Here is a 113,069-nt window from a genome sequence, read left to right as displayed (position 1 = left end):
CAGTTCGAACTTGTTTCCGGACGCGACTTCCCAGTCGAGTTTCTTCCCCTCCAAGTCGAAAGACTCAGCGAGACCCTTGGGAACGGTCGTTCTGTACTGCACGATCTCGCGGTCGCCACTCCTCGACGTCGTTTTCGTCACGGTGGTTTCGGGCATGAGTAATTAGTACTAATCGTAGCCATACACTTAGTGTTAATTAGGTGTGTCTCAGAAACCCACCTTTCTGAGCCAGTTAAATGGGAGCCACAGTCCGAGACCACGGAGCCAAGTTAATCACCTGCGATACCAACTCTAAGATATGGACCTTGTCACACATACTCAACGCCAACACAGCAATTACGGCGTTGTTACTATCGAACGGATTTATCGGGAGTACTCATCGGTCGAGGTGTCTGAAACTGAGACACAAGGGAGGGTCCCGAGTGAGGCGATCCTTATCGATTTCAAAGACGATGACGGCCAAGTTCATACGGAGACAGCGGTCGATTTCGCCGATCGTCTCGACTGATTTGATTTCGGTGAGCAAGATAGACCACTCTGTGGTCCATTTTAATTGTGATTTAGCACCTGTTGTACACGAAACGTTACCGATAGGTGAACGTCAGATCTCGGTCGATCTTTCCAAGATTCGGTCGATGTTGCTTACATCGAACAGCGACCACGCATCATCCAACTCCTGATCGAGTCTCTCCACGAACCCGCTCCTCGAAAACAACGCGAATCGTTCAGTCCGAGAAGCCGGTCCCCACTGTACGTGTTCGGTTTTCGCCCGGAGGTCTTCGACGAGTCCCCGGCCAACCGGTTCAGAGGTCCACTTACACTCGGCGAAGAGAATTCTGTCGTCCGTCGGCGAAAGTCCGACGATATCGATCTCGTTCTCACCGTACCACCATCGACCGAGCTCCGAGTACTGCTCGAACTTTTCGCGTCGAATACCTTCCCAGATCGCCTCCTGACAGATGTCTTCGAAAGTCTCACCGACGTGGTTTGGGAGATCAGGTTCGATCGTGTTCTCGTATACGATCGCCGGTGCTTCCTCGATACTCGATCGGTTAGGCTCGACGTAGCGGAACCAGAATCGGAGGAACTCGTCCGCGACGTAGTACTTGGAGCGCTTCGACTTCTTCGCCGATGCAGTCACGGGTACTTCCCGATCGATGAGCCGCAGCTGCTGGAGCTTACGGAGATATTTCGAGAGGGGCCCCGAGTCGATCCTGGTCGCCCCTGAGATCTCGTTCGGTGTTGTGTGGCCGAGGGCGATTGACTCCAAGATGCTCATGTAGCGTGCTGGACTTCGGAGCTCCGTCCGTAGCAGGAACTCTGGCTCGTTGTAGAGTACTGCTGACGGCGAGAGGATCTGCGATCGAATGTTGTCCGCGAGTGAGGAGTCGAAATAGTCGAACAGCGTGAGATACATCGGTGTTCCCCCAGTGACTGCGTAGGAGCGGATGGTGTTCTCGATATCGTACAGGATGACCTCACGTGCTTGCTGGAACGAGAACGGCTGGACGTCGAATTGCCCAGTTCTGCGACCATAGAGGGGACTCTCGTGACCGAGCACTTCTGACTCCATCGTACTGATGCTCGATCCACAGAGAACGAGCATCGAATCTGTTTCCTGCAAGTGTTCGTCCACGAACGACTGGAGGTAGGACGGAAGTGAATCGTTCTCTTCGACGAGATATGGGAACTCGTCGATAGCAACGATGAGATCTTCATCTGTGATCTTTTCTCCCAAGTACTCCAGAGCCTCGTCCCATCCGTCGATTCTCGGAACGCGATCGTCGAAGTGATCCGCTACTTGCTCAACGAATTTCTCTCGTTGTCGTTCCTCGGCTTCCTGAGAGGCGAGGAAATAGACGTGAGGTCGATGTTGGCAGAACTCTTTTAGAAGTTCTGTCTTCCCGATCCTCCGTCTACCATAGATGACGTAGAAGTCGTAACCCGGCGACTCGAATGCCGTGTTGAGAGCCTCCAGTTCATCGTTCCTGTTGTAGAAGGTCATTCGCTACCTAATGATTACTCAGATAATGACTTATTCGTTTTGGAGGGAGTCTTCGGACCGCGTGTTGAGAGCAGTAGTATGCTCACTATCATTATGTAGATAATAATTATTTGAATAATGGAATTTTGGTCGGAGATACACCCGATTCTGGAAGTTGGATAGTAGTGTCGCCAGTGGTAACAGGCACTCATCGGCTCGGCGAGAAGGCGGAACTGGACGGCAATGGTCGAATTGTGAGCCGGTGGTGGCTACCACCAGCACGACCATTTTGCACCCATGAAGTGTATGAATAGTGACTGAAACCTGCGTAAAGGGGGGTCAAATTCACCCCCCTATTCTCTACGCAGGGGGTGAAATTCCAGTTACGCGTCTACACAGCCACGAGCGGCTCTGATGCGATGGTCTGGTGACGCTCTATTTCCCCGTAATGCTCCAGACTGTTGTGTACCCCATGGGGGGTGCGGGATTTACCCGCCGATCCCGTTCGTTTTGTCTGTGTCATTTTGTTGAGTAGTATTCTTCGAACAGGTCTCGGATGGGTTCGCGGCCACCCTCCAAGAGGCCGGTGACAGTTTGGACAATATCGCCAGCGGGCTCCTCTCGGTAGGTGTTCGACGACCGCCAGAGTTTGCGGTTGATCGCCTGCGCGCTCCAGTTTTCGTGGTTCCGGAACTGGCCATCGAGGTAGAACACACCCTGGTAGTCAAGTTCGTTCCAGAGTCGGCACGCTGTTTCTCGCGTATCGAAGATCCAGAACGTGGTCCGGCTTTCGTCTTGAAGGCGCTTCCATTTTTTGACCAGCCTGTCGTTGTTGTTGCTGTTCGTGATGACCTCGATGCCGACATCGGTCATGTGCTCCTGTGTGTCCACGTGGAGATCGTGGCAGGCCTCTCCATCCCGGTCAGTGGGGTACCACTCAATACCGTAACATGGGCTACCGGGCCGATGAAGGTCGTAGGCCCACGCCATTTTGGGAAAGAGGTTGCCAGCAATTTCGACGCCCTTCCGGTGCGTGGTCCCCTCGTTCGGATCGCCAAAGAGGGGTCCGTCATCGTCCTCGTCGGCCCACTCCGGCCGCAGTGAATCGCCCCACGGCTTCAAGACGTCGCGGATGGCTTTTAATCCCTGCTGGGTCGGTCCCCAGTCGATCTTACGACGGCACACATATTCCTCCTGTAGGAGCCCGTTGCTCAGCAGCCGCTCATGAGCATTCTTATGTCGCTCGTAGTTCCAATCCGTCGCTCGAAACAGTCCTTCGAGCCGTAGATCTGGATGCGTGGCGATGTGGCGCTGTTCACCGCGGATCTCCAGGGACTTTCCGTTAAACCAGTGGGTGGTGACGAGTAGGATGCGTAATTCCGGCTCTCGAATCCCCCAGAACTGAGCTTGTGACGGTAGTTGCTCTGGCATGTTGTAAATAAACCCTCAGTCATAAATAAGGGTCAGTGTTTCAGGGAATTTGACGTCTCACACACTCGATTTGGGCAATTTTAGATGTGGATACTGGCGTTGGACAGCGCATGTGATGCGTGTTGAACCCGCTGCTACCCCGCGATTATTGAACTTCCATACACACAGAATCAAGGAGGGACCCCGCGGATTCAGCCGCGGGCGGAATCCGACTCCTCAATAAGTCGTCGTAACCGCGACTGAACGATGTCGGGTGGCCATGAGGACGTGGTTGTCTCGGTTGTGACGCCAAGTGTCTCTATCGTTCCCCGAACAGGCGCATCAGCCTCTTTTGTTTGCTTGGTGAGGTAGGCGTACGCGGCGATTTGTAATTCGTAGCGTCGGCGTGTTTCAGCAGTAGGTTCAGCTAACGCGATCTTCACGTCTGTTAGGACGCGCTCTCCGTCTGGATATTCGATAACGAAATCCGTCTGCCCGTGAATCTCGAACTCTACGTCATTCAGATTCACAAGCCCGTCAATCGGCTGTTCGACGCTAACGATCGTTCTCGGATCTTCGATCTGTTCCCACAGTTCTGTGTTCAAAAACCCCGTAAGAACGTGTTCGAAGAACGCGTACATCCCGTCGCTCTCATCTGGATTTACGTCTCCCACGGTGTCTGCGACGACGTCGTCGAAGGCGCTTCGAACTTCAGGACTCATTGTCCGCAGCGACTGTTCGGAAATCCCTCGTGCGACGAGCTCTGTAAGCACCGCATGGAGACAGCGCCCAACGCCATCCGGGCCTACCTGATCAAACGATAGGGGAAGGTCATCAGGTACGTCGTGCGCATCCGTGTGGAGTGGTTTGCCGAGGAGGTGAGCAATCGTGTGCTCGCTGGGGTCCTCGGTCAACGGGTACATCGTGGAGGGGTTCAGGAACCGCGGGAGCCATCGTTCGAGATCGCCTCGCCGTGGTGGAGTTACCGAAACTTCGTTGTTCGTCTTGCCGGGTCCTGTCCGACGCCACTCTGCGAACAAGTCGGCGTCATTGACTCCAATCTCGATCCCATCCGTGTTCGGATCCTCCCCACCGAGTTCGAGCCTGTACGAGTCGGTGCCGCCTCGGTCGAACCCGATCCCCTCACGGATCGTGTCGAGCCACCGATCGCGTAATTGCTCCTCTTCCAAGTCGGAGCGGGGTAACGGCACAACGATGTGCTCACGGGCACGAGTCAGCGCTACGTACAACAAGCGCCACGCTTCGGCCCGTTCGTTCGCTGCGACGCGACGCAGACGTTCAGAGCCGACGAGTTCGTCACGATCCGCTGAATTGGACACGGAGTCGAGCCAGTGGGAAGTCGCCCATCGAAGGCCGGTATCACGGTCAAACCCGCCCGGAGCCTCATACAGTCCGCATTCGAACGGCGGGATCGTGATGTCACGTGGGATCTTCGTGTTCGTCGGTGGTGCGAGTCCGGCGATCGATCCTTGAGCGACGAACCGCTGGGTGTGGGGTCCCTGAGACCAGACGTCGAACCCGGGATCAGCAACGACGACGACATCGTCTTGATCTCCTTTCGCCCTGTGCGCGGTTCGGAACTCGACGTCGTACGTGGTCGCCTCCGTGCTCGGCTGTGTCGGACCATCGTCGGGATCGTCGCGGAACGGTTGCACGAGGTCCGTCAATTCGTCCGGCGTGTAGTGGGTCTCACCCTCCCACTGGGAAAGCGTCTCGACGAGCGCATCGAGGTTGGCAACCCGTTGTTCGGGCTCACTTCCAGTAGCGATCCTGTTCGGGTCGGCTCTCAGTTCGAGTGCTTCGACGATCTCCTCCACGTACACGCTAGCTGGCTGGCGTTGGAAGATGTCACTTCGATCGCGGAGCCGAAGCAGTCCGCGTAGTGTCCGCCGTTGCGTCTCTGTGAGACCAAGTCCATCGTCGCTAAGTACACGATTCAGATCCCAGGAGTGAGACTCAAACACTTCCGTGTTCTCGATGGTGCCCAGCGGAGATTCGGTGACAAGGGCCTCCAGACGGTCTGGAGATCCGGGGCGTACTAGCCAGTCGCAGACGGCGAACACCGATTCGACCGCGGGACAGTCGAACAGCCCCTCACCCGTGGTGTGGACGCGGAGACCTTCCGCAGCGAACGCTTTCTCGTACTCGGGCATCCGAGTCCCGCGCCGGAACAGCACCGTGACGTCCAGTGGCTCGCCGTCGTCGTCGCAGAACGTGCCGTCGGCGAACCCTCGTGAGATGTGAGTCGCCAGCATGTCTGCCTCTCCGACCTCTCCATCGGGATTCGCCCACGTCTCCGATCCGGGGTGGCCGACGCCGACGAACGAGGAGACGTGTATCGATGGTTCGTCGGTCCCGTCACGGTCCGCGTCCAACGGTGCGTACGTTGTGTCAAGGTTACCGATATCGGCACGAGCGGGATCGGTGACCATCGGCTCGGCGATCGCGTTGATGCCCGCAGCGATGGCGGGTACACATCGGTACGTCGTGGTCGCGGTCCGATTCTCGTGTGTGCCCCAGTCAACACCGAGGTACTCTCCCTTCCTCGTTGCGGCGTCGAACCACGTCGGATCGGCGTGCCGCCACAGATAGATCCCCTGTAGGACGTCTCCACAGGCGAACACGCGTGAATCATCAGTGACGAGGTGGGACAGCGCTGCGTGCTGGATGGCCGAAACGTCTTGGGCCTCGTCGATGATCAGGCTCTGGATCCGTGACCGATACCGCTGGAGGACTCGTGTTCGGTGCGAGTCGTCGATAGCGCGGAGTGGTTCGGGAGGCTCCGACCGGTCAGTCGTGTCGTCGAAGTAGACGTCCACGATATAGGCGACATCGGTGTGAGCGACGACGCTGTAGTCGCGGACGAGCTCACGATACGCGGCACGATACTCCGACAGGACCGTACAGAAGTCGTCGATCCGATCACACCACGCCTCGTACAGCTCGCGGTCGGCTTCGAGCAGCCGTTCGCGGTCCGACTCGTGTACCGCGTCTCTAACGCGTTCGCCGACGGTCCCATCGTCGCCGGCGAACCGTTCGACCGACCGCACGATATCGGAGAACGAGTCCGGTTTTCCACCGGGATACGTCGAGTCACGCGTCCGTTCCAGCTCGTCCCGGAACTCCCCAGTCGAGATGCGCTGGTCGCGGCAGAACGTGAGCGCGGCTTCGAGCATTTCGGCGACGCTGTCGTCGTACTTCCCGTCTGGATACGCAGCTTCGAGGGCGTCGAGTCGTTCGGCGTAGTCCGGATGATTGCGAAGTCGTTCGTAACAGTCACGGTGAACTCGGTTCAGTAGTGCGTCGTTCCCGACCGAGGGCATCTCGTCGAAGCCGATGTCGTGGGCGATATCCTGTAGAACACCGCGCAGGAGTCCATCAATGGTTCCGACGTGGGGGGCTTGTCGGACGCGGTGGAGGAGGTGCTGTAGCTCTTCGTCGCTGATCTCGGACGCGGCCGGAACAAGGTCGTGTTCGACGATCGTCTCCAGCCTATCGCAGACTTCCGGGATGATGTCGGCGGCCTCATCGCGGTTGAACGAGACCACCGCGACGTGTAGCTCCGGCGTCGGGTCGCCAGCCACGTACCGTCGGAGGATATCTTCCGCAGCGAGGTGATGGGCGACAACCGATTTTCCGGAGCCTGGTACGCAGTTCAGCGTGAACAGCCCGGTTTCGTAGTCGAAGTATGCCTCCCGGATCGCTCGCTGTGCGTCCTGCAGAACTATCGGGTCCACGTCCTCGTTGCCAGTATCGTCACTCATCGAAATCCTCCGTTTCCTTGACGAACCCCTGTACTTCCGGTGGAAGTTTACGTCCAGGTCCGACCAACTGCCGTCTCGCTTCCTCGGTGACTCGCTCCGGATCGAGATGATCGAGAAGCGGTGAAGGCGTAACGTCGTCGCCTTCAGCCGTTCGCGTGTATCTCGACAGAATGACGCACCGGCCCGCCGACCGTAGCGTGTCCAGGAACTGGTCGCGGTCGCGGCCGCCGGCCCACGCTGGTTGCGGTGCGAGAACCTCCGCCCGTCCGTCTCCGCGAAGAACTGCCTCTCGAAACTCCGGGGGAAGCGGGGACTGTGGTGGCTGAGGCCACTGGTCGGCCGTCAACCCAAGAGTGATAACGTACGGAATATCGAGCGCCCACACGTCGTTCGCCTCCAGAACGTCCAGCGCGCGGGCGTTCGAGTGCTCCCGCCGACCCGGCCGCTGTGTGGCGATCACACCAGCAAGGTCGGCGATGTCGCCCCAGGAGCGTTCGACGGTCCCCTCTTCGAGCCGATCTGCGAACTTGTGTCGCAACTGCTGAACCAGCGTCCGAACGCGGACGACCGCGCGCGCGTCGGTCTCCGTGTCGAGTAGCGCCGGCGAGTCCGCGGCTTTCGTCTCTGGAAGCCCGTGTTCCGCGTACGCATCGACCACGTCGTCGAGCAGCGAAGCGATCGACTCCGGTTCCGGTGTCGGAGCGTCCGCGACCCACTCCGTGAACTGTCGGAGGCGAGAATCTACACCGTCGGTCGCTTCGACGATCTCGTTCCACTCTGTAGCTGTCTGGGCATCACGTGGTAGTCGATCGGCCGATCGATACACCTCTCTCGGCGGGAGGGGCCACGTCTCGGATCCTGCTTCGGATGGAGCCCAGCCGAGTTCGAGTGGCTGAATCAGCGTCTCCAGATCGGTACGGTCTTCGCCTAGGGTTTCACAGACGGAGACGACAAGTGCGTATGGTCGGGTCCTCGTCACTCGGAGCTGTGTCCAGAACACGGGCGTGATGCCGTACTGGATCGCTGCACGGAACAGCGGTTCCTCATACGGATCGAGATCTCGAACAACGACGGCGATGTCCCGGATCGGCACGTCTTGATCCTGGAGTTCGGCCACGACGGCCATCGCGCTTCGTGCTTCCTCTCGGCGCGTCGGCGACACGAGCTCGACCGTCGGAACGTCGGGAGCCTCGATCTCCCCGGAGAGCGCGAGTCTGTCCGACGACGTCATTCGAACACCTCTGTTCCCGGGTCGGTGATGTCGAGAAGGCCTTCGACCCGACTCTGTAGGTACTCCCCGGTTCCGGACCGGAAATGGACGTGTACCTCGACAGGCGTCGTCGCACATAGCGCGTGTATCAGGTCGGTGTGTGGAGCAGAGAGACTACTGAGGCCGAGCAGGGAGACACGCTGGATGTCCGGGTACGTCTCCTCCCAGATGGATCCGTCCGTCCGTACCAGAGAGCGGGTTGCCTGCCGGATGAGGCCGGTTTCCGAGATGGCCTTGGACGTTCGGTCTCGAAGCTGACGCTCCACGGCGAGTGCGGTTTCGAGAAACGCCCCGGCCTCTTCGTCGATTGGACGGTAGAGTTCGGTTGCCGTGTCTCGCCACGCCGCGACACGCTCGGGGTGAAAGTTGGTAATCGTCTCTACCTCCGTGCGGATCTGTTCGATCTGTTGTGGAGCCCGAGCCGAAACTCCCGGTGGGAGAGGGATTTTCGCCTCCTCATCGAGCGTCGATCCGTCGAAGACCGACCGGAGCAGACTGAGACGATCGATCCGGTCGATGGTCGTCGTCGGTCGTCCCGTCTGATCCAGTATCTGATTGCCCATTCTGACGGGGTCTGCGAAAGTGAAGGCATCTTTCGGAAGGTTTGCCTCTCGTAGCCGACGCTGGAGGTTCCGCTGATGGAGTTCGACGGGCGACACGACGAGTTCCGTCGATCGCGTACACCGCTGGGTCCGCTCCCACAAGGCGTCCTCGCCACCCACGTGAACCGTCAGTTGCTCCGGCATCCGATCGACTTGGCTACGTTCAGCTTCCATTGATTTTCGACGACGACTCGTCGTTCCCGTTGCTACAGCGTCCCTGCCTGAACCGTTATCGGTCATCATTCGGCGACCTCCTCGAAAAGATCAGCCAGCTGATCGACGACGACGTCGAACTCTTCCGGCTGCATCAGTGCGTCGGGATGACTCTCATCGTCGAAGGGGACTCGGAGCGCCCCTGCTCGCTTGCTGATGTAGAAGGTCGCTCTCCGCGATCGACCGAAGAACAGCCCGACAGTGGATCGGGACACCCCGGCATCGAGCAATTGTCGAAGCAGTTCGTCGCGCAGACGGTTCATCAGCTCCTCTTCGCCGTTGGGAATTCGACCGCGAACGGTCCGGCCGATGTCATCGGGATATCCCCACTCTTCGGTGTCTAGGTCTTTGTCGATCAGTGGCTCGTCCAATGCGTCCGTCTCCCTATCGACGGACATCAACGTCCACAATCGCTCGATGATCGACGTCCGAGATGACCCGCTCGTCACCTCACGGATCTCGCTCGTCGTTGCTGGACCGTGTTCGTACAGGTACGTGAGGATCTCGATGTCCTTGTACAGCAGGTTGACTTCAGCAGCGACTCCATCGAGGTCGAACGGGAGATCATCCGCTGTCAGTCGATGCGTGACCAAGTGGTGACACGGGATGCACATTGTGGTCCCGTTATCCGGGTGATCTCGATCTACGAACTCCGGATTCTCTTGCATGTGGTGTGCCTCCAGGTCGATGCTACCACCCCGTTCCGGACCCAGACGGCCACAGACCTGACACTGGTACCCGTCTCGCTCCAGAATCTGTTTCCGAACGCTTGCAGGGAACGTACTGTACCCCTCGTTACGGTCCATCGGTCACCCCAACATCCACGTCACCGCGGGAGCGGGTCCCGCTCGATTCTTCAACAGTAACCTCGCTCAGCATCATCGGTCGCATATCCTCGGGATCGTCCCATTCGGTGATCCACGCGGACGCGACAACATCCATACTGTCCGGTTGGGGGTCGAGCGTCGCGTCACACTCGTCGCAGACACAGGCGTCGAGGAACCACGTGAGTAACTCTAGGGGTCTCCGGGCCACGACTGTGACTGGCTTGTAGGGGACGAGAGTCTGACCACACTCGCTACAGGTCGTATCCTTCGGCAACGACCAGCCGGTAAGTGCCTGTTCCGCGGCAAAATCCACGTTCTGCTGTGAGTATGAACTCACTACGCTGACGAACGGTTCGGTTTCACCGTTATCCACGATGAGACACTCCAACAGCTGGAGCGTCCGGTCGAACTGATACGTCAGTTTCCGAATCACCATCTCATCAGTCAGATCGTCTTCACTCACGCGGGGCATTCCGATCCCTCCGGTTCGTAACATGCGCGGGTGATCTCTCGGATGTGGCTGGCAATCGGCTGCGTTGCGCGGGTCGCCTTGACTCGCTTTCCTCTCTCGTCGTAATCTATCACACCAACGTCGTCCAGCTTCTCAAGGTGAGACTGAATCAGGGCGACGTAGACGGTTGTTCGCTGCTCTCCTGTCACTTCGCTCGGATCGACGAGGTTCTCGATCGCGGCAATCTCACGGGCCAACTCGGAGGCAGTGAGCGGCTTGTCCGACTGTGCCAGCGACAAGACCACCTGGCGACGACGGCTATTGGACATCACCCTGAACGCGTCGTCCGGGTCGATCGGGATGCCGCGATCTTTGTCGGGTCCCGTCATCGCTGGCCTCCAGCGAGACGTTCGCCACGGTGTGTGAGCACGATCAGTTCGTGCTCAGGGTCACCGATCAGTTCGACGTAGCCTCCATCCAGTAGCTTCTGAAGGCAGGCATCCAGCTTCTCTGCGGAGAGGTCGGTTCTCGCAACGAGATCTCTACGCGTCGTCGTGCCGCCAACGGCGCGTGTTTCTTTGACGATTCGGCCGGGTCGTGTATCGTGTTCGGAGACGATTTCCGCCCTCTCGGAAGCCCGAGAGTCAGAGTTATCACTCTCGACACGATTAGTGTCGTTTGCTGTCATCCTTGGCAGCGATGTTCCCGGTGTCCAAGCACCGGGGGCGTTTTCAGCCACTTGTGGGTAGTGGATTCATTATAAAAACTATTTGTATATTAGCTAAGCAGCACTTCGGTCCTGTTTAGACGCAGTGTGGATTGTCCCCGATAGCTGCTTCCCAAATAACTCGCCAAGTCTGTTAAACGAATATCGGGACGTCTGTGGGAGAATAATGAAGGATAGTGTATAAAAAAGCATTTCACGTCCTACACACAGACTCGTAGAACCGTTCAAAACTAATAACAGATAGTATCGTCTGCGTGAACAAACCTGATATTAAGATTAGTCACATCATCCGGATCAATAGATCTTTCAATAATTATTGAACCACTTTCACCAGCATCATAGAATGCATACTCATCATCAATAAACCAAGAACCGCCGCCAGCAGCACCAGTTGTTTCTATAGTAACTTCTGATACTTCAATTGATTCTGCAAGATTGTTTCGTATCCCAATTGAGAGAGCATTGCCACCAACACGGGTTTGCTCGGTGAGTCCGAATATTTGTGCAGTGAACTCGCCTGTTTCGCACGATTCAATTCCCCATTGGGTTGGTTGTTCTTCCACCTCCTCTACTTCCTCCTCTTCCTCCTCTTCCACTTGTTCCTCCTGTCCACCTTCATCTCCAAGACACCCTGCGGCCAGAACCGACCCTGCTGTAGCAATTAGAGCTTGTCGTCTATTCACACTGAAGATGAATTTCACGAGTTATTAAATGTTAAGTATTTATACCTAATCAGCTCTGAGTACGACAATCTTGCCGGCCTTTATGACCCATACAATCTGAGGGCCTTGTTTGGACGCCCTCAATAACAGTGGCTGGAGTCTGTGTCGGCTGAACAGGATCAGCCTGTGAAATCCTCTCCGTTCGATTTTTGTTTTCAGATAGCGACTGGTTTGTCCGATCCACACCGCGTCTAAACAAGGCCTAGCACTTCTAATCCTTAGTGTAGGTTCAGATGTGTTCTGACTAGTTCCTCGGCTCAACTGGATACAGCTGCCGTAGCTTGATACGAGCGTCACCGGTGGTAAATTGCCAGTCGATAGGTCGATCAAACGCATTGTGTCGCTCTTCCCACGCAGCGACCTCCGCTCGGAGCGTCGCTGCGTCATAGATACGCCAGTCAAGACACTGCCGTTTGAGCACACCAATCTTGATTTCGGCCATGTTCAGCCAACTTCCTCGCTTCGGCGTGTAGTGGAACTCGAATCGATCAAGATACGCTTTCGCTTGCTCCGGTGGGAAGAACTCGTAGAAGGCAGCCGGTTTGTGCGTATTGAGCTGATCCATCACAACCCGGATGCGATCAGCATCCGGGTAGTGAACATCTGCCAGCTCAACCATCCGGTCGATCCATTCGGTCGTTCGCCGTCGGTCTGTCACTTCGACAGCCACCCAGCCGGTCAACGGTTCAGTAGTGATGTGTAGCCGCTGTTTCCCGTTACGTTCGTAGCGATGATCGACACGAGCGACCGCTCCCGGTTCGGCCGGGAGCGGATCGCGTTCATGGCCACGAAGTGCCTTGCTTGACTCGTCAAAACAGATGACTGGACGAGTTTCGTTGTACGGTTCGTGGTAAAGAGCAAGCACGTCTTCCATGTAGTAGACGAACTCAGCGTCCAGTTCAGGCGGTATTTCCCAGTAGCTGGAGAGATGCGGTTTCAGGGCGTTTTTTTAGACGGTCTCGGACGGTTTCGTGAGAGATCGACTCGAAGTCGATCTCGTCGAGCATCACGAGTTCATCAGCGAGGAGATGGAGCGTCCAGCGGGAGTGTCCCTCTGGTGGCTCGCTGCAGGCGAGTTTGATCAGTCGCGCTTCAGCATCGCCATCGAGTTTGATTTCATACTCGCGGTCGGGCTTGCGGCGATGAATCGCCGCGAGCCCTCGCTCACAGTAGTTCTTCCGTGCCCGATATGGAGTAGCGATTGAGCAATCGAGGTGCTCACAGATCTTCGAATCTGTGAGCCCTTCGTCTGCTTTCAGGAGAATCCGTGCCCGCGTAATGTCCTCAGCTTTGTGCTCACCGGTCGAAATGAACCACTCGAGCGTCCTTCGCTCCTCATCAGAGAGATCAACAACGTGCTGTTTCCGGCTCATTCCTGTAGATACGCTCCCAGAGAGCTTAAACTAGACAGTCTAAGTCTGAAGCTACACTTAGTAATTGAAAGCGGGTCAAATCCGGAAGTTCGTTCTTTTCACTCGTATCTCATTACGGCATTATTTTGCGTTCCCAATCTCCAACTCAGAAACGTTTTCTATCAGCTCCGCGATCTTCAACCTATATAATTGTCACTTTTCAACTCAATCAAAATCACATTCGTCAGAGATAATCTTGTGTGACACGTTTAGACCAGCATATTACTCAGGGTTTTTAATATGGATGTCTATTCGGTGGAGGTCATACTCATTCATTTTTCCGATATATTCCCTCTCTGCGTCAAGATCGTTCTCCGAGGCTATTTTGACGACCTCTGGTGCGTGACCTAAAGCACGGGTCTTTGAGCCCGGGAAACTTCCTTCAAGTGTTCGTGGCTCTTTTGAAACAGACCCGTACGTTGCTTCCATGATGAAGTTTGCAATATCATTCTCGCGGAGATCTTCAACTGATTTTTCAACCGCGGATGTTTCTTCGATAGCCAACTATCCAGGCCACTCATGTATAATTCCTTTTGAGCTATAGTGCAAAAGGTCTTATATAGCCTTGTTGTCTCGAAATTAGTACGATGCGTGAAAATTACGACAACGATAATAGAAGTGGCCTGAACGGGGCCGCTAGTGCAGATGGGGATATCAATACAAAAATAAAAACAGATGTCGATTATGAAGGAGAGGGCAGTATTTTAGCTATGAAGACCGTGGAACGCGGTGATCGGCGAGTAGATTGGAAAATAGGGTACAAAGACGGTGTTTTCTCTGAGGCTAACGACTTGTACTACAGGGGGGAACTACTGCATCAAGGGGAATTGATGCAGATGCCCGAAAATGCAGCCTCGGGTAAGTTCAATAGCGACGGTAACTTCCAGCCGCTTCAAGATTTGAACATCCTTGATGACGGCGAGATGGAACACAAATATGGAGAAAGCGAAGACGGAAAAGAGTGGGCTATCACATATTTACAGCGAAGTGGTCCCAGCCCCCAGGATATGTTGAATGAAATCTGGCCACATATGATAGAACAGTACGGTGACAAGAATTAGTAGCTGAGGTTCAGGATAAACTATGACAGAAAATGAAGGGGCAGACAAAGAGCGCGCAAAAGAACTCCGCGAGATAGCGCCTAAAGAACCATCTGAAGTTCCAATTGCTGAAACACAAAAACTATTCAAAAGTTCGTCTGTATCGGTCCGCGAAGATGCCTCATCTGTTCGTAGTTGGATAGCAGTTCCATGTCGAGACGATTTCGTAGCAGTCTCATAGATCGTTCACTACTGCTGAATTACTGTGTCGCTGGGGAGTCGCGGATCAACGGAATCGACAGATTCCGTGATCCGCACCGACGACAGTTCGCTACTCCGCCAGCAGCTCGTAGTCAAGAAGCTTGAGAACCGGCTGCTGCGACGCCAGATTACTGCACAACAACAGAAGATCGAACAGCTTGAGGCTCGCCTCAAGCAGTACGAAAATCCAAACACACCACCCAGTAGACAGGGTGGTGCGGCTAATTCACCAGGCGATGACGACCAAACCGAGGACGAAGACCAAGAACCTGATGAAGACGACGCTGGCGGCGACTCTGACGCCGCCAGCGACTCATCGCCTGGACGCAGCGAAGGTCACGAGGGAACAACTCGAACAGCACCTGAACCAGAAGAGACGATCCTCGTTGATCAGGGATTCTGTCCAGACTGTGAGCAAATCCTCTCTAGCCCTGATAGCTACGTTTCACGGACTATTATTGACGTACCGCTTCCTGTTCCAACCACTGTTACCGAGTACAAGCTCGGCAAACACCACTGTTCTTGTGGTAACGAGGTTGTTGCTGAGCATCCTGACTGTCCCGAAAAGGGGCGGTTTGGGCCAAATATCATGGCCCAAACCGCTCTCGGTCGGTTCCATCAACGACTGCCGAACCGGAAACAGGCCGAGCTGTTTGACTGGGACTTCGACCTTCCGATCTCTCACCGGACGATCTACAACTTGACTAAGCGGGTCGCAGCCGGTCTGCGACCCGCTTACGAGGATGTCAAAGAGAAGATTCGGGAGAGTGAGGTCGTCTACTGCGATGAAACAGGCTTTCCGGTCGATGGAGAACAACACTGGGCGTGGACGTTCGTCACTGATGACGAAGTGCTGTTTTGGGTTGATGAAAGCCGAGGAAGTGGAGTCTTAGAAGACGTCCTCGGCGAGGAATTCGCCGAGGACTCGACGCTCAGTTGTGACGGCTGGTCGGCGTATTCGAGTTATCACACGAAACTGCAGCGGTGCTGGGCGCACCTGTTGCGGGAGGCTGAGTACGTCGCTGAACGGTACGAGGAAGCAGAGCGGCTGTCTGAAGAGTTGCACGCACTCCACGACGATCTAACGACGTTCGTCGAAGGAGATCCGTCCGCTTCCGCCCGCGAGCAGAAGCGGGCGGAAGCATCCTTACACCTGGAGGGCCTGGTGAGGGAAGGTTACGAGGCCCAAGAGGTTCAGCAGCTGATCAAGAAGATCAGCAATGGCTTGGGTCACTGGCTGACGTTCGTGACCGAACGGGGTGTTGATTCAACGAATAATCGCGCAGAGCGGGCTCTGCGCGAGCAAGTAGTCCTTCGGAAGATGTTTCGGACCCTGCGTTCGGCAGAAGGGGTCCAGATTCACGAGACAATAACAACGATGTTGGCGACGTGGAAACGACGAGGACTTGATCCACCTGAACAGCTCCAGTCAATTCTGGGTGGGAGAGAACTTCGGTAAGGACGAGAGGCATCACTGTGCGGTGTATCTTTGTCTTGCTATCCAACTACATCTGTTCTTGCAACGATAGCTACATTCGACAGAGAGGAAGCTCGGGGATTTATTGGAGATTTTGTAAGCATGCTCGATGATGAGTCTGCAGAAGTGAGATATCACGGTGCATATTCATTGAGTGCTGTGGGTGAAGAATATCCACAGGATGTCCGAAACGCTACCGATGATTTGAAACCACTTCTTGCTGATTCTGATAATCGAGTCCGGGCTCATGCTGCGGTAGCCCTCGGTACCATGGCAGCAGAGTACCCAGAAGATGTTCGGGACGTAGTCGAAGACTTACGACCATTCCTGAATAGTCCAGATGATAATGTGCGGGGACATGCTGCACTTGTATTTGCTAATCTCGCTGCGGAGTATCCAGAGGATGTACGAGATGTTGTTAGTGACTTGGAACCTCTATTAACAAAGCGAGATATCTGGAGCAAACGCCGAGCCTCATTAGCCCTTGCCCATGTGGCCGAAGAATATCCAGAAGATGTTCGCGTTGCCACTGTATCTTTAGAGTCACTTCTTGAAGATGAAGATCAAGAGACCAAAGAGAACGCTAAGACTGCTCTCCGTAGGCTAATTGAGGACAGTAACAGTTCCACAAAAGGTGGGAGCAATTTGGACCAAAGTAATCAATTGTCCAGTCAAAATATTTCGAGAGAGGATCTTGAGTCAATCGACCCGTACAATTTTGAGCAATTAGTTGCTGATGTCTGGGAAGCAAAGGGGTACGACACGACTGTCAGATCGAAGAGCGGAGACAAAGGAATTGATGTAGAAGCTGAAAAAACAGGATACAAGGAAGTTATTCAAGTCAAACGATACAATATAAATAATAAATTGGGGAGTGAAGACGTCCGATTCTATGCTACATTATATCAACAAGAGCCGGAAGCCAACTCTGTTGTAGTAGTTACGTCCGGTGAGTTTACGAAGGAAGGTCGAGAACTGGCTGAAGATTTGAAAATTGAAACACTGAATGGAAATGAGTTAGTAACTGAAATACAGGAACACAACGTAGAACTCAACTCAGTACTTAATCAAGAGAAGTCCAATAATAATCAGTCGATCACATCGGATTTGAGTGAAAGTGTCTGCTTGGCAAAAGTGTGAAACCTACCGAAGCAGACAGCGAGATAGAGGAAGAGCACCTGCTTAATTTTGTCGTCAACAGCCTTGACGAAGAGCTTGCGATAGATCTCGGTGAGGACATCGAGGTCACGACAGAGACGTTGTACGAGGTCCTCGCCGGCGCCAGCGCCGGCGGGACCTCAATCAACCACGTCTGCGAAACGACCGACGACTCGCCACACGCCAACACCGTCCGGGGACATCTCACTGAGCAGTTTGAGCTTGACTCGGTTGAGGCGGTTGGAGACACGCTCCTACAACGAGATGCCCTCGAGACACTCCCGGATCGACCGGTGGAGGTCTGCGTAGACCTCCACCTTGATCCCTACTACGGTGACGAGGACGAGACGGAGGCGCTGTACTTCTCGCAAGCGAAACGAGGAACAACTGCGTTTCACGCCTATGCGACACTGTACGCGCGGGTACGTAACAAGCGCTACACGCTGGCGGTTCGCCAGCTGGTCGCTGGCGATACCACCAGCGATGTCCTCGCTGAGTTTCTCGAACTGCTCGACGGCCTTGACCTCGGCGTCAAGGCCGTCTACCTTGATCGCGGCTTCTACAACAGCACCTGTCTCGGGCTGCTGTACGCGCACAACTACGCCTACGTTATGCCGATCGTCAAGTGGGGCGAGACGATTCAAGACGAACTCAGCAGAGGTTGGAGCCGCGAGATCGAATAGTAGTTAGCGAATCTTATTGAGGAATCCACTGAGGTGGTTGTCGATCCACGATGCAGCGAAACTCAGTTTCTCGGTCAGTTGATCGAACAGGTGGTCAAGGCGTTTCCGGTACTCGTCTTCGCCGTTGACGATCAGCGGCGAAGACTCCCACTTGAGACTCTTCCAGACAGGTTCGATTGGGTTGAGATCCGGGGAGCCAACCGGCAAGAACACCAGATCAATCCCAAGTTCGTGAGCACGCTTGCGCGTGTACTTACAGACGTGTGAGGAGAAGTTGTCCAAGACGAGCAGAATCCGCTTGCCGGGATTCTGCTCGCGGATCTCCTCGAAACAGCCGCAGATCTGTTCTTTCTTCTGGTTCGGTGGGAACGACAGCACGCTCTCTCCGTTGAGCGCATAGAACCCGGCCGCTGGTGTATCGATTTTCACCAGCGGCCGGGTGATATGTGGATCATCGACCGTGTACAGTCGCTGAGAATTGTCCCAGGGTTGTGGATGCGAGATATCGAAAAACCCCACCACAGTCCCGCCATCAGTGCAGATATCTTCATCGGAGCTCCACTCCTCTTCATCGTCATCATCGTCACTCTCGCGCTTGTTGTGTGGTTGGTCATGAGCATCCTCGTCGAACGCGTACTCAACGCGTTCGTCGAGGATTTCTTCGGCGTTATCGGGTCGATCAGGCCGTTTTGTCCGAGGAATGGCGTAGGAAAGGCCGAGATTGTCTAGAAATTCCGGAAGGTAGTGTGGGTGATATTCGACATCGAACTCATCGTCGAGAAGGTGCTGGATCTCCTGTTTTTTCCACGGTTGACCTTCACGCAGGAGGTCAATGAGTTCGTCTTGTTGGTCTTCGTCGAGCTTCGGGGGCCGACCGCCCCCGAAGTTCGGAGTAAGTTTACCGAGGCCTCCTTCGTTCCAGCGAGTGACCCAGTTCGTGGCGGTGCCCTCAGATCTCCCGACGTCATCAGCGGCTTCCTTCAGCGTGGCACCTTTGTACAGCCGTTTGAGAAAGACGAGGCGTTCGAATTCCTTCTGATCGTCCGCCTCACCGAGGAGCCGATCCAGATCCTCTTCACTCAGGTGCCGCACGATTTTCTTCTCTCGTCCAGTCACTACACGAAAGAGATTCTTCTCCTCAATAACTTTGCCGAATCACTACACGATCTCGCTGGCAAGGTAACGTTTCCCGTGTTCATCGATTGTGTGTACCAGCAGGGGCGGTACGATGAACACGGAGTGGCGCGTCACGGCTACGCCGCTGACGCGCCGTTCATCGACACGCCACGCGATGCCCGAGAACACTACAGCAAGCGTTTCGGCATCGAATCGAGCTATCGGTTAGCCAAACAGAGCCTCGCGTTCACCAGTTCTCAAGACGCTGGCCTGCGGCTGGTGATGTTTGTGGTGAGCCTGCTGTTCCAGAACAGTTGGCGGTATCTCCACTGGAAGTACGTGGCGTCGCCCCGCCGAGGGGGGCGACGCCTCTGGGACTGGTCGTTCACGGAGTTCTGTGAAATGGTACTGCGGGCCGCTTGGACAGCTCTAGGTGTCCGCAGGGCTGTCCCAGCGAATCAACCACTCGACGACCGGTTCTTCCGGTAGCTGTCCACCAATCCGGACAGCGGTCGTGAGTGGCGACGCTGTCGCGTCGGCGGCGATCTGCCGCCGACAGCGACTGACTAACGCCTCGACAGCCGAGCAACGCCAGAATTCAGCCGCTCCATCCTTCCGAAGACTATCGAGGGGCCGAGGACAACGATTTAGCGGCTACTGGACGGAGTCGTGGGCCTTCTGATGTGATCGACTGATAATGGGTCACTTGATCCTAAGTCTAGTTCACACTCGATATCTCAATCGCTTGCTCACCCATTTGGTGACATTCCCAATCCAAACCAAGATGTAGAAATATCAAATTTGTTTGGTCAGGAGTGCCCTGTATGTTCTTCTCAAAATTCAATCTGGAAAACGACAAATGTTAATACTGGAACTAGACATAAATGTTCGAATTGTGAAACAAAATGGCGACGAATAAAAGACTCCACAGAATGGGCCAGAGACTCAGAAGACCTAGTTCAGATCTGGACCGCACTTGGTGGTCCTCTCCATGGGCAATCGGGAACACCGAAAGAATGGATGAACGGCGACCATATCGATAGAGAGCATCACCCAAAGGTGACGACTTCTTATTTTGCCTCTGACGAGGGCTGTTTCATTGCGACTGCAGCGTTTGGGACACCTCACGCAAAGGAGATCGATGAGCTTCGAGCATTCCGTGACATATCCTTTTATCGAATACACTTGGAGAGCTGTTTGTGGACGCCTATTACCGATTTAGTCCACCTATTGCAGAGTGGATCTCTGAGAGTGAAAGTCGTAAAAAGACTACTCGTCGTATCGTGATAGATCCATCACTCTGGTTCGTGAGGAAAATCCAATAAACCTCAGTTATCAAATGACTGCCAAATTCAAAGGGAACCGAAAAAAGACGCACGGTGGCACATCCATCTTCCCAAAGAGTCCACGCGTAGTAGTTCATATCTTTGAGAACGGAGAAGCACTCTGTGGGAATCCGGGAGACGCAAACGAAGGGCCATTCACATTGTCAAAAGCCGATATTGAAAGATCAAAGCACGCACCAATCAATCATTTTGCGTGGAAACTAGAGGTCTGTTCACGTTGCCGTTCCAGCTATCTTGATTGATCTGTTACAATACCACGCAAAGCAGATTTTTAAATCAGGAGAACGTTATATCGCGTATGCATTCTGACCCCGGGTCGGATGCACGCGGCGTTGGCAGCGACATGAGCCGGGATGAGTCGCCTTCTGATCGGTACGCTCCTGCCGAGTACGTTCCTGATCGGACCGTCCGGCAGCCGATCACCGATGACGATTGGGGCGGCACACACGAGAATTTGGAGGAGCTAGAGAGCGCTATTGAGGAAGTGCGCCAGCTCCAGGCCGACCGCTACGATGCCGTGGGGGACGTACTCCACCACACCTTCCTTGATGTCGTTCCAAGCGAGGATGACCTTTACTCGAAATCCCCGTACCCCATCCGCGCGATGGCAAACACGTGGGTCTATCGTCTGGTTGCACCCTCTGACGGGTATTCCGTCGTCAGTTGAGAACAACTCGAAGACCGGCTCACAGACCCCGACTTTGCAGAGAAATTAAAGTTTGACCCGGAGAACACGCCAACCGAGCGCACGCTTCGGAAACATTGGTGGGACCGCGTCCGTCCAGCATTCCGGGATCACGTCCGATACATGGCTGCGAAGCTTGCGGTCAAGTGTGAGGAAAACGGTGTTACAACTGCCGAGAACATCCGTAAAAACCTGATTGAGGACTTCCGCCAAGACGGCGGCGGTGAGCGCGACCTCAGTCGATCACATCGGATTTGAGTGAAAGTGTCTGCTTGGCAAAAGTGTGAAACCTACCGAAGCAGACAGCGAGATAGAGGAAGAGCACCTGCTTAATTTTGTCGTCAACAGCCTTGACGAAGAGCTTGCGATAGATCTCGGTGAGGACATCGAGGTCACGACAGAGACGTTGTACGAGGTCCTCGCCGGCGCCAGCGCCGGCGGGACCTCGATCAACCACGTCTGCGAAACGACCGACGACTCGCCACACGCCAACACCGTCCGGGGACATCTCACTGAGCAGTTTGAGCTTGACTCGGTTGAGGCGGTTGGAGACACGCTCCTACAACGAGATGCCCTCGAGACACTCCCGGATCGACCGGTGGAGGTCTGCGTAGACCTCCACCTTGATCCCTACTACGGTGACGAGGACGAGACGGAGGCGCTGTACTTCTCGCAAGCGAAACGAGGAACAACTGCGTTTCACGCCTATGCGACACTGTACGCGCGGGTACGTAACAAGCGCTACACGCTGGCGGTTCGCCAGCTGGTCGCTGGCGATACCACCAGCGATGTCCTCGCTGAGTTTCTCGAACTGCTCGACGGCCTTGACCTCGGCGTCAAGGCCGTCTACCTTGATCGCGGCTTCTACAACAGCACCTGTCTCGGGCTGCTGTACGCGCACAACTACGCCTACGTTATGCCGATCGTCAAGTGGGGCGAGACGATTCAAGACGAACTCAGCAGAGGTTGGAGCCGCGAGATCGAACACGATCTCGCTGGCAAGGTAACGTTTCCCGTGTTCATCGATTGTGTGTACCAGCAGGGGCGGTACGATGAACACGGAGTGGCGCGTCACGGCTACGCCGCTGACGCGCCGTTCATCGACACGCCACGCGATGCCCGAGAACACTACAGCAAGCGTTTCGGCATCGAATCGAGCTATCGGTTAGCCAAACAGAGCCTCGCGTTCACCAGTTCTCAAGACGCTGGCCTGCGGCTGGTGATGTTTGTGGTGAGCCTGCTGTTCCAGAACAGTTGGCGGTATCTCCACTGGAAGTACGTGGCGTCGCCCCGCCGAGGGGGGCGACGCCTCTGGGACTGGTCGTTCACGGAGTTCTGTGAAATGGTACTGCGGGCCGCTTGGACAGCTCTAGGTGTCCGCAGGGCTGTCCCAGCGAATCAACCACTCGACGACCGGTTCTTCCGGTAGCTGTCCACCAATCCGGACAGCGGTCGTGAGTGGCGACGCTGTCGCGTCGGCGGCGATCTGCCGCCGACAGCGACTGACTAACGCCTCGACAGCCGAGCAACGCCAGAATTCAGCCGCTCCATCCTTCCGAAGACTATCGAGGGGCCGAGGACAACGATTTAGCGGCTACTGGACGGAGTCGTGGGCCTTCTGATGTGATCGACTGGACCTTATTGGCGAGATGGAGCAAGAAATCAAGGACGACGCCTACACGATTCAGGCAGACATCATCCGCGATGTCTGCTCGTACGACCGTGATGACTCTAGCGAGTGGGAGAGTCACCTCTTCACCGACGCGGCGGCGCATATGTGCCGGCGCAACGAGTACGCCGAGCAGGGAATCAAGCGGATGGGGAAGGACTACGGGTTGATCGAAGAGCACGAGGACAGCTCCGAGGAGTGGAACGTCTTCACGCAACAGACGTTCCGCCGGATGGTTCGGAACGTTGAACGGACGAAGATCGACGGCGACTACGACGATGACGGCGACGCCTACGGAGCGCGGTGGGTACCACCTCACGAACTCATAGATCCGAACCTCGTGCGCGGCGATATTCGTGATGCCCTCGAAAAGTCGTGGACTATCGACCCACACAACCCGGACGGCGAGACAGCGACGTGGCACCTCCGCACTGAGGAAGCAATCGAGCGCCAGATAGAGTGGCTTCGGGATGGAAAACAAGGCGTTATCGACGAAGACGACACGTTCAACCTCCGGATCGACTACACCACGCACAACTACAGCAAGCACTCTTCGACGAAGAGCGACGCGCCGGTCGGCGTCCACAAGCAGACGCACCTCGAAACTGGCTACGCCTGGAAGGAACTTCAGGGCACTATCAAGATCAACGGACGGGCGTTCATCATCGCCTCACTGTCCTACACACCACAGAATGACCAGTTCCAGGGTGTTCGGTACATCCTTGACCGCGCTCGGGAGCTCGTGAACATTGATACGGTGATGGCCGACGCCGAGTTCGTGGACACGAAGATATGCCGGTACATCTGCCAGGTCGGCTGTGACTACGCGATTCGGAAGGGCGCGACCGATACCGTGAACGACACGGTCGCAGACTTCGAAGGACGCGCTGATTGGGACAGCAACTGGACGCTGATGAGCAGCGGGCGTCGGAAGACGCACAACACGACGCTCGTGGGGCTGGAGAAGGACTTCAAGAGCGTTCCCGACCACAAGAAGAAGGACGGCAAAGAGGACGAACCGGACACTACGCTCGATGATTTCGGCGACGACGAAGATGACGGCCTCGATGACCAGCAGCTGACGCTAAAGCAGGTCGCTGAAGAGTCCCACCAGGACGAAGAAGAGATCGACTACTTCTGCATCATCACGAGCAAAACCGTTGACCGCGTCGGGATCGACCCGGACGAGAACCCCATCGGCCACGACCCGGAAGGCTCGGCGTGGGGAATCAGTCGGCTCTACCGTGACCGGTGGGGCGTGGAGACGGCGTTCCGTGACAAGAAGGGGACGTTCGCTGCCAAGACGCGGTCGCGCGACCTCGGCTACCGGCGGTTCCTCTGGATGATGGAGAACCTACTGTACAACGCGTGGGTGATGCTGAACACGGCGGTCGCCGACCAGAGTCCCGACCGGGACGATGACGAGATCGTGGTGAAGCAGGCGACGTACCTGGACGAACTTGACCGGCGCGTTCTCAGTGGCCTGAGTCTGGACTTGGAGTTCCCGGACGTGGAGTTCGGCTGACGCCTGAGCACCTTCTCGTGGTAGCGAAACGGTGAGCCGCAGCACTCGTCAGTAGCCGCTCGTTCTCGCGTTCCGTCGCCGATTCTCTGCCATCCTGTCAGAAAAAACACTTCTCAGGAGAGTCGTCGTCGCCAGTCGCGTCTTCGTCGATAATCTGCACCGAATGGGTCAGTATCGGTTCCGGTTTTGCCCCGTGTTTTCAACTACTGATCCTAATGAGACGAGATCGGTAGAATACGAGATACTGCCCTCAGGGATGAATACGGTGTGTGGGGCTCGTTTGAGTTAGTCGTACTCAGCTGGACGGGAGTCAGCCGCAGCCATGAGTATTCCTAGCGGTCGGTTGTAGTCCATGTCAAGTTCGTTGATCCCATGCCGCTGGTGCGCATTCATTAACGCGTATCGTGCCTCCTCCACGAAATTACTGGAGTGTCGATCGGAATCGACTGTGAGTCCGAGTCTCGGGAATATGTGATCCATCCACTCCATACGCGTGTGCGTTCCAACGGTACCATCACCCTCTGCTAATTCGTCAGACAGCGAAGCGTGCTGTACTCGAAGTTCGGTCGTAAATACTGCAATCTGTTCCAGCCAGCGGTGTACGTCATCCTCCGTGATATTTCGGTGACATGGGGGAATAACGTACTGTTCGTCGATTGTATGTTCCCAGTTGGTATCTTGTCTCATGCTTAGTACAAATCTACTATGTTGATTGATCGGATCATGCTTTCTGCCTCGATCTGGGCGGTGGCCACAGACCTCGTACCATTCGTGCCTGCTGGTGGGGGCCGGGATCCCCCGGGTACTACGGATGCTAGGATCTACATCCAGGAATTAGCGAGTGTCCCGGTTGTGGTTTCAATACAATTGATGCTTCTCTCTCGTATAATGGATCGGCTCGCTCGGATGTAATAGAGGGAGACGGATTTTATATACCCTCGACGACACCTATCCAAAAATGAGTAATTCGTCGGACGACGCGTACACTTTGGAGGATGCCAAAGAGGAGATCGACATCCTTCGACGTGTTGAAAACGAAGTCGTGGAGGCGATCCGAAACGCCGCGACTGAGGACGTTCTCCAGTATCTCATCGAGGATCAGGAACTGGACAGGGCACACGACGGGAAACGCGGGCTCGGCGAGGTACGGCAGGCAGTTCTGGAGTCGCGTCTCGCTTCGGATCGGCTGAAGCGTCTCGTGAGCCTCCGTGGAGACGAGACTCCCGAGGATATTCTCGTCCCCGAAGACGTCATGCGGAACGCTAAGGTCGCGCTCGAAGCGGGGAAACCCGTGGTACTCTACGGACCGACGGGGACCGGGAAGACGACCTTTGCGAAGCAGTTGGCCCAGAAGACGGGTATCGGATACTCTCTCCACACCGCGACGCCCTCGTGGACTCCTTCGGACATCATCGGTGGAATCAGTCCGGACTACACGGGAGAGTCGCTCAGTTATCGGACAAAGCTCGGCTGTGTCTCGGAGGGGGTTCAGCGTGCTCGTCGGTTCGATGTCGAGTACGGCGTCATCCTGGACGAGATCACTCGGGCCGACATCTCGAAGATTTTCGGGCCGCTCTACACCGCAATCGAGAACCCACACCAGACGATCTTCGAGACCGACGAAGGGGAGACCATCGAACTCGATGAGCGAGTGAACATCATCTGTACGATGAATATGTCGGACCGGACGGTGAACGAACTCGACAACGCGATTACGCGCCGGTTCGCCATGATCGAGCTGGACGAGTACGAGGAGGACAAACGGCGGCAGCTGTTCAGAGATTGGCTCGACACACACGTCACCGGACAGACGGACATCGACGACGCGGAACTGCTCCGTCTCTTCGAGCGGGATTACGAGGGAATCAACCACGGCAACGAGTCCACGGCACAGGGCGCGATCATGCGGTTCGGTCCGATGCACTACCGCGACGTCGCCGTCTTCGTCGGCGTCGCCTGCCGAGAGGGTGGAGAGTACGAGTACGATCAGACCGACTCCGTCGGGCAAGCCTTCCGGACCTACATCGTTCCCCGGCTGTTGAACTCCGCGGCGTTCCCGCAAGTGGAGCGCATCGCGGAACACTACCGGGCGCTGAACGACGAGTTCGAGGAGTTCGACCTCTCCCCGGCGGCCGAGCTCGCCGAGCGCGAGCTCGAACAGGAACGACGCCAGATGGGTTCCTACGAGTAATGAGCAGTATCGACGAAGTCTATCAGTACGGGCGGGACACGTTCGACGTCCCAGAGCGTGGGGAAATCCGGATAGAGGGCTGTCCGTCGTCCATCACTGACCAACTTCGTCGCGCGTCCTTCACGCAGGAAAGTCCCGGTGTGTTCACGAAGCACCAGGATGCTCTCGATTCCGATCAGCAGTACGATGTCATCACGGTGACCGTAGAGGGCGACGACGGCGACGTCATCCACGTCTCCGCGACCGATATCGTCGGAGCGGTCAGTCTCACACCGTCGTCGAAGGTGACGATATCCCCGAAGATTGACTGGGGACCGATCTTCGACATGCTCCTTGCGGTGTACGACCAGAACCGGTCGATCGACTACCACGGAATCCCGCTTCAGGACTTTCTCTCAGACGATATCGAACTCGACGACGTGCTCGTCGTGATGGCGATCAACTACCTGGAAGGACTGGAGACGATCCAGCGCAACGGGTACATTCGGGACCTGATCCTCCGCCGGACCAACAGTCTGGAAGGGCGTGGAGAGATCGACGTCGAACAGACCCTCCTGAACCACGCTCGGGGAACCATCGAACCGAACTGGATCCGGAACGAGACGGAGTACAACAACGCCGCGAACTCGCTGCTCCACTACGCGGGGAAGACGCTGCTTCGACTGTTCCGACAGAACGCGTCGGAGTACGAGCATCCCGGGTACGATCGCATCTTCTCGGAAGTCCACCGTGAAGTCGAACGACTGGACGGTATGGGCGTTGACAGCGGGCTGGGTCGTATCGACGAATATCGACGCATCACCCTCGGCGACCTTCCGAAACAACGCCAGTACTACCGGAAGGCGTTCGACGTCGCAAAGGCAGTATTGTCGTCGTCGCTCGGCCAGCAGCTCAAGGATGGCCCCCGAGAGCTGGTCGTGGACTACGTACTGAACATGGAGTCACTGTTCGAGCAGTACTCCCAGGTAGTGATCGAGCGCGAACTCTCGTACATCAAATCGTACGACCACTTCGACTCGGTCGCCAACGTCACTCCCGCCAGATCGCCGTCGGTCAACCCGTTCGAGGGAGAGAACCAGATCTATCACGAGCCCGATCACGCCCTCCAAGAGGGTGAGGAGACGATCGCTGTCCTTGACTCCAAGTACTACGCGGAGGGACACGACCCGGTCAAGGAGTCACCGTCACGGTCCCGGCTGTTCAGTTACGCCTACCTCCTTCACGCCGACAGACTCGCATTCCTGTGTCCGTTGCTCGAACCGCGATGCCGACGCGTGACACAGACGGGCGCAGAATTGGAGATCGTTTCCCCGACAGGAGACTTCTCGCTGGAGAAGTACGACGAGGTCGTCCACGAGTATCTCCATAGTGTTCTCGAAGAGATTCATCCCGAGCTTGAGCCCTTCCGCGCCATCGCGGAGAACGAACTCTGTCTAGATGGTGTGGATGAGAGCGACCTGAGTGAAGCCGCAGACGTGAACGGACCGTTCGCCTTCCAGAACCCTCAGGACTTCTCGCTCAAGGTTGTGAAAGCGGCTGCGGACGAGTACTCGTACAACGTGCGGAACCGATACCATCTGGAGCAGGACGGAGACTGGACGCGTGACCAGATCGAGACTCGGTGTGGAAGGCGCAACGAGTACACGTGGACCTGCCTTCCCGTATTCTACGAAGAAGGTGGCCGGGACTGGATCGACCTGTACTTCCTCAAACGAGATACTGGGGAAGTCGAGAAAGAAGGGCCGTTGAAGCTTCTGTAGGGTCTCAAAAGGGTGTGACGAGCCAGTCACCATCCTCTTTGCGTTCGAACTGTGGACCGAACACGTCCTGTAAGGAGTGAAGTTCGTCGTCGTATCGGAGGTCGTAGGTTTTCCCCTGCCGATGGAACGATCCTTCGACGACGAACTGAACCGTCGGATTTTGGTACTCCAGGTCGTTCGCGCGTCTATCCATCGCGTCCGTGAGTTCGGCACGAAGATCGTCGTTCGAGAGCGCCTCTTCAAGTCCGACTACGGAGACTTCCGCGGGGACATCGTCGTTTCGAAGCCGCTCGATGAACTCCTCGATCGGCATCCGGTGATCGAAGGTATCGTACGCGTCTTCGATGACGAGATTGTAGCGTCCGGGGATGCGTCCAGGGCCAGCCATTGGTTGATTCACAGTTTCACAGGATAAAAAACGGGATGCTGTCTCCCGGTTATCCGGCAAGTCCGGGTGAGATGGCTCACACCACGATATAGATCAGGTCTGGCCGGAAGAACAGCAATCCTCCCACTCCCATCACCATCAGTGATTTCGGATCTGCGTATCGAAAATTGTCGATCGAGGCATTGAACGCGATCATGCCGGCGATCAGGATGAGACCAATTCGCTGCCCGGCGATGAAGCTCTGAGTAAAGGCTGAGACTTCAGCTCCAATTAGGCCTTCAGCATACTTGATAAATAGCCCGAGAAAGAACGTGGCAAGGAAGAACGGGAGCGCTTCGATCTTCCCCGCAAACTGATCTCCGGACCACGCTGTCTTTGTGTACCGGTCACCACTCTCGAAAATCAGACCACTGATTGAAGCCCCTATGAGACCATAGATGAACGCTTCCATCAGATTCGCCGATAATTGTTCGACCATCTAGTCTCGTAACTCTCAGGGCGAGGGTTTATAAGCAATCCCTGGTTTTCAGTATATGTTTCAGTCCTCCACGGGGATGGCAGCCCCATGCCGAGCAGCCGTGAATAGGCGTAACGGTCGGTTAGCGTCTGCTCTGTCCGGAGGCTGCCAGCGGTTCGACTCAGCGCAGAACCAGCGAGAGCCATACAACGAACAATGACATTAGAAACAACGATTAAACACAACGGAACGGAAATGATAATCGATCTTGACGAGTTACAACGTTACGGTCAGTACTACCTTGACCGCGACCGGAATCTCATCATCAAAGCGGACGTGTTGACGCACGGAACGAAAGATAGTCGATTCGTACGTGAAACCATCACGGGCAACGATTACACAATTGAGCCGGTCTTCCTTCCTGTGAATAAACTCCGCGACTCTATCGAAGAGGCGCTCAAAATCGACGTGATGGACCAAGAGGCCAAACGCATCGCCAGGGACTACTCGCAAATGGGCGTTGAAGTAGTCTGTCGATTTGCCGCGGATCTTCACGGCGACCGGATCCTGATTAAGGCGGACAGCAGCGGCATCGTCTCTACCGATGTTGAAGAACCACTCGTCGGGTGGGAGCACGATTACGCAGAACTAATCGATCGCGTCGAAACAAGCCAGTGGCCCTCACAAAGAGACATCATCTGGGAGTTGTTCGGAGCGGTGCGTGACGTCGCACCCGGTGATCACGAGTACAGCGCCCGGATCGAACTCACGACCATCTCCGAGTAATTGTCAATCATGGTCACTTCGGTGACCGCCTGTTTTGTACGAGAATATATTTGATCAATAGGGTTTCAGCAGAGACGCTCCACCACATTGAACCCAAAAACTGTCGCGTCTCGTTCAGAACTCGGAGAGTCCTCTCTGTGAATCCTCGTCGGTGAAATCCTGTTCGACGAATTCTAGAGACTCAACCTTCGAGATACCTTTCACTGTGAGTTCATCCGGACCAACTTCGTTCAGCCGCGCATTCAACGCGTTCCGCTCCGTCTCGGAAAGCATCAGTTCTTCTCGCTCCACGATATCAAGCACGCGAAGTTGGTAGTCCAGAGACCGGGACTCAAGTTCGGAGTGGCACGACCGACACAACGAGACCAGGTTCACGGGGAGGTGTGCATCGTACTCGTCAGGCACACGCGAATCCGGAATGAGGTGATGGACGCTCAGCCGTACGCCACCCTCAGTCGCCTCACAACGGCGACACCGACCCGCGTCCCTGTTTCGGACCGAGAGCGCGATCTGCTCGAACCGTTGTTTTCGATCTTGGTGGGATCTATCAGACATACATTCTGCTACCGTCGGGGGTGTTTTGGATTTGTCCTTGTGTCGGTGGTATCCGATTACGAGGAAGTTCGTGGGACTATCTCCACTGGTGACAAAGGCTATCGAGAGCAATTCCTCCGGAACGTCCTTCGTTCAGAAGGCTCCGGCCCTTGCTGCGCTACTCGTGGCAACAGAGCATACTGAAACAGCCTTACTCCGTCCAGAAGGCCCGCTGTCGCTCCTCGATCTCAGCGAGGGCCGTCGAGAGAACGTCCCGCCAGTCCGCGGGATGGTCAGTGTTGTCTCCAGGTGTCGGGGCGTCCGGCCCCGGATGAACGTGATCCCGTTCGTTGTGGTCGGACGGATGGCGGTCCCACCGGTGATCGAACGTTCCCTCCTTGTGTTCCTCGTGGTAGTGCAGCGAGAAGTCGCCGTTCTCGTACCACACGATCTCAAGGTGAGCCGATTCGACGGTGACGAGGTAGAACCGTCGCTCGTAGACGCACACCACTCGGTCCGGCGCGAACGCGGGTCGTTCGTCGATCCGCGCGAATCGGTCGTCCGTCGCCAGTCGGTCCCGGATGACTTCGAGGCGATCGAAGTCAACGGGCGCACCACTGATGCTGTCAGAAGAGCCGGCCTCGTCGTCGCCCTCCGTCATACCGCAGTCCGCTCGCTCGCGGCGTCGCTGCCTCCTGTCGTGAGCGCACGCTCAAGGAGCGTGATACGGCGGCGCGCCGTTTTCCAGGCGGAGACGTCTTCCCACACGTCCTGTACCGATCGTCCCGTTTCGGACGCGTGTGCCGTGATCGATACCGCCTCGGGGGACTCGGCATCGAACCGCTCACTGTAGGTCTCTTCACGCTCCGTCTCGGTTTCCAGGAACGTGATGAGCTCGTCGGACGAGTATTCGTCCCGGAGCTGCTGGACGCGCCGCCAGTTCAGGTACTCCTGGTTCCGGCGGTACGTCGCCGGCGTCTCGGTCACCCGCGTCACGATCCCGAGCCGCTCGAACCACTCCAGATACTCGCGGGCGGCGTCCACCCCACGCCCCGCGAGGTCGGCGACCTCGCTCGCGGTGGCCGGCTCGTCCAGCCCGAGGATGGCGTCGAAGAAGTCGTCACGCGTCCTGTCGCCGCGAACGGTTTCCTCGGGCGGCGTGAGCGCATCAAAATCGGGTGGACTGTCAGCTTTCTCGGAGTCCTGCTTGATTTCGTGGCTCGGTTCTTCCATACCCGATCTCTCGATCTGAAACGGAATAAGTCTTTTTGGGACGTATTATTCCGCGCAAATCCTCGGCATTCACTGGACAGAAAGCGACGCGGAGTGAAGCACGATGATCAGAAGGCTTCGTCGAAAACCTGCTCTCGGTACTCGGCGTCCTCGGCCGCCCTATAAACGACCGGCTCGTGATAGCGCCGGTAGGGGGACTTACTGATCCGCCTCATTTCTGTCTTCACGGAAGTCAGCCAGAATCTCCTAAATTCGTCATCGACGGCCTCCTGTGGGTCTTGATCGTACCTGAGGAGCCACGGGCGGTCGGACTCGTCCTCGTCGTATATCGACTTGAACCGGACGTCACGAGCGGCTCGACGGACGTATTTGTGGACACCGCCCTGATTGGACGGGAGAATGAACTCGGTGCTCGAATTGCCGCCCCGGAAGGCGACGAGTACGTAGCGATTGTTGACCGTGACAGGAATCGTTCCGTTCCGGGGCAAGGACATCACGAGACGGGGGTCATCGCTGCGAAGACCGGTCTCCGAAATGAGGGCTTCGACCAGCTCGAAATACGACTCGATCCACTGACGATCGGGCGCTCTGCTTGCGGTCTCTACGAGCTTTTTGTGATTTTCGGGCTTCTCTGCCGCCATTACACCGGGACTCGCCCGCCCGCATAATAAACCCCTCCACGAAACCGGTCAGGAGCCGGTTCCAAACGAAGTCTTGTCGGATGGGGCACCACGTGTGTTCAAAACGTCCTACGCTCTTGTGTAGCACATTGTTGATGGCTTGCTGTCTTGCGATTTCGATCTGTCCCGGATGAACTCTATTCGACTTAGAGAGACGTTCAGATCGGTGGTTGTGGCTACTTGTGGGAATACCGCGACCGTATCAACAATCTCCTACGGAAGAGCGTAATACTGATGGGTGCATCCTAGAATCCTCCCCCTTTTTGGGATATATTGTAGCTGCGGCAGTCACCCACCTGCGGCTATTAAAGTTAAATGGGCCCAGAGTAATAGAACCCACATGGAAGTGCCAGGGAAAGAAGACGAATATAAAAGGGAACTATATCAATCGCTAGAAAATGAATACGAAACCTCAACATTAGCAGTACCGGAAATGTCAAAACTGCACGAGAAAGAACATACAGGGATTATTTCTGGCACAACAGAATATATTGGCATAATTGACCAAAGAAATGTGACTCCAGAATCATTGGAACAGTGCATTGATGGACTGATGGATGTGCTGTCAGATCGTACAAGTATATAAGAGGCTCTGGGTAATGAGCCTCATCCAATAATTATTGGAGTCACAGACGAAATCACAGACGCTGTCCGAGAGTTCATATACAATACCGCTTCAAAACACGATAGAACCTATCCATATGATGTTTTCGTCGTAGATGTAAAGGCAGGAGTTGTTATTGGAACAGAAGAAAAATACTCTATAGATTACGGTAGAACACTCAAGAACAACCACTTGAACAATCTGCTAACCTAAGGACGCTCTTGTGTAGCACATTGTTGATGGCTTGCTGTCTTGCGATTTCGATCTGTCCCGGGTGAACTCTATTCGGCTTAGAGAGACGTTCAGATCGGTGGTTGTGGCTACTTGTGGGACTACCGCGACCGTACCAACAATCTCATACGGAAGAGCGAACGTCCTATCACTACCAACATCAGACATCGAAGTCAGCGACGAGCGCGGCGTGATCGCTGTATTCGAACGACTCCTCGTCATAGTAGCAGTTGACCGGGTTCAACGCTTCAGAGGCGATGATGTGGTCGAATCGGTTGTTCCCGAAGCTTTCGTCCAGCGTGTCTACGTCGCCATACCCCCACTGATACCGGAATACGTCTACCATGCCGACGTGGCCCAGTCCCTTGAGGACGTTCAGGGCCGCGTTCCGCCATCGATCGCGGACTCTGGGGTCCTTGTCGTCGATGTAGGTGACCGCCTGGCCGTCGGCCAACTCCTCGTCGGGCGAGTTGAAATCGCCCCCGAGAATCCGAAGTTTCTCATCACCGTTGACGATCCGCTGGAAGACCGTCTCGAAGATCTTGATCTTCTCCTCGCCCTTCATGCTGCCCGGGACTGCCCGCACGTTCCAGACCTCGATTTCGACCCCGTCGAATTCACAGGACGTGACGAGGATCTTCTCAGGGTAGTGCGTGGACAGGTGTTTGATGTCCTCGTCATCGTACGCCTCGTCGAAGAGTGCTAACGGATTGTGCTCGATACGATCGGGGTCACGCACGGCGGTGAGATTACCGTTGGTGTGCCCGATATCGTGGTGTGGCGGCACGTCGCTGTCACGCAGTTCGTTCGCCCACGAGAGCGTGTCTACAACACTTTCGTATCCCAATTGGTCGGTGACGAGGTCACGAATGAGCTCGCGTCTGTACTGATTCACTTCGTTGAGCAGCAACAGGTCCGGCAGGTAATCCAGACTGTCGAGGTACTCGAACTGCGATTCGATCTCGTCCTCCGACTGGTACGGGAACGCACCCTTGACGTTCCACGTGAGCACTCGCATAGGTGCCTATCGGCGGCAATAACCAAATAACCGTATTTTGACGATTCGATCGACAAGATCCCGAATCACCCACGGTGAAGACCAGCGGGGATCGTAGTGAAGGGAAGTTGATTTTCGGCGAGGATTTTCGCACCCCTATGAATTTGATCACACTAGTGGCGAGGAGGGAACTTCGAACTCGGGGTAGTAAATTCGAGGCTCATTCGTGTCTGGGTCAGAAGGAACCGTGGCAAGGGAATCGTGTCGCGCTGCGACCGCGAGTACCATCGCGTCGAGGATGTCGTCACGACCCACCTCAGTGAGGGGTCGTCGATCCCGAACATCCTCGTATATCGCTTTCGCGTCGTTGAGGGTCTCGCCGAGAAGTTCGAGGCGTAAGCTCTGTCCCGAGTCGGAGGACTTCGAGTACGCAATCGGTTGACCGTTCAGCGCGGCGAAACAGAGTTCGGGATGGCTCTCACGCACGTTCCCGTCGTACTGGCTCCCGACTGCCGACCTGACCTCTCTGATCTTATCGGAGATGTGGTACGCTTGTTGCGAGAGCCCGTGACCCAAGTCCTCGCGGTGCGTGTCGTTCGCCTCGTCGTAATCGGTACACTCGATCGCCCCCTCACTCGGCGAGTAAAACACCGAATTTCCGCGACACCCCAGGAGTTCCCGCGCTGCTTCGTCGCACCGGCGACGCTCGTCAGTCGGGAGTCCAATCGGGATATCAACCAGCACGTGGTGTGCGCCGGTGTGTTCGTGCCTGAGGCGTTCGAACGACTCGTACATGTCTGTCGAGACATCTCCACCGTCAATCACGGTGACGAACCATCCAGCCGGACAGGCGTCCGCTCCGAGTACCTTCATCAGACGCAGACAAAAAGCTCCAGCCCTAAATCGATGGTAAATACATTAGTTGTTTGTCGGTCACACCGACTTGTATGCGAGAAGACAGCGCACTTTCGGAAAGAGAATCTGAAATGAGTGTCAAGGTACCGTTTGGGGCGGTCGGAGCCACAGTCTTTGTCGTCGTACTGGTACTCATATTCGCAGGTACCGCTTGGGCTCTCGGCGGGACAGACGGAATGCAATTTGCCGGCGTTGTTACTAGCGGAATCCTCACCGCCGCCCTAGTCGCGCTGTACTATAATCAGACGACGTTACTCGAAGACCAGATCGATCTCCGCGCTCAAGAGATAAACCGGGAGGTGCGACTGAACCACACGGAAACTCTTCGCCAGCGCATCTACGCCTGGCTCGGTGCCGACGAGATTCCGCGAACGTTCGATTCAGTAGAAGACATCATCCACGACAGCGGCGAACGGCTACCAAAAGTCACTGCAACGGATGTCGAACCTGCGGAGGCCTTCGTCCACTCATTCGACGATGCAAGTGAGTTTCGCGTAGTTCCGATAAACTTGGAACGCGATCGTTACTTCAGTGACCTTCTGGAGAACCATGCACCCGAACTGCAGGAACGGAGAAGGAAGATCAATCGACTCTATTCTGAATTCGCGGAGCATCGTGAACGATTCAAAAACGACTTCGACGGCGCTTCCCTCAATGAGGGTGACCTTCGAGTGGAACCAGACGTCTATCTCAGCGATTGTATCTTCGAAGGGATCGTCAAAATCGAACGCGACCGGATCGACAACTGGGAATACGAACTGGAATCGATCATGAACGGGTTTGACGAGGGAGGAAACACCTCACCGCAGGAAGACGAACTCCGGTTTATGCAGGGTATACGTGAGCGTCGCTCGATTTACCGTGTTATTCCTGAAAACCAGTCAGTCCACGACGTATCTGGCGATACCGCGAAGGGGCTGGCAAAAGCGGCTTTGCGGAAAACCGTCGATCGGATCTGCACCGACGAAGATCCGTACCAGGATGCCGTCAAGGCTGCCGAGATCCTCGATACGCTGGAACGGGAGATCCGGGAACTCCGAGCGGAACTCATCGAGTACGCAGGACGCCCGGTATTCCCCGGCGACTGCAAATACCTTGACGAGGCGACCCTCGGAAATACCGAAGTTTCCGAGAGGTCATCGTAGGAGTTTGCGGTTCAGTAGCTCATGATGTCCGATCGCCGAGCACGCGCGTGTATGTGTCGTCGTCGGTCACGTCGGCGAGGCGACCGTCGAGCTCGCAGAGGTCGTCATCGACGCCCCACTAATTACGAATTCGCATATTCTAAAAGCGACTTTGCCTTTCTTTCACCGATGTGCTCAACATTGGTCAGCTCCTCTACGGTAGCAGCACGAAGGTCCCCCACCGTCTCATATCCTGCTTGAGTCAGTTTAGAGGTCAGCACCCGCCCAACTCTCGGAACATCTGCCACAAAATCTTCTATGGGAGTATCATCTGGTATTCGATCATCCGATAATGAAGTTGGCCCCTCTGTGTGTTCCTCTATATACTCAATTAGTCTAGAAGCGATTTCTTCACCGATCTGCTCGATGTCGATCAGCTCATCAAGCGTTGCAGCACGTACGTCCCCTACGGTTTCGTATCCTGCTTTTTGGATCTTCTTTCGGCTGACGTCCCCAAAGCCGGGGATCTGATCCGCAATCTCGCGGAGCTCAACATCGTCCACGATAGTCGATCGGTCGCTCCCCGGATTCCAATCTTGACTCTTCGTTTTCTGATTCTGGATGAATTCGGTCAACCGCTCTGCCGTTTCCGGTCCAACTCGGGTCACGCTCATTAATTCGCTACTGGTCGTTCCCTCCAGATCGCCGAGCGTCTCGTAACCCTCCTTTTCAAGATTCGTTATAATAATCGGTCCTGCACGTGGAACCTCTTCCACTACGGTGTCGATCGAAGTTTCTGGTGTGAATTGAGTTAGATGACACTGTGGCTCTTGGATTATTTTGTGAAGTCGATTAGCCGCTTCAAAAGCACTACCAAGTTTCTGTGGCGGATTACCGAGCGATACTAAATTCGTCTGTTCATCCACTTCAGTATCCTCTGAAGACACCTCATACTTCTCAGGGATCCCAGTCCAGAATTCGTCAAGAGATTCTTCGTACGATCCATTCACGCCCTCAAGTGATGCTGATGCGTCTGTTGCGGAAAGTCGATGTCTCCACCACGTCACACTCGGCTTACGTGGTTCTTGGTTGGTTTCCTGATCGCCGCCGGTATTTCTATCAGACCAGGTCATACCAGAGAGTCCGCTGATAACGATACGAGGTTGCGAAGTTCTTCATCCGATAGTTCAGTTATCCACTCGTCGCTATCTGCCAGTACCCGTTCTGCTAAGTCGCGTTTGCTCTCAATGATTTGGTCGATCGATTCCTCGATCGTGCCTCGACAAATCAATTTGTACACCTGCACGTTATTGTCCTGCCCAATCCGATACGCTCGGTCAGTTGCTTGCTTTTCGACGGCGGGATTCCACCACCGGTCATAGTGGATGACGTAGTTGGCCGGCGTGAGATTGATCCCGGTACCGCCAGCATGCAGTGATAACAGGAAGAAACAGGACCCCTCAGCGTTTTCGAATTCATCGATCATCTCCTCCCGCTCCTCCTTCGCTGTATCTCCATAGAGGTAGAACACGTTATGGCCTTGGCTCCGTAAGTTTTCTAACAGTAACTCCGCCATCTGAGTGTATTGCGTGAATATCAGGCCCTTCTCGTCGTTAGCTGCTATTTTCTTGACGAGATCATCAAGCGCGGCGAGTTTACCTGACCGACCACTGATACGCTGATCGTCGTTGAGATACTGACGCGGGTGATTACAAATCGATTTGAGATTGCCGATCAGCTTCAGAATTCGTCCCCTACGTTCGATATCCCGGGACTGCTCAATTTGCTCGAAGATTTCATCTGCCACTGCCTTGTATAGAGTTGCTTGTTCTTCAGTGAGTCCACAGTACTCTTTTTTCTCTGATTTCTCCGGAAGATCGTCGATTATCGAGTCATCCGTTTTCTCACGCCGCAACACGAACGGGCGTATGAGCTGTCTGAGCTGTTCCATCTTCTCGATGTCCCCCCGTTCCTCAATAGGCCGAGAAAAGGCGTTCCTGAACTGTCTCTCGGAGCCGAGGAGTCCGGGATTGCAAAACTCCATAATGGACCACAACTCGCTCAGTCGGTTCTCGACTGGAGTCCCGGTTAATGCCAACCGATGATGGGCCGACAGTGACCTAATTGCCTGTGTACGACCGGCTGACGTGTTCTTGATCTTCTGTGCTTCATCCAGAACGACCCTGTGGAACTGAATGTCTCGAAGTTGCTCGATATCACTTCTCGCCGTCCCGTACGTAGTAATGATTACGTCGTGGTGTTGGATGGCGTTGGTAAGATCGTCTCCCGACATTCGACCTTGGCCGTGGTGGATATGTACAGTCAGATCTGGTGTGAACTCGTTGGTCTCGCTTTTCCAGTTGTACACCACGGACAGTGGACACACTACAAGCGTCGGACCAACCAGGGGATCGATCGAACGTTCCTGAACGAGACGAGCCAGGACCTGAATCGTCTTTCCAAGTCCCATATCGTCTGCCAAACAGCCACCAAAGCCGTGATCTTCAAGATACGAGATCCAGCCTAGGCCCGTTTTTTGATACGGGCGTAACTCCCCGTCGAACCCGGGCGGTGTATCTATTTCCTCGACCCATGTCTCGTAATCCTCCTCGAACAGCTTCTTGAACGTCCCTTCCAACCGCTTTTCGACGACTGGGAGGCTAACACTGTCATCGCCGATCTCGGTGTCTGCCTGAATCGCTTCCTCAAGAGTACGTTCTTCGTCCCTCTGGAGGAGATCTATTGCTGATTCGGCGTCATCGTCTTGTACAGTGACCCACTTCCCCTGGAAGTGTACGAGCGACCTTTTGAGCGTGGATATCTCCTCTAACTCGTCTTCTGAGAGAGTGGCATCCCCGAGAACGATCTCCCAGTCGAACTCACACAGTTGTTCGATTCCCAGACCGCTGCCGGTGGTCTCAAACTCGTCCTCGGGGTCATCGACGACCAGTCGGGCACCAAGTCGCTGCGGCGGCTCTCCCCACCAGCTTGGAAGGATCACACCAAACCCCGCCTGTCGGAGGACTTCTGCGTGTTCCTGTAGGAATTCGGCGGCGTCATTGTTCGATAACTCTATTGCAGTCGGTTCTGATCGGTCGAGTTCCCCCTTGAGCCGCGGATATCGTGTGGATGCGCGCTTCAGTTCGTTTTTCAGTATCTCTGTGGGTTGGTCAAGGTGGCGTGCGAGTGCTTTCGACGTCGAGGGATCCGAGTCCCAAAGCTTGTTTGCCTCGACGACGAGGCTCGGGTCCTCCTTGGACTGCAGGAGTAGTTCGAGCGTCCACCCGTCGGGTACGACCGGTTCGGTCTTCGACTCCGAGACCACCGTATCTGTGTCCACTTCAGGCTCTTTCAGTTGGAAACAGAGCCTGACTCCCTGTTCGTCTCCCGTCACGGGAGGGCGTGTCCACTCGTTGAATTGCTCCCGAAGTTCAGCAATAGCCTCCGGGTCGGCATCGATCGACTCCCCGTTCTTTTGGAGCCTACGTATCCACTGTCGATGGATCGCTTCCAGTTCCTCCGTGGGTAAGTCCGTCTCAGCCGCAGACAAGCGCTCTTTAGACAGCGCATTAACCATCTGGTCCAGTGCGCGCGTCAAGACGTCCCTTGGAGGACGACCGATCGAGTCCCTGTGGGTTCCATGGTCGAAGGTAGGATCCGCTCCGACCTCCACCGATGTCCGTGCGAGTGGTGGCATCGCATCCACCAGCTCCGTAATTCGATCAACATCCGCTTTCGTAGAGGGAAACGCCCGCCAAACACCGGTAACGGACCCGTCCTTTTCTGCAAGGTGGGGCGCAATCCGTCCGGTGTCAACGTACGACTCTGCTACCGAGCAAATAGCACGCCAGTAGTTGACGGTATGTCCCGGTTCGATCGGAGTTCCCCAGTACCTACTCGTCTCCCCATTGGTTGGTGATGACTGTGAAAATTGCGAGAGGATCGATGGAGCATCTCTCGGATCTATTTCTACTGCTGGAATGAGCCACGGAGTGAATGATATCGTAGTCCCCGACACGTCTTCTTCCCGGATCGACGGTGATGCCTGAGGACCGTCTTGGCTTGAGGGTAAATAGACCGTGAGAGCACTCAGTTCTGTATTCGCGTTTCCACACCCAATGTGCGACAGAATGTCGATAAGGGTCAGCTCGTCAACGGCGAACGGATGCTTCTCTCCACCTATTGTGTTCGTCGTCGGGTTCTGGTCCGTTGATCGTGTACGAGGGAGTGTCGAGTCCTCTGCCCAGAGGTACATTTTCCCGCGCTCGTCCGTGACCACATGGAAGACGAACATCCTTCGTGAGTGATTCGTGGATTTTGGTTGGTTCGCCGAGGTTTAATAACTCGTGATGTCCCGATCGCCGAGCACGCGCGTGTAGGTATCGTCACCGGTCACGTCGGCGAGTCGCCCAGCCAGCTCGCGGAGGTCGTCATCGACGCCCCACTTGTCCACGTAGTTCTGGACGGCCTGTCCCTTCTCGTAGCGGTAGCGGAGGAACTGGAGCTTGTCGAGGTTCGAGAGGTGCTCGTCACCGTTCCCGTTGGTCCGCTCCTGAATGTACGCCTGGCGTTTCTCGTTGTCCCACGTGCCGAGTTCGAAGCCGTCATCCTGGTTATACAGGCACATCCCCTTGAGATCCTCCGGTGTGGCGTTGGTGCCGCGGCAGAGCTTGTTGACGTCGTCGAACGAGGGGTCCGGGCTATCGAGCAGGTCGATGAACACGTCCTCGACGCCGATGTCGCTGGCCTCCTGGATAATGCCGTAGATCTCCTGGACAACCTCCTTAGCGTCCATAATTTCTCCGTCGCGCTGTACCTTCCCGTGGTGTTTGGAGTACTCACGGAAGCACTCACCCATTTCCATTACACCGATATCCCCACGGGATAGCTCACGGTTTTCTTCAAGCTGTTTCCGGGTTCGACGGGCTGTACGGTAGATATTACGACGCAGAGCGTTCCAGCTAATTGGCTGAGTCTCATCTACTGGTCTAGCAACAACAATAATGTCGAACGTAACGGAGTCCCCCTTTCCCAGCTTAGCTGGAAGCTTACTGATGTCTGCTGTAATCGGATATGCAGCGGTTACTTCGAACCCAACGTCGCAGACCGCATTAAGGAGTTCTCCCCACGATTCTGAGTCACTATGATGGTAAGTGAATGTAAGAACCCCATCGTCCTTGAGAGCTTCCCGGACGACTGAGAGTGCTTGGGTCATTTCGTCTTCGAATTCTTCCGCACCTTTTCCTACTGCTGGGTTCGCAACTATGCTTTCGGCCCGTGGGGTTTTTTTCTCGTCGAATCCAGGGTACTCTTCCTCAAGGATGACTTTCAGCCACACATAAAAGAAGTCCGACAATTCCGAATATATTACATTGTCGTAGTATGGGGGATCGGTGATGACGGCATCATACTCGTTTTCTTCATCGATCGCTCTTGCATCACCAAGGTGTAGTTCGTAATTTTCGCCAACAGGGGTGTTGAATGGCTCTGTTTCGACACTTTCACCATCCTCAATTATTCTATCGGTTGGATTTCGGGCATACTCTACACCGCTCTTTACCATCTCCCAAGAGGACTTGAACGTCCCTCGACCGTATTCTGACCCCCAGAGATTATTTTCTGAAGGATAAAGAGGGGGGTTGAAAGAATTACTGCGAAATATGTCACCCATTCCGTTTCGGGTGGGGTCATACGAGACCATCATACAGTTCGTTCGAAGAGCATCAGAGAAGGCCAGAAGTAAGTACTCTTTCGCATTTTGATTTTCAACATTGTCGATAGCCTTTAGTAGAGTACCCATTCCCAACAACTGGCGCTCATTGAACATATCCGTCCAGTCATCGTAACCATGTCTGAGAACGTTGAAACCCCCGCCGATACTGCCCTCAAATGCCGAGCTATCTGTCTTAATCCCAAGTGGGATTTCTTCGCTCGGCACATATCCACGAAGATCCTCAGACTCTTCCCAGCGCTGTTCTGCTTCTCCAGCTAGCTTCAGGTCATATTCCTCAATTCCCTTGTAAGACCTCACCTCTCCCTTTTCTCTCCCTTTATCATCACACTCTCTGCAGTAGTATTCGAGTCCGTAGAGCCTGGTATTGAATCCTCCTTGCTCTTGAATTGCGTCAACAATCCCGTATTTTTGACCGCAGGAGTGGCAACTGTAGTTCCCATTACCAGCATTACCGTCTTCGGGAACGAAATGGTTCCCACATTCGGAACACGAGCTTTCACTCTGCCAATCATCAACCAGAATTACCGATCCACAATCAGGACAGAGAACGTTGTACTTTCCCTTATTCTCATATCGTCCCTTTCCAATCCGATAATCCTTGAAGAGCGGCACATTCTCTCCACATGAGACACAGTCCAGTTCCTTTACCCAGAAGTTGTACATCACGTCCGCTTCGTGGTCGCCGTTGGGGCAGGGTGTTCTGTAGTACTGCGTAATCTCGTCAGCGACATCATCTTTCACTTGCTCGAAGGCTTCTTCGAGTTCTTCGACGTCGGTCTGCCCAGCTTCGAGTTCCTTCTTCGTAACGAACCACGCGACGGGATTCAGATCGTTGCCGACGACTTCCGCACCGAACCTTGATGCCTCGACGAGCGATGTACCGCCACCCATGAACGGATCGAGGATCTTCTTGTCCTCAACGCGAACGTCCTTCGGGTAGAGTTCCCAGAGGCTCTCCGGATCGGTCATATTCACGCGTTCGAGTAGCGACGCGATGTCGAGGTCGGACTCGCCGTCGGCGTCGTCGCCGTACGCCGCGAGTGTCTCACCCTCGTGGCCCGGCTCGTAAACAGAGACCTTCTCCGGGTCGTCGAGGAGTGTGTACAGAGAGATCGTACGAAAGACACAGCCCAGCCGTCGCGCCCACCACTTGTGCATCGTGTAGATGGGCCGGTAGTGCATCTTCGCCCGTCCCTCCTTCTCGGCGATCTCGTTCACGCGCTCGATCGGGAATCCCCGCTCGATGGGGAGTTCCGTCCGCTCATGCCGCTCCTGCGAGGACCCAGATTGCTCAGACATGATTCAGTATGTGGAAGGAATTACGCAGGAGCCTCATAAGTATGCATTCTCGCTCGCCAGATTGATCGCAAGCAACGCTCCCGTGATGCCCATCACCTGAGTGCTTATGTCAGTCGCCCCTCCACGATGACACAACATGGAGATAGCTGAGCAGATTCACCCGAAAGAGATGGGTGAACTATACGGTCAGAACGAGAGACTAAGGATTCCATCCTACCAGAGGCGGTACTCGTGGGAGGAAGAGCAGTTCGAGGATCTCTGGCGTGACCTCAACGAGATTCCTCCCGGTGGGAGTCACTTCTTCGGCACCATCGTCTTCATGTCCGGCACTCACCTCGCACAGGGAACGAACGAAATCGATATCGTTGACGGACAACAGCGGATCACGACAGTCTCGATACTGCTCTGTGCGATACGAGATCACCTACAAGAGAACTACGAGGAGGACAAAATCGCACAGCGTGTCGAAAGCATCAACGAGGCCCTGTGGATCGTTGACCGGGATGGTGAACGACAGGGTATGCGCCTAACCCTCGGGAACTTAGACCGAGAGAGCTACGAGAGTCTAATTAATGGCTATATCGACGAGATCGAAAACGGGAAAATCGAGTCCGCTTACGAGTTCTTCCGCGGACGACTTGACACGGAATGTGATGACCTGAGCGAGGTTAAAACGCTCCATGACCGGATTCTTGATGACCTGATCTACGTCTCGATCACGGCGAAAGGGCACTCCGAAGCCTACCAGCTGTTCGAGACCATGAACAACCGTGGTCTCTCTCTTTCACCGATCGACTTGATGAAGAACTACCTTCTGATGAAGGCCTCCGATAGAGGGGACACGGACGAAGATCGCGTCGAGGACCTCTGGGGAAAAATCATAATGAACATCGATAGCCTATCCGGCATTCACGACTCCGGAGAGACGTTCTTCCGACAGTATTTCATGTCCTCACATCTCCTCGGAATCAATCAGAAAATCACGAAGAGCAAACTATACGACCCGACGTTTACCGACACAATCGACGAAGCTGACGACATCGAAGAGCTGCTAAAGGACGTTCGTGAGAAGTCCGATCTCTTCCGAAATCTCATTGAGCAGGATATCACCCGGTTTAGCGACAGTGAGAACTCCGAGATCAATCGGCTACTTCGAGACGCAGAGATCGTCTCCATCACCCCATTCACGCTCTTCCTTAGAGCATTTTCAGAGACCGACGATGTCGATCTACTAAAGGAGATTATCCGACGTTCAAATGCGCTTCTCATTCGCCGCCAGATCTGTGACCGCAACACCGGCCCCCACGACACGATCTTCAATCACTTGGCACAGAATGCGTTCGACTCGGACGACCCACTCCAATATATGGAAGACTATCTGGAGTCTGAAGGAAGATTCCCCAGTGACGAACAGTTCAGACGTCACTTCGTACAGGAGGACTTCTCACGGAGTGACCGAACAAAATACATTCTCAGCAAAATCGAGGAGGAACACTTCGGTCATGGTGGAAAGGAAGTCGTAGAAAGCCGATACCAAGTACATATCGAACATATTCTACCTGAGCGCCCCGGGAAGAACCTCACCAAACTCTGGTTAGAGCCCTTCGGGATCAGCGAAGACGAGCACGACGATTTCAAAAAGCGGATCGGGAATCTCACACTTCTGGAGGAGGATCCCAACATCCGCGCCTCGAACCGGTCATTAGACCGGAAACAGCAGTACTACACCGAGACAGAGACCGACTTTAAAATGACACATGAACTCAAAGACCACGATCGATGGGACATATCTGAAATTGAGTCGCGGAGCGAGAGACTAGCCCGAATTGCAGCTGATGACGTCTGGACGCTCTAACGAATAAGTAAGGACGCTTCTGAGAAAATCTACTAGATACACCGGTCTCTGTACTCTAAATATATGTGATTTGCTGCCTATCAACTACTATGAACTCTCAAACACCCAATGAGGACCATCTTGAGGAGTTCATCGACAATATCGAGACTCGATATGACTATTCCAAACTGAAAGACTGGGAATTAGAAAAACTACGCGGAAGGGAACACCTCCTTTACAACGAGTTCCAACGATTCAAAATGACTTTTCCAGACGATGGATCCATATGGCAGGGTAAGTTACGTGCCGTCGCGGCTGACGATTCTACTGAAGAGAAATATCCATTGACGACAGCAGAGAGACTACGTCTGGAAGACGCTCGTAAGTCGGCGGAAGGAGAGATCTACAGAGCAGTCGGCCATCGGAAGCAGCTAAAACGAGAGCAGCGGAGTAATATTCTGAATTCGGTCGTTGACGTGTCTGTGAATCTTAAGTACGCTTCGTTGAGTCTCTTCGCAGCGGTCAAGCAACTCAAGCCGTGGTGAATTGTAGGCATGTGGAGACGAGATCTGTTCGTCAATACTTTGCAGATTTGGACAGACTCAGGTTATACATTCACTCCGGTAAGGTACGATTTAATACTTCTAACGACACGATCAGAGATATGAGCCTCAACCTAGGCGACCCGCCCAGTTGGATTTTGGTTCTACTAATCGGGTTAGGTATTCTATGGGCGTTATCAAACGGCATTCTTGACCCAGCCTTTTCAGTAGGAGATCTCACTCTCCCCATGGAAGATCTGGGTTCGCTACTTGTCGTTGGAGCGCTCGTTCTGGGCGGATTCTACTTCCTGCAAGACGTGCTGAGGAAAGTATAGACAACCAGATCTAGGTCAAGACTCGGAGCTACGTAGCAAGTACAAGCGATTCGTCTGATGCACGATCTAGATCGCCAACCCGTACCAACCACTCGATCCCGGCTGTAGTGATTTTCTCCCCAAGCTGCCGCTCAATCGCTGACTCGGGAACACCTGAATAGAGATCGTCATCATACTCGTGCTCACGAAGCGAAATAATCGTTCCTGACTTTTGATCCGTCTTGGCTTCGTTCGTAGAACTCATTTACCTCTCTGTGAATGTCGAAGACGAACCCTTGGTCTTCCAGTCGTTCCAGCTTCTGTTTCATCGCTCCGATGAAATCATCGTTTCCAAGCAGCTCCAATTGTTTCATGATCTCCTCGACGATCACGTCGTCGTCGATCCCTCCCTGGGCGATACGTACCATGTCTTCGACGTCGTCCTCACGGTTTGCAACTGCTTTGAACAGGAAGATGTCGTTCAGAGACACCATCCGAACCGAAAGTCCGTCTTCATCGAACAGGTGCCGACTGCGTGAGATCATCGAGTCACTCAGGTAGATAACCCCAGCCACCTGCTCGTGGAACACGTCGAATCGACGTCGATCCTTTTCGAGAATGAACGCCGCCTCAAGTTCGTCGTACTCTTCAGCGAGATCTTCTTGCGGCTCGTACCCCGCCGAGGTGAGTACACTCCAGAGTTGCTTCAGCTCCGACTCCCTGCGGACGATGAGGTCAATGTCCTTCGTCGCGTTCTTGAGCTCTTCTAATGTCAGTGCTCCCCCGCCGATCAGATACACCGTGAGATCGTCGTTGATGAGTGTGGCGAGTTCGCTGAACTGTCGCCGGATCGCGGTGGACTCGAACGTCGGCTCACGGCTCATAGTTCGACCTCATACTCGGAAGCAAGGGTCTCGAACTCCTCCCACACAGGTGTGCTCTCTGACGTGACTTCCCCTTCAGTACGGAGGAACTCCATAAGCGGGAGGACGACGTCCTCGACTCCGTAGTACGTCGCCGCCTCTTCGAGGGACTCCCCGGACAGTCCCGTCTCGGCGATGAGCAAGAGCACGTATTTCCGGTGCCGTGAATCGTTCTCTATGAGAAGGAGATGGCAGACGAGGTCCTCAGGACCGAGCGTTTCCCGATCCTCCGAACAGAGATAGTACTGTTCGGACGTCGTGAAGAACTGGAGTCCGTACTCGGCAAACGCATCGAGACCTGTTCGATGATAGTTCTCGTCTTCGACGGCAGACTCAGTCCGGACGAGGAACTCTTCGTGGGATTCCCAGACGATCGTTCCGCTCCCGACATCACGTTTGATCCGGACGCGATGAACGTGGTGACGGAGTTCGTAGGCGAACCGATGAAGATCGTTGAACTCCTCTCGAAGTCTGTATCGGCTGTGTTCCTTTGTTGCCATCGCTCGGTTCGTTAGCGTCCGAAGGTTCCGATAGATCGTCGCCCGGCTGTGTCCGGTTCGCTCTGCGAGTTTGGTCGCAGCCCACGGCTCTTCGCTGCTAAGATAGTACAACACGTTCAGCATCGAGGGCGTGAGCAGATCCGGGAAATCCACGTGGGGATTCGACCCCGTAAGGGACTGAAACACTTCCACACACCGCGCATCACTTGGTTCTGCGACGGAATGCGTACCAATCCGTTCCCTGTTGATCAGACCACGCCGTTCCAAGCCACCAAACGCATCAGATACTGTCGATTCTTGGTACTCTAATTCCTCGGCCAACTCTTGTCTGTCCTTTGGTGAGTTCAGAGCCGAAAGTACCCTCAACTCTTTCTCATCAATCATGTTGTCTCATATTCGCCCAACAGTATTTAAGAACTTAGGCGATTATGAGACAAAGCATAACTAAACTTACTTACTGGGGTGTTTAGGAACACAGACACTTCTCATGAGATTTGTGTATGATGGGATTCGTTTCGTCGGTTGATACGTGAGATGACCCCTAACGAGGCCACGATCTGTTCAAATAGAATGGAAAGGGGACTTCCCTACTTCTGGAAGCTGATCTCGACGTTCAGGCTCGACGCCTCGTCTGGCATTCGCTCGAACAGGTCTTGGATCTTGGTGTAGTCCTGCTCAGATCGGAGTGTCAGGCTCACTTGCGAGCGTTCGACGTCGGCGGTTCCCTGAAGCGCGCCGGGGACGCCCTCGCGGTCCGGGAGCATGAACGTGACGTCGCCGTACTCCACGGTCCCGGCCTGGCTATCCCGTCGCCATTTCTTTCGCAGGTCGGCGACATCGTCACCCTTGTACTCGAACCGCCACGTCTCCGATCCGACGTCGGGGATGCGGAACGGATATCCGGGCACCCAATCGGACGCCTTCTCGGAGCCTGTCGGCCCGACGACGTACACCGGATCCTCCTCGCGGCCGAGGTTCTGCAGCAGGAACGTCTGCACCATGTCCTCCGTGACGGTGCTGTCGAAGCGATCGGCGATCTTACTCACGGTGAACTGGTCTCCGGTATCGAGGTCGTCTAGGTAGTCCAGGATCTGACCGCCGATCCGGTCCGACACGGTCGGGACGATCTTCACCGTCATCGGGTTCCGATCGCCGAGGGAGTCCAGATACCGTCCGCCGGCTTCTAGGACGTAGTCGTCGATGAGGAACTCGTTGACGGCCTCACGGGCAGCCGTCTCGGTCTCGTCCGGCGGGAGGAACACCGTCTCGTCCGTGCGGATCTCACCGATGATCGTTTCGACGTTCGCGTTCCCCTCCGCTTCGATGGCTTCCTCGATGCGCTCGGCGAGGTACGACCCGCCGACGGTCGTCGCGCTCCCGACGTCGCGGAGCGTCGCGTCCGACTGCGGCTTGTCGAGGATCTCGTTACCCCGAACGATCACGTACTGGTCCTCACGGTTCAGCCGTCCGATCGCACGCATCACGACGTCGTGACTGTCGCCGTCAAGCCAGATCTCGCCGTCTTCGATCAGCTCCAGCTCGAAGTCTCCGATGTCGAGCGCCGTCGTTCCGCTTCCGAACCGCTGTCGGAGTTCCTGTTCGACGTCGTCTACGCCCCACAGGTCCACGTCGTCCTGTCTGATCAGGACGGTGTCAAGCGAACTCCCGGAGAGGTCGTCACGGAAGCCGCCGGAGTCACGAGCCAGTACCGGCTTTCCGTCGAGCGCTTCCACGGTCGCGTTCAACACGTCGTTCGCACTTCCGGGGATCGGGAGTTCCGGGTCACGGAGGAACTGCTCGTACACGTCCTCGATCGAAATCTCGCCACGCCGTTCCAGCAGATCCGTCACGATGGGCCACACGTGCGACTGCAGATCGAACGGGTCGGCCGCCGCGGAGTCCGCGATGTTCGAGGCGTCGAGCTCCGGACCATCCACCACGTAGACGTCCAGGTCCATCGGGGCCGCGAGGTCGAACTCCTGAAGCAGGTTGTCGCCGTCCAAAACCTCCCCGTAGAGCAGCTGTAGCTCTTCGCGGAGCTCGCTCTCCTCCTGGTCCTTCATTGACTGAATGGACTCGCGGATCTCGTCGTCGAGCGACTCGTCGGCGAGAACCTGGCGAGCACCCTCGATATATCGCGCCTTGTCGATGTACCGCGTTCCGGACTCGATCGCCTTGTCGCCGGACGGCTGCACGAAGACGAGCGTGTTCCGCCATTCGCGTCCGCGACTGTCGTTCGTGATGACGCGCTCAACCTCCTCCTGTGTCCACTGGTCGTCCTTCACGACGACCTTGATGTCGCGGTCGTCCGGGACGTCCCGGATGTCGTCAGTACGGAACCCGACGGGGTACGCGTTCGATCCGAAGATGTCGGTGATGAAGTCGGCTATCTCGGCCTTCGCCGAGCGTTCGGAGACATCGACCGCGGCGTTCCGGATGAGCGCGTTCGGGTTCTGTCGGTCACGGATCGCGTACTTCCCGTTCAGCTTGTGGAGGTGCCACGCGACGCCGTGTAGTCGTTCGAGGTTGAGCACGACGTCGGAGACGAGATCACCCGTCTGGTACGCGCCCATCACGATCTCCGAGACCTCAGCACCCTCTCCTTCGCTTGGCTTCAGCGAGTAGAGGAGAATGGTGTTGAGGATGCGACGACCGTGGGGGACGTCGTCTTCATCCACCCGACTCTTGATGTCGCCGGTCGCCGCGTTCAGACGTTCGTAGTTGATCTTGGCGAGCTCGTCCTCGAACTCGATCCCGTCGATGTCCCCGTGAGTGATCAGGTCCGATTGGTCCTGCATTTCGAGGAGCACCTTCGAGAAGAGGTAGATCATCCCGCGCGTGTTCTGGTTCCCCTCGTCGGCGTAGTACCGCGTCTCAAGCGCGTCGAGGAGAACGGGATGGAACGGGTACAGGTCGTGCATTTCCGACAGGAGATCGTCGGGTATCGTGACGTGGTCGGACTGGTCGTAGGCGTCGAAGTACCCGTTCACGATCTCTCGGGCGGCTGATTCGTCCGTGTCCTCGATCAGGCGGTGGTGGAGAACCTCTCGCTTGTCCACCTGGTTGTTCATGTTGACCTCGACCGCCTGTTCGCGGTTCAGAATGTCGTGGACCTCGGAGTCCTCACGGAGAACGGAGACGATAGTGTAGAGATCCAGGTCGGACAGCGCCGTCGATTCGAGCAGGGACTGGAGGAAGGCCTTGTTCGCGCTCTTACGGTCTCCCTGTAGCGTGTCGAACCAGTCCTCAAGCTCGTCCACGAAGAACGCGACGGTGTCGTCGCCGACGGCGTCCTGAATCGTCTGCATGTCCGGGTAGCCACCGGACTCGTACGCCCCGGGATCGGCGTCGAGCGCTTCGAAGAACGGCTCCCAGAGGTACTCATACTGCTCGTTCTGCATGGCGACCGTGATCGGCGTTGCCGACTCCGGGAGCGCCGATTCGAACCCCTCAATCTCGTCGGCGGCCCACGAGCCCGCAGCGGCGGGATCGGCGAAGCAGTGGTACAGTGCCACCATCTGGTGGGACTTCCCACTGCCGTAGGGGCCGTAGAGAATGTGCGTCCCTCGCGGGTCGTCCCCGGTGAGTGAGTCACGCAGAATGGACAGGGCTTCCCGGAGACCCTGAGTCATCAGCGTTCGGTCGAAGAAGAGGTCCGCGTCCGACTCGAACTCCCCCTCGTCCTCCACGTTGTAGAGTTTCACCTGGCCATCGATTTGCCCATCTTCTCGTAGCTCACGGCTCAACGTGACCGTGTCGGCGAGAGTCCGGGAGAGGGTTCCTGATTCAGCCATAATCTGATACTTAAACAGAGCATTACAAGACGGCATAAACGCTGTGGTGGGATTTCGCTCTATGTAGAATATGGGTGGATGGGTTTATCAGACTTCGATGGATTGGAAGGAATATCAACAATGTCTCAAGAAACGGATTCTGCTGAGCGGGAAGAACGGAAGGAACTTCCTATTGAGCGAGGATTTCCGATTCAACAGGTCAACGACATCGCAGAGAAAGAAGGATACGGTGGAGCTAGACAATGGTATCGGCCAATATACACGATGCATAAATGGTGGGCTCGCCGCATGGGGAGTGTATTCCGTTCAATCTCTCTCTATACCCTTCTTGATGATCCTGAAAAAGTAGAAGTGTTTGAGCCCGGGGAAAACACCCAACTTTCGGACTTTTCGTCAGGTACGTCCGGGGTCGATGCGCTGCTTGATAGGGTGAGCCTAGAGAATCCAGATTCCCTTTGGCCACTGTACCCCAAGGATGTCAGAATGGAGGGGAAGAAAGTGCTTGATCCATTTATCGGAGGGGGAACCTCAATTATCGAAGCTTCTCGCTTCGGAGCGGAGTGTCACGGACGAGATCTCAATCCTGTCGCATGGTTCGTCACTAAGAAAGAGGTTGACACAGGAAGCACAAATGTTGAGACGCTTGAGGACGCATTTGAGGAAGTAGAGAACGCCGTCGCAGATGAACTCCGTTCGTACTACAAGACGCCGTGTCCAAACCATCCAGACGACCATGATGCGGGCGTGATCAACTACTTCTGGGTCAAACAACTTGACTGCGTATCATGTAACAATATCGTCTCGCTATTCGATGATTATCGAGTTGCCAAAGGACGGTATGGGAATGATGACAAGTACCATGTCTTCTGTCCTGAGTGCGAGACCCTAACCTTCTCAGATGACTATCGAAGTGAGACCAATTGCGAGTGTGGGAACACGTTTGTCCCTTCAAAAGGAACTGCGGGCAGAGGAAGCTACACCTGTACCTCCTGTGGCCAGAAATACCGCATCACAGACGCCATCCAAGAGCAGGATGGGTTCGATCTGAAACTATACTCTCTCGAATATTACTGTTCTATCTGCGACGAGCGCCGTGACTATGATCGTAGTGAAGTGAAGGGGTATCGAACCGTTCAGGAGTACGACCTTGACCTGTTTGAGAAAGTAAAAAAAGAGTGGGAAAGTCACAATGATCTTGACGAATACATTCCTAACGAGGCCATCCCTGAAGGCCATATGACTTCTACACGAAACCCGGTCTTCGACCACGGTTACGAGGACTGGGTAGATATGTTCAACCCTCGTCAACTTCTCTGTCTCGGCCTTCTGATGGAGGAAATTGACGGGGTGAGCAATCAGAACGCAAAGGAGTATCTTTTGCTCACACTAACAGATTGCTTAAGAAGAAATACTATGATGATCGGTTATAATTATGCTGGAAATCAGGTGAGTAATTTATTTAGAAATAAGGCATTTGATCCCCCGATGCGGCCCGCAGAAGGGAATATATGGGGTATGAAATACGGAACCTGCACGTTTCGCTCTACTTGGGACAAAATGCTACGAGGTGTTAAATGGGGAAATGCACCTACTGATCGATATATAGAATATCCAGATTCCGCGGAATATCCATCCACACCGGTCAACAGTGAACTGGACAAGCCGAAAACTATTGAGACAGATCCGTTCTCAATGCCTGCTGGGCAGAATGTAGATCTTGACCAAGGAGATGTTCGTCAAATCGATGCTGAAAACGAATATGACGCTATCATAACAGATCCACCATACTACGACAACGTGTTCTACTCAGAACTTTCCGACTTCTTCTACGTCTGGATGAAGGTACTATTAAAAGAGGAGCATCCCGGCTTTGATCAGGAGCACACGCCAAGAACGGAGAGCATCGTCGCTAATCCATTCTTTGACAAGGGAGAAGAAGAGTTCGAATCCGAACTCCATGAGTCGTTCTCCGTTCTCCACCGAGCTCTGAAAGAAAGCGGTTCCCTAGTTTTCACGTATCATCATAGTGGCTCAGAATCCTGGGGAGAATTGTTGGAGTCACTTTGTGATTCTGGATTTGAGATAACTGCCACGTATCCAATTACTGCTGATATCAGTAAATTCACCGAGGGGGAGGCAGTTGAATTTGATATTATTATTGTCGCCCGACCAGCCGGTAACCGACAACCGATCTCTTGGAATTCCCTCCGCCGAAACATCGTTAGAACGGCCAAACAGACTCATCAGCGACTCACCGAAAACCGCGAGTTCTCTGAGGGCGACATCGGCGTTATCGAGATGGGACGGGCGTTCCACGAATACTCGAAACACCATGGGAAGGTACAACGGAGGGGAGAAATTATGAGCGCGAAAGACATAGTGAATGAAATTTACGGAATAATCCAACAAGGTAGCGACATCGGTGAGGTAGACGTGTTCCTTGACCTGCTTGAGATGGTTGACCCCTCCTATAACGACCTGAATATGCTAACTCGGGGGACGAGCGCGAACCCCGACGAAATGAAGGATATGCGTCTATACCGAATGGACGGTAACGAGTTTATCCTCGGGACTTGGGAGGACGAGATACGTCAAGCCTACATTCAGCAACGGGTCAACGGCGAAGGCGACGACAGACTTACTCCACTCGATAAGGCTCAATTCCTGCGCTATCGCTATGAACACGGTAAGTCTATCCAAAATTATCTCCAGAAGTGGACTGTCTCAGACGACCTGCGTGAACTCTGTGCGGAGTTAGCTGATGCGAGCGGTGATGATGTCTATCGGCGTATCCTTGGTGATGATCGCACGATTGGGGATTACTGAACTGAACGACGTCTGAAGCGGCAGCCTCTTTTCACCTTGACGAATGTTGTCGTCGGACAGTCACACAACGTATATGACCGCTGGTTGACTTTGCAGACACATGGACGGCTACGACCTCGTAGACGTCGAGGTCACTCACGAGGACCATAACGGTCTCTTTGACGCACTAGAAAACTCCAGTGGTGGTGACGAGCATCTCCAGACGCTTCAGGCGGTTCGTCTCCAGGCTGGACAACCGGATTCCGAACTCCGGTCGCTGAAACAGCTCGACGAGAATTCAGTCAAGATGCTCGAACATCAGGTGGACGCCGCCTACCGCGCCCTGTTCGAGATGGACGGGAAGGCATTGCTCGCCGACGAGGTTGGCCTCGGTAAGACGATCGAGGTCGGCATGATCCTCAAGGAAATGCACTTCCGGGAAACGGACGACTCCGTTCTCGTTCTCACTCCTGCTCAGCTGGCCAAGCAGTGGCAGGCGGAACTCCGCGAGAAGTTCGGCTTGGACTTCGTCTGTAACTACGACGACGAATTCGACGGATTCGAAGCCCACGACCACATCATCGCCAGCATCGACACCGCCAAGAGCGACAAGTACCGCGACGTCGTCCTCAACCGTGACTGGGACGTGCTCGTCCTCGACGAGGCACACTACGTCAAAAACGAAGACACGGACCGATACGACCTGATCGACTCCCTCTCGTACAACTACGCGTTCTTCCTGACTGCGACCCCGATCCAGAACGAGCTGACGGACCTGTACAACGTCGTCTCGCTCCTCCGACCCGGCTTGTTCGGGACACGCGACGTGTTTCACCAGTACTTCGTGAACAGCAATCAGGAGACGCTCGTGAATCGGGACGAGCTACAGGACCGGCTGAACAAGGTGATGATCCGGAACCGGCGGGAAGACACGGATATCGACTTCACCGACCGAACTATCGACACACGAACGTTCGATCCCACGCGAAAGGAACGAGAACTCTACCAGGCGGTGTCTGACTACGTCAAAGGAGCGTATAGTCAGGACCAAGGCCAGAAGCTCGTGCTGATGCTCCTCCAGAAGGAGGTCGTCAGCAGCCCCGTGGCACTCAAGCAAACCATCGAGAAACGACTCTACGACCAATCGGAGCTCACGCACGCGGACGAACTGGAGTCGATTCTGGACCAGATCGAGGACATCGACACGGTCACGAAACAGGAACGACTCCTGGATATCGTCGAAGAAGCCCGCGACAACGTCGAGATGGGAAGGGTCATCGTCTTCACCCAGTTTCGTGCGACCCAGCAGCAGATCCTCGATCGGCTCGCCTCTGAGGGGTACACGGTTCACGCGTTCCACGGCGGTCATTCCAGCAGCGAGAAGGAGCAGATCGTTGAGGATTTCGAGACCAAAGGCGGCATCCTCGTTTCAACCGACGCGATGAGCGAGGGGCGGAACCTTCAGTTCTGTAACATGTTGGTTAATTTAGACTTGCCGTGGAATCCGATGCGCGTCGAACAGCGGATCGGGCGCGTGCATCGAATCGGGCAGAAGCGAGACGTGTTCATCTTCAATATGGCGTTGAAAGACACCGTGGAGGAGTACGTGCTGGAACGACTCTACCACAAGATCGATCTGTTCCAGCAGAGCGTCGGTGAACTGAGTTCGATATTGAGTCGCCTGGAAGAGTCGGGGACGAGCTTCGAAGACGAGATCTTCGAACGACTGGTCAACGCCAATTCGGAAGTCGATCTGGAGAACGACTTTGATGCGATGGCCGTTGACCTGCAGGAACAGCGTGAGCTGGCCGATAAACTGGAAGAGTTCAACAGTGGAGTTTTCGAGGGGTTCGATCTGGGGGCGAGCGATGACTGACGCCGCGGTTCCCGTAACGCAGTCGGCAGTCGAGAACTTCACCGAACGATATCTCCGATCGCTTGACTGCGGCGTCGATAAGGAGGGTAACGAGTGGCGAGTCAGGATCCCCGAAGATACGGAGACCGATCTCCCGAAAGGCGACCACGTTCTTCTCTGTGATTCTTCCGGTGATACGGATGAGACAGCCGAACCGCTTCATCCGGAAAGTTCGTTTTTCCAAACCGTGCTTAACGATGCAAGCGACCGCGCACCGATCGGCAGGGTCACGATCGATGCAACCGGTGCAGACGTCATCATACCCGACTGGCTTCGAGAAAGCTCTGTGTCGGTTGCTGATATCAAATTCACACCCTACTACGATCGAACGGCACTGGTCGTTCTTTTCCGGGTCTCCATCGAGACCGTGAGTGAATATCAACAGGAGTTGCTCCGTAGCATCGGGATCGACGTTCGCTCGGGAGAGGTCCTTCCAAATATCGATCGGACTCTTATAGATTTGACGAGACCGGACCACACCACTTCGCTTTCGTCCGAAACCGTCGAACTCGGCCAGGAACAAATGGAGTCACTAATAGACACATCACGTGAACGACTCGTCTCGGCGGTTCGTCCGGAGATCGACGAGACCCATCAAGAGGCTTCCCGGGCTGCGGATGCCGAACTCGAAGAATACCGCCAGTTGCAGCAACAGCGAGAGGAGGAGTTGGAATCCGAGCTCGCTCGACTTCGGACTCGGATTGAGGAACTCAATGAGACGATCGACGACGCAGACCAATCGGAACGGGTCGAGTCGCTGAAAGAGCGGCGAGAGTACAAAACGAAGCTAGAGGAAACCGAAGCTGATCTCGCTGCTCTCCGACACCGTCAGAAAAACGGATATCCGGATCGACAGCGCGAGATCCGGGAACGACACGGAGTGGAAGTCGTCATCACTCCGGTTAGCGCTACCGAGGTCGAGTATGAACGTGGCGACGTCGTGTTCGAACTGGACGATGACGGCACAGTAACGTCATTAACCCTCGGCTATGGGAGTGGAGTCGGTGTAACGGAGGAGCAAAACTGTGAAAGTTGTGCTCGATCTCTTTCAGCGGATGCTCCACTCGGATCCATTATCGACCGGACTCTGTGTACGGACTGTAACTGAACCGATTGCGAAACAGTTGTTTCTGGTGAAATCCCCAAGCAGGATATCAGTCTACACGTTTGTGATTCCTACTCACGTCTCGTCGGGGTTTGAGTGCCGGATGATCTAGTTCAACACACGGAATTGGTGTCTTGAACCGAACGGAACGGTAGAAAACAAACTGCTACCCCCGCTACAGTCGGTATACCTCACTACAGGCTTGACATCAGACGTTGTCCCTTACCCATCATCTTCTGTTAATTACCGAGATGACCTCCGTCTGTGGCCGCATCTGCTTCTTTTGTAAGGAGGTCCATTTCTTCACTCGCTTGGCTCTCGACTCGTGACTCGCTGTTGGATGCTGACCCCGTCAGGCGGGTACGAACGTACTCACGATCATCTTTGGTAACCGAGTTCATAGCACGTTCACTTGGCCCAGTTTCGTCAGCGGATTCAGCAAACTGGGCTTCTGTGTACTCTTCCGGGTATTTTGCCTGCACGATATGATTATCGATTATTGGCTGATCAACTTCAGCCGGGTCCATGCCATTGTCTTCACAGAATCTTTCGATGAGCTCAATGGCTCTTGATTTCCAACCATCGCTGGGATCATTGAGTGTCGAGTCACCGTGGTCGGTATACCGGAGCCTAATCTGACCATTATATTCACCGTATGTGAATCCTGAATCTTCTCCTGCAAGTTCCATTAAATCATACGTGTATTGTATACTTGGAGCTCCATTGAATATGTCTTCACGGGCTGTCTTGTAGTGTACACTAGCTCCCTTATTCTGGCGAGAACGAGCTTTCAACGCGTCTTTGAGGTATTCGGCCCGTCCTTCTTTTTCCAACGAGTGATAGTCAGTATCAGATTCAATCTCGAACTCTTGAACTGTCTGTTTCGCTCGATCTGGAGTGGCATATACCCCATCACTCGTCTCTACAGACACAAACCCGAGGTGCTCAATTACGCGGTCTACAAAGTCTCTTCTTACGTCTTCGGAATGTACCTCTATTGTTTCATCTACTGCCAGTTTGATCTGTTCAAGGTGGTAGTAATCGGTGTCTTCGTGCTTTTGCCTCAGTGTCTCCACGATGTCTCCGACCCGATCGTGAGAAATGAAATCAGCACTTTCGCGTAATCGCTCGTAGTACCGTCGAATTCGACCAACCCGGCCACCATCTCTGTACTCGTCTAAGGCGGTCGCTATATAATCACCTACGACACGTCGTAGCTTATTCTCTTGGTCATACACATACTGTTCGAGCGCATCTTGCACGTCTGCTGAGACCCGCCACGTGATCTTTTCTGTTGCACCACCACTTCTCGAAGCCGGAACTTCATTCAGCGAAGAATCATCAGACAGGCCCCCGACTTGTTGCAGGTCGGCGCGCAAGTCTCCCTCCAAACTGTCCAAGTCATCGCGGAAACGGTCTGGTCGGTACGATGGTGGTAGGTATTCAACGATCGCTTGTTCGGCGTTTCGGCCCTTGTCGCCGCCATTCACGTGACCTTCGCGTTCACACCATTCACGGAACTTCCTAACTGACTCCGATGGCACCTCTCGGGCTAACTGGGGACGCCGGCTCACCAGATCCACCTCTCCACTGGATTTGAGATGATGCCGAGAGAACCACGCTGGTTCTTTTCCCTCTCTTTGCGAATAGAGAGGTTAGAAAATAACCGATCTGGTTCTTTACAGAAAGAAAAAAAGAACTGTTCTACAGGGAGGTTGTAGCAGATGGTCCCGACCAAATACGTGTGAACCGTCAGGTAACACCTCTGAGACGGGACATCGTCGAATAGCTGTGAGGTGACGACAGACCTATTATCCGTTTCTTCGTTGAAAACGAACCGGAGTGGACGTGATCTGGTTCGTAAATGGACTGTGTTTTCTTCGACCGATCTGAACGTGATCAGTGAGCCGAAAAATCGTTGCCTTCTGGAATCATTCTCAAAAGGAGAATCTATGGAGCGTAGCCGATTTTGGTTGTCCGCGTTGGTGACATTCAGGGGACTATAGGTATCCGGAACGAGACTGTGCGTCTGATTGACTGCAGTTGCTGTGTTGCGTACTGTGATTGACATCGTGCTACCCAAGCCACGAAGGCTTCAATTGGGCAACACGAGTACCGCGCGGGACTGGGCATCCCCGCGATTCGCAACCGCGCACAGTGAGGGTTAGTTTCGGATCTCGTGTACTGCCGCAGAGAATACTTGGAGCATTCTTATTATATATCTTTTGGGCGTGTTCACACTTACTGGAGCTTCTCAAAACCGAGATTAGTTGGTATACAAAACTACACGAACCGATAGAACAGAATTTTCTTAATTAAAGAGTAGTTGGATAGCAAGATTAAGATACACCGCTCAGTGATGCCTCTTGTTCTTACCGAAGTTCTCTCCCACCTCACGCGACACCGGAAACCTATCGTGGCTGGGGGTTTTCAACGGGGTTGGTCGTTTGTATCAAGGGTCACTCCATTCCTCGATGATAATCACGCCGCAACTGGTCATCATCCGGCTCTACGTACTGCATCGTCTGCTCAATCCTCGCGTGCCCTGCAAGCCGCTGCACTTGATGTAAATCGAGTGCGTCAATGTCATTGACCCAGTGCGTAATCGCGCTGCGACGAATTCGATGGGCGGTAACGAACCACTCCTTGACATCCTCATTGGTGTCTGGGTTAATAGGCCGCAGCGGCCGTTGAATGCCCGCTTCTCTTGCCGCTTGTTTGATTATGTTGCTGATGTGTGTTGGCTGCATCTCACCACTACGAGTTGTGACTAACAGCCGTCCTTCCTCAGGCTCTACAGTTGCACTATAAGCGTGACGCACTCTCTCAACCCACCGTTTTAATTCGAATCGGAAGCTCTCGGGAAAGTACACTTTGCGGTTGATGATGCCGCCATGTTCTTTTGGATTGAGTTTCGCACCCCGTATCTCGATGCTGCATTCATTCCAGTCTATTTTGCCGACACGCATCCTGGATAACTCATCGCTTCGGCAGGCCGTGTACCAAGACAACCGGAGTATAATGTCGTTTCGCAGCCGGGTCTCCGGTGTCTTACCCGGGACATTGTCAAACAACTTCTCCACGTCGTGTGGCTGGAGGGCAAGAACATCTCCGTCTGTTTCGCGCGCATCTCCAGGGGTACTCCCCGCCTTAGTGTGCTGTAGACGGTACTCAGCTACATTCTCATGGATGGAGTATGTTTCTTTGATATCGATAGTGTCTGAGTCTTTGCACGGGTGTCCCTTCGGTAGTTCAAGTTCATCGTATACTTCGTCTTTCTGAATAATTGAATAAAATGATTGAACAGATCGATAATAACTCCCAATGGTAGTGTCTGCCAAGTCTTTGTTATTGATCTGAATGTATCCTCGGACATCACTCGTTTCAGCTTTGAGTGGGTCGATTTCGTTATCTTCGCAGAATGCTAACCAGTATCTAACTTCCCGTCTCCGCGTGGTTATTGTTGATTCTGCTGTCCCTGTTTTTTGCTGTTTCAAGCTCTCCAAATACAATCCGAGTAACTCTTCTGACTCGCTACTGATTGATTTGTCATCAGGTGTTGAGTACTGCCCCTTATCGTTCCGCATACTATCACACCCTCATCCAGTGACGCGTATCATCTACGAGTGCGCTGTGGACAGCCTCTGTAGTCTCCCGTTCTAAATATAGTAGTGCCTGCCGTATCTTGTGTTCGGGTTCACGCATCTCTTCCGAGAGGCGTTGTGCTGACCCATCGATCATCACGTCAGTCGATGGGTCTATTCCGGACTCAACAATAAACTCAATATACTCCTTCGGCTCCATATGCTTCATGCCATCCATGTCTCTGAGAATGTGGTCCGGGATATCAGACGGGTACGCAGGTAATCTCGGCAGGACATTCATTGAGAGATCCTCAATCGATTCCTCTCCTTGACCGGCATCCTCGGTCGCAGCTAATGTGTCGATCTTACGGTTTACGGCGCTGACCGTCGATTGCAGGTCATCGATGCGGTTCTCGATCCCTGTCGTGTCGATATCTACGGAATCCGTTCCTCCGAGATCCTCGACTGTTTTGACGTGCACGTACTCATCACGGATCTCTCTGTCAACTGCACGCTGGACTAAAGATGAAAGTGTTTCGCCGTCTTCAAGCGCGTTTTGCCACTCCTGCTTCTTCGCAGGAGTGACGCGCGCGTTGAGTTTGACTTTGTTTCGAGAGTCACCGGGCATATGCCCGGTTACGGCGACCTAGTTGATAAAGAGTGGGTCCCCAGCGGGGTCACTCATTTCCAAACATCTGGCGCATCATCGGGTGCATCTCCATGAGCTGCTCCTCGGCGATCTCCTCGTACAGCTTGTACGTGATCGAGACCGCGAGCAGCAGGCCCGTACCGGAGACCTGCCCGATCGTGCCGAGCATGTTCGCCATGACGGCGAGCAGCCCGACGAGCGCGCCGCCGATGACGGTCACCTGCGGGATGTACCGCTCCATCACTTTCTCGACGACCTGCGGATTGCGACGGAATCCGGGGATCTGCATCCCGGAGTTCTGGATCTGCTTTGCCGTTGCCTCGGGGCCCATCCCCGTGGTCTCGACCCAGAAGATCGCGAAGATCGCTCCGCCGATCACCATGAACGTCAGGTCGATGGCGATGCGGACGGCGATCATCCACGGCTCGACGGTCGCCGGGATCTCCCCGAGGAACCACATCCACTCGGTCGGCTGCTGGATCGGGTTCAGGTAGTAGAAGAACCCTGCGATGGGCTCTCCCCGATCACCGTAGACGCCGAGCCACTCCGGCATCCCCGCCCACTGCGAGTTGAGGATCTGGCCGAAGAACTGGATGTTCGCCTGCAGCGCGCGAACGAGGATCATCGGGAGGACTGACGCGTAGATGAGCTTCACCGGGAACCGTCCCCGGGCTCCCTTTACACGGGCGTGTGAAAGCGGAATCTCCACGCGGACGGACTCAGCGTACACGACGATCGAGAAGATGAACACAGTCGTGAAAAGCGCCAACACCTGCCCCGGCTGGAACAGCAGCTGTTCGAGCCCCGTCGGCGTGAGCGGCGATTCGAGCGGGACATCGCCCATGATGATCCCGAACCAGCTCGCGAAGAAGCCGGTCTCACCGAGCGCGGAGAAGCTGAAGAACCCGCCGACGATCTGCTGGCTCACCGCTGCGATGATGAACAGCCCGACGCCGGATCCGACGCCCCACTTGCTCACGATCTCGTCCATGAACAGGATGAGGACGCCGCCGATGAACACCTGCGTGAAGATCAGCAGTTCAATGCCGAACTCGCCGATCCCGAGGGCGGCGCCGACCGCCGGATCCGACGGAAGGAACTCACCGGTGAACACCATCGGGGCCGCCGTCAGCGCGGTGACGATGATCACCAGCAGCTTCTGGAGACCCTGGTACAGGATCTGGTCGCGCGGATCGTTCGTGTCGAGCCCGAGCAGGTTCGCCCCGCCGAGCAGCTGGAGCACGATCGAGGCCGTGACGATCGGACCGATACCGACCTGTAGCAGCGAGCCGTGCTCGCCTGCCAGTACCGAACGGAACTGTCCGAAGAAGTCGGTCCCCTGACCCGCAGCCAATCCGAACGGATTGATGTTGGTCAGGAAGAAGTACACGATCAGGATCCCGGCCGTCCACGCGAGCTTCCGCTTGAACGGAACGTGACCCGCGGGGCGCTCCACCACGGGCATCCGCGTGAGTACCGGTTCGGCGGCCTCCTTCCAACTCATCGTTACGCCTCGTCAGCCTCGTCGTCTGAAGTGTCTTCTGGTTCGTCCTCGGCGGATTCGGCGCGTTCGGAGAGCGTCGCCTCACCGCCGGACTCCTCGATGAGCTCGACGGCACCGGCCGTGAACGCATCCGCAGTAACGCGAAGTTCGCGACGAACCTGACCGCCGCCAAGCACTTTCACGACGTCGGCCTCGTAGCCGTCCTCGACGACGTCGCGTGCGTCGATGACGTACGCGTCACCGTCCTCCTCGGCGAGCCCATCCGCGGCGTACAGCGCCGCGTCCTCGTCGAGCTTCTGGACTTTCACCTCGAGAACGTCCGTCTTGGCGTCCTCAGGGCGCTTGAAGCCGTGCTTTCCGAGCGGTCCGTAGTTGTGGAACTCGTGTTTCGAGCGGCCCGCAGCACCACGACCGCCGCGGTGACCGGCACCTCGCCGGTTCTTGTGCGAACCGCCGCCGTGCGTCCGGGAGCCCCGTTGTCGACGTTTTTTCGTCATCGCATCGCCTCCAGCAGTGCGTCTATCTCCTCAGTCGTGTGGCGGCCGAGTTCGCCGCCTTCGACGACCGGGTGTTTGATCCCATCGTGGCCGCCTCGAGGTGCGTGCAGCCGAAGCGTCGGAGAGAGACCCTGCTCTCGCAGGGTCGTCTCCTCGTCGACGAGCGCTTCGGCGAGCGCTTCCAGGTCGGCGTAGTCGGTGTGGTCGGCTATCCAGTCGTCGTCGATATCGGCGGATCCCGCGAGAGGCTCGCCGCGACGAGCGATCGTGGCCGCGACCGCGTCGACGCTCGGCTCGCCGAACGCGACGACGTCGTTCACTTTCGTGATCATGCCGCGGTACGAGTCGGTGTCCGGAACGAACGTGGCGTGATTGACGCGCCCGACGTTCAGCATGTCGAGCGTGTCCTCCACGTCGTAGTTCAGGTTGACGTCGCCACGGAGCTGCACGATAGCCTGCATCACTCGCTCACCTCGTCGTAGTGAACCTGCCGTGCGTGCTCCGGCGTTCGGGACTGCGCGGCGTTCTCCAGGGCGTTGAACGTCGCCTTCGCGAGGTTCACCGTAGTTCGCGTGTTGCCGTCGGAGCTCGTCCACGCGTCCTCGACGCCGGCGAGCTCGAGGATGTTCCGAACCGTCTCCGCCGCCGCCAGCCCGAGCCCCTGCGGGGCGGGCTTGATCTCGACGGTGACGGAGCCGGCCTTGCCGGTCGCCCTCCGCGTCAACGAGTTCGTGCCGCCGGGCTGGTCCTCCCAGGAGCCGGAGCCGCGGTCGACTTTGATCACGTTCAGCTTGGCGACGTCTATCGCCTTCTGGATCGCGCCACCGACCTGGTCGTCCCGCGCCTGGGCGAAGCCGAGGTAGCCGTCGCGGTTGCCCACGGCGACCACACACCGGAACTTCACGCGGCGTCCGGAGTCGGTCATGCGCTGGACCATGTTGATGTCCAGCACCTCGTCTTCGAGCCCCGGGAGGAGCTGATCGACGATCTCCGCCTCCTTCAGCGGGAGCCCGGAGTCGAGTGCCTGTTCCATCGACGTGATGTCGCCGTCCTGTACCTTGCGGCCGAGCCGCGTGCGCGGTTCCCAGCCGTCGTCGTGTCTACTCATGGTCCTCCTGTAGCGTAGCGAGCACGTCGTCGAAGTGCTCGGGTAGATCGGTGGCGTCGAACTCCCCGGCGTACAGCGGTTCGTCGAGCTGCTCGGCGTACGCGGCGATATGCTCGCCTCGCGTCCGAGACCAGTCGGCTAACACGCTGTCGTTGTGGGGGATTTCGAGCCCTGCGTCGATCGCTCCTTCCTGTACTGCGAACGTCTTGTTGCCGGGCGTCGCCGTGTTGAGCCCGATGTCGAGCACGGCCTCCTCGAGGCCGGCATCGACCGCACGAGCGCCCGCGAGGTAGCCGGTGAGATACGCGCTGGGGAGGTTGCCCGTGGGGGCGTCCCAGCCGTACTCGCCGAGCTCCTCGCTGGAGGCGGCCGCGTGGGTCTCGTCTCCGTCGGGTCCGGGAGTCACCAGCTGCGCCCTGACGTGAGCGTTGCTCACCCGAGCGACCAGGCGAGGCTTGCCCGATTTCAGCAGGCGCAACCTCTGATGGTAATCCGTCCGGACCTCACGGCGGCGCCGCATCGGCACCTTGTATCGTGGTCCTGTTGCCATTACTCTGTCACCTCGTAACCGTACTCCGTCTCGATATACGCCTCCAGACGGGCGACGTCCTCGAACTCGCCACCGCTCGCTTTGTTGTACAGCGTGCGGTACTCCGACGGTTCGAGCACGTCGGCCTCGTCTCGGAGCTCCTTCAGGCGGGCCCGCTGTGCGCGGATCCGCGCCTTCCAGTCGTCTTTCGTGTTCTGTCGCGCGCCGGAGCGTCCCTTCCGGGAGCCGGCGCCGGTCTGATGACCGTACGAACGCTTCTCCGCTCGTTCGCGAGCACGACCGCGGGAGTTCGTCTTCGCGTCCTTCGCGCGGATCGTTCCGCGATCGATGAGATCGCGGATGTCCTCGCGAGTGATCGCGTCCGCGATCTCCTCCTGTGCGTCAGGATCGAGCCAGACGCGGCCCTCGCCGACGTCGAGTTCGTCGGCGGCAAGCCGCTTCTGTGCGTTCAGGTCACTCATCGTCGACCTCCACTTCGATGTACGTCGGGTTGAGCACGCGAATGCCCCGCTCTTCCGCCTCGTCTTCGATCAGCTCGCGCTTGCGCGCGCCGACCTTCGAGGCGATGCGGACGGCCTGCGTGTCGCCGTCGATGCCCTCGAGGTCGTCCGTGTTGTGGACACGGACCTCCTCGAACCCGCTCGGATGCAGGTCGCGGGACGCTGTCGGCGACCGGAACCCCGCCTGCACGACGTCGCCCTTGCCTTTCATCCGGCGGCGTTGCTTCGAGAGCCCGCCACGCGGCTTGCGCCACGAGGTGGGGATGCGCTTCTTCTTGTGGTAGTCCTGCCGGTTGAACTGCGGCTTCCCCTCGCGGTGCTTCTGTGCGAGCGCGCGAGCGGTCTCCTCGTCCAGCTCCGGCGTCTTGTCGGCGTGGCCGCGGGGACGAAGCTCCGTTTCGACCTCCTCGTCGGGTTCGGCCTCCTCCTCGTCGGCCTCCTCCTCGTCGGTCTCGTCTTCGATCTCCGCGTCCGCCTCCTCGTCGACCTCCAGTCCGCCGACGTCGGCTTTGATACGCGCGGCGAGCGCGTTGCCGACGCCGTCGACCTCGGAGAGCTCCGACTGGGAGGCCGCCTTCACGTCCTCGACCGTTTCGTAGCCGGCCTCACGAAGCGCTTCCGCCTTCGAGGGGCCGACGCCGCTGATCTCTTCGAGTTCTTCGGCCATCCGTTAGGCACCTCCAGTGGGCTTTTCGACGATGTACACGCCGTCCTGAAAGACGCGCGTGTCCTTGTCGGTCACCTTCGTCAACTGTTCGATGTCGGCGGCGGTCTGCCCGACGGCCTCCTTATCGGAGCCCGACAGCGTCACCGTCTCGCCGTCGACCTGTACGTCCGTGTCTCCGCGAATCGGGGTGCGGCGCGAGGCGCGCTCCCCGAGGAAGTTCTCGATGACGACCTCGTCACCCTCCACGTTGACCTGCATCGGGAAGTGGGCGTAGTACACTTCCATCGTGTACTCCCACCCCTCGGTCACGCCGTGGATCATGTTGGTGACGTGGCTCTCGAACGTGCCGACCGTCGCGTTCGTCTTCGCGTCCTCCGCTTCGGACTCGATGACGACCGCGCCGTCCTCGACCGTGACGTCCACGTCGGGGTACCAGAGGCGTCGCGTGACGCTTCCGTTCGGTCCCTCGATCGTGAGATCGAGGTGGTCCGTTTCTGCGGAGACGTCGTCCGGAATCTCGATTGCTACTCTGTTCATTGTTAGTAGACGTATGCGATCACCTGGCCACCGATACCCTTCTCGCGGGCCTCGTAGTGGCTCATGACGCCGTGGCTGGTCGTGACGACGAGCGTCCCGTAGTCACGGGCTGGGAGGAACCGCTTCTCCCACTTCTCGAACTCGTCGGCGCCCGCCGAGTAGCGGGGTTTGACCGCGCCACATTCGTTGATCGCGCCTTTCAGTTCGACCTCGAACTTCCCGGCTTTCCCGTCGTCGACGAACTCGAAGCCGTCGACGTACCCGCGGTCATAAAAGACCTCGAGGACGGAGCCGATGATGTTGGAGGCGGGCTCTACCGTAAACGACAGGTGGCCAACGCTCTCGGCATTGTCCATGCCGGCAAGCGCGTTGGCGAAGGGGTCGTTTCCTGCCATGATTAGCTGTACTTTTCGAATCCCATGTCTCGGGCGACCTCGCGGAAACACTGCCTGCAGAGGTTGATGTCGTACTTCCCGACGAGCCCCTGCTTGCGCTCGCAGCGCCGGCATTCGTTCCGGTGGCCGGTTCGTTTCGCGGCGTGTTCGCCCGTCGCTTCGTTTGTGTCGCTCATTCCGTCACCTCAACGTCGAAGTTCGATTCGAGGAACGCGATCGCGTCCTCGGCGGTCATCCGGTGGTTCGCCGGAATCGACCGGGTCGCCTTGTCGCGCTTGGCGACGCGGTAGCCGGGCCGAACGATCGTCGTCGTCACGTCGAGCCCGTAGATCCCGATGTTCGGATCGTACTCCTGGCTCGGGAAGTCGGTGTGGTCCTCGACGCCGAAACTCAGGTTGCCGGTGTCGTCAAGCTGACTCCTCGAGACGTCGACGAGATCGAGCGCGGTCGAGAGGAACGCGTGTGCGTCCTCGCCCCGAAGCGTCACCTTGACGCCGATCGGGTCGCCTTTGCGGATGCCGAACTCGGCGATCGTGCTCTTGGAGGTCGTCCGGACCGACTGCTGGCCCGTGATCTCCTCGATGATGTTCTCCGCATCGGCGAGCGGCTCACCACCCTGGCCGACGCCCATGTGGACGACGACCTTCTCGAGGTACGCTTCGCGCATCTCGTGTGTCGTGGTGTCGGCCTCACTCATCGTCATCACCCGTCACGTCGGCTTCGTCAGCCTCGGCGTCGGCCTCGTCAGCCTCGGCGTCGGCTTCGTCAGCCTCGGCGTCGGCTTCCTCGATCTCGGCGAACTCCTCCTCGTCGGTGAAGTTCTCGTCGATGACGACGACGTACTCCTCGACGGTCTCGTATCCGCCCTCACCGTCGACGACGGTAACGCTGTTCGACCCGGAGCCGAGCGTCACATCGATCGCGTCGACCTCGCCGATACGGCCGGCGTGCTGGCCGGCGACGGCGGTGACTAACGCGCCCTCCTCGTACTCGAAGTGGGCGACGATCTCCTGCGACTCGATGTCGATGACGACCGAGTCCTTCGTCTCGTAGTCGGCGTCGTCGTCGACACGAACGTTCGTCCCGTCGTGCAGCGTCAGCTGGACGTCGCCGCCGGGAACAACCGTCTTGTTCGTGACCTTGCCGAGTCGACCGTCCGCGTCCGCCTCGTCGATCGGCGTCAACGCGAGCCGACCCCCCTCGTCGGGGAACACGCGGAAGTACTCCTCGCGTCCGGGGAACGCCAGGATGTCGAACATCCCGATCGGACGCTGCTCGTCCGAGACGGCGTCCCCGTTCACGAGGACCGAGTCGTTGTTCAGCGCGTAGCGCGCCTCCTTCGTCGAGTCGACGTAGCCGAGCACGTCACGCAGCAGGACGACGAGCGGAACCCCGTCTTCTCCGTGGGGACCCGCACCCGCTTTCACCGTGAACGTGTTCGTCTTGCGCTCGACCGGCCAGGAGTTCGGTACTGCCAGTCGTTTCTGATGTCGCGTCATTCGTTGTCCTCCTGGAGCCGCGCCTCGCGGCGCTCGTCTTCGAGGTCCAACGCGGTCACGCGGACGTTACTCGCCGGGATCGGGCGGGGAACCTCTTCCCCGTCCGCCTTCTCGACGGTGACGTCCTCGACCGTGATCCGCTCCGAGGAGAGATCCACGGCGACGACCTCGGCTTCCGTGCCGGCGTGGTCGCCCCGAAGCACCTCGACGGTGTCGCCCGCGTTGACGCGGACGTTCCGCTGGCCGTACTTCTCACGGAGCTCCTCCGTAAGTGTGGCTCGGACCTGCTTTTGCCGCTCGTGAAGCGGCGCGGTCTCCGACTGCTTTCGTTGTTTGCGTGGCTGTTTCGTCATGATTAGACGATCATCGTCGCGGTGGATGCGATGCTCCCGTATCGTTCGGCGACCTCGCGGGCGACGGGGCCTTTGATCTCCGTGCCCCGCGGCTCCTCGAGATCGTCGATGATCACGGCCGCGTTGTCCTCGAAACGGACTCGCGTGCCGTCCGGACGGCGGATCGGCTTGCGCTGGCGGACGACGACCGCCTCCAGCACCTGCCGCCGCATCTCCGGGGTCCCTTTCGTGACCGAAACGGTCACCTTGTCGCCGATACCGGCTTTCGGGTGACGGTTCTTCGCGCCGGAGTAGCCGGCAACGGAGATCACCTTCAGCTCACGCGCGCCGGTGTTGTCGGCGCACGCGATCAGCGAGCCCTTCGAGAGCCCCTGCGTGACGTCGGCTTTGAGCGCCTCCATCACTGATCACCCGATCGGTTCTCGACGACGACGTGGGACTTCGTCTTCGAGAGCGGTCGCGTCTCCGCGATCGTCACTTCGTCACCTTCCGCGAGCGGTTCGAGCACGCCCGGCACGTGGGCCGGGATGCGCGAGCGACGCTTCATGTACCGATCGTATTTCGGTACGAACACGTCGTACTCTCGCTCGACGATGACGGTCTTTTCCATATCCGTCGACACGACCGTCCCCTCTCGGAGCTGGCCGCGGACGGGAAGCTCCCCATAAAAGGGGCACTTCTCGTAGTCGTAATCCTCCGGGTCCGTTGGTTCCGGAGGCGTGGGTACGTCGATTCCTATCGCCATTGTGTGACACCTCGTTCGGTGCGTTCGGCGGGTCGATACCGTAACCGCGTGCCATCCACCGTTACGTAGACCACGTCTTTGCACTCGCCTGACCGGCTCGCCGGATCCGCAATGTCGTCGGTGACGACGTCGGTGGACCCGGACGGGCCGGACTGACAGGGGCGGACCCCCGCAGTATCCGACCCGAGTTGGGACGTGGACCCCGACGACTGGCCGTCGTCGGCGGCTTCATCTGTGCGTGCGGTTGCGTTCTCGACGACCGCGAACTCGAACGTCGTGCCCGTCTTGGGCACGCGCTTGTCCCCCGATCCGGTCCGTACCACGAGCGTGTTGCACGTCTCGTGAAGGACGCGACCCGCGATGCCCACGTGGGCGTCGCTGTCGGCGTCGACCACCCGAACCGGGAGGCCGACGAGCTCGTGTCGCGCGAGCGTCTCGGGGGATAACATCTTACTCGTCCTCGAAGTCGCCTTCTTCCTGCTGGATCGTCTTGATCCGTGCGATCGTCTTTTTCAGCTCGCTCATCCGACCGGGACTCTCCGGCATGCCGCCGGCGGCCTGCTGGGCCTTCATGTTGAGCAGCTCGGTTTCGAGCTCCTCGAGTTCGACCTCCCGCTCGGCGGCGGTCATGTCCCGGATCTCTTCGGTGTAGAGGATCGCCATGTTACTCGTCCTCCTCGGTTTCTTCGTCCGCCGCTTCCATCTCCGCCACGAGGTCGGCGGCTTCCGATTCGATCTCCTCGTCGAGCTCGTCGAACTCCTCGTCGTCATCGTCGACGTCACCGGTCTCGACCGGCTCTTCGGCGGCCACGTCGGTCGCCTCCTCGGCCGTCTCCTGTGTCTCCTCGACGACCTCCTCGACGATCTCCTCGTCGATGACGTCCGCCGGGTCTTCGTCCGGAACGTCGACATCATCGTCGGCACCGACGTCGGGAACGTCCTCGGGCTCCTCCTCTAAGAGCGCCTCGACGCCCTCGTCGTCGCCCGTGGCCTGCTCGACCTCGGGCACCTCGGCGTCCTCGCGGACGTCGAAGTCGTCCGGCAGCTTCGCTCCCGGCGGGATGATCTTGACGTTGACGCCGATCGTGCCGAGCTTCATGACGGCGACGCCCTGTCCGTGGTCGACGACCTCCTGGGCGGGCTCGCCGTTGTGCTTGATGTAGCCGCGGTTGAACTTCTCGACGCGCGAGCGTGCACCCGTGACCTTCCCGGAGAGCACGATCTCCGCGCCGAGCGCACCGGCTTCCATGATCCGGTCGATCGTGGTGTGTCCGGCTTTCCGGAAGTACCAGCCGCGCTCCAGCGCGTTCGCCAGCCGATCCGCGACGATCTGTGCGTTCAGGTCGGGCTCGTCGACCTCCTGAACGTCGATCTGCGGGTCGTCCATGTCGAACCGCTCTTCGAGCTCCGTCGTGATCTTCCGGATGTTCTTTCCGCCCTTGCCGATGACCATGCCGGGCTTTTCGGCCTTCAACACGATCTGGGTGCCCATCGGCGTCTTGGCGACGTCCATGCCGCCGTAGCCGGCGCGGCCGAGCTCCTCCGCGAAGAACTCGTTGATCTGCGACCGGCGAAGTCCGTCCTCGATGAATTGGTGTTCGTCAGCCATTAGTCGTCAGCCTCCGGCTCCTCGATGATCAGTTCGACGTCGGCGAGCGTGGTGTTCCACGAAGTCGCACCCGCTGCACGCGGGTTTCGACCGGGCCGTTCTCCGACCTTGTGGGGAGCGACGTGTTTGATAATCATCTCCTCGCCGTCGAACCCCTGCTCGTTCGCGTTGTTCTTGACGTTCTCTAAGAGCTTGAGGAAGTCCTTGGCGGCCTTTTCGGGATAGCGGCCCGCGTCCCAGCCGTCGATGTCCGATCGGTGGCCCGCGCCGGCGTTGTGCTGGCGCATCGGAACCGACCGCTCCTCGTCGATGACGGCCTGCAGGAACTCCTCGGCGTCGGCGACCGTCTCGCCTTTGATCTCTCTGGAGATCTCCTTGCTGTCCTTCACGCTGATTGGCCGCTCGCGGAGCATCCCCTTGGCGGTGGTCTCCGGGTCGGCCTCGACGCTGTAGTTGATTCCCATGGGTTACTTGAGGGGCACGAACTTCGAGGACCGGGTCGCGCCGATGCCGGCCTGTCCGTGTTCGACCGTGCTCCGAGTGAGGTGGAACTCGCCGAGATAATGACCGATCATCTCGGGTTCGACCTCCACACGCTCGAAGCTGTGGCCGTTGTACACGGCAAAGGTGATACCGACGAACTCCGGAAGGATCGGCATGTCGCGCAGATGCGTCCGGATCGGGTCGTCGGCCGTCTCCTCTTTGTCACGGTTTCGGGCCTTCTCGAGCAGCTTCCGCTGTTCGACGCCCAGTCCGCGTTCGATGGTTCGCCGCTGTCGTGCGGGTAGCAGCTCCGCGACCTCCTCTACGTCCATTGCCTGCAGCTCGTCGAGCGAATGACCGCGGTAGGCGAACTCCTCGCCCTCGCGGCCGATACGGTATTCGGAACTCATTTGTTTCCACCTCGTCCGGTTCGCTTCGATGCGATATCTCCGACCTTCCGTCCCGGCGGAGCGTCCCGTGAGACGGATTTCGGCTTGCCGGGATGTTGTCGGCCGCCGCCACCGAACGGGTGGTCGACGGCGTTCATGGCGACACCGCGGACGCGGGGGTACTTCGTCCCGCGCGCTCGCATCTTGTGGTGTTTGTTTCCGGCCTTCACGAACGGCTTCTCCGTCCGCCCGCCGCCGGCGACCACGCCGATCGTGGCGCGGCACTGCGGATCGAGTCGCTTCACTTCACCGCTCGGCAACTGAACGACCGCGACATCGCGGTCGTGCGTCAGAAGCGTCGCCGAGACGCCGGAGGCGCGGGCGAACTTCCCGCCGTCGCCGCGGTTGCTCTCGACGTTACAGACGGGAACCCCCTCAGGGATCTCCGCCAGCGGGAGCGTGTTTCCGGGTTTGATCTCCGCGCTCACGCCGACCTGTATCGTCTCGCCCACGCGAACGCCCTCCGGAGCGAGCACGAGCCGGCGGTCGCCGTCCTCGAACTCCACGTCCGCGAGCGGTGCCGAGCGAGCGGGGTCGTGTTCGATCCCGACGATCTCGCCCTCGATCGTGTCGGTGTCTTCCAGCGTCCGGTGCGACAGTTCCGCCTTGTAGCGGTGGGAGGGGGCCCGGAACGTCGGGCCGCCGCGTCCACGCCGCTGTCCTTGAATTCGTCGTCCCATGATCAGAACACCCCGATGCGGGAGGCGATCTCCGTCGCGTCGTCGTCGTCGGAGAGGGTAACCGTCGCCTTCTTTTTACCCTTCGGAGTCACCTGCGTGTTCACGTCCACGATCGTGACGTCGTACCGGGTTTCGACCTCTTCGCGGATCTCCGGCTTCGTCGCGTCGACATCGACGATGAACAGCAGCTTGTTCTTGAAGTCCATCTCGTTCATCGCCTGCTCGGTGACGAGCGGATGTTCGATGAGCGAGCTCATCGGTCGGCCACCTCCTCGATCGCCGATTCGGTCCACAGCGTGAGTCGACCCGCATGCGCGCCCGGCGCGAGGTCCTCCGCGTTGACCTCGGCGGCGGTTGCGACGTCGACGCCCGCGAGATTGCGGGCAGCGCGGGACGGCTCCTCGCTGGTGACGACGAGGACCGACTTCGGCTGTTGGTACTTCCGACCGCGAGTCTTCCCGCGGCCCGAGCGGACGGATCGGCCGTCCTCGGCGCGCTCGATGTCGTCGGCGACGCCGAGCGCCTCCAGCACGCCGAGCGCCTCCTGCGTTTTCACGAGCTCCTCGAACTCGTCGGAGACGACGAGCGGAAGATCAACGTCGTCGTCGAACGCGTGACCGCGCTCGGCGACGAGCTCGCCGTCGGCGGTGGCCGCGATGGCCGACCGTACGGCGAGCTGGCGCTCCTTGTCGTTCAGCGCTTTCGTTCTGTCCTTCTCGGCTTTCGGTGGGTGCGCGGGTCGGCCGGACACCGCGTGTGGAACGCGGCGGGCGACGTTCTCCTGACGGGGAACGTGTGCGAGCCCGCGACCGGAGCCGAACGACTCCGCGGGAGTTCGCAGCCCGGCGAACTCGTCGGCACCGTACGCCTGTTTTCTGTTTGCCTGCGCGGCGGCGACCGCTCGACCGATGAGATCCGGTCGGAACGCGGTCTCGAAGACTGCCGGCAGCTCGATGCTACCCTCGTCCCCGCCGTCCAGGTCGTGTACTGTTGCGTTCATTGGTTATCCCTGGTTGGATGCGGTGGATACGTACCGAACCTCGGGGTCGAGGCGCGGCTGGTCGTTCGGCCGGATGGCCGGGCGGAAGCGAAGCAGGCGCTTGTCCGGTCCCGGCAGCGAGCCCTTGATGAGTGCGTACTCGCCGTCGACCTCGCCGTAGTTGACGAACCCGCCGTCGACGGTCGCATCATCGCCGTCACCGAAGTCGATGAGGCGCTTGTTGAGCTCGGTGCGCTGGTGGTAGCCGGTCTGTCCCTGCTGGGGAACGGTGGAGCGAACGCGGGAGGGGTTCCACGGACCGAGGTTCCCGATCCGACGCCGCCATCCCTGACGGGCGTGTTTCCCCTTCCGCTTTTGAACGCCCCACCGCTTGACGGGCCCCTGCGTCCCCTTCCCTTTCGTGACGCCGGAGACGTCCGTGTACTGACCGGCACGGAAGACGTCGCCGAACTCGTGGGCACCGCCCTCCTCGATCAGTTCGAGTGCGAAGTCGACGCGCTCCTCGAGGGAGCCGCCGCCGACGCGCGTCTCCATGACGTCGGGGTTCTTTTTGGGGACGTTCGCGAGCTCCGAGGGGGCCGTATGCGTGATGGCGCGGACGTCGTCGACCGCGTCCTCGTCGAGAAGCGTTCGGAGCTCCTCGGCGTCCTCCTCGAAGGTGTCTTCCGCCGGCAGGTCGAGGGTGCGGTCGAGCTCTTCGTGGAACTCGGTCCCCCAGACCTCCGCCACCGGCTGCTGTCCGTACGGCGTCTGCTCGTAGGCGCGCAGGGCGACCGCGTACATCGGCGGCGTCTCCACCACCGTCACGGGGACGGACTCCTCCATCCCCTCACGCGGCGAGTTGGCCTCATCGTTGACCATGACGACGTGGGTCATTCCGGCCTTGTAGCCGGCGAACCCCTGCAGTGCGGGGGCTCCATCGTCGTCTGGCCACGATCGAATGCGCGGCACCTCGCTGTCGGCGCGGGTGCGCGGGCCGTAGCCCAGCGAGCCTTTTCGTGGTCGGCTTGGTTGTGGCATGTGTTTACTCCGTGAGTGTGAGCGAGCCGAGGGTCGCGAACAGAGCTTCCTCCGTTCGGACTACCCCGCTGCCCTGTGCCGGGATCGTGTTCAGCCAGAGGTCGAACCCCGGATCGGGTTCGACTGGACGGCCGTCGGCGACGGCCGCACTGAGATCCTCGGGCGGCAGCCCGAGCATGTCCGGCAGCCCTCGACCGGGCGCGCCGAAGGCGACGACGTAGCCGTTCGCCTCCCGCGCGTCCGTGACGATCTCGGCGAGCCGCGGCACGGAGAGCTCCTCCCCATGCCGCGACGTCGCGATCGCGAGTCCGTCGTCGTCGAGCGCCGCCGCGAGGCCCGTGTCCACGACCTGAAAGCCGACCTCCGGCTTTCCGGTGATGCGGGCACGGACCGGTTCTCTCGAAGAGACCCTGATGGTGACGCGCTCCCCCTGCTCGACCTCCATTCCGGAGGGGACGAGCAGCGAGATCGGGTGTTCCCCCAGCGGGGAATTGACCCGGACGCGGCCTTCAGGTCCGACCTCGGTCACGAGTCCCTGTGTTGTCGACTCATCCCCGTCTGGGGAGGAGCCGGTCCGCCACGGAACGCGGAGCGGGGGAAGCACGCCGACGTACCGGAGCGCGTCGCGTTCGCCCCAGAGATCCTTTCGGAGCTCCGGGGGCGTTGCGGCGTATCCCAGCACGGCGCGTACGAACTCCCCGCCCCAACGGCGTTCACCTTCCCGGTCGGGGAAGACGACGAGCCGGCACGCCCGGAACACCGCCGCCGCACGGGCGACGTAGCCGAGTTTGCGAGTCGCCTCGCGTTTGTCCTCGGCCTCCCGGACGAGCGAGGACGGCACACATATCGTGAGTCCGTCCGCTTCGTCCATCGTGGCGAGACTGTATCCCGAATTCCGCACCGCCACCTAAAAGGGTAGCGGTCCGTATTCGCGAGTGAGGCGCGTTCACACGGCCCCTGACGGGGATTTCGGCTCCGAACCGTGTCACTCCGCAGCGCGGGGCGGCCCCCGAGCGAGGAAGTTGACAGCGACGAAATGCGGTGAACAGTGGCTCGCCCCTGAGCTACGGTACCTGAAGCCGATACAAAAGCACGCGACCGCTACTCGACGACGATGGCGCCGACCTTCCCCTGTGCGATGTGCGGCTCGCAGACGTACAGGTAAGTGCCGGTCGCATCGAAGGTGTACTCGGCGGTGTAGCCGGCGGCGTCGATCTCCTCTTCCTCGACATCGACGTCGATATCGCTTTCGTCCGCAGCGACGACGTTGTGGACGCCGCCTTCGCCGGTCCACTCGAAGGTGACCGTCGTGCCGCCGTCGATCGCGACGGCAACCGGCGAGAAGCCGAGTCCCATCTCACCGCTGCCGACCTCGACGGTGAGCCCGGCCTGCCCGGTGGCGTCGAGCATCTCACCCTCGTAGCCGGTCGCGTCGTTCTCGGTGAGGAAGTCGTCGACTGCGGCCGGTGGATCGACCATCTCCTCCGGTTCGTCATCAGCACAACCGGCAAGGCTCACTGCAAGGGCAGATCCACCAATGGCACGTACAACAGTCCGCCTGTCGAACCGATCCGAGTCATTCATTTCAACATAATGAATTAGGGATCGAGATTCATAAACCACCGTACTGACAGGTAGTGAATATAATATACGACGATGCACGATTCAGTGACGAAAGCGACGTAACGGCGGCCGTTCACCGATCCGGTCGCGGCTCCCGTCGTCTCGCTCAGTCGTACGTCATCTTCATGAGGCTGTATCGATCGGTTCGTCCGTCGCGAGCGATCGTGAGCTCGTATCCGCCGTCGCCTCGCGTGAGTTCACAGTCGAACTCGCCGGGGTTGCCGGGGTTGAGCGAGGCCGGTGGAGTGTCGAGGACGAACTTGAGGCGGCCGCCGGAGCCCCGAACGCGATCCGGCTTTTTCGCCCGGGCCTGAAGCAGCTCCCCGTTCCGTTTCACCTCGATCGTGCCGGTGAGCTCCCAGGTGTCGTCGTTGTATCTGAGTCGTGCCCCCTCGATCTCCGGGACGTTTATCTCGACCATACACATGTCTACTGGACATGGATATAAAAAGATGAGACGGACCCCCGTAGCGTCCCGCGTTCGCAACGCTTATATCTCCGACTCGGATTAGGTTTGCATGCGAAGCACGCACCGGTAGTGTAGTGGTATCACGCAACCTTGCCATGGTTGCAACCCGAGTTCAAATCTCGGCCGGTGCATTCGGTCGCGTTACGTTTGGCGTGAATCGTGATGAATGGCGACGGCTTCGAGCCAGCTTTGAGCCGTCTCGAGTACGACATTGCTGAAACTATTCGCAAACTCTGAGACGGTCGCGATCGGCTGTAGATCGGCTTTATGACCTCAGTTATGATGGACACGCAGAAATCGTCGGCCTCATCCGCTAACTTAACGCGACCCATTCAGGAGCCTCAACACACAAGTACCCCCCACACGAATCTGTAGTCATGCTCGCGATCATCGAGTTCGTCGTGCGCCTCGTCACGGACGTCGGACGGTTCATCGACATCTTCGTCAACGACCTGCTCCTCGGCGCTGGCGATCCGCTGACGGTCATATCGGTCGCGTTCGGAATGGCGTTCATCGGGCTTGCGTCGCTCGTGCTCGGCTACGCCGCACTCGGCGCGCTGCTCGGCGAGATCGGCATCAAGCTCCCGTCGCTCGGCGGTCGCGGTCGAGTCGAATAGCGCCGACTCGCAGCGACGCCGGTCCGCGTACCGCTACGTCTCGAGCGGCTCGGCCGTCGACAGGTATCGTTCGCACGTCTCGGCGACCCAGCTCCTGACGGCGGGTTCGTCGCTCACCAGCACGGCCGCGAGTCCCGCGTCGTCGAACGCGCCGACGACGGCTCGATCGTCGACGAGCAGGAGTCCCACCGGGGAGTCGCCGTCGTGGACGTACAGGGTGATATCGTCCGTGAGCGCCCTCCGGACCACCGCTCCGGTGGGACCGGTGACGGTCTCTCGTGCGGCCCCGGTGACGACGATCCGCACGTCGAGAGAGGACTGAGCGCCGTTACCGTCGACGAATCCGCTCGCCGCTCCGCGGCGTATCCGCTGGGCCAGCGACGGTTCGACGCGTGGTACGACGCCGACGACCGAGCCGGCGGTGTCGAGAAGCGTCCCGATCCGCGCTCCCGGTGACGGGGAGCCGCTGCGGTCGAGGACGTCGTCGCGAGCGACGGCCGTTCCGGTCGCACGCTCGAGGACCCGCGCGAGCGACTCCACCGCGGTCGGCTCCGTCCGATCTCCGTGGTCGGCCATCTCAGACGATCCGTGGCGGATACGACTGTCGTTGCCCGTGTGACCGGCGTGCGAGGAGGCGCGCGCTCGCTCGACGGCGGTCCCCGGGGCGCTCCTCGGTCGCCTCGTCGTAGTACAGGACGGTAAGGTCGAGTCCGGCCTGCAGCAGCTCGTTCGCGCCGAACCGATATCGGTCCGTACTCGGTCCCGACGGCGTCTCGTCGGTCGAACGGAGGTGGTGCTCGACGAAGAGGTACCCCCCGGGGACCAACGCCGCCTTCAGCGCCGGGAAGCGGTCGATCGCGCGGTAGAAGCTCACGGTGATCAGCTCGTAGGCGCTCTCGGGAAAGCCGTACGTCGCCACGTCACCCTGCACGGGATTGAGTCGATCGCCAGCACCGCGCTCTCTCGAGCGCTCGCGGGTGATTCGGAGCCCCTCTCGTGAGGCGTCGAGCGCGTCGACCTCGTACCCCGAATCCGCGAGAAACACGGCGTTTCTGCCCGTCCCGGCCGCAACGTCGAGCGCACGACCGTCCGGGATCGACGAGAGATACGACCGTAACACCGACGACGGCTCCGGGGCCCGCGGATACTCCCCGCTGGCGAACCGTTCGTCCCAGTCTTTCATACGTCGACGTTGCGTCGATCGGCGCGTAAACCCACCGGTGGCCGGGCGGATGGTGCGGTGACCGCGGAACACACTACGCCGATCGCGGGGGTCCCGGTATGTGTGGGTAGGGTGTACAGTATCACGTCAGTTTATATGGGATCGGACCTATATTGGGTAGTATGAGCAATACAGATACGGAGACGGGGGACTCGGCAGCGGATCGACCGGTGTCGCTTGCGGACGAGCCCGGACTCGACGCGTTCGTCTCGGAGTCGGACGTCGCGCTCGTCGAGTTTTACACGGACGGCTGCGGGATCTGCCGGAGTATGGAGCCGGTGTTGACGAACGTGGCTCGCCAGCTCGACGTCGCCGTCGGGCTGGTGAATCCGCGTGACGACCCGCCGCTGGTCGAACGGTTCGACGTCCGAAGCGTGCCGCTTTTCGTCCTGTTCGTCGACGGCGAGCCCGTCGACCGGCGCGCGGAGGGGTTCATTTCGGGCGACGATCTCACCGAGTGGATCGACGAGCGTCTCGACGACTGACGGCAACACGCTCTGACGGACTCCGAGGGGTACGGGTGCGCCGGCAGAACGCTCATGGTTGTTTATAGAATTGGGCCTGATACACAATACTTATGAGGATCGCCCCACAACCGTTTCACTGTATGGCAACACACAGTTCGACGATAGCGGATTTCGACTACGAGTGGGACTACTCGCCGAGCGTCACGACGATGTTCGGGGTGTTCACGCTCGTCGCGGTGCTTGGCTGGACGGTGACGGTGATGCTGTCGGCCATTCACTTCTTCGCGCTCCCGGCGATCCCGCCGGACGCGCCGGTGCAGGGGAGCATCGAGGTCATCACGAGCCCGTGGGCGTACGTCCTCGGCGTGCCGCTGGCGACGCTCGGCTCGTTTTACTACATCTCGACGATCGGGCTCGCACTCTGGTGGTTCGACACCCGTCACCCCCTCGTGATCAAGATCCTGACGCCGATCACGGCCAGCGGCGTGTTGTTCTCGGCGTACTTCGTGTACCTGCAGCTGGTGCCGATCGGCGAGATCTGCCCGTTCTGTATGGTGTCGGCAGGCGCGACGGTGGTCCTGTTCGGGCTCGAGCTGGGTATCCTCCGGCAGAGCCATAGTCCGTCGCTGTCGGATATGGTCTCCGACCTCGGTCAGGTGCTCGGTATCACGCGCTTCTCGCTCGTCGCCTTCCCGGTGCTGGTCGGCTTCTTCACCATCTTCGGGATGTTCGCCGTCACGCTGCTCCCGCTCCCGCCCGCCGTCCCGTTCGTCTAGACGACCACTCGGTTTCGGGCCACGCACTTCGTTTCAAACTGCGCCAGTCGACTCGCCGCGTAGCCTAGCGGTTTCGCATCACGATCCGCCCTTCGACCGCCGGATCGATCCCGTGCTCGCGGGCGTAGGCGGCGAGCACCTCGTACTGGATGTCGGCCTCGCCGATCCGGTGGCGCTCCTCGAGCGTCGGGAACTCGTGGTCGGAGTGCAGGAGATACTCGGAGGTCGCCACCGTGTACGTCTCGTCGAGAGCGACCGGCTCGCCGCCGACTGTCGCCTCCACGACGAGCTCCGTATCGTCGTCCCAGACGACGCTCGCGTTCGAGACGTGTCCGTGCCACCAGTGCTCCTCGCCGAAGTCGACCTCGGGAGCGCCCATCTCGCGGAACAGCGAGAACAGCTCCCCGCCGGTCACCGACGTCAACACGACCGGCTCCTCGAACGGGATGAGACTGATCAGGTCGGCTTTCGTCACGTCGCCCTCCCAGGGGTCGCCCTGCCTGAGTCCGCCCGCGTTCGACAGCCCCACGTCGGCGTCGTGCGCCCAGCGGAACGCGTCGGCGACGAAGTTGCCGATCCGACACTCCCCGCCGTGGACGACGTCACCGGTCCGCGGGATCGGCTCCTCGACGTGGCCGACGACCTCGCCGAGGTCCGCCTCGCTCATGCGACTGGCCAGTCGCTCTCGGAGCTCCGGGACGGGCTCGGCTCCGTCCCGTTGGTGAAGCGTCGCCGTCGGGGTCGCCGCCGCGAGGTCGATCTCGGCGACCGCCTCACCGTTGACGCCCGGCCGAACGACGAGCGTCCCGTCGACGTACTCGTTGCGCGGGCTGTGGACGTGTCCGCCGAGGATCGCATCCACGTCGAGCGCGCGGGCGAGGTCGTCGTCGCCGACGCCGAGATGTGAGAGCACGACGACGTGGTCGGGATCGACCGCGGACTCGCGAAGGGCGTCGAGGGCGTCGCTCGCGGCGTCGACCGGCTCTTCGAACGACAGCGGCGCGGCCATCGGATTCAGCGAGTCGGTCGCTGGGTCGGTGAGGCCGACGAAACCGACGGTCGCGCCGTCGACGTTGCGAGTCGTCCACGGGACGACGCCCTGGTCGCGGCCGAACGGGTCGCCGCGCTCGTCGCGGACGTTCGCGGAGACGTACTCCACCGGCGCGTCGGCGACCAGCTCGCGGAGGGCGTCGGGGCCGTAGTCGAACTCGTGGTTCCCGAACGTGTCGAGAGCGGTGTCGGTGGCCGCGTAGAAATCGAGCGTCTGCCGGCCCTTCGAGACGAGCGAGAGCACGCCCGGTGCGGTGGTGTCGCCGGTGGCGACGACGGCGGCGTCGGGACCGTCCAGCGCGCGGATCCGCCCGGCGAGCCGGGCCGCCCGCTGGGGCGTGTCGAAGACGTTCTCGACGTCGGAGTAGTGGATCAGCCGAGCCATTCGCTGTCGGAACGGAGGACCGAGTCACGCTTAAAAATCGCGGAGTCGGCCTGAGGCCGTCACGAAGCGCGAGACGACCGCCACAAGGGGCGTGATCCGCGCTCGCACACCCGACGCGCATTGAAAGCGCTTTTATGGATGTCCGGATTACCTCGCTGTACAGCCTCTTCGGGGTTGATGATGTGCCGTTCCGATAGGGACCGACCACGGGACGGACACGCGAGCCCACGGAGAGGATAGGTGAACAACCATGGCAGTTTACGTAGATTACGACACCCCAGCCGACCTCGCAGAACGAGCGCTCGAGGCGCTCGAGGTCGCTCGAGACACCGGTACAGTAAAGAAAGGAACCAACGAGACCACGAAATCCGTCGAGCGCGGCAACGCCAAGCTCGTCTTCGTCGCCGAGGACGTCTCCCCGGAGGAGATCGTGATGCACCTCCCTGAACTCGCGGAGGAGAAGGGCATTCCGGTCGTCTTCGTCGACACGCAGGACGAGGTCGGCCACGCCGCAGGCCTCGAAGTCGGCTCTGCCGCCGCCGGGATCGTCGACGCCGGCGAGGCGGACGACGACGTCGAGGACATCGGCGAGAAGGTCGCGGAGCTTCGATAACTCACCATGAGCGCAGAAGAGGGAACCGGCGACTCGACCACTGCGGAGGTGATCGAGGTCGTCGGCAAAACCGGGATGCACGGCGAGGCCATGCAGGTCAAATGCCGCATCCAGGAAGGATCGAACCAGGGGCGTATCATCACCCGAAACGTCCTTGGCCCCGTCCGGCTGGGCGACGTGCTCCAGCTTCGAGAGACCCAGCGTGACGCCGACTCGATCGGAGGGCGATAACACATGGTCGAGAAACGCACCTGCGATTTCACCGGCGAGGAGATCGAGCCTGGAACGGGCACGATGTTCGTGAAGTCGGACGGGACGATCCTCCACTTCGTCGACTCGAAGGCGGAGAAGAACTACTTCCTCGGCCGCGAGGCGCGCGACCTCGAGTGGACCGAGGAGGGACGCTCGGAGGGCGGTGAGCAATGAGCCACCACCACGAGCGCACGTTCGTGATGGTGAAACCCGACGGCGTCCAGCGCGGCCTCATCGGGGAGATCGTCTCCCGATTCGAGGACCGCGGGCTGAAGCTCGTCGGCGGGAAGCTCATCGAGATCGACGAGGAGCTCGCACACGAGCACTACGGCGAACACGAGGGAAAACCGTTCTTCGACGGTCTCGTCGAGTTTATCACCTCCGGCCCCGTCTTCGCGATGGTGTGGGAGGGCGCGGACGCGACCCGACAGGTTCGTGCGATGGTCGGCGAGACGGACCCCGCCGAATCCGATCCGGGCACGATCCGCGGCGACTTCGGACTCGACCTCGGTCACAACGTGATCCACGCGTCGGACCACGAGGACGAGGGCGCGAACGAGCGCGAGATCGATCTGTTCTTCGACGACTCTGAACTCGCCGACTACACCCTCGACACCGCCGCCTGGGTGTACGAGGACGAACGCTAGCCGACCAGCCCCCTTTTCGAGATCCTCTCCTCCCGGAGAGCTACCGGCGTCCCGACACACCACGTTTCCGGTGAATCACGGCACGCGATCGACGGTCGTACGCGGACGCAAACCGTTTCGCGGTCGATCCCACACAGGCGTCGACGGTGGTGCGGCTATCCGCGCGGCATGAGTGCACGATAGTGGACAACGATCGGCTACGGATGTGACAGTGTTACACGTCCGTGCTGACTCGCAACGCTTTTGCGTCGGCCCTCACGACGGTTTACATGGCGACCGATTCAGGCCGATTCTCCGCGAAACTCGACGTGCCGGAAGCGTTGACGTTCGACGACGTACTGCTCAGACCCAAGGAGAGCCGCGTCGAACCCGACGACGCGGATCTCTCCTCGCGCGTCTCGAAGAACGTCGAGCTGACGGTTCCGGTGTTGTCGGCGGCGATGGACACGGTGACCGAAAGCGGTCTCGCGATCGCGATGGCGCGCGAGGGCGGGCTGGGCGTCCTCCATCGTAACATGACCGTCGAGGAGACCGTCGCCGAGGTCACCCGGATCAAGCGCGCTCACGAGCTGATCATCCGCCGCGAGAACGTCGTCACCGTCGACCCGTCCGACACGGTCAGCGAGGCCGACGCTCGGATGGAGCGCGAGGGCGTCTCGGGCGCGCCCGTCGTCGACGACGAGGACACGGTGCTCGGCATCATCTCCGGCACCGACATCCGCCCGTACCTCGAGGTCGGCGAGGAGGACGCGGTGCGCGAGGCGATGACCGATGAGGTGATCACCGCCTCCGAGGACGTAACCGCCCGCGAGGCGCTGGAGTTGATGTACGACCACAAGATCGAACGCGTCCCGATCGTCGACGACGACGACCGCCTCGTCGGGCTCGTCACGATGGGCGGGATCCTTCAGCGACGCGAACACGAGACCGCTGCTCGCGACGAGGACGGCCGCCTGCTCGCCGGCGTCGCGGTCGGCCCCTTCGAGGAGGAGCGCGCGGTCGCCGCAGACGAGGCGGGCGCGGACGTCCTCTTTATCGACTGTGCACACGCACACAACCTGAACGTGCTCGACTCGGCGGCGGCGATCAAAGCGACCGTCGACGCCGACGTGGTCGTCGGTAACGTCGGCACGCGAGAGGCCGCCGAGGCCGCCGTCGACTTCGCCGACGGGTTGAAAGTCGGCATCGGGCCGGGATCGATCTGTACGACGCGAGTCGTCTCCGGCGCGGGGATGCCACAGATCACGGCCATCTCGGAGGTCGCGGACGTCGCCGTCGAACACGACGTGCCCGTGACCGCCGACGGCGGGATCCGCTACTCCGGCGACGCGATCAAGGCAATCGCCGCGGGTGCCGACGCCGTGATGCTCGGGTCGTACTTCGCGGGCACCGAGGAAGCACCCGGGCGCGTGATCACGATGCAAGGGAAAAAGTACAAACAGTACCGCGGTATGGGATCGGTCGGCGCGATGAAATCCGGCGGCGGCGACCGGTACCTCAAAGAGGAGAGCGAGGACGAGGAGTTCGTCCCCGAGGGCGTCGAGGCGGCGACGCCGTACAAGGGAACGCTCGCCTCGGAGCTCCACCAGCTTACCGGCGGGATGCGGTCGGGAATGGGGTACGTCGGTGCGGACACGATCCCCGAAATGCACGACCGTGCGGAGTTCGTCCGCGTCTCCAGTGCGGGCCAGACGGAGGGGCACCCCCACGACGTGATGATCACTGACGAGGCACCGAACTACAGCCCCAACGAGTGAGGTGATTCGGGCCTCGGCACCGATGAACACAGACGTTAAGACACCGGTATCCCTGATCGAACCATGGACTCCGCCGAGCTGCGCCGGGTGCTCAAGGACGCGGGACTCTCGAAGTATCAGTCGCAGGCGTACACCTCCTTGCTGCGATTGGGGACCGCGAGCGCGACCGAGCTCGCCGGCGAGAGCGGCGTGCCCGCCGCCCGGATCTACGACGTCCTCCGGGACCTGGAGGACCGCGGCTACGTCGAGACGTACGACGGTGACAGCCTCCGTGCCCGAGCGTCCGACCCAGCGGAGGTGCTCGACGACCTTCGGAAGCGGTCCGAGGAGTTCTCGGCGGCCGCCGACGAGATAGAGACCCGCTGGGAGTCGCCGGCACTGGATCATCATCACGTCGACATCGTCAAGCGGTTCGACACGGTGTTCGAGCACGCCAGCGAGGCGATCGCGGACGCGAAAACGGAGGTCCAAGTCGCGGTCACGCCGGCGGAGTTCCGTCGGCTCCGGACGTCGCTCAAAAGCGCCCACGACAACGGGGCGATCGTCAAGGCGTCGATCCACACGGACGGCGACGCCGACATCGGTGATCTCGTCGCGGAGTACGAGGGGGTCGTCACGGAAGTTCGACATCGGACGCTGCCGACTCCGTTCGTCGCGATCGTCGACCGGACGACGACGTGCTTCTCGCCGCATCATCGGTCGGTAAACGAGTATGGCGTGCTCGTCGAGGATCTCTCGTTGACGTACGTGTTCCGATGGTACTTCGACACGAGCCTCTGGGAGGTGTGGGAGGTCGTGTACGACGACCGGTCCGACGACCCGCCGCGGTCGTACGCGAACCTCCGACGATTCGTTCGTGACGTCGACCCGATGCTCTCGGAAGGGATCGATGTCGACGTTACCGTCGAGGGGTCGGAGACGGGAACCGGAGACGACGTCACGGTTTCGGGGAGCGTCGTCGACCTCGTGTACGCCGGCGAGCCACGGCCCGACGGCGAGATCCCGATCGGACAGCTCGCCGGACAGGTGACCGTCGTGATCGATGACGGCGAGCGCCGCTGGTCCGTCGGAGGATGGGGTGCGGTTATCGAGGACGTCGAGGCGACGCGAATCACCGTCGACGCGTACGACGACTCCAAACGAGCCGGCTTGGAGGGGATCGATGTCTAGAACGGCCGGCAATCTACCGGTGATTATTTCCCCAACCATGGTGGACCAACATGTGGGAAAGAGGTATTTTGATATAGTGTGCGAAAATATACGAACCGTGAGCGTTCGTCGCCTCTCTGATCCCGTATGAGTGATCAACCGCCCGTGGTCCTCATAGCCGAGGACGAACCGGATCTCGCTGACCTCTACGCCGCGTGGCTCGGTGATACGTACCGAGTACGAACCGCATACGGCGGCCACGAGGCGCTCGAACAGTTGGACGACGACGTCGACGCGATCCTCCTTGACAGACGGATGCCGGGACTCTCCGGCGACGAGGTGCTCGTCTCCGTTCGCGAGCGGGGGATCGACTGCCGTGTCGCGATGGTAACGGCGGTCGAGCCGGACTTCGACATTCTCGAGATGGGGTTCGACGACTACCTCGTCAAACCGGTCACGAAGGAGGCGCTCCACGAGACGGTCGAGGGGTTGTTGCGACGGAGCGAGTACGACAGCGGCGTTCAGGAGCTGTTCGCGCTGACGTCGAAAAAGGCGATCCTCGAGTCCGAAAAGAGCGCGAGTGAGCTAGCAGAGAACCGAGAGTATCAGGACCTCACGGCGCGGATAACCGAGATCCGATCCGATCTCGATCGGACGATCGAGGAGGTCGATGAACACGACGAGTTCGAGAAGCTTTTCCAGGAGTTCGAGACGGACGAGTGAGCACGAACCGGTCGAAAGCGGTGAGAAGCCGACCGGTTTTGGGGACCACCGTCCGAATCCGTTCATCGCTACGCACGGATCGGCGTTAACCACCACTTGTCCTTCACGAGACTTTTCACGCGACGCAGCGTTGACGACACCGTGAACACGGTCGGAACGCTCGTGGTCGGTGCGGTGTTCGGGCTCGCCTTGGCGGCCCCACCGGGACCGATGAACGCGGTGATCGCCGAGGAGTCCGTCGTTCGTGGCTGGGTCGCGGGCGCCCGGGCGGGACTCGGTGCGGCGGTCGCCGACGTGCTGTTTTTCGCGCTCGCGTACGTCGGGCTCGTCGGGATCGTCGAGTCCGCGCCGCGGCTGCAGTCAGGGATGGTCGCCGTCGGCGGCGTGCTGATGTGTTACTTCGCGGTCGGTGCGGCACGGAGCGCCCGCGCCTCGTTCCGGCCAACCTCCGGCGGAGAGGCACGGATCGACGCCGGGAAGGGGTTCCGAAAGGCGCTGCTGTTGGCGCTGACGAACCCGTATCAGGTCCTGTTCTGGCTCACCGTCGGCGTCGGGCTGTTGCGTCCCGGTCGGCTCGACGTGCTCGCGTACGTGCCGGTGGTCGGTCCGGAGCTCTCGGGCACGCTCGTCGTCGCGACCGGATCGCCCGCGCTCATCGTCGGCTTCTTTCTCGGCGTGTTCGGCTGGGTGCTCGCATTCCCGGCGGCGCTCGTCGCCGCAGAGAGCCGACTGGAGACGTTCGCGCCGGTCGTCGCCGTGGGCTCCGCGGTCGTTCTCGCGGGGTTCGGCGTGTTCTTCCTCGTCGAGGCCGCGACGGCGCTGCTGTCGATCCGATGACCGGCCGAGCGTCCGCGTCGCGGCCGTCCCCGAACGGTGACCGCAGAGTGCTCGGGGCAGGATGGATAACGGCTTTCACGCGCCGGCGTGACCTGCGGGTATGTTCGAGAAATCGACGTGGATCAAGCTCCCGCGGAACGTGCTCGTAGGACACGGGGTCGCCGACGCGCTTGGCGAGGCCGTCGACGAGCTGTATCTGACGGGACGACCGCTGATCGTCACCAGTCCGACGCCGAACGAGATCGCGGGCGACCGAGTACGCGCACAGTTCGAGGACCCGGCGACGGCGGTCGTCGACTCCGCCTCGTTTCGCGCGGTCGAGGAGCTCATCGACACGGCCGAGGCGGTCGATCCCGGCCATCTGGTCGCCCTCGGCGGGGGGAAGCCGATAGACACGGCGAAGATGGCGGCGGATCATCTCGACGTCGGCTTCGTCTCCGTTCCCACCGTCGCCTCCCACGACGGGATCGTCTCGGGCCGGTCGTCGATCCCCGAAGGCGACACTCGCCACTCCGTCGCCGCCGACCCGCCCCTCGCGGTCGTCGCCGACACGGAACTGATCGCCGAGGCGCCGTGGCGACTCACGACCGCCGGCTGTGCGGACATCATCTCGAACTACACCGCCGTGAAAGACTGGCGACTCGCTCGCCGGCTCCGAAACGTCGAGTACAGCGAGTACGCTGGGGCGCTCTCCGAGATGACGGCCGAACTGCTCGTCGACAGCGCGGACACGATCAAACCCGGGCTAGAGGAGTCGGCGTGGATCGTGGTGAAGGCGCTCGTCTCCTCCGGCGTGGCGATGTCGATCGCGGGGTCGTCGCGTCCGGCGTCGGGAGCGGAACATCTCATCTCCCATCAGCTCGACCGGATCGCGCCCGGCAAGGCGCTCCACGGCCATCAGGTCGGCGTGGCGTCGATCATGACCGAGTTCCTCCACAGCGGGGAACAGGGTCGATGGATGGCGATCCGCGACGCGCTCGCATCGCTCGACGCGCCCACGACCGCCGACGAGTTGGGTATCGACGACGAGGAGTTGATCGAGGCGTTCACCGGCGCACACGAGATCCGCGACCGGTACACGATCCTCCAGGGCGGGATCAGCGAGGAGGCGGCGATCGAGGTGGCGACGACGACCGGGGTGATCTGACCGGCCGACCGAGACCGGGGAGTTCCGATCGAGACAGACGCGACCCCCACAGGCAGCGGCGACGGAATCCGAAGACGAAATACGGGGGCGGTACAACGACCTGATATGGCAATCGAAGGCGCGCGTTCGTGGGCGAAGCGTCGCCCGGGCGCGCTCACCGTCCTCCTCACGGTCGTCGGCTACGGCGCGGTGCTCGGCGCGTTTCTCGTGCCCGGATTTCAGGCGCTGTTCCCGGATCTCACGCGAGCGACCGTCGAGTTCCTTACCCACGCGATCGCCGCGGTGAACACGCTCACGATCGTTTCGCTGGCGCTCGGCTGGTACTGGATCCGTCGCGATCAGGTGCGAAAACACGCCGCCGCGATGGTGACCTCGTTCGTGCTCATCCTCGTGTTCCTCGGCATGTACGTCCCCCGGGTCGCCGGCGGCGGAACCAAGTACTTCGTCGGTCCCGACCTCGCGTACTACGCGTACCTGATCATGCTCGCGGTCCACATCCTCCTCTCCATCGTCTCGGTGCCCGTGGTCCTGTACGCCGTCATTCTCGGGCTCACTCACTCGGAACGAGAGCTTCGTACCGAAACCGTACACGCAAGGGTGGGGCGGATCGCCGTCGTCGCGTGGCTGCTCTCGCTCGTGCTCGGCGTTGTCACCTATCTCCTTTTGAACCACGTGTACGACTCCACGTTCGAGGCGGCGGCCGCAGCCCTCCTGCTCGGCGGGTTGTGACCATCGCACCTAAGCGATCCGAACCGGGGGTTTTTCACCGCCCGCCCGCGGACGGGCGTTCATGAGCCAGTCGGTGCGACGCGTCGCGGTCGTCGGGGACGACGCCGTACTTCCGGACGCTGTCGACGGTCTCGACGCGCTTCGAGACGTCGTCACGGACGCCGGGGGACGGCTCGTGGAGTCGCCCGAGGTCGACGGCGCGCTCGACGCGATCGTTGCGGTCGGGGAGGCGGCGGTTATCGACGCCGCACTGGCCGCGTCCCCGAGCGGTGACGACAGCGAAACGCCGGTGCTGCCGGTCGGTGTCGGTCGGCACGCCGTCCCGGGGACGGCCGCACCGGACGCGATACGGCAGCTGATCGCCGGCGAGACGCGAATCGTCGAGCACCCGGTCGTGTCAGTGAGCCTCGACGGCGATCTCGCCGGTCGCGCGGCGTTCGACGTCGCTCTCGTGGTCGACGAACCGGCACGGATCTCGGAGTACGGGGTGCAATTCCCGAACGGGTCCGGAGCGACCGTGCGAGCGGACGCGGTCGTCGTCGCCACACCGCTCGGAAGCGACGGGTACGCCGGTGCGGCCGGCGGACCCGTGCTCGAACCGGACACCGGGCTCGCCGTCGTCCCGGTCTCACCGTTCACGACCGGTGCGGAGACGTGGGTCGCGCCCGACTCGGTGACGCTGTCGGTCGAACGTGACGGGGAGCCGGTGTCGCTGATCATCGACGACACCCGTGCCGAGCGGGTTCCGGCGAACGAACCGGTCCGTATTCGGGGCAGCGGTCGCGTTCCACTGCTGTCGACTCCGGCGGCCCGCGACGATCGGTGAGCGCCGCCGATTGGAAAAACTCTAATGAGTCCTCCACGGAAAGGGTCGTATGGACCCACTGCAGTTCCTCGTTCCCCTCGACTGGCTGAACGTCGTCGGGCCGATCCTGCCGTTCGCGATCCTCGTGATGGCGATCGCGAACCTCGCGACGCGGCACGTCCAGCACAACCGGCACGTCGAACAGGGGAGCGCCGAGGACGACGTCGAACGGTACGCCCCACACGCGTTCACGAACATCGGACTCGTGCTGTTGAGCTTCCTGTTCGCGATCCACGCGCCGACCGGCGGTACGATCCTCGCCGTGCTGGTCGTCACATTGCTGCTCGCGGACTTGTTCGAGCTCGAGGCCCGCAACGTCGAGGCCCGCAACGACATGTCGATCGAAACCCCGAAAAGCGCGATCGCCGCGTCGCTGCTCGTCGTGTTTTACGCCGGCTACTACGCGCTGTACTTCCTCGTGGAGGATCTCGTCGGCGTCGTCATCGCCTGAACCGGCGGCTCGAGCGCCGCTTTTCACCCGACGAATCGGTCGCCGAGCGGCACGCCTAAGTCGGCCGTTCCCGTATCGCAGGGCGTGCAGGTCGTCGGATACGACACGGGTGTGTCCGGAGACGGGCGTGACAGGGAGCGTGACGCCAGCGACGCTCTCGCCGGGGGTCTCTACGTCGCGGACGGCGACGGGATCGAGTACGTCGACGCGAGCCCTGGTGCCGAGTTGGCGTTCGGACTGGAGGAACGACACTGCGCGGGGACGGTTCACGACGGCGACCACATCGCCTGCGAGGATCCGGACGCGCCGTACTGCGACGCGCACACGGACGTGTGGGTGTGTGCCCGCTGTACGGGGACGTGTTTAAAAGACGAGATGGACTGCCACGAGACGCACGCGATGTACCTTGCGGCGTTCGCGCCGGATGTGTTTAAAGTGGGCGTCACGCGAGAGTGGCGACTGGAGACGCGGCTTCGCGAACAGGGCGCGGACCGGGCGGCACACATCCGGGCGTTTCCGGACGGCCGGATCGCCCGAGAGGTCGAAGCGGAGCTGGCGAGCACGAGTGGGCTGGTCGACCGAGTGCGGGTGCCGACGAAGATCCGTGGAGTAAACCGGTCCGTCGATGGCGACGCGTGGCGAGCGCTGCTCGACCGGTTCGAGCCGATCGAGACGTACGCGTTCGAGTACGGCCTCGGGCTGACGGACCGGCCGGTTGCGGAGACGATGGCCGCCGGCGTCGTTCGCGGCTGGAAGGGACGGCTCCTCCTGTTGGACCGGAACGGGTCGACGTACGCCGTCGACGCGCGCGACCTCGTCGGCTACGAGCTGACGGCGGAGCCGCGCGAGCGCGAGCTCCAGTCGAGTCTCGGCGCGTTCGGGTGAACGCGAGCGACCGGTCGGGTCCGAGGACGCGGCACGGTGAGGCACACCTAAGTGGCGACCGACGTAAGAGGGGGTATGCCACCGAGCGTTCTCATGTTGGGGTGGGGGTATCCGCCGAACGTCACCGGCGGATTGGACGTCCATGTTGGGGAGCTGTTCTCTGGCCTGCGGGACGAGTTCGATGTCGACGCGAAGCTCATCGTGCCCGCGGAGCTCGCACCGGAGGACGAGCCCGGCGTCGAGGGCGTCGAAACCGGCGAGGGAGATATCGTCACCCGCGTCGGCCGCCTGTCGAACCGATTCGTCGAGCTCGCGCCGGAGTACGACATCGTCCACACCCACGACTGGTTCGGCTACGGACCGGGGCGGAGCGCAGCTCGGGAGTCGGATGCGATCTGGGTGTCGTCGTTCCACTCGCTGGCGAGCGACCGCAACATCGACCCGCCACAGCGGGAGGTCGAGGCCGAACGCCGGCTCGCAAACGCCGCGGACTGCAACATCGCGGTGAGCGAGATCGTTCGTGAGGACATTAAAGAGCTGTACGACGCCGACTCGCGAGTGGTGTACAACGGGTTCTCGACGCCGGAGTTCTCCGGAGCGGATGTCCGCGCGGAGCTTGGAATCGACGGAGAGATGCTGTTTTTCGTCGGTCGCCACACCGACCAGAAGGGGATCTCACACCTGTTGTACGCGATGAAGAAGCTCCGCCGTCCCGATACCACGCTCGTCGTCGGCGGATCGGGCCACCAGACCGAGCAGCTGAAGCGGTTCGTCGAACTGACCGGCATCGAGGACCGCGTCGAGTTCGTCGGCTACGTCCCCGAGTCGGAGCTCGGCGACTACTACGCCGCCTCCGACGCGTTCGTCTCGCCGTCGCTCGCGGAGCCGTTCGGCATCACGATTACCGAGGCGCTGGAGGCCGGGACGCAGGTCGTCTCGACGCGGTGTGGGGCCGCCGAGATCCTGCCGGACGACTGTCTCGTCGAGGTCGTGCCCGACTCGGAGTCGATCGTCGACGGTCTCGACGAAGCGCTCGACCGCGAGGAGCTGCCGGAGTACGATCGCCGCGACTGGTCCGCCGTCGCGGAGGACACGCTCGAGGTGTACGAGGACGTCGTGTGAGCGGTCAGGGAGTGGTGAGCGGTCAGGGAGTGGTGAGCGGTCAGGGAGTGGTGAGCCCCATGGCGTTCGTGGGGCCGCCTCGAACTCCGAACGCGATCGGTTGGGTCTAGAGAGTTTCGGACTTATATACGGTCGGAGCGAAAGCGTTACAGTATGAAACACGTCACGGCAGCGGAGTTGGGAGATCGGATCTTCATCCACCACAGCGACAACATCACCGTGTTCGATGAGGAGGCAATGGTGGTCGAACAGAGCCTGTATCAGGACCAGACATCGGGGGAAGAAACCACCCAGACACACGCGGACGACGAGGTGTATTTCATCGCTAGCGGATCAGGCACGATCAGAGTTGGAGCGGAAACTAGCGAAGTGAGCCCCGGAGACGTGATCTACGTCGATGGCGGGGTCGAGCACGGGTTTTTCGATATCGACGAAGAGATACGGGCGCTCAAAGTGTTTGCGAGCGCGTGATGCGTTTCGAGCGGCATGGAGTCCAGCAGCGAAACTCTGGAACTCGTTCGGGGGTGTCTCATCCGGCGGGATGAAGTCGCAATCAAGCTGCATCGGTAGTCCCGGTGTTGCCTCTCGGTCCACAAACGTGAGCTCTCGGGTGTCATAGCACTCTTGTTATGGTGTGTTTCACGATCACACACCAGACCAGCCGTACGATACTGCGTGCGCCGCGTTCGATGGCGGGCGTACGTCGCTCACGAGGGGGGATGGAGGGTTTATAAGCGATACCGTGGAGGGGTTGGTGTTCGTTTATAAGTGAGTCGCGAGAGCGATAGCTCCGCGACGAACGATCCGAAAGCCCCAGCCGCGACGGCTCGCGCGCCTTGCTGCGCTCCTCGGTCGCTCGCGGTGCTCGCTCCCTGTGGTGCTTACAGCGGCGGGCGTCGCCCCACCGGGAGACTGCGTCTCCCGAGCCCCCGCTCGCTCCGCTCGCGGGGATCACGGCTGCCCCTTTCAACCCCACCCGACCGCACCGCAACCGCACCTCACGCCTCCCCAGCCTCGCGGTTCGCGCTCTCTAGTAGTTAGCGAATCTTATTGAGGAATCCACTGAGGTGGTTGTCGATCCACGATGCAGCGAAACTCAGTTTCTCGGTCAGTTGATCGAACAGGTGGTCAAGGCGTTTCCGGTACTCGTCTTCGCCGTTGACGATCAGCGGCGAAGACTCCCACTTGAGACTCTTCCAGACAGGTTCGATTGGGTTGAGATCCGGGGAGCCAACCGGCAAGAACACCAGATCAATCCCAAGTTCGTGAGCACGCTTGCGCGTGTACTTACAGACGTGTGAGGAGAAGTTGTCCAAGACGAGCAGAATCCGCTTGCCGGGATTCTGCTCGCGGATCTCCTCGAAACAGCCGCAGATCTGTTCTTTCTTCTGGTTCGGTGGGAACGACAGCACGCTCTCTCCGTTGAGCGCATAGAACCCGGCCGCTGGTGTATCGATTTTCACCAGCGGCCGGGTGATATGTGGATCATCGACCGTGTACAGTCGCTGAGAATTGTCCCAGGGTTGTGGATGCGAGATATCGAAAAACCCCACCACAGTCCCGCCATCAGTGCAGATATCTTCATCGGAGCTCCACTCCTCTTCATCGTCATCATCGTCACTCTCGCGCTTGTTGTGTGGTTGGTCATGAGCATCCTCGTCGAACGCGTACTCAACGCGTTCGTCGAGGATTTCTTCGGCGTTATCGGGTCGATCAGGCCGTTTTGTCCGAGGAATGGCGTAGGAAAGGCCGAGATTGTCTAGAAATTCCGGAAGGTAGTGTGGGTGATATTCGACATCGAACTCATCGTCGAGAAGGTGCTGGATCTCCTGTTTTTTCCACGGTTGACCTTCACGCAGGAGGTCAATGAGTTCGTCTTGTTGGTCTTCGTCGAGCTTCGGGGGCCGACCGCCCCCGAAGTTCGGAGTAAGTTTACCGAGGCCTCCTTCGTTCCAGCGAGTGACCCAGTTCGTGGCGGTGCCCTCAGATCTCCCGACGTCATCAGCGGCTTCCTTCAGCGTGGCACCTTTGTACAGCCGTTTGAGAAAGACGAGGCGTTCGAATTCCTTCTGATCGTCCGCCTCACCGAGGAGCCGATCCAGATCCTCTTCACTCAGGTGCCGCACGATTTTCTTCTCTCGTCCAGTCACTACACGAAAGAGATTCTTCTCCTCAATAACTTTGCCGAATCACTACCGAGCGCTCACCGCGTCCCTCGCACGCGCTCCTCGCGCTCTTTCCAGAGCGCTCGGAGGCGCGCGCCGACCGCCCGCCGTCACCTGATAACCGAACAATGCTCTGCTGTGTGGTTGCGGTGGCGCGCGCCGCGAGCGGGCCTTCGGCCCGTGAGCGAGCGCGCGAGGGAGACCGGAGGGGCCGCCGAGCGTTCCGGCGGCCCCTCCGGTCGAGGCTGGGGTGGTCCGAGGCTGCGGTGCGGGGCGGGACTGGAAGGGGCAGTCGCGAGGGCGAAGCCCGGCGAAGCAAGCACTGCAAGGAGCGAGCGAAGTGAGCGACTGAAGCGCGCAGCGAGCCGCGCGAGCCGTCGCGGCTGGGGCTTCCAAGTCGGTCTCTGCTCCACCGCTCACTTATATACCACTCCTCACCACGCTGAATACACCTTTATAAACCACACATCGATTCTCGTATGCGCAATATACGCCCGACATCGATCGCTGCGATGGCTGCACCGAGCAGTGGTTCTGTCGGTGTAAACTGTTCTATGACATCCTCATACACGTAGGGCAGGGAGAGGCCACTCGACGACCCGTGTGTACGACCGCACACACTGGATCCAAGTCGTACGCACGAACGTGGATCCAACGCGCGAGTGAGCCGCCAACGTACGCACGGAACTGAAAGATTCATGGGGACGGGGGTCGCGATTCGAGGTATGACGAGCGTCAAGGAGTTTCGCGTCGCCGAGCCAGCGACCGCCGACGAGCTCGGTCGTGGCCGGTTCGCGTTCACCGACGCGTACTCCGTCTTCGACTGGGGCCAGATGCCCGACCCGATCCCGAAGAAGGGAGCGAGCCTCTGTACGATGGGCGCATTCAACTTCGAGCTGCTCGAACGTGAGAGCGTCCCGACCCACTACCGCGGCGTCGTGGATCCGGCGGCGATGGCTGCCGGAGCCGATCCGGAGGGCGCGGTCGGCCCCCTCGCGGAGGCGAGCGCGCCGCCGACCGAGATGGCGATCGAGCTGACGCAGGTCCCGGAGCTCCCGTACGAGGGGCCTGACGCCGGCTACGACTACGACGCGTTCCACGACGCCGGCGGCGAGAACTATCTCGTTCCGCTCGAGGTCGTCTTCCGGAACACCGTGCCGATCGGCTCCAGCCTCAGAGCGCGTCGTGAACCTGCGGAGTTCGACCTGCCGTTCGACGACTGGCCCGACGAGCCGGTCGACCTCCCCGAGCCGGTCGTCGAGTTCTCCACCAAGTACGAGGAGCAGGATCGCTACCTCTCCCGCGAGGAGGCCGACGAAATCGCCGGCCATGCCGACGTCGACGCGCTTGGCGACCTCGCCCGGGACGTGAACCGCGTCGTCACCGACCGAGGCGAATCCGCCGGGTTCGTCCACGAGGACGGGAAGATCGAGTGTCTGTACGTTGACGGGGAGCCCCGGGTCGCGGACGTCGTCGGCACGTTCGACGAGAACCGCTTCTCCTACGACGGCCAGCAGGTGTCGAAGGAGGTCGTCCGCCAGTGGTACAAACGAAATGACCCGGACTGGGTCGACGCCGTTGGCGAGGCGAAAGCCGCCGTGGCGGATCGTGACGTCGCCGACTGGCGCGAGATCTGCGAATCGACCCCGACTACGCTCCCGGCGGACGTGCTCGATGCGATCTCGGCGATGTACACCGCCGGCGCGAACGCATACACCGGAACCCCGTGGTTCGACGCGCCACCCGTCGACGAGGCCGTCAACGCGGTTCGGAGCTTATAAATCGACTGCGCAACACTCCGGCCGTGCGACCACCGACTACACGAGGTCAACGTCTCGCCCATTCGAGCATCCGCTTATAAAATGGGTCGGTGGAGAGCGCGGTGGCATCGCCGACGAGCGTCAACTCCTTTTTGGCTCGTGTGAGCGCAACGTTCACGCGGCGGTGGTCCTCGAAGATCGGCCCGTCGAGATCGCCGGTGGCGACGAAGGAGACGACGACCACCTCCTTCGAGGAGCCCTGGAACCGGTCGACCGTGTCGACCGTGACGTCAGTGCGGCGACCGATCTCCGCGACCTGTGCGCGGAACGGCGCGATCACGCCGATTTCGTCCGGGTCGACACCGGCCGCGAGGTACGCGTCGACGACCTCGGCAACGCGCTCGGCCTCCCGCACGTTGCGGTTCCCATCCCGGGAGCCGTCCGGATCGATGAAGTTCACACCGCGACCCAGCTCGGGCGGAAGCTCGTCGACCGAAACGTCGAGCTCCGCGATCGTCTGCCCGGCGACCGCGGGGGTCGCCGGACGCAACGCGCCGTCGTAAAACTCCGTGGATGCGAACGCCTGGATCCGCTGGCTCATCCGGTACTGGCGGTCGAGCATGACGCTTGCGTCCGGATACGTCTCGATCAGCCGCTGGAACAGCGACCGCTGGAGTTCGTTTTCGGCCCGCACCACCGGCGGGAGCTGCTCGTGGTCGCCGACCAGCACGAACCGGTCGGCGAGCGTGATCGCGGCGTGTGTGCTCGGCTCCGTGAGCTGTGACGCCTCGTCGACGACCGCGACGTCGAACTCGCACTCCCTGAGCACTCGCGACCCACACGCCGCCGTCGTCGCGGCGACCACGGAGGCGTTTCTGAGCTCGCCCGCCTTCTCGGTCGGGTCGCCGCGCTGGACGAGCCGAACGTCCTGCATATCGCCGCGAACGCCGGTTTCAGTGCCGACTCGTAACACGTCCTCGAACCCCTGATCTCGCACCGCTTCGAGCGCGTTGTCGACCGCGCGGTTCGTGAACGCCGCGAGCAACACCCGCTCGCCCGAATTGGCGAGCGCACGGATCGTCCGGGCGATCGTGTACGTCTTACCCGTGCCCGGTGGACCGTGGATCAGCGCACAGTCCTCCGCGTCGACTGCGAGCCGCACCGCCTCGTTCTGTGCGTCGTTGTTGTCGATGTACGCGCCGTCGCCCGTGCCCGGAACTACCGTCTTCCGGCCGAACTCGGGCTCGCGCCGCCCGAAGACGACGTCCTTGCGATCGGGATCACCTTTTAAAACGGCGTCGTGAAGCGCGGTGAGCATCCGGTCGACGGAGATCTCCGACGGGTACACGTCGAGCCGGCGAAGCTCGACTCGCTCGTCCGTCTCGACGACGACCTCGTCGTCGAGCCTGCGGATCCGAGCGAGCTCCGCGTGACCGTCGACCGGGTCGCCGTCGCTCGCGAGCGCGACGTCCCCTTCACGAAGCTTCGAGACCGCGTCGTCCGGTTTACGCGCCCGGAGCTCCCAGCGATGCTCCGCGATCGCCGTCTCCGACACCGGCTCCAGATCGATCAGCGCGCGGTCGTCCGCGGCCCGCTCCGCGGGCGTCTGCTCCCAGAGCTTCCGGTACTCCGCATGTGTCTCGCGACGCTCCTCCTCGATCGCGGTGTAAAAGCGATCGAAGTACTGGATCTCCTCGTCGGGGACGGTGGTGCCGACGCGTCCCGCCTTCGACTCCTGATCCAGCCGGCCGGAGACGACCATGCAGGTGTCCTGCTCGAAGCAGTAGCTGCAGTTCGCGTCCGCTTCGTACCCCGTGGGGATCGTCGGACGGTCGCCGGCCTCGTTGAGCGCGCGCCACTCCATCGCGGCGAGCGCGTTGCGCTCTCTGACGACGAAGTTCAACAATCCGTCCCCGACGGAAAACTCCTTGGCTGGCGCAAGGTCACCGGACGCCTCGGTCCGGTCGAGGGCAGTGTTTTTCGTGTACAGCAGAGTCCCGATGTCGGGATCGATCCCGCGCTCCTCGAGCATGAGCGCGTAACACGCCGCCTGGATCTTGTCGTGAAATCGTGGCTCTCGTTTCGTGTTCTTGCCGGTTTTGAGCTCGACGGGCGTGCCGCGACGAAGGGCGTCGGCCCGCCCTTTGAGGCCGAACGTTGGCGAGATGAGGGTGAACTCCGAGCGCCACGTGTCCTCGTCGGTAAGCGTTCCCTGTGCGAGCCAGCCTTCGATCGCCGCGGCGTTGCGCCGCACCTCGTCCTCGACTTCGGTCGGCTCGTAGCCGAGGAGTCCGAGCTCGAGTCCCGCCTCCTCGACCCGGTCGACGACCGATTCCTTCAGATCCATCCCTCGGAGGAGGTCGCCGAACACCTCGTGGACGATCGTTCCCTTCACCACCGGATAGTTGAGCGGGACCCCCGAGAGCTTGTTCAGATAGTACATCCGAGGACACTGCACCCACGAGCGGATGCCGGTCACGTCGACGAGAAAATCGGGCTCCAGCACGACCCAGGAGTCGGCGGTCGTCGCGTATCGGGTCGCACCGTCGAACTCCTCCTTCTCTCCGTCGACGACCAGCAGTTCCATCCCCGGTTCGGCGTGATCCGCGGTCTCGGTCCACTTCCCCCACAGCGTCACGTCGACTGCCTCGGCCGCACCGCCTTCCGGTCGGATCCGCAGCTCGCGGAGCTCCCGATCACCGTACGATGTCGACACCGTTCGCGTCTCTCCAACGGAGAGGATCGGCCCCCGAACGTTCACGGCCTCACTCCTCGCCGACCGCGAAAAACGCTGTCGGTGAGACGGATCCAACCGACTCCCGTGGATCTCCGTGCGGAGTCGTCTCTGTCATTTGATCGTGTCCAAGAACCCGAGCCATCGTTTGTGGTCGTCGATCGATGTTGCGTTTGCCGTATCAGCGAACTCCGGCTGCCGAATGTTCTCGAGCGCGTTGATCGCGCGGTCGATGCCGGTGATCTCGTTCGCAAGCGCCTCGGCACGCTCGCGGTCGATCGATCCGGTTTCGATCCGCTCGACTCGCGTTTCACGCTCCGCGCGAAGCGTTCGGAGCGCTTCCCCCACGACCTCCATCGTATCCGGTGGGATCCGGTCAACCTTCCGGCTCTCGACGAGGAACTCCCGAAGATCGATCTCGTCGCCGTGGATATCGAGGGTCTCCGGAACGGACGCGCCGACAGTCGCGCTCTGTCTGTTGACACGTTTGAGCAACGCTTCGCGCTCGTCCTCATCCATGTCGGCTTATCCGGCCGGCTCGTTCAAAAGGATTCCTTCGGTACACACTATTTTCGGGAGGTAAATGCGCGTTTTCTTTCGATATCAGTTTGGATATTTTGAAGAGGATGGTTATAACTTGTCCTGTTGATCGCAAGACGGCATAGGAGCGGGGTCAGTAATTCGGCGAGCCATGGCGTTAGAAGCGGTATTCTGGATACAGAAGATGCAGTAGCGGTGGCTAAAGGTGGCTGTCGAAGAGTCAGAACTATGGTAGCTAGCGATCTTGTTCTGATGACGACGGCGATACCTCTCCCGGATACGTCCGGAGAAGGGGAGCAGGCGGCGAGCCCTAACTCGCCGCCTGCGTGAGGTTATGCACGATGCACTTCCGCGTGAGCTCCCGGAACTGGCCGTGCCAAGTCCGGGAGCGTAGTTTCTCGCCGTCGTCTTCCTTCAACTGCGAGAAGCCCGTTTCACTCATCCACCGCTGGTTGTAGTCCTCGTTCATCCGGGCGTTGTGAGCCTTCTGAAGCGGTGTCTGCTCTCTGTGTTTGATCAACGGTCGCGTCGAGTTGGAGCGACACTCCTCGCGGAGCTCACCCCACGAGTAGTTCGCATCAGCGGACAGGACCCGCAGGTCTTCCGCGTTCCGGCGGAAGACCTGCATCCCGATATGGCCGTCCCACGCCTTCTGCGTGGTGAAATGAACGTCTTTGATCGCTAGTGAGTTCGCGTCGATCAAGATCGTCGTCTTCATCGACTGGAACGAGTAGTTCGCGCGGTCGCGGTAGTGGTAGCTGGTCTGATCGCGTTGGAAGCCACTGGCGTCGATTGCAGCTTCACCGCTCCAGCCCGCCTGCTCCGCCGAAGCGCGGAGCAGGCGGCGGAGTTCACGCATCTGGTACTCTTTCTCCCAGCGACAGAGGGTCGTATGGTCTGGCGAGGCTTCGAGATTCAGTTCCTCACGGATGGCGAGAGAATCGTTAAACCACGCTTCGGTCTCGCGGAAGCTTTTGTCGAGTTCAGCGTGCATGAGAATCAAGGCGATCTGAACCCACTCGGCGAACCCGCTGTCGCCGTCCGGCGCAGCGGGTTCGTCTGGGTTATCAGCGTGCTGTTTAGCAAGGTGCTTACACTTCTTCACCAGCGGTCGTTTCGACCTCATACCGCAAGACAGCGTCCAATTCCTCCGTCAATTTCACGAAATCACTCGCAGACCGACTGCACAGTCCGCTGATCGGACCCGCAACAAGGCATTATAACTCCCGGTTGAAAATCCCGCGTATGGGTGATACAACAGCCGAAGCAGGCCGGAACGATACCGTTTCGGCGGGATGGGGAGGAACGCTTCGAGAGTTCATTCGGTACGTTCCGGACGGGAGTTCGATGCCGACGGAGATGTGGCGTACCCGGCACCGGAACGTGCTGTTGGTCGTGCTCGCGCACGTCCCGTTCCTGTTGGCGCTAGGCCTCTTCGAGGGGACCGAGCCGATCACGGGCGCGGTAATTCCGGCCGTGCCCACGTGGATGATCGCCGGACCGATCGCGATCATCGTCGTCACTGCGGCACTGGCGAGTTGGTCGAGGTTCAGCCGGCGGACACGAACCGTCGTCGCTGCGTTCTGTGGACTGACCGCCTCGATGGCGTTGACGAAGCTCTCGGGAGGCTATATCGAGGCCCACTTCCATTTTTTCGTCTTCATGGCCGTGCTCGCGTTGTACGAGGACTGGCTCCCGTTTGCGGTGGGGATGGGGTACGTCGGGATCGGCCACGGACTGTTCAGCGTCATCGACGCGAGCCACGTGTACAACCACCCGGCCGCCATCGAGAACCCCGTGGCGTGGGGTGGCGTTCACGCCGTGTTCATTACCGGTCTCGCGCTCGCGTTGGTCGTCAACTGGTACTCCATCGAGAAGTCCCGGGAAGCTGCCAAACGGCAGCTCGAACGGGTCGAAGCGCAGAAATCGGAGATCACCACTGCCGAGAAAGCACAGGCGGAGGCGGAACGTCGACGCGAGGAGGTCGAACGGCTTAACGACCACCTCGTGGAGAAGGCCGACAGCTACAGCAGGTCGATGGGGCGTGCAGCCGACGGCGACCTGACGGTGCGTCTCGAATCGGAAAGCGAGAGCGAGGCGATGACGCGGATCGCCGAGTCGTTCAACGAGATGATGGACGATATCGAGTCGGCGATGCGAGACATTCAGTCGTTCGCTCAGCAGGTGTCGGTGGCCAGCGAGCAGACCTCAACCGGCGTGGGCAGGGCTCGAGAGCTAAGCGAGAACGTAAACGATTCGATCGACGATATCGCCGACGGGGCGACGGAACAGCGTGAGATGCTCGATCAGGTGTCCGCGGAGATGAACAACCTCTCGGCGACGATCGAGGAGGTCGCTTCCTCCACGGAAACCGTCGTCGACGCGGCCGAGGAAACGGCAGCGATCGCCGACGACGGCGAGAGGACCTCGCAGCGGGCGATCGACAGCGCACGGGAGTCACAGCAAGCGATCGACTCGACCGCGGCGAAGGTACGCACTCTCGACGAACGGATGGCCGACATCGGCGAGATCGTCGATCTCATAAGCGACATCGCCGAGCAGACGAACCTGCTCGCGCTCAACGCCAACATCGAGGCGGCGCGGGCAGGCGGGGGCGGAAACGGGTCCGCTGACGGGTTCGCCGTCGTCGCCGACGAGGTCAAACAGCTGGCCGAGGAGACACAGACGGCGGCTGCGGAGATCGAGGAGCTGATAGCCGAGACGCAGGCACAGACCGAGGCGGCGGTCTCGGAGGTTCGAACCGCCGAGGAGCACGTCGAAACGGGTGCTGAAGCCGCTCAAGAGGTCGCGGAGGCGTTCACACGCGTCGCCGACCACGCCAGCGAGACCGACGACGGGATCCGTGAGATCAGCACTGCCACCGACGATCAGGCTGCGAGCACCGAGGAGGCGGTCGCCATGGTCGAGGAGGCCGCCGAGATCAGTCGTGCAACGGCCGACGAGACTGACGACGTCTCCGAGGCCGCCGACGAACAGCTCGCGTCGATGACGCAGGCCGCCTCAAAAACCGATACGCTCAGCGAGCAGGCCGAACGCCTCCAAGAGCTTGTCCGAAACTTCGAGGTCGAGGGGACCCGCTCGCCGGATGCCGGTGCGAAAAGGCCGGTCGCCATCGGTGACGGCGGCCGCTCGGAGTGAACTACCTCTGCCTAGCGTTGGCACTACACGCCTCCGTCCTTGCGAATGGACTGTGACAACGACCCGGAGCCCTGCAAACGGTAGCTCAATCAGTGTCGACGTTCGAGATGACGTCGGCGATGAAGGAGCTGTAATCTCGGGTCTGTAGGTACACCGAGCCCGGTCCCTCGAAGGTCATCACGAACCCCTCGCCGCCGAGTAACGTGCTCTTCAGTCCGCCGACCTTGTGTGTGGAAAAGGAGACGTCAGCGTGCCAAGCAACGGAGTGGCCGGTGTCGACAGTCAGCCGTTCGTCACGATCGAGTTCGCGTTCGACGATACCGCCGTAGCTGCCGACGAACAGCGTCCCGCTGCCGGTGGCCTCCAAGAAAAACAGCCCTTTCCCGCCGAGCCAGGAGCTCATCCCGCCGGATGCGGTGTCGGTTTCGATCCCCTCGCCGTTCGCGACGTACGATCCCGACTGTACGAAGTACGAGTCATGATCCAGATCGATCGCGGCGAGGTCCCCCGGTTGGTTCTGGGCGAACTCGACGTACTGATCGGTTGCGGTGGCGGTGAAGCTGTTCCTGAAACTCTCTTCGTCGGCGAGCATCGACTGCTTGATCGAGCTCAAGACGCCGCCCGCGCTGCTGTGGGTCTCCATCTCGATCCCTTCCGAATGGGCGATCAGCGCCCCGGCCTCCAGCGTGACCGTCTCGCCGGTGTCCAGATGAGCCCGACCCGTCGTGTACGCCGGTTCGTTGCGCAATTCGTACTCCATACTCGATGGTCTGATTCGGCCGATTGATAAAACTGATTGCGTCGCAGACCCCGTCTCGCTTGCAGAAAACGAGGGTGTAAACGGGGACGCGATCGACGATCGGTGGTGCCTAGGGGACGAGAACGACGGGCGTCTCCTCGTCTGCAAGGATCCGATCCGGCGTGCTTCCCTCGAACGAGGCGATGTCGAAAGCGTCCTCGTCGTACCCCATGACCACCGTATCGACAGTTTCACGCTCGACGATCCGAACGATCGCTTCGCGCAGATCGGCCATCGTGTCGGCATCCGCGATCGACTGCGTCCGAACCTCCGCGTCGACCCCGTGCGACTCGGCCATCTTGCGGATACGCGCCGCCCCGATGTTCTCCTCGATGTTGATGCTGTCCGTGGATAGATGTACGGCCGTGATCTCGAGCTCCTGATCGTTACCCAACACGTCTATCGCGTAGGTCACTGCTCGTTCGCTTGCAGGCGCAACCCCGAACGGTTCTGAACGCCTCGCTTCCGGGACGATATCGAACGGGAGCAACACGTGCATACTGAGAGATACGGCTCGTTCAATAAAAAGTATGTTAAGAAATCTCATGGAGTAGGAACGAACGTCCGGAGTCGGACACCCGGATACGCACGGACTCTACGATCCATGGCAACTGCTATTATCCTAGCCGTCGAACCGGACGGGTAAGTAAGCTACCACGCCCTGAAGGGCGTGGCATTCAGCGTGGACTCCCGTTCTAACCGATAATCATGGTAGGCGAGTATTCGCCGTTCACGTTCAACGTCCCGCTGTTCAAGCGCACGCCTACGGGTGCGCCTCCACGCCCAGACTTTTGCTGGTCGCGGAGATACTTCAAGCCGATATTCTTCGCCGCGTTGTAATCCGCGTGAACCTCATACCCGCACTTCAGACACTCAAATTCATCCTGCTCGTTGTTGTGCGGGCGGTTATCCTCGTGGGTGAACCCACACTTCGAGCAACGCTGGCTCGTGTACGCCGGATTGATCTCCGTCTTTCGGTGGTCGCACATGACGATCTCGTTCGTATTTGGAGTGCGGATGCCTCGTTGTATCAACCACAATTAATATGGACAAACACAATGCCTCTAGCGTGCAGATCACACTGATCGGCGTCGGGCAGGCAGGGGGGCGTCTGGCCGATACGTTTCTTGATGTCGACGACTGGCTCGTTCGCGACCCAGTCGCGGGCACATGTGCGATCGACACGTCTCGAGCACACTTGCAGAACCTCTCTGCTGTTCCGGACGCACAGCGGTATCTCATGGGCACGGATCGAGCCAAGGGCCACGGCGTCGGGTTGGACAACGAGTTGGCGGCGACGATCGCCGTCGAGGAACGAGCGAGGATACGCGACATCATCGACGGGCTGCCGATCGCGGAGAGTGATGCGGTACTGACGCTTGCCGGACTCGGGGGTGGTACGGGTTCGGGAATGACACCCGCGATCGCTGAAACCGTCCGCAACGAGTACGACATCCCCGTCTACGGCCTTGGCATTCTTCCACATAGCAGGACATCGCCGATCCAAACCCTCAATGCCGCTCGGTCGTTGCGGTCGCTCCGTCAACAGACCAGCCACGTCTTCCTTTTCGATAACGATGCGTGGGGCGAGGCAGACCCGGACGAAGAGCTGTACCGAGAGCTGAACGAACGGGTGGCCACCGCGCTCGGCACGCTCTTTGGAGTGGTGGATCACGTCGACACTGAGTCCACCGAGGAGACACAGACAGCCACCGAGTACAGTGCGGGCGTTCTCTCGAACAACGCCCTCTCGGCAATCGGCTTCGCAACTGAACCGGCCGACCACATCGCTCCTGCCGAACGGAATCAGGGGCTGTTCAGTCGCCTCTGGCCTACGTCACCGGGAGAGACTGGACCAAACTCCACGGCGGCGGACGAATCCGATCCTTCCGTGCGGAGCAAGCAGATTGAGGAGATACTCAGCGAGGCGACATCGCCACCGTATACGCTCTCGGTTGATCCCGACAAAGACAGGGAGGTCGGACTCTTCGTCATCGCTCCCAAATCATATCTCTCGGAGACGGATTTGCGTGAACAGGAACTCACCACGGTCGACCGTCTCGATCCAACGCATCTGCACGCTTACGAGCCCTCGTCAGCGGGCACCTGCAGTCGTGTCTCTGCAGTCTGTCTGCTGACGGACGACTGCTTCGATCCTGTAGCCGAGCTGATAGAGCAGGCGATTACGCTGCAAAATGACCCGTCATGGATTGAGGAGTTGGAGGTATCGGACCAGTTCCCGGATCTCCTCGAAGAACGTCCGACTGATACTGAAGCGACCACCGCTGACGGGAATGAGGATCTCGAACCCCTGTTTTGACCGCTGCTGCGACTCGTGCACGCGGGGTGAAGCTGCAACCGGTGGGTTGTGAGTCTCGATGCAACCGGTGGGTTGTGAGTCTCGATGCAACCGGTGAGTTGCGAGTCTCGATGCAATCTGCGGCTTCAATTGCGTCAGTCGATTACGCTTCGTAATCGTCCGACTCGGGTTCGGGATGGCCCTCCAAGACGGAGCCCAGCCGGTCGTCGGAGTCGCCGTCGGTGTCGTCCATCGCTCGATGGACGAGGTTGATCACGACGTTGTCGAGCTCCGCCCGGACGGTGCCCGTCGCGAGCCGATCCAGCACCACCGACAGCCACGTGTCGAGGGTGAATTTCGTTTCGGCGGTGATACGTGTCTCCTCGAGATCGGTGACGACGATTCGCGAGTAGCGCTCCGCAAATAGGTTCTCACCTGCCACCATCGTGTACTCGAACCCGTCGTCGATCGGCGAAAACGAGAACACGAGCTCCTCGTTCCGAAACGACGTCGTCACCTCCACCGCCTCGTCACCGGCCTCGACCGACTCGATATCGTACGCCTCCGCACACTCGAGGATCGCCTCCGGCGTGAGCTGTTCTCGCAGATCCTCGGCGGGGAGGTCAACGACGTAGGAGACGTCGACGGTCTGCATATCGTGGATCGTCGCCCGATGCTCTTAAACATCGCCCAGCGGCCCAACGCGCGTCAGAGCACGCCCATCTCGGTGAGCCGTTCGGGGAGATACGTGTCGGTGACGAAGTCGAGTCCGCGGCTCGCGAGCGACTGCTGTTCGGACTTTTTCCCAATCTCGAGCTGGAGCTCGATCTGCTCTTCCCAGTAGTCGGTCTGGAACCGCGGATCCTCCAGCTCTGACTCCAGCGCGTTGATGTCCGAATCCGACAGCGGATCGCTTGGCAGGTCGTACTCGACGATGTCCTCCGGCTGGATCCCGACGTACCGTGCCTCGGGGGTCGCGAGGTACTTCGAGAGGTGTGCGGACTTGATCGAGCCGTACGCGACGGAGCCGTAGATCCGATACGACCATGGGTCGCCGTCGGCGAACACGACGATCGGCACGTCAAGCTCGTCGTGGATCCGCTTCGTGATCCGTCGGGTCGCCCGCGCTGGTTGTCCTTTCAGATGAATGACAAGGCAGTCGTACGCCTCGTCGAACCCGTTCTCCACGAGCCGGTCGCGCATCCCGCCGGTCTCGACCGCGAGCGCGAACTCGATGTCGTCGTCGAGGAACTCGATCATGTCCGGGTTGTTCGGGATCTGATACCCGCCCTCGCCGACGTCCTCCTGACAGTGGATCTCGCGTTCTCCACGGCGCGTCTGCTCGCGGAGCAGTAGCGGCCCCATCAAGGTCGCTCCGGATTCCTCCGGACGCATGTGGAAGTCCTCGCGGGTGACGCCCGTCACGACCTCGAGATCCTCGACGAGGTCGTTCGACTCGTCTTGATTCGAGAACTGCGCTTCCGTGTTGTCCCACGACTCCGAGAGGTAGTACAGCTCCCGCAGGGTCGACGACCGATCCTCTTCGAGCTGATCCGCGAGAAACTCGATCGTGTACGCGGCCTTGAGCAGCTTTCGCGCTCCCCTGACCGAGTTCGCGCTGCGCGTCGACGTCCGGTCGCCGTACGTCCAGACGCCGCTTGCTTCGTCGTACTCGATGTTGCTTTTCGTCCTCGTCGGGAGCGTCATCTCCGGGATCTCTCCGGCTGCGAACTGGTCGTAAAACTCCGCGGCCAGATCGATGAGCTCCTCGCGTGCTTGGGCTTCGTTCGTCATTTACGCGTTCACCGTGAGCTTCTCCGTTTCCACGCCGCCGACGCTCACGTCGAAGTCGGCGGTCTCGTCCACGCTGTACGTCAGCTCCGCGTCGTCGCCCGCGCTCACCTCGGGGTTCCACTGCACGAACCACTCGCCGTCCATGTCGATGACGGTTCCGGCCGAGAGATCGGTCGGCTCCGCGGAGACGATATCCGTTATCTCCAGTGTCTCCGCCGTGTCCGAGTGGTTCTCCACGGACAGCGTCACTCGGCTCCCGTTCACCTCCCGGTCGACGCTGACGTTGTTCATGATTCGCGCGAGCGCGCCGGAGATGTCCGGCCGGTCGCGGCCGGTCACCTCCGACACCTTATCGGCCATCTCCGGAAGGATCCGACCGAGCACGTCCTGTTTTTCGCGGCGTTGCTGCATCGACCGGCGCTTGTTCAGATACGATTTCAACTCCCGGGCGGCCTCCCGTACCGCGAGTTCGATCTCGTCTTCTATCGCCGGCACGTTCGCCAGCGCGTCCTTCGACTCGCTGGTGAACGGCACGTTTGTCGACGCGACGTGGATCGATACGACGGCCGGGCCGTTCGGGATCCCGGAGCCGCCCGGTTGGTCGAGCCCGTAGTTGCGCCAGCCGATCGACTTCACCACGTCCGTCGTTGCACACGCCCCGCGCTGGTAGACGAGCGGAACGCGGTTGGCGAACCGGAGCACCTCGATCGATCCTTCCGCGGGGATGTCGCCACCGTACGCGATGCCCGCCTCCACGATGAACGGGTCACCGCCGTGAACCTCGGCGTCGCGTGTCGCCGCCGCGTAGAAGTCGGCGTCGTACTCCTTGCGAAGCCCCGCCTCGACGAGTTCGGCCGTTATCGGCGCGAGACAGTCGGTCGGCGGCGCGAGGATGTCCGTCTCCCGCATCGCCTCGAGCAGGTCCGCGGCGGCGTCGCGGTTGTCGGCGACCGCGCTCACCTTCGGCGGGTCGTCGGACACCGTCCGCGCCCGCGACCACACCGCCTCGACGACGTTCTCGCGTGCGGTGTCACCGAACGTGACGTCGTGCTGTTCGATGACGAAGTTCGCGGCGTCGGCGACGAGCCGTTCGAGGTCGTCGTGGGTGATCCGGAACGCGTCGCCGTCGAGGTTCGCGAACCGGCGGGCGAGCGCCTCCGCCATCGCCTGGATCGTCTCGTCGTCCTTCCGCGTCGATGTCGCGTCGTCGACGATCGCGTACACGTCGGGGACGAGCGTCGCGCCGTCGGCGTCGCGGATATCCGTCTCGTCCGAGGCAGCGTCGGAAGCGCCCTCGCCGTCGCCGTCCGCGCCGATTCCCGTCACCGCGGTCCACGCCGCGTTCACGGCGTTCTCCCGGACCGTCGAACCGAACGTCCGGCCCGTGTCCTCCTCCACGTCGTCGGCGATGGTGTCGACGATCGCGGCGATCTCCGAGCGAGAGAGGTGGTCGTTGCCAGCGACCGTCTCGGCGACGCCCGACGCGAACGACGCGGTCGCCTCGGCACCCTTGTTCGCGACTGCGGCTTCCACCGCGGCCTCGACGTCGCGGTCCTCGTGGGCTCGCGGCGGCGACCATGCGATCTCGCGCCCGTAGTAGCGGTCCCGGAAGTTGTCGATGACGGACGTCGCCGTCTTGCGGCCGACCCGCGTGAACTCCTCCTGGAGGAACCCGGAGACCGAGTACGACTCCGTCGCCTCCAGCATCTTGATGAGCGCCCCGAGCTCCACGCCGTGCGGATGTGGTCGGATCTCTTCCGTCTCCGCCGGCAGCTCGTCGGTCGCGCGCTCGAACTTCAGCGGCTCCTCGAGCCCCGGCTCGCGCAGCTCGACCCGGGCATGGGGGTTGACGACCGCCGTGTGCTTGATGTAGTCGTGCAGCTGGCTGCGAGCCCGCATGTTCGCCTCCATCTCCAGCTCGATCCGGGTCCCGTGCGGTCTGTCCCACGTGGTCTCCTCGTCCACTTTGATCTGCGGCTCGTTCGTGTCCGTGTCGATGATGAGCTCGAAGTACTGCGCTCGCGACTGGCCCTTCGGTCGGGACGTGATCTTCGCCGGGTGGCCGGACGTGAGCTGAGAGTACAGTACAGCCGCTGAAATCCCGATTCCTTGTTGTCCCCGACTGTTTTTAACGCTCAGTGCACCCTCGTTGGAGACGACGAAGTTCTCGTCACCCCCGGACTCGCCAGGAACGGAAACGTCGTACACGTGCTCCGGCGGCTCGGTTTCGGTCACGCTCTTCACCGACAGCAGGCACATGTCCGTATCCGTGATTCCGTGTAGGTCGGTGACCGTTTCCCAGAGCGAGTCGAGCGAGTCCGTCGCGAAGCCGGCGTCGTCGAGGAGCCCATACTCCTGGAGGTTGTGTGCGTACCTCGGTTCGTCGATCTGCTCTCCGTCCAGAGCACGTTCGATCAGTGAGGCGTACGTCTCCGCGTGTTCTCGGCTCGACCCGATTCCGGCACCCATCAGCAATCCGGGAATCGTGTCGGGCACCGTTTCGGTGTCGGCGTCGCTGACACGCACCTCGTCGAGTAGCGCGGTCGGGACTCGCTTGTACTGCTGTGTTCGCGGTGATTCCGAGCTTTTTAACGCATCGACGGTGTCGATATCGGACCCGTACACCTTCGTCCGATACTTCGTGGAAATACCGTCACCGTACCCGTCGCCATCTTCCGAAATCTCCGTACTCGCGAGGACGCCCTGCATGTTCCAAAGCGTCGAGACCTGTCGAGCCAGCGTCTCGCTCCGCGTCGTGTGGGACAACTCGTTGCTCGGGTGCGAGTCGGACCCGTCTCCCTCGTAGAGCGCTCCGATGAACCGACGCTGGAGCTCCGAGTCGAGGTCGAAGACGAAGCTTGGAATCCGCTTATCCTCGGCGGCATCGCCACAGACGGATTTCAAGAACAGCGCCAGTGGCGAACCGAACGCCTTCACGCGCGTCGAGTTGCGCTCTCGTTCGACAGTCGTCGTCGCTTCACCGATCGTCCGTACTGCCTGTTCCGTCGCTTCGATCAGATTCGATTCGTGGCTTCCGAACGTGAATCCGACTTGTCGCGGTCCCACGTGCCCCTCCGACACGTAGTACGCCAGCATCTCGATCAGCGACTCGTCGACCGGTAGCGACACCGGAAGCGTCGTCTCGTCGCCGCCGACCCGATAGGTCTTGAACTCGCAGTCGGCTGCCTTCTCTTCCCAACCGAGTTCTAAGACCGTCTCCGCCGGGAGATACCCTTTCTGGAGGTAGTTCTGATCGAGGCTGTCCTTCAGTATCTCGACACCGTGGTATCGGTAATACGTGCGCTTTCGGTCGCTTTCGCCCGACGGCTTCCGGCGAATCGTCTCTTCGGTCCGGAGCTGCTTGAGCGTCTCTCGATCGAAACCGTAGACGTAGACACGCCGATCGGCAAACTCCCTCCGGTCGACGTGCTTGAGGAGATTGATCTCCTCGACGGTTCGATCGGTCGATGGCAGCGTACGGGGCGTGAGGAGCGTGTCACCGGATTCGAGCTCGCCGGCTTTCACCTCCCGTGTGACCCCGTTGGAGTCGACGCTGAACACGCTGTGGTTCCCGGTGACCTCGACGGTTCTCCCCTTTTGAGTCGCTATCTCGTAGGTACGTTCGTCCGTTTCGTGACGGATCGCGTGAGTGACCGGCTGCCAACTCATCTCCTGCGTCTCGCGATTGAACGACGGGACTTCGATCCCGTCGGAGATCGGGGCCGTCCCGTCACCGTCACCCGGGAGGTACGCGTCACAGAGTACGCCGATGGGGATGTACTCGACGTTTCCGTCCCGCCTAATGAGCAATTGTTGATCCGGGGTCAACGACTGCTCTCTGGCATGAAACCGGCTCCCATACAGCAGCTTCCCGAACACTTTAGGGAGCTGTTCTTTCGTGATGCCCGGTCCGTTGTCCTCGATGACGAGGCGGTAGTAGTCGCCGACCTCCTCGATCTCGACGTAGATGTCGGGAAGGACGCCGGCCTCCTCGGTCGCGTCGAGGGCGTTGTCGACCGCCTCCTTGACAGCGGTGACGAGCCCACGGGCGCCCGAGTCGAAGCCGAGCATGTGTTTGTTCTTCTCGAAGAACTCGGCGATGGAGATCTCGCGCTGGCTCTCGGCCAGCTCCTCGGCGATCCCCTCCTCGTCGCCGATCGTCGACTGGAAGGACGTCATTCGGTGCGCGTATCTTTCGCGGTGGGCCCTAAAAGCACACCGGCAGCGAGGTGAAAGTGAAGTCGCTCGAGCGCTGCCGCTCGGCGGGTGAATAACGCAGTGCGCTGTTCGTGAGACCGTGCTGCGCGTCCGAACGTGACCGAGTTACAGTCGGATGACCGACTTACAGCCGGGTGAGGTTCTTCGCGCGGGGGCCCTTCTCGGCCTCCTCGATCTCGAACTCTACCTCCTGGCCTTCCTCGAGGTCCGGGCCGCCGACGTCTTCCATGTGGAAGAACACGTCCTCGTCCGCGTCGTCAGTCTCGATGAATCCGTAGCCGCCAGTGTCGTTGAAGAAGTCGACCTTGCCTGTCGCCATCGCGTCCGTACAGACTCACAACGAGGATATAAGTGTTGTGTCGATGGTGCGGGGTATCACGTTCCGGCGGCCTCTCCGGCAGCGATAAAAAAGCCGACCATCGCAGTGATTAATGCCACGACTCCGATCGCAACCGAGCCGATCTGCAAAACGTCTCCTTCGAGCCGATTAGCGATGAGGAGCAGGAACGCCGCGGTCACGAATCCGATCAGTGCGAGCGTCCGACCGAACCGTCCGAGATCGATGCCCGGTTCACTAGACACGATTGAGAACCTCGAACAGCACACCGTTGTATTCGTCGTCCGTCGCTGCGTTTCCGAGCGAATGGATGGTGTGTGAAATCCACATTCCCGCGGTGAAATTGATGAAGGCCACCATCGAAATGAGCCCTATCTGTCCCTCGACGAACAGTCCGGAAAGTACGGCGCCAACGAAACCGATCGCCATAACAGCGTGCGTCACGAGCGATCGAACCCCGAAATCAGCAAGTTGCGTGGAAACACGTGATCCGACTGGCATACACCTAATTGGACCGACTGAAGATAAGGGTTTGGCGCAAAACATCCCGGTGCGCCTGAAGTCACGCAGCCACGGACGAACGTTCATATGGGCAGCCACGGACGAACGCTCATGTGAGCA

Annotated in this window: 113 protein-coding genes, 1 tRNA gene and 4 pseudogenes (1 of these 118 only partly in view); 42 read left to right on the top strand and 76 right to left on the bottom strand. The window is 59.2% G+C overall.

What is annotated here, in order from left to right; genetic code table 11:
* The 14 genes from ACYQ0R_RS08700 to ACYQ0R_RS08635 all read right to left on the bottom strand — a co-directional run.
* On the bottom strand, positions 1-156 hold the 5' portion of the coding sequence (locus ACYQ0R_RS08700; protein ID WP_459822509.1) for a hypothetical protein. Its footprint begins 27 nt before the window's first position; the window shows 156 of its 183 coding nt (coding positions 1-156); the start codon lies at positions 154-156; its stop codon lies off the left edge, out of view.
* Positions 157-601: 445 nt separating this feature from the next.
* Positions 602-2,005 (bottom strand): ATP-binding protein, encoded by a 1,404-nt coding sequence (locus tag ACYQ0R_RS08695; protein WP_459822507.1) that lies wholly within the window; start codon positions 2,003-2,005, stop codon positions 602-604.
* 498 nt (positions 2,006-2,503) lie between these two features.
* Positions 2,504-3,415: a hypothetical protein gene (locus ACYQ0R_RS08690; RefSeq protein WP_459822505.1), complete on the bottom strand. Its 912-nt coding sequence runs from the start codon at positions 3,413-3,415 to the stop codon at positions 2,504-2,506.
* 191 nt (positions 3,416-3,606) lie between these two features.
* Positions 3,607-7,179: a UvrD-helicase domain-containing protein gene (locus ACYQ0R_RS08685; RefSeq protein ID WP_459822504.1), complete on the bottom strand. Its 3,573-nt coding sequence runs from the start codon at positions 7,177-7,179 to the stop codon at positions 3,607-3,609.
* On the bottom strand, positions 7,172-8,410 hold the full coding sequence (locus tag ACYQ0R_RS08680) for a PD-(D/E)XK nuclease family protein (protein ID WP_459822502.1): 1,239 nt from the start codon (positions 8,408-8,410) through the stop codon (positions 7,172-7,174). Before ACYQ0R_RS08680 ends, ACYQ0R_RS08685 begins: the two co-directional genes overlap by 8 nt.
* Positions 8,407-9,225, bottom strand: a complete 819-nt coding sequence (locus tag ACYQ0R_RS08675) for a hypothetical protein (RefSeq protein WP_459822501.1) — start codon at positions 9,223-9,225, stop codon at positions 8,407-8,409. Before ACYQ0R_RS08675 ends, ACYQ0R_RS08680 begins: the two co-directional genes overlap by 4 nt.
* A 65-nt stretch (positions 9,226-9,290) precedes the next feature.
* Positions 9,291-10,070 (bottom strand): HNH endonuclease, encoded by a 780-nt coding sequence (locus ACYQ0R_RS08670; RefSeq protein ID WP_459822499.1) that lies wholly within the window; start codon positions 10,068-10,070, stop codon positions 9,291-9,293.
* Positions 10,060-10,554, bottom strand: a complete 495-nt coding sequence (locus ACYQ0R_RS08665) for a hypothetical protein (protein ID WP_459822497.1) — start codon at positions 10,552-10,554, stop codon at positions 10,060-10,062. Before ACYQ0R_RS08665 ends, ACYQ0R_RS08670 begins: the two co-directional genes overlap by 11 nt.
* Complete coding sequence (locus tag ACYQ0R_RS08660) at positions 10,551-10,931, bottom strand: DUF7344 domain-containing protein (protein WP_459822495.1); 381 nt, start codon at positions 10,929-10,931, stop codon at positions 10,551-10,553. The genes ACYQ0R_RS08665 and ACYQ0R_RS08660 overlap by 4 nt, the downstream gene beginning before the upstream one ends.
* Complete coding sequence (locus ACYQ0R_RS08655) at positions 10,928-11,230, bottom strand: helix-turn-helix transcriptional regulator (protein WP_459822493.1); 303 nt, start codon at positions 11,228-11,230, stop codon at positions 10,928-10,930. Before ACYQ0R_RS08655 ends, ACYQ0R_RS08660 begins: the two co-directional genes overlap by 4 nt.
* A gap of 269 nt (positions 11,231-11,499) precedes the next feature.
* Positions 11,500-11,952: a hypothetical protein gene (locus ACYQ0R_RS08650; RefSeq protein ID WP_459822492.1), complete on the bottom strand. Its 453-nt coding sequence runs from the start codon at positions 11,950-11,952 to the stop codon at positions 11,500-11,502.
* Positions 11,953-12,235: 283 nt separating this feature from the next.
* Positions 12,236-12,889, bottom strand: a complete 654-nt coding sequence (locus ACYQ0R_RS08645; protein ID WP_459825720.1) for an IS630 family transposase — start codon at positions 12,887-12,889, stop codon at positions 12,236-12,238.
* Position 12,890: 1 nt separating this feature from the next.
* Positions 12,891-13,364: a helix-turn-helix domain-containing protein gene (locus ACYQ0R_RS08640; protein ID WP_459821791.1), complete on the bottom strand. Its 474-nt coding sequence runs from the start codon at positions 13,362-13,364 to the stop codon at positions 12,891-12,893.
* 261 nt (positions 13,365-13,625) lie between these two features.
* Entirely contained in the window at positions 13,626-13,907 is a 282-nt protein-coding gene (locus ACYQ0R_RS08635; protein ID WP_459822490.1) for a hypothetical protein, read from the bottom strand.
* 83 nt (positions 13,908-13,990) lie between these two features.
* On the opposite strand from ACYQ0R_RS08635, the gene ACYQ0R_RS08630 reads away from it, so the two are divergent.
* The 4 genes and pseudogenes from ACYQ0R_RS08630 to ACYQ0R_RS08615 all read left to right on the top strand — a co-directional run.
* Entirely contained in the window at positions 13,991-14,464 is a 474-nt protein-coding gene (locus ACYQ0R_RS08630; RefSeq protein WP_459822488.1) for a hypothetical protein, read from the top strand.
* 244 nt (positions 14,465-14,708) lie between these two features.
* Entirely contained in the window at positions 14,709-16,163 is a 1,455-nt protein-coding gene (gene tnpC, locus ACYQ0R_RS08625) for an IS66 family transposase (protein WP_459820641.1), read from the top strand.
* 120 nt (positions 16,164-16,283) lie between these two features.
* The gene (locus tag ACYQ0R_RS08620; protein WP_459822487.1) at positions 16,284-17,321 is read left to right on the top strand and encodes a restriction endonuclease; all 1,038 of its coding nucleotides are present in this window, start codon (positions 16,284-16,286) and stop codon (positions 17,319-17,321) included.
* Positions 17,318-18,019, top strand: a pseudogene (locus ACYQ0R_RS08615) (ISH3 family transposase); the annotation flags it as partial. The gene ACYQ0R_RS08620 and the pseudogene ACYQ0R_RS08615, both read left to right, overlap by 4 nt.
* 6 nt (positions 18,020-18,025) lie before the next feature.
* On the opposite strand, the gene ACYQ0R_RS08610 reads toward ACYQ0R_RS08615, so the two are convergent.
* Positions 18,026-19,138, bottom strand: coding sequence for an IS630 family transposase (locus ACYQ0R_RS08610; protein ID WP_459822340.1), 1,113 nt, complete (start codon positions 19,136-19,138; stop codon positions 18,026-18,028).
* A 45-nt stretch (positions 19,139-19,183) separates the two neighbouring features.
* Between ACYQ0R_RS08610 and ACYQ0R_RS08605 the strand changes: the two are divergent.
* The 7 genes and pseudogenes from ACYQ0R_RS08605 to ACYQ0R_RS08575 form a co-directional block, all read left to right on the top strand.
* Positions 19,184-19,627, top strand: a pseudogene (locus ACYQ0R_RS08605) (ISH3 family transposase); the annotation flags it as partial.
* Between the two features lie 677 nt (positions 19,628-20,304).
* The gene (locus tag ACYQ0R_RS08600) at positions 20,305-20,463 is read left to right on the top strand and encodes a CFI-box-CTERM domain-containing protein (RefSeq protein ID WP_459825718.1); all 159 of its coding nucleotides are present in this window, start codon (positions 20,305-20,307) and stop codon (positions 20,461-20,463) included.
* 319 nt (positions 20,464-20,782) lie between these two features.
* Positions 20,783-21,151, top strand: coding sequence for a hypothetical protein (locus ACYQ0R_RS08595; RefSeq protein ID WP_459822485.1), 369 nt, complete (start codon positions 20,783-20,785; stop codon positions 21,149-21,151).
* Between the two features lie 301 nt (positions 21,152-21,452).
* Complete coding sequence (locus ACYQ0R_RS08590; protein ID WP_459820755.1) at positions 21,453-22,598, top strand: ISH3 family transposase; 1,146 nt, start codon at positions 21,453-21,455, stop codon at positions 22,596-22,598.
* Positions 22,599-22,818: 220 nt separating this feature from the next.
* A complete protein-coding gene (locus ACYQ0R_RS08585; RefSeq protein WP_459822483.1) occupies positions 22,819-24,363 on the top strand; it encodes a transposase in 1,545 nt (514 codons plus the stop codon).
* Between the two features lie 958 nt (positions 24,364-25,321).
* Complete coding sequence (locus tag ACYQ0R_RS08580) at positions 25,322-26,554, top strand: AAA family ATPase (protein WP_459822481.1); 1,233 nt, start codon at positions 25,322-25,324, stop codon at positions 26,552-26,554.
* Positions 26,554-28,314 (top strand): 5-methylcytosine restriction system specificity protein McrC, encoded by a 1,761-nt coding sequence (locus tag ACYQ0R_RS08575; protein ID WP_459822480.1) that lies wholly within the window; start codon positions 26,554-26,556, stop codon positions 28,312-28,314. Before ACYQ0R_RS08580 ends, ACYQ0R_RS08575 begins: the two co-directional genes overlap by 1 nt.
* Positions 28,315-28,318: 4 nt before the next feature.
* Here the strand turns inward: ACYQ0R_RS08575 and ACYQ0R_RS08570 are convergent, their stop codons facing one another.
* Positions 28,319-28,702 carry a DUF8076 family protein gene (locus ACYQ0R_RS08570; protein WP_459822479.1) on the bottom strand — a complete coding sequence of 128 codons (384 nt, stop codon included), beginning with the start codon at positions 28,700-28,702 and terminating at the stop codon, positions 28,319-28,321.
* A gap of 76 nt (positions 28,703-28,778) precedes the next feature.
* Positions 28,779-29,180 (bottom strand): hypothetical protein, encoded by a 402-nt coding sequence (locus tag ACYQ0R_RS08565; protein WP_459822477.1) that lies wholly within the window; start codon positions 29,178-29,180, stop codon positions 28,779-28,781.
* Positions 29,181-29,414: 234 nt separating this feature from the next.
* Between ACYQ0R_RS08565 and ACYQ0R_RS08560 the strand changes: the two genes are divergently transcribed.
* The gene (locus ACYQ0R_RS08560; RefSeq protein ID WP_459822475.1) at positions 29,415-29,945 is read left to right on the top strand and encodes a hypothetical protein; all 531 of its coding nucleotides are present in this window, start codon (positions 29,415-29,417) and stop codon (positions 29,943-29,945) included.
* A 114-nt stretch (positions 29,946-30,059) separates the two neighbouring features.
* Here ACYQ0R_RS08560 and ACYQ0R_RS08555 read toward each other — a convergent pair whose 3' ends face one another.
* The 4 genes from ACYQ0R_RS08555 to ACYQ0R_RS08540 all read right to left on the bottom strand — a co-directional run bounded on the left by ACYQ0R_RS08555 (position 30,060) and on the right by ACYQ0R_RS08540 (position 32,353).
* The gene (locus ACYQ0R_RS08555; protein ID WP_459825716.1) at positions 30,060-30,500 is read right to left on the bottom strand and encodes an HNH endonuclease; all 441 of its coding nucleotides are present in this window, start codon (positions 30,498-30,500) and stop codon (positions 30,060-30,062) included.
* Between the two features lie 190 nt (positions 30,501-30,690).
* Positions 30,691-31,140 carry a toxin-antitoxin system TumE family protein gene (locus ACYQ0R_RS08550; protein WP_459822473.1) on the bottom strand — a complete coding sequence of 150 codons (450 nt, stop codon included), beginning with the start codon at positions 31,138-31,140 and terminating at the stop codon, positions 30,691-30,693.
* Complete coding sequence (locus tag ACYQ0R_RS08545) at positions 31,137-31,712, bottom strand: DUF7342 family protein (protein ID WP_459822471.1); 576 nt, start codon at positions 31,710-31,712, stop codon at positions 31,137-31,139. Before ACYQ0R_RS08545 ends, ACYQ0R_RS08550 begins: the two co-directional genes overlap by 4 nt.
* Positions 31,713-31,819: 107 nt before the next feature.
* Positions 31,820-32,353 carry a hypothetical protein gene (locus tag ACYQ0R_RS08540; RefSeq protein ID WP_459822469.1) on the bottom strand — a complete coding sequence of 178 codons (534 nt, stop codon included), beginning with the start codon at positions 32,351-32,353 and terminating at the stop codon, positions 31,820-31,822.
* Between the two features lie 379 nt (positions 32,354-32,732).
* Here ACYQ0R_RS08540 and ACYQ0R_RS08535 point away from each other — a divergent pair, with 379 nt between their 5' ends.
* The gene (locus tag ACYQ0R_RS08535; protein ID WP_459822468.1) at positions 32,733-32,978 is read left to right on the top strand and encodes a hypothetical protein; all 246 of its coding nucleotides are present in this window, start codon (positions 32,733-32,735) and stop codon (positions 32,976-32,978) included.
* Between the two features lie 409 nt (positions 32,979-33,387).
* On the opposite strand, the gene ACYQ0R_RS08530 is transcribed toward ACYQ0R_RS08535, so the two are convergent.
* Together ACYQ0R_RS08530 and ACYQ0R_RS08525 are read right to left on the bottom strand one after the other, a co-directional pair.
* Complete coding sequence (locus ACYQ0R_RS08530; RefSeq protein ID WP_459822466.1) at positions 33,388-34,245, bottom strand: endonuclease/exonuclease/phosphatase family protein; 858 nt, start codon at positions 34,243-34,245, stop codon at positions 33,388-33,390.
* 147 nt (positions 34,246-34,392) lie between these two features.
* Positions 34,393-35,097, bottom strand: coding sequence for a DUF429 domain-containing protein (locus tag ACYQ0R_RS08525; RefSeq protein WP_459822464.1), 705 nt, complete (start codon positions 35,095-35,097; stop codon positions 34,393-34,395).
* Between the two features lie 74 nt (positions 35,098-35,171).
* Here ACYQ0R_RS08525 and ACYQ0R_RS08520 point away from each other — a divergent pair, with 74 nt between their 5' ends.
* On the top strand, positions 35,172-36,284 hold the full coding sequence (locus ACYQ0R_RS08520; RefSeq protein WP_459822462.1) for a hypothetical protein: 1,113 nt from the start codon (positions 35,172-35,174) through the stop codon (positions 36,282-36,284).
* A 122-nt stretch (positions 36,285-36,406) separates the two neighbouring features.
* On the opposite strand, the gene ACYQ0R_RS08515 is transcribed toward ACYQ0R_RS08520, so the two are convergent.
* Genes ACYQ0R_RS08515 through ACYQ0R_RS08505 form a run of 3 tightly spaced genes read right to left on the bottom strand, consistent with a single transcriptional unit; the run spans position 36,407 to position 43,296 of the window.
* Positions 36,407-37,396, bottom strand: a complete 990-nt coding sequence (locus tag ACYQ0R_RS08515) for a helix-hairpin-helix domain-containing protein (protein ID WP_459822460.1) — start codon at positions 37,394-37,396, stop codon at positions 36,407-36,409.
* Complete coding sequence (locus tag ACYQ0R_RS08510; RefSeq protein ID WP_459822458.1) at positions 37,393-40,542, bottom strand: DEAD/DEAH box helicase; 3,150 nt, start codon at positions 40,540-40,542, stop codon at positions 37,393-37,395. Before ACYQ0R_RS08510 ends, ACYQ0R_RS08515 begins: the two co-directional genes overlap by 4 nt.
* Before the next feature lie 57 nt (positions 40,543-40,599).
* Positions 40,600-43,296 (bottom strand): DUF1156 domain-containing protein, encoded by a 2,697-nt coding sequence (locus ACYQ0R_RS08505; RefSeq protein WP_459822456.1) that lies wholly within the window; start codon positions 43,294-43,296, stop codon positions 40,600-40,602.
* Between the two features lie 136 nt (positions 43,297-43,432).
* Here ACYQ0R_RS08505 and ACYQ0R_RS08500 point away from each other — a divergent pair, with 136 nt between their 5' ends.
* From ACYQ0R_RS08500 to ACYQ0R_RS08490, 3 genes are all read left to right on the top strand, one after another.
* Positions 43,433-45,151: a DUF262 domain-containing protein gene (locus ACYQ0R_RS08500; protein ID WP_459822455.1), complete on the top strand. Its 1,719-nt coding sequence runs from the start codon at positions 43,433-43,435 to the stop codon at positions 45,149-45,151.
* An 89-nt stretch (positions 45,152-45,240) separates the two neighbouring features.
* Entirely contained in the window at positions 45,241-45,675 is a 435-nt protein-coding gene (locus ACYQ0R_RS08495; RefSeq protein ID WP_459822453.1) for a hypothetical protein, read from the top strand.
* Positions 45,676-45,794: 119 nt separating this feature from the next.
* Positions 45,795-46,007: a hypothetical protein gene (locus ACYQ0R_RS08490; RefSeq protein WP_459822451.1), complete on the top strand. Its 213-nt coding sequence runs from the start codon at positions 45,795-45,797 to the stop codon at positions 46,005-46,007.
* Positions 46,008-46,189: 182 nt separating this feature from the next.
* Here the strand turns inward: ACYQ0R_RS08490 and ACYQ0R_RS08485 are convergent, their stop codons facing one another.
* The 3 genes from ACYQ0R_RS08485 to ACYQ0R_RS08475 all read right to left on the bottom strand — a co-directional run bounded on the left by ACYQ0R_RS08485 (position 46,190) and on the right by ACYQ0R_RS08475 (position 51,203).
* Complete coding sequence (locus ACYQ0R_RS08485; protein WP_459822449.1) at positions 46,190-46,870, bottom strand: nucleotidyltransferase; 681 nt, start codon at positions 46,868-46,870, stop codon at positions 46,190-46,192.
* Positions 46,867-47,793 (bottom strand): helix-turn-helix transcriptional regulator, encoded by a 927-nt coding sequence (locus ACYQ0R_RS08480; RefSeq protein ID WP_459822448.1) that lies wholly within the window; start codon positions 47,791-47,793, stop codon positions 46,867-46,869. Before ACYQ0R_RS08480 ends, ACYQ0R_RS08485 begins: the two co-directional genes overlap by 4 nt.
* A 203-nt stretch (positions 47,794-47,996) precedes the next feature.
* Positions 47,997-51,203 carry a DUF499 family protein gene (locus ACYQ0R_RS08475; RefSeq protein WP_459822446.1) on the bottom strand — a complete coding sequence of 1,069 codons (3,207 nt, stop codon included), beginning with the start codon at positions 51,201-51,203 and terminating at the stop codon, positions 47,997-47,999.
* A gap of 120 nt (positions 51,204-51,323) precedes the next feature.
* On the opposite strand from ACYQ0R_RS08475, the gene ACYQ0R_RS08470 reads away from it, so the two are divergent.
* From ACYQ0R_RS08470 to ACYQ0R_RS08460, 3 genes are all read left to right on the top strand, one after another.
* Positions 51,324-54,029, top strand: a complete 2,706-nt coding sequence (locus ACYQ0R_RS08470; RefSeq protein WP_459822444.1) for a DUF1156 domain-containing protein — start codon at positions 51,324-51,326, stop codon at positions 54,027-54,029.
* Between the two features lie 100 nt (positions 54,030-54,129).
* Positions 54,130-55,884 (top strand): DEAD/DEAH box helicase, encoded by a 1,755-nt coding sequence (locus ACYQ0R_RS08465; RefSeq protein WP_459822442.1) that lies wholly within the window; start codon positions 54,130-54,132, stop codon positions 55,882-55,884.
* Entirely contained in the window at positions 55,877-57,031 is a 1,155-nt protein-coding gene (locus ACYQ0R_RS08460; RefSeq protein WP_459822440.1) for a hypothetical protein, read from the top strand. The genes ACYQ0R_RS08465 and ACYQ0R_RS08460 overlap by 8 nt, the downstream gene beginning before the upstream one ends.
* Positions 57,032-57,267: 236 nt before the next feature.
* Here ACYQ0R_RS08460 and ACYQ0R_RS08455 read toward each other — a convergent pair whose 3' ends face one another.
* The 30 genes from ACYQ0R_RS08455 to ACYQ0R_RS08310 form a co-directional block, all read right to left on the bottom strand.
* Positions 57,268-58,518 carry a hypothetical protein gene (locus ACYQ0R_RS08455; RefSeq protein ID WP_459822438.1) on the bottom strand — a complete coding sequence of 417 codons (1,251 nt, stop codon included), beginning with the start codon at positions 58,516-58,518 and terminating at the stop codon, positions 57,268-57,270.
* A 969-nt stretch (positions 58,519-59,487) separates the two neighbouring features.
* Positions 59,488-60,615, bottom strand: a complete 1,128-nt coding sequence (locus ACYQ0R_RS08450; protein ID WP_459822436.1) for a tyrosine-type recombinase/integrase — start codon at positions 60,613-60,615, stop codon at positions 59,488-59,490.
* A 4-nt stretch (positions 60,616-60,619) separates the two neighbouring features.
* Positions 60,620-61,240: a hypothetical protein gene (locus tag ACYQ0R_RS08445; RefSeq protein WP_459822434.1), complete on the bottom strand. Its 621-nt coding sequence runs from the start codon at positions 61,238-61,240 to the stop codon at positions 60,620-60,622.
* 49 nt (positions 61,241-61,289) lie between these two features.
* Positions 61,290-62,765, bottom strand: coding sequence for a preprotein translocase subunit SecY (secY, locus tag ACYQ0R_RS08440; RefSeq protein WP_459822433.1), 1,476 nt, complete (start codon positions 62,763-62,765; stop codon positions 61,290-61,292).
* A 2-nt stretch (positions 62,766-62,767) separates the two neighbouring features.
* Complete coding sequence (locus ACYQ0R_RS08435; protein WP_459822431.1) at positions 62,768-63,262, bottom strand: uL15m family ribosomal protein; 495 nt, start codon at positions 63,260-63,262, stop codon at positions 62,768-62,770.
* Entirely contained in the window at positions 63,259-63,723 is a 465-nt protein-coding gene (locus ACYQ0R_RS08430; protein WP_459822430.1) for a 50S ribosomal protein L30, read from the bottom strand. The genes ACYQ0R_RS08435 and ACYQ0R_RS08430 overlap by 4 nt, the downstream gene beginning before the upstream one ends.
* A complete protein-coding gene (locus ACYQ0R_RS08425; RefSeq protein ID WP_459822428.1) occupies positions 63,723-64,370 on the bottom strand; it encodes a 30S ribosomal protein S5 in 648 nt (215 codons plus the stop codon). The genes ACYQ0R_RS08430 and ACYQ0R_RS08425 overlap by 1 nt, the downstream gene beginning before the upstream one ends.
* Positions 64,363-64,920: a 50S ribosomal protein L18 gene (locus ACYQ0R_RS08420; RefSeq protein WP_459822426.1), complete on the bottom strand. Its 558-nt coding sequence runs from the start codon at positions 64,918-64,920 to the stop codon at positions 64,363-64,365. The genes ACYQ0R_RS08425 and ACYQ0R_RS08420 overlap by 8 nt, the downstream gene beginning before the upstream one ends.
* The gene (locus tag ACYQ0R_RS08415; protein WP_459822424.1) at positions 64,920-65,381 is read right to left on the bottom strand and encodes a 50S ribosomal protein L19e; all 462 of its coding nucleotides are present in this window, start codon (positions 65,379-65,381) and stop codon (positions 64,920-64,922) included. The genes ACYQ0R_RS08420 and ACYQ0R_RS08415 overlap by 1 nt, the downstream gene beginning before the upstream one ends.
* Entirely contained in the window at positions 65,374-66,087 is a 714-nt protein-coding gene (locus tag ACYQ0R_RS08410) for a 50S ribosomal protein L32e (protein WP_459822422.1), read from the bottom strand. Before ACYQ0R_RS08410 ends, ACYQ0R_RS08415 begins: the two co-directional genes overlap by 8 nt.
* A 3-nt stretch (positions 66,088-66,090) precedes the next feature.
* A complete protein-coding gene (locus ACYQ0R_RS08405) occupies positions 66,091-66,624 on the bottom strand; it encodes a 50S ribosomal protein L6 (RefSeq protein WP_459822421.1) in 534 nt (177 codons plus the stop codon).
* Between the two features lie 2 nt (positions 66,625-66,626).
* Entirely contained in the window at positions 66,627-67,019 is a 393-nt protein-coding gene (locus ACYQ0R_RS08400; RefSeq protein WP_459822419.1) for a 30S ribosomal protein S8, read from the bottom strand.
* Positions 67,020-67,021: 2 nt separating this feature from the next.
* Positions 67,022-67,195, bottom strand: coding sequence for a 30S ribosomal protein S14 (locus tag ACYQ0R_RS08395; protein WP_459822417.1), 174 nt, complete (start codon positions 67,193-67,195; stop codon positions 67,022-67,024).
* The gene (locus tag ACYQ0R_RS08390; protein WP_459822415.1) at positions 67,192-67,716 is read right to left on the bottom strand and encodes a 50S ribosomal protein L5; all 525 of its coding nucleotides are present in this window, start codon (positions 67,714-67,716) and stop codon (positions 67,192-67,194) included. The genes ACYQ0R_RS08395 and ACYQ0R_RS08390 overlap by 4 nt, the downstream gene beginning before the upstream one ends.
* Entirely contained in the window at positions 67,709-68,518 is an 810-nt protein-coding gene (locus tag ACYQ0R_RS08385; protein WP_459822413.1) for a 30S ribosomal protein S4e, read from the bottom strand. The genes ACYQ0R_RS08390 and ACYQ0R_RS08385 overlap by 8 nt, the downstream gene beginning before the upstream one ends.
* On the bottom strand, positions 68,515-68,871 hold the full coding sequence (rplX, locus tag ACYQ0R_RS08380) for a 50S ribosomal protein L24 (protein ID WP_459822411.1): 357 nt from the start codon (positions 68,869-68,871) through the stop codon (positions 68,515-68,517). Before rplX ends, ACYQ0R_RS08385 begins: the two co-directional genes overlap by 4 nt.
* Before the next feature lie 2 nt (positions 68,872-68,873).
* Positions 68,874-69,272: a 50S ribosomal protein L14 gene (locus ACYQ0R_RS08375; RefSeq protein WP_459822409.1), complete on the bottom strand. Its 399-nt coding sequence runs from the start codon at positions 69,270-69,272 to the stop codon at positions 68,874-68,876.
* Entirely contained in the window at positions 69,272-69,616 is a 345-nt protein-coding gene (locus ACYQ0R_RS08370) for a 30S ribosomal protein S17 (RefSeq protein ID WP_459822407.1), read from the bottom strand. The genes ACYQ0R_RS08375 and ACYQ0R_RS08370 overlap by 1 nt, the downstream gene beginning before the upstream one ends.
* Complete coding sequence (locus tag ACYQ0R_RS08365) at positions 69,607-70,065, bottom strand: ribonuclease P protein component 1 (protein WP_459822405.1); 459 nt, start codon at positions 70,063-70,065, stop codon at positions 69,607-69,609. The genes ACYQ0R_RS08370 and ACYQ0R_RS08365 overlap by 10 nt, the downstream gene beginning before the upstream one ends.
* A gap of 1 nt (position 70,066) precedes the next feature.
* Positions 70,067-70,279 (bottom strand): 50S ribosomal protein L29, encoded by a 213-nt coding sequence (rpmC, locus tag ACYQ0R_RS08360; RefSeq protein WP_459822403.1) that lies wholly within the window; start codon positions 70,277-70,279, stop codon positions 70,067-70,069.
* Between the two features lies 1 nt (position 70,280).
* Entirely contained in the window at positions 70,281-71,225 is a 945-nt protein-coding gene (locus tag ACYQ0R_RS08355) for a 30S ribosomal protein S3 (RefSeq protein ID WP_459822401.1), read from the bottom strand.
* Complete coding sequence (locus ACYQ0R_RS08350; protein ID WP_459822399.1) at positions 71,225-71,689, bottom strand: 50S ribosomal protein L22; 465 nt, start codon at positions 71,687-71,689, stop codon at positions 71,225-71,227. Before ACYQ0R_RS08350 ends, ACYQ0R_RS08355 begins: the two co-directional genes overlap by 1 nt.
* Positions 71,690-71,692: 3 nt before the next feature.
* Positions 71,693-72,118, bottom strand: a complete 426-nt coding sequence (locus ACYQ0R_RS08345) for a 30S ribosomal protein S19 (protein ID WP_459822397.1) — start codon at positions 72,116-72,118, stop codon at positions 71,693-71,695.
* Positions 72,115-72,837 carry a 50S ribosomal protein L2 gene (locus ACYQ0R_RS08340; protein ID WP_459822395.1) on the bottom strand — a complete coding sequence of 241 codons (723 nt, stop codon included), beginning with the start codon at positions 72,835-72,837 and terminating at the stop codon, positions 72,115-72,117. The genes ACYQ0R_RS08345 and ACYQ0R_RS08340 overlap by 4 nt, the downstream gene beginning before the upstream one ends.
* Before the next feature lie 2 nt (positions 72,838-72,839).
* Positions 72,840-73,094 carry a 50S ribosomal protein L23 gene (locus ACYQ0R_RS08335; RefSeq protein ID WP_459822393.1) on the bottom strand — a complete coding sequence of 85 codons (255 nt, stop codon included), beginning with the start codon at positions 73,092-73,094 and terminating at the stop codon, positions 72,840-72,842.
* Positions 73,091-73,837 carry a 50S ribosomal protein L4 gene (gene rpl4p, locus ACYQ0R_RS08330; RefSeq protein WP_459822391.1) on the bottom strand — a complete coding sequence of 249 codons (747 nt, stop codon included), beginning with the start codon at positions 73,835-73,837 and terminating at the stop codon, positions 73,091-73,093. Before rpl4p ends, ACYQ0R_RS08335 begins: the two co-directional genes overlap by 4 nt.
* Positions 73,838-73,840: 3 nt before the next feature.
* Complete coding sequence (locus ACYQ0R_RS08325) at positions 73,841-74,857, bottom strand: 50S ribosomal protein L3 (RefSeq protein WP_459822389.1); 1,017 nt, start codon at positions 74,855-74,857, stop codon at positions 73,841-73,843.
* A gap of 4 nt (positions 74,858-74,861) precedes the next feature.
* Positions 74,862-75,728: a putative RNA uridine N3 methyltransferase gene (locus ACYQ0R_RS08320; RefSeq protein ID WP_459822387.1), complete on the bottom strand. Its 867-nt coding sequence runs from the start codon at positions 75,726-75,728 to the stop codon at positions 74,862-74,864.
* Between the two features lie 230 nt (positions 75,729-75,958).
* Positions 75,959-76,375, bottom strand: a complete 417-nt coding sequence (locus ACYQ0R_RS08315; RefSeq protein ID WP_459822385.1) for a halocyanin domain-containing protein — start codon at positions 76,373-76,375, stop codon at positions 75,959-75,961.
* Between the two features lie 211 nt (positions 76,376-76,586).
* Complete coding sequence (locus tag ACYQ0R_RS08310) at positions 76,587-76,901, bottom strand: hypothetical protein (protein ID WP_459822383.1); 315 nt, start codon at positions 76,899-76,901, stop codon at positions 76,587-76,589.
* 108 nt (positions 76,902-77,009) lie between these two features.
* Between ACYQ0R_RS08310 and ACYQ0R_RS08305 the strand changes: the two genes are divergently transcribed.
* Positions 77,010-77,080, top strand: a tRNA-Gly gene (locus ACYQ0R_RS08305).
* A 10-nt stretch (positions 77,081-77,090) separates the two neighbouring features.
* On the opposite strand, the pseudogene ACYQ0R_RS08300 reads toward ACYQ0R_RS08305, so the two are convergent.
* Positions 77,091-77,186: pseudogene (locus ACYQ0R_RS08300) on the bottom strand (IS6 family transposase); the annotation flags it as partial.
* 140 nt (positions 77,187-77,326) lie between these two features.
* Here ACYQ0R_RS08300 and ACYQ0R_RS08295 point away from each other — a divergent pair.
* Positions 77,327-77,566 (top strand): DUF8024 family protein, encoded by a 240-nt coding sequence (locus tag ACYQ0R_RS08295; protein WP_459822381.1) that lies wholly within the window; start codon positions 77,327-77,329, stop codon positions 77,564-77,566.
* Between the two features lie 33 nt (positions 77,567-77,599).
* Here the strand turns inward: ACYQ0R_RS08295 and ACYQ0R_RS08290 are convergent, their stop codons facing one another.
* Both ACYQ0R_RS08290 and ACYQ0R_RS08285 read right to left on the bottom strand, forming a co-directional pair.
* On the bottom strand, positions 77,600-78,142 hold the full coding sequence (locus tag ACYQ0R_RS08290; RefSeq protein ID WP_459822379.1) for a transcriptional regulator FilR1 domain-containing protein: 543 nt from the start codon (positions 78,140-78,142) through the stop codon (positions 77,600-77,602).
* A gap of 1 nt (position 78,143) precedes the next feature.
* Positions 78,144-78,749 carry a class I SAM-dependent methyltransferase gene (locus tag ACYQ0R_RS08285; RefSeq protein WP_459822377.1) on the bottom strand — a complete coding sequence of 202 codons (606 nt, stop codon included), beginning with the start codon at positions 78,747-78,749 and terminating at the stop codon, positions 78,144-78,146.
* Positions 78,750-78,910: 161 nt separating this feature from the next.
* Between ACYQ0R_RS08285 and ACYQ0R_RS08280 the strand changes: the two genes are divergently transcribed.
* Both ACYQ0R_RS08280 and ACYQ0R_RS08275 read left to right on the top strand, forming a co-directional pair.
* The gene (locus ACYQ0R_RS08280; RefSeq protein WP_459822375.1) at positions 78,911-79,273 is read left to right on the top strand and encodes a thioredoxin family protein; all 363 of its coding nucleotides are present in this window, start codon (positions 78,911-78,913) and stop codon (positions 79,271-79,273) included.
* Positions 79,274-79,395: 122 nt separating this feature from the next.
* The gene (locus tag ACYQ0R_RS08275) at positions 79,396-80,031 is read left to right on the top strand and encodes a vitamin K epoxide reductase family protein (protein ID WP_459822373.1); all 636 of its coding nucleotides are present in this window, start codon (positions 79,396-79,398) and stop codon (positions 80,029-80,031) included.
* Positions 80,032-80,095: 64 nt separating this feature from the next.
* On the opposite strand, the gene ACYQ0R_RS08270 is transcribed toward ACYQ0R_RS08275, so the two are convergent.
* Positions 80,096-81,466 (bottom strand): bifunctional metallophosphatase/5'-nucleotidase, encoded by a 1,371-nt coding sequence (locus ACYQ0R_RS08270; protein ID WP_459822371.1) that lies wholly within the window; start codon positions 81,464-81,466, stop codon positions 80,096-80,098.
* A gap of 250 nt (positions 81,467-81,716) precedes the next feature.
* Here ACYQ0R_RS08270 and rpl7ae point away from each other — a divergent pair, with 250 nt between their 5' ends.
* The 15 genes from rpl7ae (at position 81,717) to ACYQ0R_RS08195 (ending at position 93,114) form a co-directional block, all read left to right on the top strand.
* Positions 81,717-82,079: a 50S ribosomal protein L7Ae gene (gene rpl7ae, locus ACYQ0R_RS08265; RefSeq protein ID WP_459822369.1), complete on the top strand. Its 363-nt coding sequence runs from the start codon at positions 81,717-81,719 to the stop codon at positions 82,077-82,079.
* A gap of 6 nt (positions 82,080-82,085) precedes the next feature.
* Entirely contained in the window at positions 82,086-82,310 is a 225-nt protein-coding gene (locus tag ACYQ0R_RS08260) for a 30S ribosomal protein S28e (RefSeq protein WP_004595321.1), read from the top strand.
* A 3-nt stretch (positions 82,311-82,313) separates the two neighbouring features.
* The gene (locus tag ACYQ0R_RS08255; RefSeq protein ID WP_459822365.1) at positions 82,314-82,505 is read left to right on the top strand and encodes a 50S ribosomal protein L24e; all 192 of its coding nucleotides are present in this window, start codon (positions 82,314-82,316) and stop codon (positions 82,503-82,505) included.
* On the top strand, positions 82,502-82,978 hold the full coding sequence (ndk, locus tag ACYQ0R_RS08250; RefSeq protein WP_459822363.1) for a nucleoside-diphosphate kinase: 477 nt from the start codon (positions 82,502-82,504) through the stop codon (positions 82,976-82,978). The genes ACYQ0R_RS08255 and ndk overlap by 4 nt, the downstream gene beginning before the upstream one ends.
* Before the next feature lie 269 nt (positions 82,979-83,247).
* Positions 83,248-84,735, top strand: coding sequence for an IMP dehydrogenase (guaB, locus tag ACYQ0R_RS08245; protein ID WP_459822361.1), 1,488 nt, complete (start codon positions 83,248-83,250; stop codon positions 84,733-84,735).
* Between the two features lie 63 nt (positions 84,736-84,798).
* A complete protein-coding gene (locus tag ACYQ0R_RS08240) occupies positions 84,799-85,905 on the top strand; it encodes a TrmB family transcriptional regulator (RefSeq protein ID WP_459822359.1) in 1,107 nt (368 codons plus the stop codon).
* Positions 85,906-86,031: 126 nt separating this feature from the next.
* Positions 86,032-86,607 carry a HalX domain-containing protein gene (locus ACYQ0R_RS08235; protein ID WP_459822357.1) on the top strand — a complete coding sequence of 192 codons (576 nt, stop codon included), beginning with the start codon at positions 86,032-86,034 and terminating at the stop codon, positions 86,605-86,607.
* Between the two features lie 141 nt (positions 86,608-86,748).
* Complete coding sequence (locus tag ACYQ0R_RS08230; protein WP_459822355.1) at positions 86,749-87,444, top strand: LysE family translocator; 696 nt, start codon at positions 86,749-86,751, stop codon at positions 87,442-87,444.
* A 100-nt stretch (positions 87,445-87,544) separates the two neighbouring features.
* Entirely contained in the window at positions 87,545-88,591 is a 1,047-nt protein-coding gene (locus ACYQ0R_RS08225; protein WP_459822352.1) for an NAD(P)-dependent glycerol-1-phosphate dehydrogenase, read from the top strand.
* Between the two features lie 105 nt (positions 88,592-88,696).
* Positions 88,697-89,320 (top strand): DUF420 domain-containing protein, encoded by a 624-nt coding sequence (locus ACYQ0R_RS08220; RefSeq protein WP_459822350.1) that lies wholly within the window; start codon positions 88,697-88,699, stop codon positions 89,318-89,320.
* A 61-nt stretch (positions 89,321-89,381) separates the two neighbouring features.
* Positions 89,382-90,146, top strand: a complete 765-nt coding sequence (locus tag ACYQ0R_RS08215; RefSeq protein WP_459822348.1) for a diacylglycerol kinase catalytic domain-containing protein — start codon at positions 89,382-89,384, stop codon at positions 90,144-90,146.
* Positions 90,147-90,195: 49 nt separating this feature from the next.
* The gene (locus tag ACYQ0R_RS08210) at positions 90,196-90,636 is read left to right on the top strand and encodes a DUF7313 family protein (protein ID WP_459822346.1); all 441 of its coding nucleotides are present in this window, start codon (positions 90,196-90,198) and stop codon (positions 90,634-90,636) included.
* Positions 90,637-90,720: 84 nt separating this feature from the next.
* Positions 90,721-91,521 (top strand): DUF2797 domain-containing protein, encoded by an 801-nt coding sequence (locus ACYQ0R_RS08205; protein WP_459822344.1) that lies wholly within the window; start codon positions 90,721-90,723, stop codon positions 91,519-91,521.
* Between the two features lie 93 nt (positions 91,522-91,614).
* Positions 91,615-92,643 (top strand): glycosyltransferase family 4 protein, encoded by a 1,029-nt coding sequence (locus ACYQ0R_RS08200; protein WP_459825714.1) that lies wholly within the window; start codon positions 91,615-91,617, stop codon positions 92,641-92,643.
* 153 nt (positions 92,644-92,796) lie between these two features.
* Positions 92,797-93,114: a cupin domain-containing protein gene (locus ACYQ0R_RS08195; RefSeq protein ID WP_459822342.1), complete on the top strand. Its 318-nt coding sequence runs from the start codon at positions 92,797-92,799 to the stop codon at positions 93,112-93,114.
* Between the two features lie 566 nt (positions 93,115-93,680).
* Here the strand turns inward: ACYQ0R_RS08195 and ACYQ0R_RS08190 are convergent.
* Positions 93,681-94,793, bottom strand: coding sequence for an IS630 family transposase (locus ACYQ0R_RS08190; protein WP_459822340.1), 1,113 nt, complete (start codon positions 94,791-94,793; stop codon positions 93,681-93,683).
* Between the two features lie 740 nt (positions 94,794-95,533).
* Here ACYQ0R_RS08190 and ACYQ0R_RS08185 point away from each other — a divergent pair.
* Positions 95,534-96,589 (top strand): phosphoribosylaminoimidazolesuccinocarboxamide synthase, encoded by a 1,056-nt coding sequence (locus ACYQ0R_RS08185; protein ID WP_459822338.1) that lies wholly within the window; start codon positions 95,534-95,536, stop codon positions 96,587-96,589.
* A gap of 46 nt (positions 96,590-96,635) precedes the next feature.
* Here ACYQ0R_RS08185 and ACYQ0R_RS08180 read toward each other — a convergent pair whose 3' ends face one another.
* The 3 genes from ACYQ0R_RS08180 to ACYQ0R_RS08170 form a co-directional block, all read right to left on the bottom strand.
* Entirely contained in the window at positions 96,636-99,329 is a 2,694-nt protein-coding gene (locus tag ACYQ0R_RS08180) for an AAA domain-containing protein (protein WP_459822336.1), read from the bottom strand.
* An 87-nt stretch (positions 99,330-99,416) separates the two neighbouring features.
* Positions 99,417-99,821 (bottom strand): DUF5788 family protein, encoded by a 405-nt coding sequence (locus tag ACYQ0R_RS08175; RefSeq protein WP_459822334.1) that lies wholly within the window; start codon positions 99,819-99,821, stop codon positions 99,417-99,419.
* A 331-nt stretch (positions 99,822-100,152) separates the two neighbouring features.
* Complete coding sequence (locus ACYQ0R_RS08170) at positions 100,153-100,968, bottom strand: IS5 family transposase (protein WP_459822332.1); 816 nt, start codon at positions 100,966-100,968, stop codon at positions 100,153-100,155.
* 119 nt (positions 100,969-101,087) lie between these two features.
* Here ACYQ0R_RS08170 and ACYQ0R_RS08165 point away from each other — a divergent pair, with 119 nt between their 5' ends.
* The gene (locus tag ACYQ0R_RS08165) at positions 101,088-103,001 is read left to right on the top strand and encodes a methyl-accepting chemotaxis protein (RefSeq protein WP_459822330.1); all 1,914 of its coding nucleotides are present in this window, start codon (positions 101,088-101,090) and stop codon (positions 102,999-103,001) included.
* A gap of 85 nt (positions 103,002-103,086) precedes the next feature.
* Here ACYQ0R_RS08165 and ACYQ0R_RS08160 read toward each other — a convergent pair whose 3' ends face one another.
* The 3 genes and pseudogenes from ACYQ0R_RS08160 to ACYQ0R_RS08150 all read right to left on the bottom strand — a co-directional run.
* On the bottom strand, positions 103,087-103,761 hold the full coding sequence (locus ACYQ0R_RS08160) for a TIGR00266 family protein (RefSeq protein ID WP_459822328.1): 675 nt from the start codon (positions 103,759-103,761) through the stop codon (positions 103,087-103,089).
* Between the two features lie 109 nt (positions 103,762-103,870).
* Positions 103,871-104,299 (bottom strand): hypothetical protein, encoded by a 429-nt coding sequence (locus ACYQ0R_RS08155; RefSeq protein ID WP_459822326.1) that lies wholly within the window; start codon positions 104,297-104,299, stop codon positions 103,871-103,873.
* 196 nt (positions 104,300-104,495) lie between these two features.
* Positions 104,496-104,768: pseudogene (locus ACYQ0R_RS08150) on the bottom strand (zinc ribbon domain-containing protein); the annotation flags it as partial.
* A gap of 101 nt (positions 104,769-104,869) precedes the next feature.
* Here ACYQ0R_RS08150 and ACYQ0R_RS08145 point away from each other — a divergent pair.
* The gene (locus ACYQ0R_RS08145; protein ID WP_459822324.1) at positions 104,870-106,120 is read left to right on the top strand and encodes an FtsZ/tubulin family protein; all 1,251 of its coding nucleotides are present in this window, start codon (positions 104,870-104,872) and stop codon (positions 106,118-106,120) included.
* Between the two features lie 142 nt (positions 106,121-106,262).
* Here the strand turns inward: ACYQ0R_RS08145 and ACYQ0R_RS08140 are convergent, their stop codons facing one another.
* From ACYQ0R_RS08140 to ACYQ0R_RS08115, 6 genes are all read right to left on the bottom strand, one after another.
* Positions 106,263-106,754, bottom strand: coding sequence for a hypothetical protein (locus tag ACYQ0R_RS08140; protein WP_459822322.1), 492 nt, complete (start codon positions 106,752-106,754; stop codon positions 106,263-106,265).
* Positions 106,755-106,807: 53 nt separating this feature from the next.
* Positions 106,808-107,893 carry a DNA topoisomerase IV subunit A gene (locus tag ACYQ0R_RS08135; protein WP_459822320.1) on the bottom strand — a complete coding sequence of 362 codons (1,086 nt, stop codon included), beginning with the start codon at positions 107,891-107,893 and terminating at the stop codon, positions 106,808-106,810.
* Positions 107,894-112,072, bottom strand: coding sequence for an ATP-binding protein (locus ACYQ0R_RS08130; RefSeq protein WP_459822318.1), 4,179 nt, complete (start codon positions 112,070-112,072; stop codon positions 107,894-107,896).
* Between the two features lie 163 nt (positions 112,073-112,235).
* Positions 112,236-112,430: a cold-shock protein gene (locus tag ACYQ0R_RS08125; protein WP_112078482.1), complete on the bottom strand. Its 195-nt coding sequence runs from the start codon at positions 112,428-112,430 to the stop codon at positions 112,236-112,238.
* A 56-nt stretch (positions 112,431-112,486) separates the two neighbouring features.
* The gene (locus tag ACYQ0R_RS08120) at positions 112,487-112,693 is read right to left on the bottom strand and encodes a hypothetical protein (RefSeq protein WP_459822315.1); all 207 of its coding nucleotides are present in this window, start codon (positions 112,691-112,693) and stop codon (positions 112,487-112,489) included.
* Positions 112,686-112,949 carry a hypothetical protein gene (locus ACYQ0R_RS08115; RefSeq protein ID WP_459822314.1) on the bottom strand — a complete coding sequence of 88 codons (264 nt, stop codon included), beginning with the start codon at positions 112,947-112,949 and terminating at the stop codon, positions 112,686-112,688. Before ACYQ0R_RS08115 ends, ACYQ0R_RS08120 begins: the two co-directional genes overlap by 8 nt.
* Between the last annotated feature and the right edge of the window lie 120 nt (positions 112,950-113,069).

Source organism: Halorubrum luteum (assembly GCF_054652935.1).
The sequence above is the reverse complement of the archived record's forward strand: the minus strand, read 5'-3'. Positions and strand labels throughout refer to the sequence as shown.

Bases quoted from the DNA above. Each gene is read 5' to 3' on its own strand.
- ACYQ0R_RS08695 (WP_459822507.1), bottom strand. From the start codon at position 2,005: ATGACCTTCTACAACAGGAACGATGAACTGGAGGCTCTCAACACGGCA.
- ACYQ0R_RS08690 (WP_459822505.1), bottom strand. From the start codon at position 3,415: ATGCCAGAGCAACTACCGTCACAAGCTCAGTTCTGGGGGATTCGAGAG.
- ACYQ0R_RS08685 (WP_459822504.1), bottom strand. From the start codon at position 7,179: ATGAGTGACGATACTGGCAACGAGGACGTGGACCCGATAGTTCTGCAG.
- ACYQ0R_RS08680 (WP_459822502.1), bottom strand. From the start codon at position 8,410: ATGACGTCGTCGGACAGACTCGCGCTCTCCGGGGAGATCGAGGCTCCC.
- ACYQ0R_RS08675 (WP_459822501.1), bottom strand. From the start codon at position 9,225: ATGGAAGCTGAACGTAGCCAAGTCGATCGGATGCCGGAGCAACTGACG.
- ACYQ0R_RS08670 (WP_459822499.1), bottom strand. From the start codon at position 10,070: ATGGACCGTAACGAGGGGTACAGTACGTTCCCTGCAAGCGTTCGGAAA.
- ACYQ0R_RS08660 (WP_459822495.1), bottom strand. From the start codon at position 10,931: ATGACGGGACCCGACAAAGATCGCGGCATCCCGATCGACCCGGACGAC.
- ACYQ0R_RS08655 (WP_459822493.1), bottom strand. From the start codon at position 11,230: ATGACAGCAAACGACACTAATCGTGTCGAGAGTGATAACTCTGACTCT.
- ACYQ0R_RS08640 (WP_459821791.1), bottom strand. From the start codon at position 13,364: ATGAGCCGGAAACAGCACGTTGTTGATCTCTCTGATGAGGAGCGAAGG.
- ACYQ0R_RS08630 (WP_459822488.1), top strand. From the start codon at position 13,991: ATGCGTGAAAATTACGACAACGATAATAGAAGTGGCCTGAACGGGGCC.
- ACYQ0R_RS08620 (WP_459822487.1), top strand. From the start codon at position 16,284: ATGCTCGATGATGAGTCTGCAGAAGTGAGATATCACGGTGCATATTCA.
- ACYQ0R_RS08595 (WP_459822485.1), top strand. From the start codon at position 20,783: ATGCATTCTGACCCCGGGTCGGATGCACGCGGCGTTGGCAGCGACATG.
- ACYQ0R_RS08585 (WP_459822483.1), top strand. From the start codon at position 22,819: ATGGAGCAAGAAATCAAGGACGACGCCTACACGATTCAGGCAGACATC.
- ACYQ0R_RS08580 (WP_459822481.1), top strand. From the start codon at position 25,322: ATGAGTAATTCGTCGGACGACGCGTACACTTTGGAGGATGCCAAAGAG.
- ACYQ0R_RS08575 (WP_459822480.1), top strand. From the start codon at position 26,554: ATGAGCAGTATCGACGAAGTCTATCAGTACGGGCGGGACACGTTCGAC.
- ACYQ0R_RS08570 (WP_459822479.1), bottom strand. From the start codon at position 28,702: ATGGCTGGCCCTGGACGCATCCCCGGACGCTACAATCTCGTCATCGAA.
- ACYQ0R_RS08565 (WP_459822477.1), bottom strand. From the start codon at position 29,180: ATGGTCGAACAATTATCGGCGAATCTGATGGAAGCGTTCATCTATGGT.
- ACYQ0R_RS08560 (WP_459822475.1), top strand. From the start codon at position 29,415: ATGATAATCGATCTTGACGAGTTACAACGTTACGGTCAGTACTACCTT.
- ACYQ0R_RS08555 (WP_459825716.1), bottom strand. From the start codon at position 30,500: ATGTCTGATAGATCCCACCAAGATCGAAAACAACGGTTCGAGCAGATC.
- ACYQ0R_RS08550 (WP_459822473.1), bottom strand. From the start codon at position 31,140: ATGACGGAGGGCGACGACGAGGCCGGCTCTTCTGACAGCATCAGTGGT.
- ACYQ0R_RS08545 (WP_459822471.1), bottom strand. From the start codon at position 31,712: ATGGAAGAACCGAGCCACGAAATCAAGCAGGACTCCGAGAAAGCTGAC.
- ACYQ0R_RS08540 (WP_459822469.1), bottom strand. From the start codon at position 32,353: ATGGCGGCAGAGAAGCCCGAAAATCACAAAAAGCTCGTAGAGACCGCA.
- ACYQ0R_RS08535 (WP_459822468.1), top strand. From the start codon at position 32,733: ATGGAAGTGCCAGGGAAAGAAGACGAATATAAAAGGGAACTATATCAA.
- ACYQ0R_RS08530 (WP_459822466.1), bottom strand. From the start codon at position 34,245: ATGCGAGTGCTCACGTGGAACGTCAAGGGTGCGTTCCCGTACCAGTCG.
- ACYQ0R_RS08525 (WP_459822464.1), bottom strand. From the start codon at position 35,097: ATGAAGGTACTCGGAGCGGACGCCTGTCCGGCTGGATGGTTCGTCACC.
- ACYQ0R_RS08520 (WP_459822462.1), top strand. From the start codon at position 35,172: ATGCGAGAAGACAGCGCACTTTCGGAAAGAGAATCTGAAATGAGTGTC.
- ACYQ0R_RS08515 (WP_459822460.1), bottom strand. From the start codon at position 37,396: ATGACCTGGTCTGATAGAAATACCGGCGGCGATCAGGAAACCAACCAA.
- ACYQ0R_RS08505 (WP_459822456.1), bottom strand. From the start codon at position 43,296: ATGTCTGAGCAATCTGGGTCCTCGCAGGAGCGGCATGAGCGGACGGAA.
- ACYQ0R_RS08500 (WP_459822455.1), top strand. From the start codon at position 43,433: ATGGAGATAGCTGAGCAGATTCACCCGAAAGAGATGGGTGAACTATAC.
- ACYQ0R_RS08495 (WP_459822453.1), top strand. From the start codon at position 45,241: ATGAACTCTCAAACACCCAATGAGGACCATCTTGAGGAGTTCATCGAC.
- ACYQ0R_RS08490 (WP_459822451.1), top strand. From the start codon at position 45,795: ATGAGCCTCAACCTAGGCGACCCGCCCAGTTGGATTTTGGTTCTACTA.
- ACYQ0R_RS08485 (WP_459822449.1), bottom strand. From the start codon at position 46,870: ATGAGCCGTGAGCCGACGTTCGAGTCCACCGCGATCCGGCGACAGTTC.
- ACYQ0R_RS08480 (WP_459822448.1), bottom strand. From the start codon at position 47,793: ATGATTGATGAGAAAGAGTTGAGGGTACTTTCGGCTCTGAACTCACCA.
- ACYQ0R_RS08475 (WP_459822446.1), bottom strand. From the start codon at position 51,203: ATGGCTGAATCAGGAACCCTCTCCCGGACTCTCGCCGACACGGTCACG.
- ACYQ0R_RS08470 (WP_459822444.1), top strand. From the start codon at position 51,324: ATGTCTCAAGAAACGGATTCTGCTGAGCGGGAAGAACGGAAGGAACTT.
- ACYQ0R_RS08465 (WP_459822442.1), top strand. From the start codon at position 54,130: ATGGACGGCTACGACCTCGTAGACGTCGAGGTCACTCACGAGGACCAT.
- ACYQ0R_RS08460 (WP_459822440.1), top strand. From the start codon at position 55,877: ATGACTGACGCCGCGGTTCCCGTAACGCAGTCGGCAGTCGAGAACTTC.
- ACYQ0R_RS08450 (WP_459822436.1), bottom strand. From the start codon at position 60,615: ATGCGGAACGATAAGGGGCAGTACTCAACACCTGATGACAAATCAATC.
- ACYQ0R_RS08445 (WP_459822434.1), bottom strand. From the start codon at position 61,240: ATGCCCGGTGACTCTCGAAACAAAGTCAAACTCAACGCGCGCGTCACT.
- secY (WP_459822433.1), bottom strand. From the start codon at position 62,765: ATGAGTTGGAAGGAGGCCGCCGAACCGGTACTCACGCGGATGCCCGTG.
- ACYQ0R_RS08435 (WP_459822431.1), bottom strand. From the start codon at position 63,262: ATGACGAAAAAACGTCGACAACGGGGCTCCCGGACGCACGGCGGCGGT.
- ACYQ0R_RS08430 (WP_459822430.1), bottom strand. From the start codon at position 63,723: ATGCAGGCTATCGTGCAGCTCCGTGGCGACGTCAACCTGAACTACGAC.
- ACYQ0R_RS08425 (WP_459822428.1), bottom strand. From the start codon at position 64,370: ATGAGTAGACACGACGACGGCTGGGAACCGCGCACGCGGCTCGGCCGC.
- ACYQ0R_RS08420 (WP_459822426.1), bottom strand. From the start codon at position 64,920: ATGGCAACAGGACCACGATACAAGGTGCCGATGCGGCGCCGCCGTGAG.
- ACYQ0R_RS08415 (WP_459822424.1), bottom strand. From the start codon at position 65,381: ATGAGTGACCTGAACGCACAGAAGCGGCTTGCCGCCGACGAACTCGAC.
- ACYQ0R_RS08410 (WP_459822422.1), bottom strand. From the start codon at position 66,087: ATGGCCGAAGAACTCGAAGAGATCAGCGGCGTCGGCCCCTCGAAGGCG.
- ACYQ0R_RS08405 (WP_459822421.1), bottom strand. From the start codon at position 66,624: ATGAACAGAGTAGCAATCGAGATTCCGGACGACGTCTCCGCAGAAACG.
- ACYQ0R_RS08400 (WP_459822419.1), bottom strand. From the start codon at position 67,019: ATGGCAGGAAACGACCCCTTCGCCAACGCGCTTGCCGGCATGGACAAT.
- ACYQ0R_RS08395 (WP_459822417.1), bottom strand. From the start codon at position 67,195: ATGAGCGACACAAACGAAGCGACGGGCGAACACGCCGCGAAACGAACC.
- ACYQ0R_RS08390 (WP_459822415.1), bottom strand. From the start codon at position 67,716: ATGAGTGAGGCCGACACCACGACACACGAGATGCGCGAAGCGTACCTC.
- ACYQ0R_RS08385 (WP_459822413.1), bottom strand. From the start codon at position 68,518: ATGACGCGACATCAGAAACGACTGGCAGTACCGAACTCCTGGCCGGTC.
- rplX (WP_459822411.1), bottom strand. From the start codon at position 68,871: ATGACGAAACAGCCACGCAAACAACGAAAGCAGTCGGAGACCGCGCCG.
- ACYQ0R_RS08375 (WP_459822409.1), bottom strand. From the start codon at position 69,272: ATGGAGGCGCTCAAAGCCGACGTCACGCAGGGGCTCTCGAAGGGCTCG.
- ACYQ0R_RS08370 (WP_459822407.1), bottom strand. From the start codon at position 69,616: ATGGCGATAGGAATCGACGTACCCACGCCTCCGGAACCAACGGACCCG.
- ACYQ0R_RS08365 (WP_459822405.1), bottom strand. From the start codon at position 70,065: ATGTTATCCCCCGAGACGCTCGCGCGACACGAGCTCGTCGGCCTCCCG.
- rpmC (WP_459822403.1), bottom strand. From the start codon at position 70,279: ATGGCGATCCTCTACACCGAAGAGATCCGGGACATGACCGCCGCCGAG.
- ACYQ0R_RS08355 (WP_459822401.1), bottom strand. From the start codon at position 71,225: ATGGCTGACGAACACCAATTCATCGAGGACGGACTTCGCCGGTCGCAG.
- ACYQ0R_RS08350 (WP_459822399.1), bottom strand. From the start codon at position 71,689: ATGGGAATCAACTACAGCGTCGAGGCCGACCCGGAGACCACCGCCAAG.
- ACYQ0R_RS08345 (WP_459822397.1), bottom strand. From the start codon at position 72,118: ATGAGTTCCGAATACCGTATCGGCCGCGAGGGCGAGGAGTTCGCCTAC.
- ACYQ0R_RS08340 (WP_459822395.1), bottom strand. From the start codon at position 72,837: ATGGGACGACGAATTCAAGGACAGCGGCGTGGACGCGGCGGCCCGACG.
- ACYQ0R_RS08335 (WP_459822393.1), bottom strand. From the start codon at position 73,094: ATGAGCTCGCTCATCGAACATCCGCTCGTCACCGAGCAGGCGATGAAC.
- rpl4p (WP_459822391.1), bottom strand. From the start codon at position 73,837: ATGAACGCAACAGTACACGACCTGGACGGCGGGGACGAGGGTAGCATC.
- ACYQ0R_RS08325 (WP_459822389.1), bottom strand. From the start codon at position 74,857: ATGCCACAACCAAGCCGACCACGAAAAGGCTCGCTGGGCTACGGCCCG.
- ACYQ0R_RS08320 (WP_459822387.1), bottom strand. From the start codon at position 75,728: ATGGACGAAGCGGACGGACTCACGATATGTGTGCCGTCCTCGCTCGTC.
- ACYQ0R_RS08310 (WP_459822383.1), bottom strand. From the start codon at position 76,901: ATGGTCGAGATAAACGTCCCGGAGATCGAGGGGGCACGACTCAGATAC.
- ACYQ0R_RS08295 (WP_459822381.1), top strand. From the start codon at position 77,327: ATGCTCGCGATCATCGAGTTCGTCGTGCGCCTCGTCACGGACGTCGGA.
- ACYQ0R_RS08290 (WP_459822379.1), bottom strand. From the start codon at position 78,142: ATGGCCGACCACGGAGATCGGACGGAGCCGACCGCGGTGGAGTCGCTC.
- ACYQ0R_RS08285 (WP_459822377.1), bottom strand. From the start codon at position 78,749: ATGAAAGACTGGGACGAACGGTTCGCCAGCGGGGAGTATCCGCGGGCC.
- ACYQ0R_RS08280 (WP_459822375.1), top strand. From the start codon at position 78,911: ATGAGCAATACAGATACGGAGACGGGGGACTCGGCAGCGGATCGACCG.
- ACYQ0R_RS08275 (WP_459822373.1), top strand. From the start codon at position 79,396: ATGGCAACACACAGTTCGACGATAGCGGATTTCGACTACGAGTGGGAC.
- ACYQ0R_RS08270 (WP_459822371.1), bottom strand. From the start codon at position 81,466: ATGGCTCGGCTGATCCACTACTCCGACGTCGAGAACGTCTTCGACACG.
- rpl7ae (WP_459822369.1), top strand. From the start codon at position 81,717: ATGGCAGTTTACGTAGATTACGACACCCCAGCCGACCTCGCAGAACGA.
- ACYQ0R_RS08260 (WP_004595321.1), top strand. From the start codon at position 82,086: ATGAGCGCAGAAGAGGGAACCGGCGACTCGACCACTGCGGAGGTGATC.
- ACYQ0R_RS08255 (WP_459822365.1), top strand. From the start codon at position 82,314: ATGGTCGAGAAACGCACCTGCGATTTCACCGGCGAGGAGATCGAGCCT.
- ndk (WP_459822363.1), top strand. From the start codon at position 82,502: ATGAGCCACCACCACGAGCGCACGTTCGTGATGGTGAAACCCGACGGC.
- guaB (WP_459822361.1), top strand. From the start codon at position 83,248: ATGGCGACCGATTCAGGCCGATTCTCCGCGAAACTCGACGTGCCGGAA.
- ACYQ0R_RS08240 (WP_459822359.1), top strand. From the start codon at position 84,799: ATGGACTCCGCCGAGCTGCGCCGGGTGCTCAAGGACGCGGGACTCTCG.
- ACYQ0R_RS08235 (WP_459822357.1), top strand. From the start codon at position 86,032: ATGAGTGATCAACCGCCCGTGGTCCTCATAGCCGAGGACGAACCGGAT.
- ACYQ0R_RS08225 (WP_459822352.1), top strand. From the start codon at position 87,545: ATGTTCGAGAAATCGACGTGGATCAAGCTCCCGCGGAACGTGCTCGTA.
- ACYQ0R_RS08220 (WP_459822350.1), top strand. From the start codon at position 88,697: ATGGCAATCGAAGGCGCGCGTTCGTGGGCGAAGCGTCGCCCGGGCGCG.
- ACYQ0R_RS08215 (WP_459822348.1), top strand. From the start codon at position 89,382: ATGAGCCAGTCGGTGCGACGCGTCGCGGTCGTCGGGGACGACGCCGTA.
- ACYQ0R_RS08210 (WP_459822346.1), top strand. From the start codon at position 90,196: ATGGACCCACTGCAGTTCCTCGTTCCCCTCGACTGGCTGAACGTCGTC.
- ACYQ0R_RS08200 (WP_459825714.1), top strand. From the start codon at position 91,615: ATGTTGGGGTGGGGGTATCCGCCGAACGTCACCGGCGGATTGGACGTC.
- ACYQ0R_RS08195 (WP_459822342.1), top strand. From the start codon at position 92,797: ATGAAACACGTCACGGCAGCGGAGTTGGGAGATCGGATCTTCATCCAC.
- ACYQ0R_RS08185 (WP_459822338.1), top strand. From the start codon at position 95,534: ATGACGAGCGTCAAGGAGTTTCGCGTCGCCGAGCCAGCGACCGCCGAC.
- ACYQ0R_RS08175 (WP_459822334.1), bottom strand. From the start codon at position 99,821: ATGGATGAGGACGAGCGCGAAGCGTTGCTCAAACGTGTCAACAGACAG.
- ACYQ0R_RS08170 (WP_459822332.1), bottom strand. From the start codon at position 100,968: ATGAGGTCGAAACGACCGCTGGTGAAGAAGTGTAAGCACCTTGCTAAA.
- ACYQ0R_RS08165 (WP_459822330.1), top strand. From the start codon at position 101,088: ATGGGTGATACAACAGCCGAAGCAGGCCGGAACGATACCGTTTCGGCG.
- ACYQ0R_RS08160 (WP_459822328.1), bottom strand. From the start codon at position 103,761: ATGGAGTACGAATTGCGCAACGAACCGGCGTACACGACGGGTCGGGCT.
- ACYQ0R_RS08155 (WP_459822326.1), bottom strand. From the start codon at position 104,299: ATGCACGTGTTGCTCCCGTTCGATATCGTCCCGGAAGCGAGGCGTTCA.
- ACYQ0R_RS08140 (WP_459822322.1), bottom strand. From the start codon at position 106,754: ATGCAGACCGTCGACGTCTCCTACGTCGTTGACCTCCCCGCCGAGGAT.
- ACYQ0R_RS08135 (WP_459822320.1), bottom strand. From the start codon at position 107,893: ATGACGAACGAAGCCCAAGCACGCGAGGAGCTCATCGATCTGGCCGCG.
- ACYQ0R_RS08130 (WP_459822318.1), bottom strand. From the start codon at position 112,072: ATGACGTCCTTCCAGTCGACGATCGGCGACGAGGAGGGGATCGCCGAG.
- ACYQ0R_RS08125 (WP_112078482.1), bottom strand. From the start codon at position 112,430: ATGGCGACAGGCAAGGTCGACTTCTTCAACGACACTGGCGGCTACGGA.
- ACYQ0R_RS08115 (WP_459822314.1), bottom strand. From the start codon at position 112,949: ATGCCAGTCGGATCACGTGTTTCCACGCAACTTGCTGATTTCGGGGTT.